101 protein-coding genes and 1 riboswitch (2 of these 102 cut by a window edge) are annotated in these 115,343 nt (G+C 44.5%); of the genes, 38 read left to right on the top strand and 63 right to left on the bottom strand.

Annotation, left to right across the window (positions count from 1 at the left end; translation table 11 throughout):
* Positions 1-954, top strand: the 3' portion of a protein-coding gene (locus HF888_RS07135) for a beta strand repeat-containing protein (protein ID WP_007017632.1). Its footprint begins 2,889 nt before the window's first position; the window shows 954 of its 3,843 coding nt (coding positions 2,890-3,843); the start codon falls outside the window, past its left edge; it ends in the stop codon at positions 952-954.
* Positions 955-969: 15 nt separating this feature from the next.
* The gene (locus HF888_RS07130; protein ID WP_007017631.1) at positions 970-2,355 is read left to right on the top strand and encodes a hypothetical protein; all 1,386 of its coding nucleotides are present in this window, start codon (positions 970-972) and stop codon (positions 2,353-2,355) included.
* 303 nt (positions 2,356-2,658) lie between these two features.
* Here HF888_RS07130 and nqrF read toward each other — a convergent pair whose 3' ends face one another.
* The 7 genes from nqrF to HF888_RS07095 form a co-directional block, all read right to left on the bottom strand.
* Positions 2,659-3,894, bottom strand: coding sequence for an NADH:ubiquinone reductase (Na(+)-transporting) subunit F (gene nqrF, locus HF888_RS07125; RefSeq protein WP_007017630.1), 1,236 nt, complete (start codon positions 3,892-3,894; stop codon positions 2,659-2,661).
* A gap of 15 nt (positions 3,895-3,909) precedes the next feature.
* The gene (gene nqrE / locus HF888_RS07120) at positions 3,910-4,518 is read right to left on the bottom strand and encodes an NADH:ubiquinone reductase (Na(+)-transporting) subunit E (RefSeq protein WP_007017629.1); all 609 of its coding nucleotides are present in this window, start codon (positions 4,516-4,518) and stop codon (positions 3,910-3,912) included.
* Entirely contained in the window at positions 4,518-5,177 is a 660-nt protein-coding gene (locus tag HF888_RS07115; protein WP_007017628.1) for an NADH:ubiquinone reductase (Na(+)-transporting) subunit D, read from the bottom strand. Before HF888_RS07115 ends, nqrE begins: the two co-directional genes overlap by 1 nt.
* A 2-nt stretch (positions 5,178-5,179) precedes the next feature.
* A complete protein-coding gene (locus tag HF888_RS07110) occupies positions 5,180-5,983 on the bottom strand; it encodes a Na(+)-translocating NADH-quinone reductase subunit C (protein ID WP_007017627.1) in 804 nt (267 codons plus the stop codon).
* The gene (locus HF888_RS07105) at positions 5,973-7,181 is read right to left on the bottom strand and encodes an NADH:ubiquinone reductase (Na(+)-transporting) subunit B (RefSeq protein ID WP_007017626.1); all 1,209 of its coding nucleotides are present in this window, start codon (positions 7,179-7,181) and stop codon (positions 5,973-5,975) included. The genes HF888_RS07110 and HF888_RS07105 overlap by 11 nt, the downstream gene beginning before the upstream one ends.
* Positions 7,182-7,183: 2 nt before the next feature.
* A complete protein-coding gene (locus HF888_RS07100; protein ID WP_007017625.1) occupies positions 7,184-8,515 on the bottom strand; it encodes a Na(+)-translocating NADH-quinone reductase subunit A in 1,332 nt (443 codons plus the stop codon).
* 296 nt (positions 8,516-8,811) lie between these two features.
* The gene (locus HF888_RS07095; protein WP_007017624.1) at positions 8,812-10,263 is read right to left on the bottom strand and encodes a glyceraldehyde-3-phosphate dehydrogenase; all 1,452 of its coding nucleotides are present in this window, start codon (positions 10,261-10,263) and stop codon (positions 8,812-8,814) included.
* 196 nt (positions 10,264-10,459) lie between these two features.
* Between HF888_RS07095 and mfd the strand changes: the two genes are divergently transcribed.
* Both mfd and HF888_RS07085 read left to right on the top strand, forming a co-directional pair.
* Entirely contained in the window at positions 10,460-13,891 is a 3,432-nt protein-coding gene (gene mfd, locus HF888_RS07090) for a transcription-repair coupling factor (RefSeq protein WP_007017623.1), read from the top strand.
* On the top strand, positions 13,891-14,655 hold the full coding sequence (locus HF888_RS07085; RefSeq protein WP_007017622.1) for a CsiV family protein: 765 nt from the start codon (positions 13,891-13,893) through the stop codon (positions 14,653-14,655). Before mfd ends, HF888_RS07085 begins: the two co-directional genes overlap by 1 nt.
* Here the strand turns inward: HF888_RS07085 and HF888_RS07080 are convergent.
* The 9 genes from HF888_RS07080 to HF888_RS07040 all read right to left on the bottom strand — a co-directional run bounded on the left by HF888_RS07080 (position 14,652) and on the right by HF888_RS07040 (position 23,966).
* Positions 14,652-15,392: an S-methyl-5'-thioinosine phosphorylase gene (locus HF888_RS07080; RefSeq protein ID WP_007017621.1), complete on the bottom strand. Its 741-nt coding sequence runs from the start codon at positions 15,390-15,392 to the stop codon at positions 14,652-14,654. The genes HF888_RS07085 and HF888_RS07080 overlap by 4 nt on opposite strands.
* Complete coding sequence (locus HF888_RS07075; RefSeq protein WP_007017620.1) at positions 15,389-16,474, bottom strand: mechanosensitive ion channel family protein; 1,086 nt, start codon at positions 16,472-16,474, stop codon at positions 15,389-15,391. The genes HF888_RS07080 and HF888_RS07075 overlap by 4 nt, the downstream gene beginning before the upstream one ends.
* Complete coding sequence (nagZ, locus tag HF888_RS07070) at positions 16,464-17,468, bottom strand: beta-N-acetylhexosaminidase (protein WP_007017619.1); 1,005 nt, start codon at positions 17,466-17,468, stop codon at positions 16,464-16,466. Before nagZ ends, HF888_RS07075 begins: the two co-directional genes overlap by 11 nt.
* 12 nt (positions 17,469-17,480) lie before the next feature.
* Positions 17,481-17,963 (bottom strand): L,D-transpeptidase, encoded by a 483-nt coding sequence (locus HF888_RS07065; RefSeq protein WP_007017618.1) that lies wholly within the window; start codon positions 17,961-17,963, stop codon positions 17,481-17,483.
* A 30-nt stretch (positions 17,964-17,993) separates the two neighbouring features.
* Positions 17,994-18,626: a TetR/AcrR family transcriptional regulator gene (locus HF888_RS07060; RefSeq protein WP_007017617.1), complete on the bottom strand. Its 633-nt coding sequence runs from the start codon at positions 18,624-18,626 to the stop codon at positions 17,994-17,996.
* A 133-nt stretch (positions 18,627-18,759) separates the two neighbouring features.
* On the bottom strand, positions 18,760-20,019 hold the full coding sequence (locus tag HF888_RS07055) for a hypothetical protein (RefSeq protein WP_007017616.1): 1,260 nt from the start codon (positions 20,017-20,019) through the stop codon (positions 18,760-18,762).
* A gap of 23 nt (positions 20,020-20,042) precedes the next feature.
* Positions 20,043-20,825 carry an outer membrane lipoprotein-sorting protein gene (locus HF888_RS07050; protein ID WP_007017615.1) on the bottom strand — a complete coding sequence of 261 codons (783 nt, stop codon included), beginning with the start codon at positions 20,823-20,825 and terminating at the stop codon, positions 20,043-20,045.
* Between the two features lie 25 nt (positions 20,826-20,850).
* A complete protein-coding gene (locus HF888_RS07045) occupies positions 20,851-23,244 on the bottom strand; it encodes an efflux RND transporter permease subunit (RefSeq protein WP_007017614.1) in 2,394 nt (797 codons plus the stop codon).
* Positions 23,245-23,255: 11 nt separating this feature from the next.
* Entirely contained in the window at positions 23,256-23,966 is a 711-nt protein-coding gene (locus HF888_RS07040; protein WP_007017613.1) for a TetR/AcrR family transcriptional regulator, read from the bottom strand.
* A 213-nt stretch (positions 23,967-24,179) separates the two neighbouring features.
* Between HF888_RS07040 and lexA the strand changes: the two genes are divergently transcribed.
* Positions 24,180-24,788: a transcriptional repressor LexA gene (gene lexA, locus HF888_RS07035; protein WP_007017612.1), complete on the top strand. Its 609-nt coding sequence runs from the start codon at positions 24,180-24,182 to the stop codon at positions 24,786-24,788.
* An 84-nt stretch (positions 24,789-24,872) separates the two neighbouring features.
* Here lexA and HF888_RS07030 read toward each other — a convergent pair whose 3' ends face one another.
* The 10 genes from HF888_RS07030 to HF888_RS06985 form a co-directional block, all read right to left on the bottom strand.
* On the bottom strand, positions 24,873-25,121 hold the full coding sequence (locus HF888_RS07030) for a hypothetical protein (RefSeq protein ID WP_007017611.1): 249 nt from the start codon (positions 25,119-25,121) through the stop codon (positions 24,873-24,875).
* A gap of 91 nt (positions 25,122-25,212) precedes the next feature.
* Entirely contained in the window at positions 25,213-25,650 is a 438-nt protein-coding gene (locus HF888_RS07025; RefSeq protein ID WP_007017610.1) for a DUF6586 family protein, read from the bottom strand.
* Between the two features lie 11 nt (positions 25,651-25,661).
* Positions 25,662-26,213, bottom strand: a complete 552-nt coding sequence (locus HF888_RS07020) for a YfaZ family outer membrane protein (RefSeq protein WP_007017609.1) — start codon at positions 26,211-26,213, stop codon at positions 25,662-25,664.
* Between the two features lie 152 nt (positions 26,214-26,365).
* Complete coding sequence (htpG, locus tag HF888_RS07015) at positions 26,366-28,258, bottom strand: molecular chaperone HtpG (protein ID WP_007017608.1); 1,893 nt, start codon at positions 28,256-28,258, stop codon at positions 26,366-26,368.
* A gap of 287 nt (positions 28,259-28,545) precedes the next feature.
* Complete coding sequence (locus tag HF888_RS07010) at positions 28,546-28,986, bottom strand: PaaI family thioesterase (RefSeq protein ID WP_007017607.1); 441 nt, start codon at positions 28,984-28,986, stop codon at positions 28,546-28,548.
* Positions 28,986-29,483 carry a PaaI family thioesterase gene (locus HF888_RS07005; protein WP_007017606.1) on the bottom strand — a complete coding sequence of 166 codons (498 nt, stop codon included), beginning with the start codon at positions 29,481-29,483 and terminating at the stop codon, positions 28,986-28,988. The genes HF888_RS07010 and HF888_RS07005 overlap by 1 nt, the downstream gene beginning before the upstream one ends.
* 185 nt (positions 29,484-29,668) lie before the next feature.
* Positions 29,669-30,997 carry a sodium-dependent transporter gene (locus tag HF888_RS07000; protein WP_007017605.1) on the bottom strand — a complete coding sequence of 443 codons (1,329 nt, stop codon included), beginning with the start codon at positions 30,995-30,997 and terminating at the stop codon, positions 29,669-29,671.
* 107 nt (positions 30,998-31,104) lie between these two features.
* Positions 31,105-32,979, bottom strand: coding sequence for a CHASE3 domain-containing protein (locus HF888_RS06995; protein ID WP_210436501.1), 1,875 nt, complete (start codon positions 32,977-32,979; stop codon positions 31,105-31,107).
* A 183-nt stretch (positions 32,980-33,162) separates the two neighbouring features.
* A complete protein-coding gene (locus HF888_RS06990) occupies positions 33,163-34,770 on the bottom strand; it encodes a PepSY-associated TM helix domain-containing protein (RefSeq protein WP_040297685.1) in 1,608 nt (535 codons plus the stop codon).
* Positions 34,767-35,033 (bottom strand): hypothetical protein, encoded by a 267-nt coding sequence (locus tag HF888_RS06985; RefSeq protein WP_040297683.1) that lies wholly within the window; start codon positions 35,031-35,033, stop codon positions 34,767-34,769. The genes HF888_RS06990 and HF888_RS06985 overlap by 4 nt, the downstream gene beginning before the upstream one ends.
* A 684-nt stretch (positions 35,034-35,717) precedes the next feature.
* On the opposite strand from HF888_RS06985, the gene HF888_RS06980 reads away from it, so the two are divergent.
* The gene (locus HF888_RS06980) at positions 35,718-38,087 is read left to right on the top strand and encodes a TonB-dependent receptor (RefSeq protein ID WP_007017602.1); all 2,370 of its coding nucleotides are present in this window, start codon (positions 35,718-35,720) and stop codon (positions 38,085-38,087) included.
* Positions 38,088-38,246: 159 nt separating this feature from the next.
* Here the strand turns inward: HF888_RS06980 and HF888_RS06975 are convergent, their stop codons facing one another.
* The 4 genes from HF888_RS06975 to HF888_RS06960 all read right to left on the bottom strand — a co-directional run bounded on the left by HF888_RS06975 (position 38,247) and on the right by HF888_RS06960 (position 43,429).
* The gene (locus HF888_RS06975) at positions 38,247-38,468 is read right to left on the bottom strand and encodes a DUF2798 domain-containing protein (protein WP_007017601.1); all 222 of its coding nucleotides are present in this window, start codon (positions 38,466-38,468) and stop codon (positions 38,247-38,249) included.
* Between the two features lie 126 nt (positions 38,469-38,594).
* Positions 38,595-40,289 carry a cation:proton antiporter domain-containing protein gene (locus HF888_RS06970; RefSeq protein ID WP_007017600.1) on the bottom strand — a complete coding sequence of 565 codons (1,695 nt, stop codon included), beginning with the start codon at positions 40,287-40,289 and terminating at the stop codon, positions 38,595-38,597.
* Between the two features lie 84 nt (positions 40,290-40,373).
* The gene (cysS, locus tag HF888_RS06965) at positions 40,374-41,756 is read right to left on the bottom strand and encodes a cysteine--tRNA ligase (protein ID WP_007017599.1); all 1,383 of its coding nucleotides are present in this window, start codon (positions 41,754-41,756) and stop codon (positions 40,374-40,376) included.
* Between the two features lie 2 nt (positions 41,757-41,758).
* On the bottom strand, positions 41,759-43,429 hold the full coding sequence (locus tag HF888_RS06960) for a glutamine--tRNA ligase/YqeY domain fusion protein (protein ID WP_007017598.1): 1,671 nt from the start codon (positions 43,427-43,429) through the stop codon (positions 41,759-41,761).
* Between the two features lie 154 nt (positions 43,430-43,583).
* On the opposite strand from HF888_RS06960, the gene HF888_RS06955 reads away from it, so the two are divergent.
* The 3 genes from HF888_RS06955 (at position 43,584) to HF888_RS06945 (ending at position 46,607) form a co-directional block, all read left to right on the top strand.
* A complete protein-coding gene (locus HF888_RS06955; RefSeq protein ID WP_007017597.1) occupies positions 43,584-44,087 on the top strand; it encodes a peptidylprolyl isomerase in 504 nt (167 codons plus the stop codon).
* Positions 44,088-44,097: 10 nt separating this feature from the next.
* Entirely contained in the window at positions 44,098-44,883 is a 786-nt protein-coding gene (locus HF888_RS06950) for a UDP-2,3-diacylglucosamine diphosphatase (RefSeq protein WP_007017596.1), read from the top strand.
* 158 nt (positions 44,884-45,041) lie between these two features.
* Positions 45,042-46,607, top strand: a complete 1,566-nt coding sequence (locus HF888_RS06945; protein ID WP_007017595.1) for a BCCT family transporter — start codon at positions 45,042-45,044, stop codon at positions 46,605-46,607.
* Between the two features lie 86 nt (positions 46,608-46,693).
* Here the strand turns inward: HF888_RS06945 and HF888_RS06940 are convergent, their stop codons facing one another.
* Together HF888_RS06940 and HF888_RS06935 are read right to left on the bottom strand one after the other, a co-directional pair.
* The gene (locus HF888_RS06940) at positions 46,694-46,903 is read right to left on the bottom strand and encodes a 2-hydroxymuconate tautomerase family protein (protein WP_007017594.1); all 210 of its coding nucleotides are present in this window, start codon (positions 46,901-46,903) and stop codon (positions 46,694-46,696) included.
* A 33-nt stretch (positions 46,904-46,936) separates the two neighbouring features.
* A complete protein-coding gene (locus tag HF888_RS06935; protein WP_007017593.1) occupies positions 46,937-47,839 on the bottom strand; it encodes a DMT family transporter in 903 nt (300 codons plus the stop codon).
* 168 nt (positions 47,840-48,007) lie between these two features.
* Between HF888_RS06935 and HF888_RS06930 the strand changes: the two genes are divergently transcribed.
* The 8 genes from HF888_RS06930 to atzF all read left to right on the top strand — a co-directional run bounded on the left by HF888_RS06930 (position 48,008) and on the right by atzF (position 59,070).
* Positions 48,008-48,865 carry a LysR substrate-binding domain-containing protein gene (locus HF888_RS06930; protein ID WP_007017592.1) on the top strand — a complete coding sequence of 286 codons (858 nt, stop codon included), beginning with the start codon at positions 48,008-48,010 and terminating at the stop codon, positions 48,863-48,865.
* A 329-nt stretch (positions 48,866-49,194) separates the two neighbouring features.
* Positions 49,195-49,328: riboswitch (guanidine-I (ykkC/yxkD leader) on the top strand.
* A gap of 59 nt (positions 49,329-49,387) precedes the next feature.
* On the top strand, positions 49,388-50,428 hold the full coding sequence (locus HF888_RS06925; RefSeq protein WP_007017591.1) for a putative urea ABC transporter substrate-binding protein: 1,041 nt from the start codon (positions 49,388-49,390) through the stop codon (positions 50,426-50,428).
* A gap of 65 nt (positions 50,429-50,493) precedes the next feature.
* Entirely contained in the window at positions 50,494-51,327 is an 834-nt protein-coding gene (locus HF888_RS06920; protein ID WP_007017590.1) for an ABC transporter permease, read from the top strand.
* The gene (locus HF888_RS06915) at positions 51,324-52,109 is read left to right on the top strand and encodes an ABC transporter ATP-binding protein (RefSeq protein WP_007017589.1); all 786 of its coding nucleotides are present in this window, start codon (positions 51,324-51,326) and stop codon (positions 52,107-52,109) included. The genes HF888_RS06920 and HF888_RS06915 overlap by 4 nt, the downstream gene beginning before the upstream one ends.
* Positions 52,110-52,134: 25 nt before the next feature.
* Positions 52,135-52,869 carry an urea amidolyase associated protein UAAP1 gene (locus tag HF888_RS06910; RefSeq protein ID WP_007017588.1) on the top strand — a complete coding sequence of 245 codons (735 nt, stop codon included), beginning with the start codon at positions 52,135-52,137 and terminating at the stop codon, positions 52,867-52,869.
* 10 nt (positions 52,870-52,879) lie between these two features.
* On the top strand, positions 52,880-53,518 hold the full coding sequence (locus HF888_RS06905; RefSeq protein WP_007017587.1) for an urea amidolyase associated protein UAAP2: 639 nt from the start codon (positions 52,880-52,882) through the stop codon (positions 53,516-53,518).
* A 75-nt stretch (positions 53,519-53,593) separates the two neighbouring features.
* Positions 53,594-57,262 (top strand): urea carboxylase, encoded by a 3,669-nt coding sequence (uca, locus tag HF888_RS06900; RefSeq protein WP_007017586.1) that lies wholly within the window; start codon positions 53,594-53,596, stop codon positions 57,260-57,262.
* On the top strand, positions 57,259-59,070 hold the full coding sequence (atzF, locus tag HF888_RS06895; RefSeq protein ID WP_007017585.1) for an allophanate hydrolase: 1,812 nt from the start codon (positions 57,259-57,261) through the stop codon (positions 59,068-59,070). The genes uca and atzF overlap by 4 nt, the downstream gene beginning before the upstream one ends.
* 21 nt (positions 59,071-59,091) lie before the next feature.
* On the opposite strand, the gene HF888_RS06890 is transcribed toward atzF, so the two are convergent.
* The 7 genes from HF888_RS06890 to HF888_RS06860 form a co-directional block, all read right to left on the bottom strand.
* A complete protein-coding gene (locus tag HF888_RS06890; RefSeq protein ID WP_007017584.1) occupies positions 59,092-59,322 on the bottom strand; it encodes a putative signal transducing protein in 231 nt (76 codons plus the stop codon).
* Positions 59,319-60,470: an acyl-CoA dehydrogenase family protein gene (locus tag HF888_RS06885; protein WP_007017583.1), complete on the bottom strand. Its 1,152-nt coding sequence runs from the start codon at positions 60,468-60,470 to the stop codon at positions 59,319-59,321. The genes HF888_RS06890 and HF888_RS06885 overlap by 4 nt, the downstream gene beginning before the upstream one ends.
* Before the next feature lie 45 nt (positions 60,471-60,515).
* Entirely contained in the window at positions 60,516-62,522 is a 2,007-nt protein-coding gene (locus HF888_RS06880) for an acetyl/propionyl/methylcrotonyl-CoA carboxylase subunit alpha (RefSeq protein WP_007017582.1), read from the bottom strand.
* 23 nt (positions 62,523-62,545) lie between these two features.
* Positions 62,546-63,367: an enoyl-CoA hydratase/isomerase family protein gene (locus HF888_RS06875; RefSeq protein ID WP_007017581.1), complete on the bottom strand. Its 822-nt coding sequence runs from the start codon at positions 63,365-63,367 to the stop codon at positions 62,546-62,548.
* Positions 63,368-63,650: 283 nt separating this feature from the next.
* Positions 63,651-64,808, bottom strand: coding sequence for an acyl-CoA dehydrogenase family protein (locus tag HF888_RS06870; protein ID WP_007017580.1), 1,158 nt, complete (start codon positions 64,806-64,808; stop codon positions 63,651-63,653).
* Positions 64,809-64,888: 80 nt separating this feature from the next.
* Complete coding sequence (locus HF888_RS06865; protein WP_007017579.1) at positions 64,889-66,508, bottom strand: acyl-CoA carboxylase subunit beta; 1,620 nt, start codon at positions 66,506-66,508, stop codon at positions 64,889-64,891.
* A 3-nt stretch (positions 66,509-66,511) separates the two neighbouring features.
* Positions 66,512-67,390, bottom strand: a complete 879-nt coding sequence (locus HF888_RS06860; RefSeq protein WP_007017578.1) for an SDR family oxidoreductase — start codon at positions 67,388-67,390, stop codon at positions 66,512-66,514.
* 145 nt (positions 67,391-67,535) lie between these two features.
* Here HF888_RS06860 and HF888_RS06855 point away from each other — a divergent pair, with 145 nt between their 5' ends.
* Positions 67,536-68,171: a TetR/AcrR family transcriptional regulator gene (locus HF888_RS06855; RefSeq protein ID WP_007017577.1), complete on the top strand. Its 636-nt coding sequence runs from the start codon at positions 67,536-67,538 to the stop codon at positions 68,169-68,171.
* A 322-nt stretch (positions 68,172-68,493) separates the two neighbouring features.
* Positions 68,494-69,174, top strand: a complete 681-nt coding sequence (locus HF888_RS06850; RefSeq protein WP_007017576.1) for an OmpW/AlkL family protein — start codon at positions 68,494-68,496, stop codon at positions 69,172-69,174.
* A gap of 287 nt (positions 69,175-69,461) precedes the next feature.
* Here the strand turns inward: HF888_RS06850 and HF888_RS06845 are convergent, their stop codons facing one another.
* The 8 genes from HF888_RS06845 to HF888_RS06810 form a co-directional block, all read right to left on the bottom strand.
* Positions 69,462-70,283, bottom strand: coding sequence for a DUF5677 domain-containing protein (locus HF888_RS06845; protein WP_007017575.1), 822 nt, complete (start codon positions 70,281-70,283; stop codon positions 69,462-69,464).
* A gap of 76 nt (positions 70,284-70,359) precedes the next feature.
* The gene (locus HF888_RS06840; protein WP_007017574.1) at positions 70,360-70,890 is read right to left on the bottom strand and encodes a hypothetical protein; all 531 of its coding nucleotides are present in this window, start codon (positions 70,888-70,890) and stop codon (positions 70,360-70,362) included.
* Positions 70,891-70,992: 102 nt separating this feature from the next.
* Complete coding sequence (locus tag HF888_RS06835) at positions 70,993-71,880, bottom strand: IS3 family transposase (protein WP_083771882.1); 888 nt, start codon at positions 71,878-71,880, stop codon at positions 70,993-70,995.
* Positions 71,832-72,191, bottom strand: coding sequence for a transposase (locus HF888_RS06830; protein WP_007017095.1), 360 nt, complete (start codon positions 72,189-72,191; stop codon positions 71,832-71,834). The genes HF888_RS06835 and HF888_RS06830 overlap by 49 nt, the downstream gene beginning before the upstream one ends.
* 86 nt (positions 72,192-72,277) lie before the next feature.
* Complete coding sequence (locus HF888_RS06825) at positions 72,278-72,742, bottom strand: Imm26 family immunity protein (RefSeq protein WP_165837030.1); 465 nt, start codon at positions 72,740-72,742, stop codon at positions 72,278-72,280.
* A 111-nt stretch (positions 72,743-72,853) separates the two neighbouring features.
* Positions 72,854-73,312, bottom strand: coding sequence for a DUF4262 domain-containing protein (locus HF888_RS06820; RefSeq protein ID WP_007017572.1), 459 nt, complete (start codon positions 73,310-73,312; stop codon positions 72,854-72,856).
* A gap of 362 nt (positions 73,313-73,674) precedes the next feature.
* On the bottom strand, positions 73,675-74,736 hold the full coding sequence (locus tag HF888_RS06815) for a hypothetical protein (RefSeq protein WP_007017571.1): 1,062 nt from the start codon (positions 74,734-74,736) through the stop codon (positions 73,675-73,677).
* A 75-nt stretch (positions 74,737-74,811) separates the two neighbouring features.
* Positions 74,812-75,408 (bottom strand): rod shape-determining protein, encoded by a 597-nt coding sequence (locus HF888_RS06810; protein ID WP_007017570.1) that lies wholly within the window; start codon positions 75,406-75,408, stop codon positions 74,812-74,814.
* Between the two features lie 179 nt (positions 75,409-75,587).
* Here HF888_RS06810 and chrA point away from each other — a divergent pair, with 179 nt between their 5' ends.
* A complete protein-coding gene (gene chrA / locus HF888_RS06805) occupies positions 75,588-76,721 on the top strand; it encodes a chromate efflux transporter (protein WP_007017569.1) in 1,134 nt (377 codons plus the stop codon).
* A 605-nt stretch (positions 76,722-77,326) separates the two neighbouring features.
* Here chrA and HF888_RS06800 read toward each other — a convergent pair.
* A complete protein-coding gene (locus HF888_RS06800; protein WP_007017568.1) occupies positions 77,327-78,076 on the bottom strand; it encodes a TrmH family RNA methyltransferase in 750 nt (249 codons plus the stop codon).
* A 125-nt stretch (positions 78,077-78,201) separates the two neighbouring features.
* Between HF888_RS06800 and rlmE the strand changes: the two genes are divergently transcribed.
* Positions 78,202-78,822, top strand: coding sequence for a 23S rRNA (uridine(2552)-2'-O)-methyltransferase RlmE (gene rlmE / locus HF888_RS06795; protein WP_007017567.1), 621 nt, complete (start codon positions 78,202-78,204; stop codon positions 78,820-78,822).
* On the opposite strand, the gene rluF is transcribed toward rlmE, so the two are convergent.
* Positions 78,819-79,949 (bottom strand): 23S rRNA pseudouridine(2604) synthase RluF, encoded by a 1,131-nt coding sequence (gene rluF, locus HF888_RS06790; RefSeq protein WP_007017566.1) that lies wholly within the window; start codon positions 79,947-79,949, stop codon positions 78,819-78,821. The two genes, rlmE and rluF, sit on opposite strands and share 4 nt — an antisense overlap.
* A 202-nt stretch (positions 79,950-80,151) precedes the next feature.
* Here rluF and HF888_RS06785 point away from each other — a divergent pair, with 202 nt between their 5' ends.
* Positions 80,152-81,156, top strand: coding sequence for an MBL fold metallo-hydrolase (locus HF888_RS06785; protein WP_007017565.1), 1,005 nt, complete (start codon positions 80,152-80,154; stop codon positions 81,154-81,156).
* An 810-nt stretch (positions 81,157-81,966) separates the two neighbouring features.
* On the opposite strand, the gene HF888_RS06780 is transcribed toward HF888_RS06785, so the two are convergent.
* From HF888_RS06780 to HF888_RS06765, 4 genes are all read right to left on the bottom strand, one after another.
* Complete coding sequence (locus HF888_RS06780; protein ID WP_007017563.1) at positions 81,967-83,439, bottom strand: AAA family ATPase; 1,473 nt, start codon at positions 83,437-83,439, stop codon at positions 81,967-81,969.
* A 196-nt stretch (positions 83,440-83,635) separates the two neighbouring features.
* Positions 83,636-86,614, bottom strand: a complete 2,979-nt coding sequence (locus HF888_RS06775) for an Ig-like domain-containing domain (RefSeq protein WP_007017562.1) — start codon at positions 86,612-86,614, stop codon at positions 83,636-83,638.
* Positions 86,615-86,624: 10 nt separating this feature from the next.
* A complete protein-coding gene (locus HF888_RS06770) occupies positions 86,625-87,923 on the bottom strand; it encodes an OmpP1/FadL family transporter (RefSeq protein WP_007017561.1) in 1,299 nt (432 codons plus the stop codon).
* A gap of 203 nt (positions 87,924-88,126) precedes the next feature.
* On the bottom strand, positions 88,127-89,149 hold the full coding sequence (locus tag HF888_RS06765) for an AraC family transcriptional regulator (RefSeq protein WP_007017559.1): 1,023 nt from the start codon (positions 89,147-89,149) through the stop codon (positions 88,127-88,129).
* A 138-nt stretch (positions 89,150-89,287) separates the two neighbouring features.
* Between HF888_RS06765 and HF888_RS06760 the strand changes: the two genes are divergently transcribed.
* Positions 89,288-90,160 carry a MaoC family dehydratase gene (locus HF888_RS06760; RefSeq protein WP_007017558.1) on the top strand — a complete coding sequence of 291 codons (873 nt, stop codon included), beginning with the start codon at positions 89,288-89,290 and terminating at the stop codon, positions 90,158-90,160.
* Here the strand turns inward: HF888_RS06760 and HF888_RS06755 are convergent.
* Both HF888_RS06755 and HF888_RS06750 read right to left on the bottom strand, forming a co-directional pair.
* On the bottom strand, positions 90,132-90,974 hold the full coding sequence (locus tag HF888_RS06755) for an MBL fold metallo-hydrolase (RefSeq protein WP_007017557.1): 843 nt from the start codon (positions 90,972-90,974) through the stop codon (positions 90,132-90,134). The genes HF888_RS06760 and HF888_RS06755 overlap by 29 nt on opposite strands.
* A 230-nt stretch (positions 90,975-91,204) precedes the next feature.
* Complete coding sequence (locus tag HF888_RS06750; RefSeq protein ID WP_007017556.1) at positions 91,205-92,863, bottom strand: long-chain fatty acid CoA synthetase; 1,659 nt, start codon at positions 92,861-92,863, stop codon at positions 91,205-91,207.
* A gap of 173 nt (positions 92,864-93,036) precedes the next feature.
* On the opposite strand from HF888_RS06750, the gene HF888_RS06745 reads away from it, so the two are divergent.
* The 6 genes from HF888_RS06745 to putA all read left to right on the top strand — a co-directional run bounded on the left by HF888_RS06745 (position 93,037) and on the right by putA (position 100,532).
* Positions 93,037-94,056 carry an AraC family transcriptional regulator gene (locus HF888_RS06745; protein ID WP_007017555.1) on the top strand — a complete coding sequence of 340 codons (1,020 nt, stop codon included), beginning with the start codon at positions 93,037-93,039 and terminating at the stop codon, positions 94,054-94,056.
* The gene (locus tag HF888_RS06740; RefSeq protein ID WP_165837029.1) at positions 94,046-94,681 is read left to right on the top strand and encodes a TetR/AcrR family transcriptional regulator; all 636 of its coding nucleotides are present in this window, start codon (positions 94,046-94,048) and stop codon (positions 94,679-94,681) included. The genes HF888_RS06745 and HF888_RS06740 overlap by 11 nt, the downstream gene beginning before the upstream one ends.
* 19 nt (positions 94,682-94,700) lie before the next feature.
* Complete coding sequence (locus HF888_RS06735; RefSeq protein WP_244957549.1) at positions 94,701-95,030, top strand: SET domain-containing protein; 330 nt, start codon at positions 94,701-94,703, stop codon at positions 95,028-95,030.
* A gap of 132 nt (positions 95,031-95,162) precedes the next feature.
* A complete protein-coding gene (locus tag HF888_RS06730; RefSeq protein WP_007017552.1) occupies positions 95,163-96,560 on the top strand; it encodes an adenylate/guanylate cyclase domain-containing protein in 1,398 nt (465 codons plus the stop codon).
* Complete coding sequence (locus HF888_RS06725; RefSeq protein WP_007017551.1) at positions 96,553-97,314, top strand: tetratricopeptide repeat protein; 762 nt, start codon at positions 96,553-96,555, stop codon at positions 97,312-97,314. Before HF888_RS06730 ends, HF888_RS06725 begins: the two co-directional genes overlap by 8 nt.
* Positions 97,315-97,421: 107 nt before the next feature.
* Positions 97,422-100,532, top strand: coding sequence for a bifunctional proline dehydrogenase/L-glutamate gamma-semialdehyde dehydrogenase PutA (gene putA, locus HF888_RS06720; protein ID WP_007017550.1), 3,111 nt, complete (start codon positions 97,422-97,424; stop codon positions 100,530-100,532).
* Positions 100,533-101,208: 676 nt separating this feature from the next.
* On the opposite strand, the gene HF888_RS06715 is transcribed toward putA, so the two are convergent.
* The 3 genes from HF888_RS06715 to HF888_RS06705 all read right to left on the bottom strand — a co-directional run bounded on the left by HF888_RS06715 (position 101,209) and on the right by HF888_RS06705 (position 103,000).
* Entirely contained in the window at positions 101,209-101,472 is a 264-nt protein-coding gene (locus HF888_RS06715; protein ID WP_243469377.1) for a GIY-YIG nuclease family protein, read from the bottom strand.
* 378 nt (positions 101,473-101,850) lie between these two features.
* Positions 101,851-102,537, bottom strand: a complete 687-nt coding sequence (locus HF888_RS06710) for an START domain-containing protein (protein WP_007017548.1) — start codon at positions 102,535-102,537, stop codon at positions 101,851-101,853.
* A 121-nt stretch (positions 102,538-102,658) separates the two neighbouring features.
* Positions 102,659-103,000 (bottom strand): BolA family protein, encoded by a 342-nt coding sequence (locus HF888_RS06705; RefSeq protein WP_424175754.1) that lies wholly within the window; start codon positions 102,998-103,000, stop codon positions 102,659-102,661.
* A gap of 125 nt (positions 103,001-103,125) precedes the next feature.
* On the opposite strand from HF888_RS06705, the gene HF888_RS06700 reads away from it, so the two are divergent.
* The 4 genes from HF888_RS06700 (at position 103,126) to HF888_RS06685 (ending at position 105,809) form a co-directional block, all read left to right on the top strand.
* Positions 103,126-103,740, top strand: a complete 615-nt coding sequence (locus HF888_RS06700; protein ID WP_007017546.1) for a hypothetical protein — start codon at positions 103,126-103,128, stop codon at positions 103,738-103,740.
* Positions 103,741-103,895: 155 nt separating this feature from the next.
* Positions 103,896-104,804, top strand: coding sequence for a ribosome biogenesis GTPase YlqF (gene ylqF / locus HF888_RS06695; RefSeq protein ID WP_007017545.1), 909 nt, complete (start codon positions 103,896-103,898; stop codon positions 104,802-104,804).
* 240 nt (positions 104,805-105,044) lie between these two features.
* On the top strand, positions 105,045-105,587 hold the full coding sequence (locus tag HF888_RS06690) for a DUF2058 domain-containing protein (protein ID WP_007017544.1): 543 nt from the start codon (positions 105,045-105,047) through the stop codon (positions 105,585-105,587).
* A gap of 57 nt (positions 105,588-105,644) precedes the next feature.
* Positions 105,645-105,809, top strand: coding sequence for a hypothetical protein (locus HF888_RS06685; RefSeq protein ID WP_007017543.1), 165 nt, complete (start codon positions 105,645-105,647; stop codon positions 105,807-105,809).
* A gap of 315 nt (positions 105,810-106,124) precedes the next feature.
* Here HF888_RS06685 and HF888_RS06680 read toward each other — a convergent pair whose 3' ends face one another.
* On the bottom strand, positions 106,125-107,054 hold the full coding sequence (locus HF888_RS06680; protein ID WP_007017542.1) for a LysR family transcriptional regulator: 930 nt from the start codon (positions 107,052-107,054) through the stop codon (positions 106,125-106,127).
* Positions 107,055-107,118: 64 nt separating this feature from the next.
* Between HF888_RS06680 and HF888_RS06675 the strand changes: the two genes are divergently transcribed.
* On the top strand, positions 107,119-107,694 hold the full coding sequence (locus HF888_RS06675; protein WP_007017541.1) for a YecA/YgfB family protein: 576 nt from the start codon (positions 107,119-107,121) through the stop codon (positions 107,692-107,694).
* Positions 107,695-107,700: 6 nt separating this feature from the next.
* On the opposite strand, the gene HF888_RS06670 is transcribed toward HF888_RS06675, so the two are convergent.
* Both HF888_RS06670 and HF888_RS06665 read right to left on the bottom strand, forming a co-directional pair.
* Positions 107,701-109,383 (bottom strand): ATP-binding SpoIIE family protein phosphatase, encoded by a 1,683-nt coding sequence (locus tag HF888_RS06670; RefSeq protein WP_007017540.1) that lies wholly within the window; start codon positions 109,381-109,383, stop codon positions 107,701-107,703.
* Positions 109,384-109,391: 8 nt separating this feature from the next.
* The gene (locus HF888_RS06665; RefSeq protein WP_007017539.1) at positions 109,392-109,694 is read right to left on the bottom strand and encodes an STAS domain-containing protein; all 303 of its coding nucleotides are present in this window, start codon (positions 109,692-109,694) and stop codon (positions 109,392-109,394) included.
* Between the two features lie 113 nt (positions 109,695-109,807).
* Between HF888_RS06665 and HF888_RS06660 the strand changes: the two genes are divergently transcribed.
* Positions 109,808-110,227, top strand: coding sequence for a YbaN family protein (locus HF888_RS06660; RefSeq protein ID WP_007017538.1), 420 nt, complete (start codon positions 109,808-109,810; stop codon positions 110,225-110,227).
* Here HF888_RS06660 and HF888_RS06655 read toward each other — a convergent pair.
* Positions 110,193-111,590: a substrate-binding domain-containing protein gene (locus HF888_RS06655; protein ID WP_007017537.1), complete on the bottom strand. Its 1,398-nt coding sequence runs from the start codon at positions 111,588-111,590 to the stop codon at positions 110,193-110,195. The genes HF888_RS06660 and HF888_RS06655 overlap by 35 nt on opposite strands.
* A 196-nt stretch (positions 111,591-111,786) precedes the next feature.
* A complete protein-coding gene (gene grxD, locus HF888_RS06650) occupies positions 111,787-112,113 on the bottom strand; it encodes a Grx4 family monothiol glutaredoxin (protein WP_007017536.1) in 327 nt (108 codons plus the stop codon).
* Between the two features lie 591 nt (positions 112,114-112,704).
* On the opposite strand from grxD, the gene HF888_RS06645 reads away from it, so the two are divergent.
* From HF888_RS06645 to HF888_RS06635, 3 genes are all read left to right on the top strand, one after another.
* Positions 112,705-113,892: an aspartate aminotransferase family protein gene (locus HF888_RS06645; protein WP_243469376.1), complete on the top strand. Its 1,188-nt coding sequence runs from the start codon at positions 112,705-112,707 to the stop codon at positions 113,890-113,892.
* Between the two features lie 16 nt (positions 113,893-113,908).
* The gene (argF, locus tag HF888_RS06640; RefSeq protein WP_007017534.1) at positions 113,909-114,832 is read left to right on the top strand and encodes an ornithine carbamoyltransferase; all 924 of its coding nucleotides are present in this window, start codon (positions 113,909-113,911) and stop codon (positions 114,830-114,832) included.
* 293 nt (positions 114,833-115,125) lie between these two features.
* Positions 115,126-115,343, top strand: the start of a protein-coding gene (locus tag HF888_RS06635) for a pyridoxal phosphate-dependent aminotransferase (protein WP_007017533.1). The gene runs 961 nt beyond the window's last position; the window shows 218 of its 1,179 coding nt (coding positions 1-218); it begins with the start codon at positions 115,126-115,128; its stop codon lies off the right edge, out of view.

The raw sequence follows: 115,343 nt of genomic DNA, 5'->3' as shown, positions 1-115,343 counted from the left end.
AACTTATCTATCCATGGGGATTGGAATCTAAGCAAACCAGAGAATGCTTACAATTTTGCCAACGTCAGCTCTGTGACATTATTCAAAGACTTAATAATAGGCTCTGAAGAAACGCCTTTAAATGTAGATCTAACAGATACCTTTATTGATGGCACTTACAGTTTGACGATTTACAGTGATCAAATATCTCTAGGCACTATAGGAGATAATATTGCCCTTCAGAACCTGTCTATCTATACCGGCTCAGATCTCACCCTTACTAATGATATCAACTTGGTAGGCAGCATTGATATATCAGCAGCAAACCTAACACTAAATAGCGACCTAAGAACCACAGGTTTAGATATAAACATAAACACTTTAGCCGATATCACCATGAGTGCTGATTCAAGTCTTATAACTGAAAACGGTAGTATGTCACTGGTTTCTGAAACAGGAAACATAGATCTGGCACAGCTGTATGCCGGAGAAAGCATCTGGATAGAATCGAAGGTAGGATCGATTAAGAATATCATTGATGACTATATAAGTGACGACTCAACTTCAATTAATATCACCACATCAGAATTGACTCTGCTAGGCAAACTCGGTATTGGGGAGTCAGTCGCCTCCCCCATTGTCATTGACTACAAAGGTACAGGGGCCATCAATGCCGAATCGGACGGCAACATCTATATTGCCAACCTTGCTGATGCTCCTACTAACAGCTCAAGTCGAGTTTTTGATAGCTCTTCCAGTAACGACATCGCAATTATAGATGCATACAACCAGCTACAGCTATCATCGTTGAATGCCTACATCGAACCTCAATACGAAACTACGCTTGGACTTATTGATCACTTCAGCTGGCAAACAGTCGGCGAAGAAAAAATCAAAAAGATTCAACGCCCAAGCTCAACGCCAAATCTGTATTATGGCCGTGACGGCTGGCGCCTTGGCTACTTCGGAAAGTAAAATCAGCACCTATATATGAACAAACTAAGAGAATATTTAGCAACCCTATTCGGGATTTTCTTCATATCATCAATTGGTATCATCATACTTTCGGTCACGATACCGACCATTGTATTGGAGCCAATCAGCTGGTTAATACAGACAGGCTTGGAATATGACTCGTACTCTAGTTCATATAAGCCTGGCCAAAGCGCAACCTATTTTGATTACTACATGGGGCCTATTGATGGTGTTTATTATGAAATCAGTATTTTTTGGCTGTTGGTTTTAGGATCACTACTATTCTTACCTACATTAATGATCGTTGGTAACGTATTCCACTATCATAATTCCGCAAAAAAAATCCAAAAAGCTTCTAACAAGGGCTATATATCGGCCCTTCTTGAAAAACACCGAAAAGCTAAAATAAAGCCCGCCTTTTGGATGTACTTTTTACCTAGTGTTCTCCTAATAGGCGCTATTCACTACGATAAAGACAAAAACATTGTAGACGTCTTGAAGTTTGACTTCTCAAAAGCGCTGACAAGTGAAAAGTTTTACAAGCCATTGTCCATAACCAAGCATCACCAGTACGGCAATATCATCTGGCAAGGATTTCTGACTGAACGTGGTGCCAATCAGTACGTTAAAGAAGGGAAAAACTTTGAACGACTTTCCGCTCAAAAGCTTACCATCTATGCTGAAACACCTGAAGGGAAGCGTGTATATGAAGAGACTGATATCACCCACAGTTTTTCTGATACATATGTATTGAGTAAAAACGAGTTGATTCTGACAAGTAAAGACAACTTAATAAGAATTGATACAAATACACTCTCTAAAGAAATCATCCATTTCGATGCATTGGCGAAAAAGAAGGAGCCATCTTTTTCAAACGTTGCTGAGGTCACCAGAACTGCTTCACCGTATAAATACAAGCTAACGGATCAATTTGGCAGTCAGATTGAAGTGAGTATCGGAAACGAGGATGTAACGAAATCGCCTTATAATAAACGAACAAACTCTGAACAAATACGCGGAAAACACCATAGAGTGAGACAACTTTATACTTATAAAAACAGTAAAAAACTCACTTCAGAACCTATTATTGACCCAGATATTGTTTATACAACAAACTCCAACATCATAGTAACGCACAAGACCCGTATTAATCAGAGTGATCATGATCAACTATCTCTGTTTAACAGCCAACTTAAAAGACTATGGAAAGCCGATATAAGTAAACATTATCACTATGTCGATCGCATGAATCATCTTGAATGTACAGACCTACAGATATCAAGCACGCAAGATTTGTTAATAGTAAACTACAAAGGGGCTTTTAGCGCATGTGCCACCGACATTTTTGACATAAAGTCAGGAAATAAAGTCGCCACTTATATAGCAGGTAATAGAGTCTAGCCTATCAAATAGCGGCTAATACCTAACTTTAATAGCTATTAAACAACAAATAGAAATAAAGCCCCGACTTTAACGCTTTGCGCGTCGGGGATCACGACTATTGGAATATAGTCAGTCTCTTTAAGTTGCTTGAGCGATGGTTCAGCCCTTTTTTGCATGAGCTCACTATACGATCCTAAGTACGTTCGAACACACTTGAAACGCATGACTCAATCTCAGGTTTTTAATTTCCTATATTGACACCATTAAAAACAAAAAACCCGCTAGTGTCGCCACCAGCGGGTTTTTATTTGGAACTATAGACTAGCCACCGAAGTCATCAAGCATGATGTTCTCAGGCTCCACACCCAAGTCTTCTAGCATCTTGATAACCGATTGGTTCATGATTGGTGGTCCACACATGTAGAACTCACAATCTTCAGGCGCTGGGTGATCCTTCAGGTACTGTTCATACAATACGTTATGGATAAACCCAGTTAAACCATCCCAGTTATCTTCTGGCTGAGGGTCTGACATGGCTACGTGCCAAGTAAAGTTTTCAAACTCTTCAGCTAGAGCGTCGTATTCATCTTGGTAGAACAGTTCACGAAGTGAACGTGCACCATACCAGAAGCTGATCTTACGATCAGACTTAAGACGCTTAAGTTGGTCGAAGATGTGCGAACGCATTGGCGCCATACCAGCACCACCACCGATGAATACCATTTCTGCATCAGTGTCTTTTGCGAAGAACTCACCAAACGGGCCATAAACCGTTACTTTGTCACCTGGCTTCATGTTGAACACATATGAAGACATGATACCTGGTTGAACGTTCTTAAGACCTGGAGGTGGCGTTGCAATACGGATATTGAACTTAACCACGCCCTTCTCTTCTGGGTAGTTCGCCATTGAGTAAGCGCGGATCACATTTTCCTTGCTGACAGTCTTCAGATCAAAGAAGTTAAAACGCTCCCAATCACCGCGGTATTCTTCTTCGATGTCGAAATCAGAGAAGTTTACTTCGAACGGTGGAGATTCAAGCTGAACGTAACCACCGGCACGGAAGTCTACGTTTTCCCCTTCAGGCAAACGCAAAGTAAGCTCTTTGATGAAGGTCGCAACGTTCGGGTTAGACTCAACAGTACATTCCCACTTTTTAACGCCGAAGACTTCGTCTTCTACTTCGATCTTCATATCTTGCTTAACTGGCACCTGACAAGACAAACGCCAGCCTTCACGAGCATCACGCTTAGTGAAGTGCGATTCTTCTGTTGGCAGCATAGAGCCACCGCCTTCGAAGATTTGGCAAGAACACTGAGCACAGGTACCACCACCGCCACAAGCAGATGATAGGAAAACGCCATTGTTTGCCAAGGTGTTAAGGAGCTTACCACCCGCTTGAGTTTTAATGGTCTTTTCTGGGTCACCGTTAATCTCGATGGTGACTTCGCCAGTGCTAACCAATTTTGAACGCGCACCAAGGATCACCGCTACCAGTGCAAGCACCACAGCGGTAAACATGGCTACGCCTAAAATAATCTCTGTATATTCACCCATTTCTTGTCACCATCCTTATAGAGATACGCCGGAGAATGACATGAAGCCAAGTGACATTAGGCCTACGGTCATAAAGGTAATACCCAAACCTTCAAGGCCTTTAGGTACGTCACTGTACTTCAGTTTTTCACGAATACCGGCCAAGGCTGTAATCGCAAGTGCCCAACCCACACCAGCACCAAGTCCGTATACAACAGACTCACCTAACTGGTAATCACGCTCAACCATGAACAAGGACGCACCCAAGATTGCACAGTTAACCGTGATCAATGGTAAGAACACACCCAATGCGTTATACAGTGCAGGTACATACTTATCCAAGAACATTTCTAAGATTTGTACGATCGCAGCGATTACGCCGATGTAGCTCAATAGACCAAGGAAGCTTAGATCCACATTAGGTAGACCTGCCCAAGCCAATGCACCTTCTTTTAGTAAGTAGGTATAGATCAGGTTGTTTACAGGCACAGTAATTGTCAAAACAACAATTACCGCGATGCCCAAGCCTAAAGACGTCTGAATCTTCTTGGATATAGCCAAGAAAGTACACATCCCTAAGAAGAAGGCCAGTGCCATATTTTCTACAAATACGGCCTTAACGAATAAGGAGATCATCTGTTCCATTAGTGGGCCCCCGACGTCACAGTATTAGGCTGAATTTTGAAATCAGGCTCTTCAACTTGCTCAGGAATAAACGTACGAGACGTCCAAATGAACAAACCAATAATGAAGAACGCACTTGGTGGCAACAATAGAAGACCATTGCTGTAGTACCAGCCGCCATTAGTCACAAGAGGAAGTACTTCGAAACCGAACAAAGAACCAGAACCGAATAGTTCACGGATCGTTGCTACAACGATTAGTACAACAGAGTATCCTAGACCGTTACCGATACCGTCAATGAAGCTCAAACCCGGTGGGTTTTTCATCGCAAACGCTTCAGCACGACCCATAACAATACAGTTAGTAATGATCAGACCAACGAATACTGACAACTGCTTGCTGATTTCATAGGCAAAGGCTTTCAGTACTTGGTCTACTACGATTACCAAGGAAGCGATAATCGTCATCTGTACGATAATACGAATATTGCCTGGAATATGATTACGAATTGACGAAACCGCCAAGTTGGAGAAAGCCGTAACAGAGGTCAGTGCTAAACACATAACCAATGTCACACTTAGACTTGTGGTTACTGCTAGAGCAGAACACACACCCAAAATCTGAACCGCAATGGGATTGTTTTTAAAAATCGGTTCAGCAACTATTTCTTTTACTGACATGATTATGCCCCTTGCTCAAATTTGTTCAAATAAGTAGCAAAGCCTTGCTTACCTAACCAGTAACGCATCAAGTTCTCTACACCATTAGACGTTAGGGTTGCGCCAGACAAGCCGTCTACTTGGTTCTCAGCATTTGGACTAGAAGGATTAACAGTGCCTTTCACGACGTCGATTGCAACATCACCTTGATCGTCATGAATCTTTTTACCTTCCCACTGAGCTTTCCAAGATGGATTATCAACTTCACCACCTAGCCCCGGCGTTTCTGCATGAGCGTAGAAGCCTAAACCTGCGATGGTTTTAGCATTCCCTTCAAGGGCCACGAAGCCGTATAGCGTAGACCAAAGACCTGCACCATGGACCGGAAGAATAATGCGATCAACCTGACCTTCTTTTTCAATCAAGTAAACCGCTGCATAGTCTTCTTTACGCTTAATACCAGCAGGGTCGTCTTTTTTGCTTAGTTTATCGCTGAAGCTTGGATCATTAGCAAGCTTACGCTGATCAAAACGCGCCTTTGGATAACCAGCCGCAGCCAGCTCTTCTAGCTCTGCTTCAGTGGCATACTCACCTGTTTCAAGATTAACGATACGCGTCGTTACTTGCTTGAACTGTTCTTCAACAGACATACCATCTTGCAACAAGCCTGCTGCTGCCAAGATGTTTTTCTTCTTATCTACGAGCTTGTTTTGTACTTGCTTCGGTTTCAACGAAACCGCGGCACCGGATACGATGACTGAGCAAACAAGACACAAAAGCACCGCAACCGTAATGGTTTTCTTAATGCTATCGTTATTAGCCGACATTGCGAGCCATCCTCCGCTTGATATTTGCTTGTACAACAAAGTGGTCAATCAATGGTGCAAATAAGTTTGCAAACAGAATTGCCAACATCATACCCTCAGGGAATGCTGGGTTAACCACTCGAATCAACACTACCATGACGCCAATTAACGCACCAAAGAAGAACTTGCCTTTATTGGTCATTGAGGCGGATACAGGGTCTGTGGCCATGAAAATCATACCGAACGCAAAACCGCCAACTACCAAATGCCAGTACCAAGGCATAGCAAACATTGGATTTGTCGTTGAACCAATCAAATTGAACAGAGAGGACAGCGCCACCATACCAATCATCACGCCAGCAACGATACGCCAAGAAGCAATCCCCATCACCAACAGTACGGAACCACCAAGCAAAATTGCCAGTGTTGAAGTCTCACCTACCGAACCCTGGATGAAACCAAAGAACGCGTCACTCCAAGTCACGCCAGAAGCCAGAACCGCGTCAAGACCACCTGTGTAGAAGTTACTTAGCGGTGTTGCACCAGAGAAACCATCTACCGCTGTCCATACAGCATCACCAGAAATTTGTGCTGGGTATGCGAAGAATAGGAACGCTCGACCAGTCAATGCTGGGTTCAAGAAGTTTTTACCAGTACCACCGAAGATTTCTTTACCAATCACGATACCGAAACTGATACCCAAGGCTACTTGCCATAGAGGAATGCTTGGTGGACAGATTAACGCAAACAAAATAGACGTTACGAAGAAACCTTCGTTAACTTCGTGCTTACGAACCGTAGCAAACAATACTTCCCAGAAGCCACCAACCACAAAGGTAACGATGTATATCGGTAGGAAGAAAGTTGCACCATATATAATGTTGTCCCAGATGCTATTGACATCATAACCCGCGATTGCGCTTACGATAGCACCACGCCAGCCTTCAAGCTCGGTAAGACCCATGGAGTCCATCGCCATGTTAGCTTGATAACCAATGTTCCACATACCAAAGAACATAGCTGGGAAACAGCACAACCACACAGTGATCATGATGCGTTTAAGGTCGATACCATCACGTACGTGAGCAGAATTATTGGTAACAGATGGTGGTGAATACAAGCCTGTATCAATCGCTTCATAAAGCGGATACATCTTCTCGAACTTACCCCCTTTAGTAAAATGGGGCTCGAGGCTGTCTAAAAATGCTCTTAAACCCATGATTACGCCTCTTTCTCAATACGTTCAAGGTTGCCACGCAAAATTGGGCCGTATTCATACTTACCACTACATACATAAGTACATAGCGCCAAGTCTTCCTCGTCCAATTCTAAGGCACCCAAATTAATCGCGCTTTCCATATCTTCTACAATCAATGCACGTAGCAATTGTGTAGGCAAAATATCAAGCGGCATGACTTTTTCGTACAAACCGATCGGCACCATTGCACGCTCACTACCGTTTGTTGATGTAGTGAAATCTAATAAACGCTTAGGCAAAAGCTTCGATAGGTAAATGTTTTTAACAGAGTGACGATCTGCGCCTGCACGTAGGTAGTGCAACATGTGACGCTCGCGACCTTCTAACAGAACAGAGACTTGGTTAGCATAGCGACCCAAGAATGCTAAAGAGTCTTGAGCAGTACGACCACCAAATACAGAACCAGAGATAACTCGGTTCTCACCCTCTTTTAACTCACCTTTCAGCAATTCAGTGAGATCAGCACCCATTTGAGTACGAACTAAACGAGGTTTTTCAACTTGTGGACCTGCAACAGCAACAACTCGCTGACTGTAGATCTTACCTTCAGTAAACAACTTACCGATGGCAATCACATCTTGATAACCAACATTCCATACTGTTTTTGTAGCACTAACAGGGTCTAGGAAATGGATCGCTGTACCCACAAGACCAGCTGGGTGTGGACCGTCGACGTCTACTAGCTGAGCGCCCTTCGCTTCTAGGTTAGAGCCCGCTGCTTTGGTCACGAACAGCTTATCGCTAAAACGAGAAAGTACAGCCAAACCGTCGTTAAAGGCTTGCTGCTGCTCTTTGATCACAAGTGCAGGATCCGCAGCTAATGGATTAGTATCCACAGCAGCAACAAAAATAGAACTCGGCTTACTGTCTAACGCAGGAACCTTTGAAAACGGACGAGTGCGAATTGCAGTCCACTCACCAGATTCAACAAGCTGCTTCTGTACTTCTTCAGCACTTAGATTTGCGATTTGTTCAGTGCTGTACTTGTTGAACTCAACCTCATCGCTACCCTGTTTTTCAATCACTAGAGATTCGAAAACACGACGAGCTCCACGGTTGATTTCCTTCACCTCACCACTGACGGGTGCAGTGTATTGGACACCTTCCGTTTTCTTGTCGGTGAAGAGCACTTGCCCCTTTTTCACCTTGTCCCCCACCTGCACAAGCATGGTGGGTTTCATTCCCACGTAGTCGTACCCTACCAATGCAACCCGGGAGACCTCATTACCATCGGTAATGTTCTGCTCTGGTGCCCCGGATATTGGCAGGTCTAGACCTTTTTTGATTTTGATCATATGCCTTGCCTAATCACAGTTTAAAATTATCAAAACCCGCCCTTTGGCGCAGTACGTCCTAAACTTAGGCCATTACCTTGTCAAAAGCGAGTTTTTGCTTATTTTTCAGACAGTTAGAAGCTCGAGTAAAAGCTCTTATAAAACTTGGCGCTAGTATAATGATCTGTTTCAGAAGTGACTAGCAATAACCCGCAAATTCACCAACTAATGGAGAACAGTATAGCCATAGCTCTATATTATGCTTATTTTTCGAACAAACAAAAAAGCCGCTGTTTTATCAGCGGCTTATGTCTTGTTTATTTTTCAACCCATGGATAGGTTGGGTAGTAAACATTGCACAATTGCTGCGCAATGCGAACTACTTGGCGGCTGTAGCCGTACTCGTTGTCATACCATACATAGACGTTAACGCGGTTACCACTAACAATAGTCGCTTCGCCATCTACGATACCGGCACAACGATTACCAACAAAATCGCTCGATACTACTTCTGGGCTGTGAACGTAATCGATTTGCTTCTGCAGAGAAGAGTGCAAAGACACTTCACGCAGATAGTCATTCAAATCATCTTTGCTAACTTCTTTATTTAGCGTAAGTGACAGAATCGCCATCGATACATTTGGCGTTGGAACTCGGATCGCGTTACCAGTCAACTTGCCTTCTAGCTCTGGCAGCGCCTTAGATACCGCTTTCGCTGCACCTGTTTCAGTGATAACCATATTAAGAGCAGCAGCTCGACCACGACGATCGCCTTTGTGGTAGTTATCAATCAGATTTTGATCGTTCGTATAAGAGTGAACCGTTTCAACGTGACCACCTTCAATACCGTACTCATCATTAAGCGCTTTAAGAACAGGCGTAATGGCGTTCGTAGTACAAGATGCAGCCGACAAGATATTGTCTGACTCTTCGATGTCACCGTGGTTAACACCGTATACGATGTTTTTCAGATCACCTTTACCAGGCGCTGTTAACAACACTTTAGCAACACCTTTACAAGCCGCATGCTGGCCTAGGCCTTCAGCGTCACGCCATACACCCGTATTGTCGATCACTAACGCGTCATTAATGCCATATTGCGTGTAATCAATTTCGCTTGGGCTATTAGCATAGATAATCTGAATGTAGGTACCATTAACAATCAGAGCAGTATTTTCTTCATCTACCTGAATAGTACCCTTGAAAGAACCGTGGATAGAATCACGACGAAGCAAGCTAGCACGTTTCATTAGATCGTTGCCCTTGCCTTTACGTACGACGATTGCACGTAGGCGCATGCTCTGACCGCCACCGGCTTTCTCAACCATGATACGAGCCAAAAGGCGACCGATACGACCAAAACCGTACAATACAACGTCTTTTCCGTCTTGAGCAGATTTGGCTTGCTCAACTACTTGCTCTAGTTGGCCTTTAACAAAATCGTCTAGTGATTGACCCTGACCTTCTTCGCGGAACTGGATTGCCATTTTACCGATGTCGATATGACAGTTTGCCACTCCACAATCTACAAGTACTTTCAATACTGGCAATGTGTCTTGCACAGATAGCTCTTCTTTCTCTACCTGACGCACAAAACGGTGAGCCTTGATGATATCAATCACAGAGCGATTGATGATTGGACGACCGTATACCGACAACACAACATTGTTCTTGCGGTATAGACCACCAACCAGCGGAATCATGGCTTCAGCGGTTTCTTCACGCAATTTCCAGTCATTCAAGCAAGCTTCACGAACATCTTGACTCACGGATAATACCCTCAAACTTTTAGGTCAAAAAATTGGGCGGTATTATGCCGACAAAAGCAATGAATCTCAATGATTGTTTCATTTTAATGGCAGGAAACACGGGGCTTCACATCCAACAATTGAACCCCCTTAACAGCTCACTCCCCTTTGAGTAAACTAGCGCGTCTTTGATCTAGTAGAGACAGCAAGGATTACCATGTCCCTTACCCCGCCATTACATGCAGGTGATCTAAAAACCTGGGGAAATATTAAAGGCAGCGCGCTAGCCCATCAGCTAGCTGTTAGCGCAAGCCAATACAAAGGGCTGACACTTGTTATAACCAACAGTAGTGGCGAGAGCCAACGACTTACGGAAGAAATTAGCTATTTCTTCAATGGCGATGTCATCAGCCTGCCAGATTGGGAAACACTTCCATATGACTATTTTTCGCCTCATCAAGATATTATCAGTGAACGACTAAGCACTCTTGCCAATCTACCTAAATCTGAGCGCGCTATCGCCGTCATTCCGGCACTTTCATTACAGTTACGCTTACCACCCGTGAGCTATATTCTCGGCCACAGCTTCAGCTTAAGCGTTGGCGAGACCCTAGATATGGATAAGCTGAGACAGCAGTTGGTATCAGCTGGTTATCAAAGCGTGGACGGGGTTTATGAACATGGCGAATTCTGTGTGCGTGGTGCAATACTCGATATTTTTCCCATGGGGTCTGAAACACCTTTTCGTATTGAGCTGTTTGACGACGAGATAGAAAGTATTCGCTGGTTCAATCCAGAAACACAACGCTCCACCGAAACCACTGACAAAATCGAACTACTGCCAGCGAAAGAAGTACCGCTCGATAAACCCGGTATTCGCTGCTTCAAAAGTCGCTGGTTTGAGTTCTTTGACAGCGATCCTAAAGAGAGCCCTCTCTACACGGATGTTATTAAGCAAATTGCTCCAGGTGGCATCGAATATTATATGCCCCTGTTTTTCGATGAAACCGCAACGCTATTTGACTATTTGCCGCAGCAAACACAAGTTATCTTCCCCGATAGTTTGCAAGACCAAATTCAGCACAACTGGCAAGATATCGAAAATCGCTACGAAGATCGCCGTCATGACATTCGCCAGCCGGTTCTCGCGCCGAAAGAAATCTACCTAAATGACAATGATATCTTTGCCAAATTCAAAGACTTGGGCCGTGTACGTTTTAGCGCAAACACGGTAGAAGAAGCACAAGGCAAAGAAAACTACTCAAGCCCAGAACTTCCATCCATTCAAGTCGACCATAAAAAAGAAAGACCACTGGCCAAACTAGAGCAGTTCTTAAATGAAACCCATCAGTCAGTGGTCTTCAGTGTCGAAAGTGCCGGCCGACGTGAAGCACTAATTGAGCTTTTGCAGAGGATAAAAGTATCCCCGCAAGTCATCGATGAATGGCAAGACATTATTGAAAACGAATTCGAAGTGGCCATTACGACGGCGCCACTGGAAGACAGCTTTTTCTGCCATGATCAAAATCTTTGGCTAGTTAGCGAAAACGCGCTTTTTGGTGAACGTATTCGCCAAAGCCGACGCCAAAAACAAGAAAAAGACCAAAGCGAAAATGTTATTCGCAATCTTACCGAACTGACTCCGGGTGCGGCCGTCGTGCATATTGACCATGGTGTTGGTCGCTATAGAGGTCTTGAAACCCTTGACGCCGGTGGAGAAATAAACGAATTCGTCACCTTAGAATACGCTGGCGGTGCCAAACTTTATGTCCCTGTAGCATCCCTTCATTTAATCAGCCGCTACAGTGGAGCTGATACAGAAATAGCTCCGCTACACAAACTAGGCACAGATAAATGGAGTGCTCAACGTCGCAAAGCTTTAGAGAAAATTCGAGATACAGCGGCGGAGCTTTTAGAGGTATATGCCAAACGCGAAGCGAAACCAGGCCATGGTTTCAGTTACCCGCGTGACGAATACGAACTGTTCGCTGCCGACTTCCCATTTGAAGAAACCGCAGACCAAAAGCAAGCCATCAATGCCGTTGTTACCGACATGATGAAAGCAAACCCTATGGACCGCTTGGTATGTGGTGATGTAGGTTTTGGTAAAACTGAGGTCGCTCTTCGTGCAGCGTTTTTGGCAGCACAAAATGGCAAGCAAGTAGCCGTTCTCGTGCCCACCACCCTGCTTGCTCAACAGCATTTTGAAACTTTTCGCGATCGCTTCGCGGATTGGCCTATCAAAGTAGAGGGTATTTCTCGTTTTAAAACGGGTGCCAACAAAACAGCCGCCTTAAAAGGCCTCGAAGACGGTACAACAGATATTGTTGTTGGTACGCATAAGCTACTGCAAAAAGATGTGAAATTTAAAGACCTTGGCTTACTAATCATCGACGAGGAGCACCGCTTTGGCGTGCAGCAAAAAGAACGCATTAAAGCTCTTCGTGCGGACGTGGACATACTTACCATGACCGCAACGCCAATACCTAGAACACTGAATATGGCCATGTCAGGTGTTCGCGATCTTTCAATAATTGCCACCCCGCCTGCTCGACGTTTGGCTGTTAAAACGTTTGTAAAAAAATGGGATGAAAACCTAGTAAAAGAAGCTGTGCTACGTGAAATATTGCGAGGCGGTCAAGTCTATTACCTTCATAACGAAGTTAAAACCATTGAAAAAACCGCTGAAGATTTGGCCAAACTCATACCCGATGCGCGCATTGGCGTAGCACATGGGCAAATGACTGAGCGACAGCTCGAGAGCGTCATGAGCGACTTTTATCATAAGCGCTTTAATGTTTTAGTCTGTACGACCATTGTTGAAACTGGCATCGATGTGCCCAATGCAAACACCATTGTACTTGAGCGTGCCGATAAGTTTGGTTTAGCCCAGCTTCACCAGTTGCGTGGTCGCGTAGGCCGCAGCCATCATCAAGCTTACGCGTATTTGATGACGCCTATCGAAAAGAAAATCACCAAGGACGCCGAGAAACGCTTGGACGCAATATCGCACGCGCAAGACTTGGGGGCAGGCTTTATGCTTGCCACCCATGACTTGGAAATCCGCGGTGCTGGTGAACTCTTAGGTGAAGAGCAAAGCGGTCACATTCAAAACGTGGGCTTTAGCCTATATATGGAATTATTAGAGCGTGCCGTAGAGGCAATCAAACAAGGCAAGGAGCTCAGCCTTGATAGTCCTGTTGAGACAGGTGCAGAAATTAATTTACGCATTCCAGCACTGATTCCTGATGACTACTTGCCCGACGTCCACAACCGTCTCATTTTATATAAGCGCATCAGCAACGCTAAAAACGAAGAAGATCTCAAAGAGCTGCAAGTTGAGATGATTGATCGCTTCGGCCTACTGCCAGAGCAAGTAAAATTCTTATTCCGTGTGACCGAATTAAAATTTGAGCTTGATAAACTTGGCATTGTGAAGCTGGATGCGGGAGAATCAGCTGGGCGAATTGAATTTGGTAGTGATACCAAGATTGATCCCTATACCATGGTTCGCATGGTACAAACCAAACCAGCAAGTTTTAAGTTGGATGGCGCGAACGCTTTGAAATTTTATTTTGATATGCCAGATGCTGAATCTCGCTTCAAGCAAGTGGCAGAAGTGCTTACATTATTATCAGGAAAGTCATAATGACTCAGTTGTATATGCGAACTCTAGTTGCTTATCTAAGCACGGCCTTATTGACGCTCGGCACTCCTTTTTCTCATGCGGAAGATGAGCAAGAGTCGGTAGAGAATGCGCGCTGGTACCAAGTCAATATTACGCTATTTCAACAGAAATCAGATGCGACCTTGGACGAGGAATTTTCTTTCAAGCCGGTCGAACTGGATATGGGTTCCATAATGCAACTCCACGATGGCAATCAAGTGGCCATTAGCAATTCTGGGGTCAACAGTCCTCTCGCCTTGCACCAAGAAGCCGTGAACAATCACGCGTTCGTTAAACAGAATATCAGTGAAGATTGGCAAAATATTGTCGATCGTTTAGACCCTGTGCAGCAACCTGTATTGATAAATTTACAGTGGTCTCAACCTGTATATGACAAACCTCATAGCACGCCAATATATCTCGAAAGCTCCGCAACACACATGCAAACTCCCCGTTTAAAAGGTCTATTTCGTTTACATGTGACACGCTATCTACATGGATTATTCCAAGTACAGTATTTGGGGGAAGATGCCAAAAGCATCGAAGAGACACTTAGTTTTTCTCAAAGCAGACGCATGCGAAGCGGTGAAATCCACTACCTTGACCATCCCAAGTTGGGCGTCATTATGCGAGCAATTCCTGTAACTAATCCACTGAAGAAATCAGCATCTGAAGAAACAGATGCCGAAGAGACGTTAAAGAACACAGAGGGTAGTAATCAGTCCGTATTAAATTCTCGTATTTAATGAAGCGACATGGATAAAAACGTTTGAACCAGGTTACGCACCCTATGCATACCTGATTCAAGCACCGCCTTAATCTCATTCATCGTGATGGGAGTCTGCGTCATACCCGCACCCCAGTTTACAATTAAGCAAACAGACGCATAGGGAATATTCAACTCCCTCGCTAAGGCGGCTTCTGGCATTCCCGTCATTCCCACTACATCACAACCATCTTCACGCATACTGCGAATTTCAGCAGCCGTCTCTAGACGCGGACCCTGAGTGGCGCCATAAACACCTTGAGAAAATACATCTATATTTGCGATTTGAGAGGCCATTAACAGCTTCTCACGCATAGCCGAAGAATAAGGATGACTGAAATCAATATGATCCAGCGCCCTAAATTCACCATCAAAGAACGTCGCTTCGCGACCGTGTGTATAATCAATTATTTGATCTGGCAGACAAATAGTCTCAGGACCCATAGCTTCATGAATACCACCAACAGCATTCACGGCAATAATTTGCGTCACATTGAGCTGCTCCAGAGCGAGTAAGTTTGCCCGATAATTTATTTTATGCGGTGGAATTTTATGTGGGTTACCATGACGCGCTAAAAATACCACAGGGCACCCTTGCCATGTGGCTTTTACTACATTCACTTCGCCTAGTTCTGTGGCGACGGACAACTCGAGTTTATCCTCAAGCTCAGGTATATGATTTAAGCCCGTTCCACCAATAATTGCTGTCAAGGTCATTGAGGAGCCTCATCGTTCAAACCGGCAAACTGTGGTGTCTCCATATGCACAGTGTGCGTTGGAAACGCTATTTCAGCCTCATGTTTCTGGATGATCTCTCCCACCTTGATTAGCACGTCTTGCTTAACCTTGTGATACGTCTCCCAATGTTTGGTATGGGTAAAGCAATATATAAAGAACTCCAAAGAGGATGCCGCAAACTGATTAAAGTTAACCATTAGTGTTTGCTGATCGTTAATGTCTTCGTGCTCGTTTAGCATAGCTTCGACATCATCACAGATAGCTTTGATTTGAGAGAAATCCTTATAGCGAATACCGACCTTTTCGTAGATTCTGCGGTGCAACATTCGCTGTGGATTTTCAATACTGATATTAGTAAAAACGGAATTTGGAACATATAAGGGACGAAGATCAAACGTGCGAATCTTTGTAATACGCCACCCAATGTTCTCAACAGAACCTTCAATATTTTGATCAGGAGAGCGGATCCAATCACCTACTGAAAACGGCTTATCTAAAAAGACCATTAAGCCACCAAAAAAATTGGCCAACATGTCGCGCGCAGCAAAGGCGACAGCAGCACCACCTACACCACCAAAAGCAACAATACCACTAATGGATACACCCAGTGTTTGAAACACTACTAACAAAGTAAGAATAATAACGATGAGACGTAATACTTTAAAAATACCGCTAATCGTCGTTTTGTCTGCCTTTGTCTCAACCTGACCTTTCCAAATTTGATTCTCACGAATACGAATCAGACTCAGCATAAACCAGCAGAACAACGCAGAATAAACAATCGTAAAAGTATTCTGCTGACTTGGCAGTACAATACTTTCAAAGTGGTTTTGCACTTTACTTAAAATAATCCAAGCTGTAGTAAACAATACACCCCAACTAATCGGCGATTGCACAGCCTCTATCACCGCATCATCAAATTGAATACGGGTTTTTTCCGCTTTTGCTTTTAAACGATCAATAATTAAACTAATCACAAAATAGGCGAGCAAGCCCACTACCGCTATCGCGATCGATTCTATCCACCAAATCCCCAACCAATATTGGTAATCAAAGCTCATGATTAAACTCCATTATGCGTGCTAAGGCCTGCTGGTATACAGGCATATCCAAAATCATTTTTTGTGGTTTAGATTGATACTCACTCAAATCCAAACGCTCATACTCGCTATGAGATAAAAATTCCAATATCTCTTTGGGTGCCACTGATGAATTACATGCAAGCATCACATTACAACCGGCATCCAATGCAGCCTTCGCTCGTGATGCATAGCCGCCCGTTTGCGCTGCGCCTTCCATCGATAAATCATCACTCACTACCGGACCTTGAAATCCCATATCATTACGAAGAATATTTGTAACCCAATGTTTGGAGAAACCTGCAGGTTGTTCGTCTACTCTCTCATAAACCACATGGGCTGGCATAATCCAATCAATTTTAGGCATTAAGTGATCAAACACCCACAAGTCGTTACTTTTGATTTCTTCAAAGCTGCGCTCATCTACTGGACAAGAAACGTGACTGTCTTGTGTTACCCAGCCGTGACCAGGAAAGTGTTTTGCCACTGAAGGAAAACCAATCGATTTCACACCGTCGATAAAATGAGATGCTAGATCCACTATAGCTTCTTTGGTGTGTGCAAACCCTCTATCACCGACAACTTGATTGCGTTGATAATCAATGTCTAATACGGGTGCGTAGGTTAGATCAATGCCTATATCAAGCAGTTCACAACACAATACGACAGCTGAATCAAAAGCAAGTTGATTCGCTCTTGCTGAGTCTTCTTGATATAGCTTACCTAAGCGCCCCATTGCGGGCACTCGCGTAAAACCATCACGAAAACGCTGTACTCGCCCTCCTTCGTGATCAACTGTTATTAATAACTTAGGATTGATGGCTTTGATCTCACTAATCAAAGTCTTTAATTGCGTTTTACTTTCGAAGTGACGGGTAAACAAAATGATACCAGCCAGATAGGAATGACTTAACCATGTTCGTTCATCTTCACTGAGTGAATGGGTTTCTATGTCAGTTATTAAACACGCTTTCATTAAGAGTAGGTCTTATTCTTTTGTTATTAAAACTGGGCATTGGATGGGTGCCCAATCAAAGAGTTCAATCACATCGTCGTTACGCATACGAATACAACCATGGCTAAGGGCTTGACCCATAGCTTCAGTATCCGGAGTTCCATGGATGTATATATAGCGCGCCATAGTATCAACGTTACCTAAACGATTCTTACCGACTTCCTTGCCACATAACCATAGAATTCGACTCAGGATCCAATCTCGTTTTGGATACGCTTTTGCAAGATCATCAGAATAAATTTCGCCGGTAGGACGGCGACCACGGAACACAGAGCACTTTGGCTGGTCACCACCGATTTTGGCACGAACATAATGAGAACCGGTAGGAGTCTGCCCTGTTCCGTTTTGCTCACCGGGACCATTTAGAGCAGTAGAAACAGAGAAGACCTTGATAGTCTCGCCGTTTTCAATAGTTGTCAGCGTTTGATTGGCAATACTAATACAAATCTCGCGCACGAGTAGACCTTTAACAATTTTATAAAGGCCCTACTTTGCCTGAATACCCGCAGCAAGGAAAGGCATCAAATAGTTAATTACGTCTTCTTCTGTACATTCCGTATTAAAGTCATGCTCAACGATGGCACGTAAATTTTCCATGCTCGACAACGTGAAAGCGGCAGCACCTAACATAAAGTGGAAGCGCCAAAAGCGTTCTACAGGTTGAAGATCCGGCGTTGCCTCGGCAATAAGCGCCATAACACGTCGATACATACCTCGATATTCATTCTGCAGGAATTTACGCAAGTGGCCTTGACCCTGATTATAAGCCAGCCCTAGAAGTCGCATAAAAATAGCCACTCGACGACGATCACCTTGAGTAACATTGGTAATGGCCCGAGCAACAAACTTCAGAATTTCTTCCACGGTCAACACGGTGTCTGGATTCTGCTTCGCGTGAAGGTCAAGACTACTCTCCACCAGACGGCTAAACGGCGTAACAAAGCGTGCAAACACTGCTTGGATTAGGGCTTTTTTTGAGCCGAAGTGGTAGTTCACTGCAGCCAAATTAACATCGGCTTTTGCGGTAATCGTGCGGAGAGACGTCTCAGCAAAGCCCTGCTCTGCGAACAGCTCTTCTGCGGCGTCGAGTATGCGTGTTACTGTATCACTTTGTGCCATGGCTAGATCTTTAATTCAAACGATTGTTTTAAACATACGTTCTGAAATCAACCATGTCAATTATTCTGATCATGAATATAAGTAAATAAACGATTTAAATATGGCTCATCCATGAGCCAGTTACAAGATACTACTAAAAATAGTACTGAAGCGTGATTTCGATGAAATCGTCATCGCGCAGGCCGAACTGAGGATTCTGACTACTGGGAGCAAACACCCTCGCCTCCACATCTACCGATAAGCGATTATCAAGGCGCGTACTGCCTTCAAGACTCAATCCATAGTCTTGATACTCATAATCGTAAAGCATGCCGACAAGCAATGTACTCTCTTCCGCATCATTGAATGACCAACGAGTACCGAGTAATACATCATGTTCAAACGCCGATAAGCTAGCTTTTGCCTGGCGTGAGTCATATAAATGCTCCGCCACCCAGCCGAGGTCTATCCGACTATCAAATACACCAACTTGAGTGTATTCAAAACCTGCCACACTGGACCAATAAGCTTCGTCATCCGCGACTTGCAACCCACTTGGTGTTTGTAGCACTGCCAATCTTTGACCGAACTGCTCAATTGAGTACTCCGGCATACCATCGCGATAGATGCTTTCTAATTTCCAAGCCCAGCCTTCGTCCAAGTACTGCACTTCTAAACCAAGCTGATTAATGAGCGGGTAATACGGCACCACATTTCCGCTGAGCTGACTCACGCCCAATACAGGTTCTCTGGACGTCCCATGAAATACACTGAATGCATATTCCAGTTGATCGATGTAGGTGTAATATCGACCTGCGACCGCAACATGGGACTGCTCTTGATCACTTTCGTATTGAGTATCGTCATAGGCTAAGCCACCTGACAAACGTCCGTCTTGGCCGGGTAAAGTACGTTCACGCTGATAGGGCAACACAAATAGATCTAGGTTACCCCAATCACGCTCTAACAATAACTGAATCATCGGCTGACCCAGCTTTTGCTCACCATCAATGCTTTCCACCAGATCCGTTTGGTTGATGATATCCACTAAGTGCGCTGACTCGGTCACGCCCCAGAACACCTTGCCAATGCCCGCTTTCAGTTCATAGCCTAAGCCAACCTTGTGCCAAATGAGTTCTCGAATATCGCCATGGGTACGCTCTTCATCGTTTTCATCCCAGCGATAAAAAGGTTTGAAGGTTATAGATTGATAACCATCATCCCAATCCTGATAAACCTCGCCGCGCAGTGCGACGCTGTTCTTCAAACCTGCATCAGGACCATAGGTCGCATCTTCTGCGTAGGCCGTCAGTTCATAATCGACCTGACCTAACACATCGGTTCGGGCTTGAGTCACACTGGTTGTTACCAGTAACACCATGGCAATTGCACTTTTACCAACACACATGCTCATACATTTCGATATAAAGCGCATCACTAACGCGCTCGCTTAAGACTATTCTTGGTAAATGCTCGCTCATCTAAGCCTACTTTGAATTCATAGGCTTCATATTCTAAGCGCGTCGCTTTACCAGTTTGGTGGTTTTGCATCACACTTAGGGAAGGACGCCAATATTGATCCAAATACTGTTTAAAGTCCTTGTTTTCCAAAGTCTTCAGTAGATCATTTTTACGATCATAAAAATCAATTTTCCATACACGATATTCTTCTTGATCAATCCATGCCACTTGACGGGTATAACCTGAATATTTGTCTTTAGGGTCGCGTTCCACCACAAACATTTTTTTACCGTCTACGGTTTCATCTCGTAAATATTTGTAATCATACTTTTCAACTTCTTGAGAACTAATATCTTCAAACGCAAACTCACTGCCCACAAACGGGCCTGATTTATTGCGACTAGAGATTTTCTTTACACGTTTCAATGCAGGCAAATATAACCATTGATCATCAGGCTTTGCTTTGTGCGTGTAAGTAAGCATGGCAACACCTTTTTGATCACGGGGTGTATCGAAAATCATCAAAGACTTGTCACCCTCCTCCGCTGCACCTTCCAGTGTTTTTACGCGCATTTGTCTCGGTGACTCATCACCGTTGTTGTCAATCAATACCATGCGCAGTTTCACCTGGCTGTCTTGATAACCCTCACCACGCTTGTCTGCCTCTTCTGCGATAGCCAAACCTTTCTCTTGCGGTGTGTGTGCTAATGCACCAGCTGCCATAAAGAATGACAATGTCAGTAGCAATACTGTTTTCATAATGCTTCCTTGTTCTTATTGTTAATTATTGTGCTTGATTTAATTTTTGTTCAGGTTCGGAAAACGGACTCATACTTGAGGATTCTGATGAGTCCGTTTTGCCCGTGACAGAACCCGCACCACTGCCACTATCGTCTTTCGAATCACGATCAACTCGCAGCAACAACGGTGGTAAGAAGAAAAAATCCACCACTAAGGCTAACGCTATAGTCAATGCACTCATCAATCCCATTTGCGCGTTAATAGCAAACGGAGAGAGAGTTAAGACCAGGAAACCTGCGCATAGCACAATAGTGGTGGCAGTCAGTGCAACGCCAACAGTATGAAAGGCATAATCTACTGCTTGCTTGGAGTTGTAACCTAGCTCACGCTTTGCGCGAACATATTTCGTCATGAAGTGAACAGTATCATCCACAACAATACCCAGTGTGACGCCTAATACCACAGACAAACCCAGACCGACTTGTCCATCAAAGAGCGCCCATAAACCAAAGCCCATGCCCGCAGGAACAAGATTCGGTATCAAACTAATTAAACCCAGTTTTAATGATTTAATAGATGCCATAATAATAAACGAGATCAAGATCAACGCTCCAACAACACCACTGATCATGCTAGTAATATTTCGCTCAGTAATGTGTGCAAACATAATGGCGGTACTCGCCCCTTCTGTGACCATATATTCTGGCGCGTTATCTTTTAACCAAGCGACGGCACGCTTATCCAAAGAAATCATTTCATTGGCAGAAATCTTATCAATTTGTACCACCATGCGAGTGGCGGACTTATCGCTGTTCACTTGATTGGTCAGATCTAAACCATAGGGTAAAGAAAGTTCATAAAGCAGAATAAACTGAGCGGCAAGTTCGCGACTATCTGGCATACGATAATAATCAGGGTTATCTGCGTTCATGTTCTTATTCAAGCGCTTCATGGTATCGCTAAAGGTATTAACATGGCGCACTTCAGGTTGCTCACGTAAAAACTCAGCAAAACGATCTATAGTGCGCAAGTATTCAGGGTCAGCAACGCCCATTGCTCCATCAGCCTTCAGACTATAGTTAATGCTTTGAACGCCGGTTAACTCTTCCGAAATCATCTCACTATCGGCACGGAACTGAACACTCCAATCAAAATACTCAATGGTATTATCATCCAATTCATTTAATGGGATCACTGCAATCAAGGCGATGATTAATACCGACATGCCATAAAAAAGCTTGTGACGATTGCCATAAACGAAATTTGATAACGCCGTCATCTTAGAGTTTTCATTAAAGCTTTGAGATACCTTCTTTGCAGGTAGTAGCATCATTAAGGCGGGCAGATAAAAAATAGCCAAAACAAAAGCCCCAATCACACCTATACATACGATATTACCTAGATCATGAAACGGAGGCGCGTCGGAAAAATTTAGACTTAAGAAACCGATGGCCGTAGTAACGCTCGTTAAAAGTACTGGCTGAAAGTTGATGCGAATACTCTCTACCATGGCCGCATGTTTAGATTCCCCTTTGGCGATACCGTGGTAATAACTCATTAAGATGTGAATACAATCGGCAATGGCCAGCGTCATAATCATAACCGGCGCCGATAGCGTGGTTGGCGTTACCTCAGGTCCGGGCCAACCAAATAAGCCCAAGCCGAGACCACTAGAAAAAATAACAATGCTAAAAGTGGCAAGCGTACCCCATAGGCCTTTTAGGGATAAAAACAATAGAACAAGGATTAGCCCCAACATAATGGGATACAGTGACTTCATATCCTGTTGGCTGGCTTCTGGAAAGGCATTATTAGTCATGGTCACGCCTGTAAGATGAAAGCTCACATCAGGATATTGAGCTTCATACTCTGCAACCATATTGCGCACATATTCTACTACTTCAGGTACTTCTCTCGCTTGATTTTTACCCGGTAGATTTATAGTAATATTTACACCGGTTGCTCCGCCATCGTAAGCGATTAAATTTCCAGCCAATACGGGATCGTTTAATGCAACTTGCTTTTTATTATCAATTTCTTCTTCATTTAATTCACTACTATATTCAAACAGGTTTTCAACAATGAGATCATCTTCTTCACTGTATGTATGTTGAAAGTTGGCAATGGAATCCACTCGGCGACTATAAGGAACTTGCCACGAAGCTTCGGTCAACTCCTCCACTAGCGTTAGCATACGTTCGTTAAATACTTCTCCGTCTTCTGGTACCAGTGCAATGAGAATATTGTCGACTTTATTGTATTCGTTTTGCAGTTCTTCAAACGCCTGAAGATGAGGATTGTCATGACTAAAAAATGCACGATAATCGGCATTCAGCACGATATTTTTAGCGCCAAAACTGCTGGCAAATACCAGTAGAATGGTGGCTAAAACCACTTTCCAAGGATTGCGAACAATCCACCAAGTTATGGATTCCATTGTGTGGGTCCTTATGTATTTTCGTTATTGTTATTCTGAGTAATCAGTTCGGTTGCAAGTTGAAGTACTTGACTCAATGATTCGGTCTGCTCATCTTTCGCGAGTCCCAAGCCATCTAAAAATACGTTTAAGCTATCGGCAAAAAAAACGATGGGATGATCAAACCCCAACTTGGACAATTCCCAATTATTGGTGAGCACGTCCTGCACGCCCCATTTCATAGCCCACCATCCAAACGCAGCAGTGCGCACCTTGTCCTGGGGAACTTCTTGGCTTTCAGAGAACAAGCTGATTACCTGATTGAGAATACTGTTATCAATGTCTGCAAGCTCTTCTCGATGAGCATGTGATATTTTGCCTTGAAACTCGGGGGCTTTTACTTGCGATACTAGCGCAGCCACTTGAGGTTGCTGCTTTGCATTAATAAAGAAAGCAGCACTGACTAAAAATACATTCAGACGTAAACTGTGAGAATCCTTAATGACCGAATCAATAGCACTGACTAAGTTGTGTCCGCAATGGATGACTAATTTAGCAATCACGTCTTCTTTGCACTGATAGTGCTGGTAAATGGTGCCTTTACTATATTCAGTTCGCTCAGCAATTACTTGCATACTGATAGCCGCCACCCCCTCTTCAGAGAGCAAATCCCGAGCAGTTTCCAAGATAAGTTGATCGCGCTGCAACCACGCTTGCGTCTTTCGATCGCGTTTATTTGTCATTTTTTATACTTATTTGACTCTGAGTCGAATTTTGACGTTGCGTCATTATTTGACGCCGCGTCAATTTACCCAATAGCGCAGTCAATCCATAGGCCCAAATTCGCCATAATATGCAGCTTTGCGCTTGATATATTGGCTGTATATACAATACTTTACATACATACAGCACTGTATATAATCACACTCTGTATATAAAAACAGATATAGGCGCCTATGATTAAATTAACTGCACGCCAGCAACAAGTTCTTGATCTGATCAAGCAAGCTATCGACGATACGGGCTACCCTCCTACTCGCGCAGAAATTGCTCAAGAACTTGGCTTCAAGAGCCCAAATGCGGCAGAAGAACATCTAAAAGCCTTAGCTCGTAAAGGCGCTATTGAGATGATTCCGGGAGCCAGTCGCGGAATTCGTCTAGCTCAACAAGAAGAAACAGGTCTACCTCTAATCGGCCGTGTCGCCGCAGGTGAACCAATTTTGGCGCAGGAACATGTAGAACGTCACGTGCAACTACCGAGAGATTTCTTCCATCCTACTGCAGATTTTCTACTAGAAGTTCACGGTGACAGTATGAAAGACATTGGCATCATGAACGGTGACTTAATCGCAGTACATAAAACTCAGCAAGTGCGTAACGGACAGATCGTGGTGGCACGGGTAAACAGTGAAGAAGTCACCGTGAAGCGTTTTCAGAAAGATAAAAACATCGTTAAGCTCTTACCCGAAAATAGTGAGTACAGCCCTATCGTAGTGGATTTAGAAAATGAACACTTAGATATCGAAGGTCTCTATGTAGGTGCGATTCGTCAAAACATCCATTAATGCAAAGGCTTCGAATCGGCAGAAACAAAAAAAGCCAGCAATTACTATTGCTGGCTTTTTTTATGAACGAACTTTAGAGCGTTGCTAGTGAACCGTACGCTCTTCTACATCAGCGATTTCACTGGTGTCTTCCACATGAACACCGCTAAGTTCACCGACCTTTCTTACACCCGCTTCAATCATGGCTTTTGCAATTTCAATGTGCTGCTCTGGGAAACTGATCATAGCGTCCTCAGAAAAACGAATACGAACTAAGGGCTCGCCTTCGCCATCACTACGTTTTAAGGCTACATCACCGTCAGCTAACTCAACTATCTCAAATACTGCTGCCATAAACCTCAACCAAAATAATAGGTGTCACAATCGAAAGGGGCGCGAGTATATCACCCCGATATAGCCAGCGAAACCAGCAATAGACTAGGATTTAATGCTCTTGATAATGCTCGCGCATGCGTTGAATGGTTTTTTCCATATCAATCAAATAGTTAGAAAATAAAGTGTCGTAATCGGCACTGGACGAAATCAATGCGGCATTCACTGTTCTATTGCCTAAACCCTCATCCAACATGCGCTCATATTGCTTGCGTATGCTTGCCACCCAACTATCCGCTTGGCCGTTCAACAGGCTTAGCTCGTACAGCTCTGTCGGCAACTCCTTTTGAGCAAACAACTCGTCTAGAGTGCGGCTGGGTGCCAGATTGTATTGAGCAACCAACTCTTTCACAAATCCACGAAGCGCGGAATACAAATGATAGAGAGACTGCTCTTGGGCCTGCACTTTTAATTGACCTTCAACGTCTGCTATACGTTCTATGGACAATTTAGCGAAATACAAGGCCTGGTTAGTGCGTGAAACGCTCATCAAGAAAAACCTTAGAAGTCGATTTGCAGACCAACGACACCAGCCTTGATCACTTCAATATCGACCACTTCTTCTTGAGCTTCAATAAAGCGATAGCCAGCGTAAATCTTTGCTGTAGGCAGTAAGCGATAGCCTACTTCAAGCCCTAAATCCACAAGGTTTTCAGTATCTTCAAATGACAGTACACTTGGGCTGTAATAAACATGACCACCTAAAGCCAAACCATTCAACTGGACGGGGCTGTAATCAACAAAACCACCGATCGCAATCGCACCACTATCGTTATAATCGGTGAAATAACCGTATAGCTTGCCGCCAATACCGATACGCACTGGACTGCCTTGAGTACGCACATCAACCGCATTGATACCTAAGTTGAATACGTTACCGTCATCTTCATGATGAATAAAACCGGCTGAAACATGCAAAGGTGTTCCCATGCGTGTAGCGTCATATTCTAGACCGGCCACTTCGTTGTTAATGCTTAATCCCAATGAACCACCAGCAAATGCCGAGTTCGAGATCATCAAAGCGATTGGGGCCAAATACCGCAGTAATTTCATTACACACCTGTCGTTATTATGCTGTTATTTTATTAGCGCCTATCATATCGGATGAGGCTTAATCTGCCTAGCAAAGAGCGCTTACAAAAAAGCGACTATACGCACATAACTGTGCTGTATAGCCGCTTTTTTTAATTACTACCTGTTATATGTTATCCATCAAGTAAACCAAGCATTAACTTGTTGATGCGATCAACATAACCCGCTGGATCTTGTAGCTGTGAACCTTCGGCCAATTGCGCCTGATCGAAAATAATCTGCGTCATGTCGGCAAAACGTTCTTCATCTTGCTGCTGATCCATCTTTTGCATTAAAGGATGCTCCGGATTCACTTCCAGTACACGCTTAGCTTCAGGTAAAGTTTGGCCCGCTGCTTCGAGCATACGACGCATCTGCATGTTGATATCATCCTTACCAACAACCAGACACGCTGGAGAATCGGTTAGACGATGAGAAACTCGAACGTCTTCCACTTCGTCATTGAGTACTTTCTTAATACGCTCAAGAAGATCTTTGCTTTCTTTCTCAACTTCTTCCTGCTTCTTCTTATCTTCTTCGTCTAACTCAAGTTCACCTTTGGTGATGTCTTCAAACGTCTTACCTTTGAACTCACTTAGATGTGAAACCATCCACTCATCAACGCGATCCGTTAGCAGAAGAACCTCAATACCTTTCTTACGGAACATCTCCAAATGCGGACTGCGAGAGGCCGTCAAATAGTTTTCTGCCGTTAGGTAATAGATTTTTTCCTGCTTCTCATCCATTCGCTCTAGATAAGTATCAAGCGAAATATTCTGAGTATCGTCTTCACCTTTTGTACTGGCAAAACGGAATAGTTCAGCGATTTTCTCTTTATTAGCGAAATCGTCTGCAGGCCCTTCTTTCAATACCTGGCCAAACCCTTCCCAAAACGTTTGATACTCTTCTGGTTTGTTTTTCGCCAGTTTTTTTAGCATATCTAGAATGCGTTTGGTCAAAGCAGAACGCATAGAAGCGATATTGCCATTTTCTTGTAAAATTTCACGACTAACGTTCAGTGGTAGATCATTGCTATCCACCACACCCTTGATGAAACGAAGGTATGGCGGTAAAAATTGCTCAGCGTCGTCCATAATGAAAACGCGCTGAACATATAACTTCAGGCCACGAGCACCTTCACGATTCCATAAATCAAACGGAGGTCGTTTTGGAACATACAGTAAGCTCGTGTATTCCAACTTACCTTCCACTTTATTATGGGACCAAGTCAAAGAGTCTTCGTAATCGTGAGCAATATGCTTGTAGAACTCTTGATAGTCTTCGTCTTCAATATCTGACTTGGAACGAGTCCACAGTGCTTTTGCGCTGTTTACACTTTCCCACTCAGGCGTCTCTGGCTTATCTTTCTCTTCACCGTAATGTTCTTTTTCCATCATCACAGGGACAGCGATATGATCAGAGTATTTTTTAACCAAATTACGTAAACGGAAGTTATCAGCAAACTCAGACTCATCTTTCTTCAGATACAAAGTGATGCTGGTGCCACGGCCCGCTTTTTCAACGTTCTCGATGGTAAATTCGCCATCGCCATCACTTGTCCAAAGTACGGCCTCGTCCGCTTTAGCACCAGCACGACGAGTCAGTACCTCTACTTTGTCTGCAACGATGAAGGAGCTATAGAAACCCACCCCGAATTGACCAATTAAGTGTGCATCTTTTTTCTCATCACCGGATAGCTGCTGCAAGAACTGAGCGGTACCAGACTTGGCAATCGTACCTAGATTCTCGATCACCTCATCACGGTTCATGCCAATACCGTTGTCGCTGATGGTGACGGTATTTGCTTCGCTATCAAATTCGATTTTCACCTGGGTATCTGGATCATTCTCGAAAAGACTATCATCATTTAAACCTTCAAAACGTAGCTTGTCACACGCATCCGAGGCATTGGAAATCAGCTCACGCAGGAAGATCTCTTTGTTGCTGTAAAGAGAATGGATCATTAGGTGAAGCATCTGCTTCACTTCGGTTTGAAAGCCTAAGGTTTCTTTTTGTGCAGTGGTCATCTATCTAAGACTCCTCAACAGGTCCTTTCACGACAAATTCAATAATAAAATCAAGACGTTGAGGTATATGGGGACAGGCTCGAAATTTTTCAAGGGCTAATATTGATTGTAAATGGAGTACTCTGGCTGAATGTGATGATGGCTACGATCTATAAGATGCTTCTCATTCTCGGACGCTGCAAGTACGTCCCTGTACGCTCGCTACATTCCATCCATGGAATGTCACGCCGCTCGCGAGAACATCCCATTGATCTCAATTCATCGCTTCTTAAAAAGCAGGGATAACATCAGGGTGCCAGTAAGAAATGCGCTCGTGCTGTGGCAACGGCCTCATCACGCTTATTCTGCCAAGCGTTAATAATCACATTAGCCACTCTAGATCCCTGACGAATGACTTGGCATTCAGCAAACGTATCCTTGCCACCTCGGGCCGCTCGTAGATAATCTAGCGAGAAATCAACGATCTTGGGCATGGCAGGCGTATCCAGCATCATCAGTAAATGTAATGCTGCCGACAACTCCATAAATCCACCGACGACGCCACCATGTACAGCAGGCAATATAGGATTACCCACGTTATCTTCATTGTTGGGAAGCTTAAAAATCACATCATTACCAAAGCGCTGAAACTCTAGGCCGATGAGATTAGCGTAAGGAATAGCACCCACTACAGGATCATAATCACGGGTTTGATGAGCGGTTTTCAAAATATCTGTAAAATCCGTCATTACTTCTCTCCCTGCTCAGGGTAGGTGTCATCCCCTACCACAATTTTCTGAAAATCTGGCGGTGTCATATGAGAGCCAATACGCATGAATGTCGCTACACAATTGGCCACTGGTTCATTAGTATCCCCTTGGTGAACCGTGCATCGAGTGAAAACCACATTTCGGCTCACTCTGTAGGCCTCTGCCAATGCGTAAATAGGTTTATGGGGTTCAGCGGCACGCACATAATCCACTCGCAAGTCCAAGGTTGGACACAATTCAAACTCCGGTAAAGCGTTGATTACCATGGTGCCGCATGCGGTATCCATCAAGGTGGTGATTACGCCACCATGAATCACACCACTCATAGGATTGCCGACATGTTGCTCGCTATAAGGTAACTCTAACGTCAGCGCTTTATCACTCGCTTCTTTGACGGTAATACCCAAGACCTGACAATGTCTCAGTACGCTGATAAATCGTTCAGCACGTCCTTGATAGGGATTGTTTTCACTCATGTAGGATAAGGCTTACTTAAAACTCAATAATAAGGTTAGCAGCTGTGACAAAACAGACTGCAGTTAGAATGCAATATGGCGCATCTTATACAACAAAGTGCGCCACATCTCTATGCTTGAAAGCCTTGAGTCCATTTATGCTAGTTAGGTTGGCAGTTTTAAACACTTTTAAGCGTCGAATAATATCAATTGCCCATCAGTTTTATGGCACCCGTAATCATCAGCCAAGCGACGACCAATACGGGCAAAAAGCGACCTATTAAATAGATACGCCACTCCCACCAACGATTTTCTGTTCCCAGCACGCTGCGAATAGTTTGCGGCGGTATAAACCAACAGAACAGCGCGGCTCCCATGATGCCAGACACGATAATGACGTCACCGCCCGCGATACGGTCGATGACATCCAATACAGGTTCACCATTGATGTTCAAATTAAGCGGAGTAAAACTTAAAGCAGAAAACAAGCCCAATATAAGCATCAGCAAGCAGACCCAAACCACCGCTTGTGTATTAGTTTGCTTAAACTCCTCTGCCACCGCAGCTATCAGTACTTTGAGACCCGCCAAACAAGAACTAAAAGCAGCAGCAAAGAACAACGAGAAGAACAACATGGCCAAATAAGCACCACCATCAATAGATGCAAATACCTGAGGCAACGTAACGAATGCCAATTGGCTACCGGCGTCCGGTTGCATACCGAACGAAAACAAGAATGGGAAAATCATCCAACCCGCCAGCAACGCAATACTGGTTTCTGTACCCGCCACAATTAAACAAGCACGCGGCACATTGGTGTCTCGAGGAATAAAACTGCCATAAGTAATCAAATAACCCTGACCAATGGCCAGAGTGTAAAACGCTTGTCCGAACGCAAACGCCCACAGTTCTACATTTAGCAATCGCGACCAATCTACCACAAAGAAGAAATCTTTCGCCTGACTCCACCCCGACGTTTGGCTCGCTTCAAATACCAAATAAATAATTACTAGCAACAATACTGGCATGAGGATTTTTGATGCTGTTTCTATGGCTTTCACACCCTTGATTAAAATAGCGCCGGCTAAAAGCGTAACTGCAATAAAATACCAGACACTGTTATAGCCAGCAGAGAATTCAGGAAAGACATCTACGTCTTGGCGAAACGCATCAACGGTATAACCCAAGGTCCAACCGGTTATGACCAAATAATAGCTGGTAATGGCCACCGTAATAAGAACCACAAACCAACCATAATAACGACCAAAGCGGTTGATTTTACCAAAGGTATGTACAGCGCCGCCCTTAGATAAACGCCCCGCTGCAACTTCCAACATCATGATAGGTAATACAACGACAATAAGAGCAATAAGGTACGCCACAAGAAATGCCCCACCGCCGTTTTCGCCCATCATGTAAGGGAAACGCCACAAGTTGCCAAGACCAACAGCCGCACCGGCCATTGAGGCAATGAACGCAGGTTCTGAAGACCATTGCTGTCGATCTTGTTTAATAATGGTTGGTTGCTTGCTCATGAAATATTCCATTTATCAATAGCAGGCAAAAGGCTACCAAAAGATATCGCTATTTCAATTGATAGAACGCAAGGTATGAATTAACAAATAGTATTTATGTGGGTAGACTAACTAAAATAACGATTTAAACAGAGGTTTAATTGGTTCCAGTCCAAAGGTTTTCCGAGGCAGCCATCGAATCCGACCTCCTCATAATGTCTAACTTCATGTTCCATCACATTCGCAGTCAATGCCACAATAGGTAAATTTGGGTATTTTTCCTTAATTAATTGGCACGCCTCAATCCCGCCCATTTCAGGCATAAAAATATCCATGAATACTAAATCTGGGATGCTCTGCTCTATAAACTCAATCCCCTGACGTCCATTCACGGCAACTTTAATATCCGCTCCAGTCTGCTCCATCATGCTCTCGAAAACGACCTGATTTATATCATTGTCTTCGACCAGTAAAATATTTTTACCTTCTAAGGAAGGCGCATCGATTTGGCCTGTTAAATCCTGCGTAGGACTTTGTATATCACTATGCTCCAAAGGCAACCGGACTTTCACAGACGTGCCCTTGTGAATTTCGCTTGTTACTTCGATTGAACCATCCATCATTTCAACGAGTGCTTTTGTGATGGCAAGGCCTAAACCAGAACCACCAAACCTTCGTGATGTAGACGCACTGGCTTGCTCAAAACGATTAAACAGCCGGCTGAGGGTTTCCTGATCCATACCGACCCCATTATCGTCGACACTGAAACACAGATGAATTTTCCCGTCTAAGTGCTCGGTCCACGCATTAATATCAACACGCCCACCCTTCGCAAATTTAACACCATTTGATAGTAAATTTAGTAAAATTTGCTTTACTCTCGTAGGGTCTCCCAACCAACCGTCCACGTCTTTTGCTAGCGGCTTAGACGTTATTTTGACCGACTTTTCTTTCGCTAAGGCACCTATCTCGGATTGAGTTTGGGCGACGATTTGATCAAAACTGAAAGGCATTTCTTCAAGCCTTAACGCACGCGATTCAATTTTAGAAAAGTCTAAAATATCGTTGATAATAAAACCTAGTGATTTTGTTGAATAAACCGCCTTGGACAGTAAGTCTCTCGCCTCAGAATCAAGCTGCTCATTTTTCGAAAGAAGTTGTAAAATACCATATATCCCATTTAAAGGGTTGCGGATTTCATGACTCATATTTGATAAAAAGTCACCCTTAGCGCGATTCGCATCTTGTGCGACCTTTGCCGCATGTCGTGATTCGTTTAATGCATTTAGAATTTTTCTATCCGCATCGTCAAAAGCCTCACTCAATCTGGCGATCTCTTTAAAGCCTTTGACAGCAGCTGCTGGTTCATCCTTATCTGTCCCAAATCCCTCAATTTTGGCTAATAACTTAGATAAGGGCATCACTGCCAACCGATTCAATATGTAGGCACCTGTAATCACCAACAATATAACCACCGCACCAGTCAATAAACTGATTAATTTGACACGCTTTTTCATATTTTCGTAATTGCGTGTTTGAGCCACTAAAAGGGCTTGTTCCCGCTGAATGAAGGACTCCATTTCCGTACGGATCGACGCCATGAACTGCTTGCCATGATCCGCATTAACAACGGTCAACGCCTCTTCATGCTTTCCCTGCTTGGACAAAGCAATAGTCTGATCTAATTCAGCTAACTTTTTCTCGATGAGTTTTTTGACATTTTGAAGTTTAGAGACCTGGTTAGGTGTATCTTGCGTCAGCTTAGTAAGCTCATCATAGTAAGCCCGACTGGTTGCAATACCATCGAAGTAGGGCTGCAAATAGGATGGATTTTGCGTGAGTAAAAATCCGCGCTGTCCGGTCTCGGCGTCTTTAAGAGAGCTAATTAACAGGTCGGCTTGCCGCAGCGTATGATTCGCACGTTGAAGTTGACCAAACTGCTTATCCGTCTGCAGTTGGCTGTAAGAAATGATCCCTGTATTCAGTAAACTCGCCAGTAGCAATATTGCGAAAACAATAAAGGCGCCATGTCGAATACTCATAGATTCTCATTAGCATTGGTGTCTAGTCTACCTAGTATAGGACAGAAAAGAGTTATTGCTTTTAATTGGCAATACAACTAACAAACGCGCAATTGGCAGGTGACAAAACGGTTTACTTAACCCTTAATCACCCACCAGGGCTCATCATTCTGTCACAAAGGATGTTTCCTTCACTGCCGACTCGCCACGCTTGGACGCAACCATCAATCCACAAAATAAGGCAAACAGAAGAAGCGAAATATTAACGATAGCAACATCTTTTAGATAGGCATGTTCAGGAAAGTCTCCCTGCAAATAGAGAGCGGCATCATAGATTGGGCACACAAGGAATAAAACAGTCGCTAACCCCAGCTGATAAACCATGACCAGCCTAGCCCGATTGACTATGAATCCATGTAACATGGCCGCTATCCAAGAGCCATGGAATACATAAGGTAAAATATCTATTCTGGCAAACTGATCCGGCATTAACCGCGTTGCCACAAAACTAAGCGCAATTGCAATTAAGACACCGCTGGACAGGGCTAGTGTCATAGCTTTAACAAAGCGTAAACTCAACTGACTTTGCTTGCGTTTCTTTTCGCGAGTTTCAAGCCAAATTAGGTTTCCAGACAATATTAAATAGCAACAACCAAGGCCAAGAATAAAAAATATAACTTGCCCTGTTATTCCACCAAACCATCCAAAGTGAAGAGCTTCTAATGTATTATAAGTCGACATGAACTCGTTAGAAGTAGGCGTTGCTTCGCTATAAATACTGGCGTCTTCTAAGTGATAATTTACTCGAGCCCGACTCAAAAACTGATGTCGGTCATCAAGGATCACAGATACAATTGCTCCCTGATCGTTAAAGCCGTGAATATTAAAATGCGCAGCCTGATAGTCTGGGTAACGCTCTTCTGCCAACTCTTGAACTCTCGTCACTTTTTCCGCGAGCATTGGCTTCCCCGTAAAATCGACATCAATATTCTCGGAGAATCCCGCCGTGTGAGTTAACTCTTCAATATCTCCGTTAAAAACCGCATACCCAAAACCAGCCTGAAAAATAATGCCCAGGTTAAACAATATACCCGTCAACGCATACATTACTGTGTAAGGTAAAGTTGTAATACCTATAAGGTTATGTCCATCCAAATAAGTGCTTCTAGATTTGTTCAAACGATACATATAGAACCGTGAAACAATGCGCTTGAAGTGAATAAGCACGCCACTGATCAAAATAACAAAAAAGAAAAGTGATACAAATCCGACAATATACGCACCAATAGCACCAAGTTTGAGATTAATATGCAATTTATAAAACATATGGCCTAGATAATGATTATCTGCATTTTCATCGATTGGGCTAAGGGTATAAGGATCTAGGTATTCATTCACTTGTTCATGGATTATGGTTCTACCATTAACGACTTCCGCATGCTTGTTTTTTCCAAGCTCTGATTCGTCAACTTCTTTTTCTACTTCTAAATGAATACGATAGTAAGGGAATGTGTCCTTCGGCATGGAAATGAACACAGAGTGATCATTTGGGATATTGCTGTAATTATCCTGAACATATTGAACGACCCCAGCTATGTTAAGTTCATCTTTTTCTATCACTTTTTCAGGGTTGTAGTGTTTATCCCAATTGACAATATTGTCTCGGAAAAATGATGCTGTGCCACAGGCAAAAACAATCATTAATACGCCCGAGATAATAACACCTAACCAGCCGTGGGCATCAATTAGGTTCTTTGATGTTTGAGTTTTCATTTTGGCATACCCACGGTCAAAAATAGTAATCCATAAAAGGCCAGCGACCCTAATATAAAATAGCTGCTGCGCAACCATGCTGTTTTGCCGTTTGGTGCAGCGTAACACCAAGTCATAATCCCAGCCCAAGCGCTCAAACCCAACACCACAGTTAGCGCAAGCATAAGAGGTATTTGTTGATAAAAAAGCAGAGAGAAAGCACTAGGAGTGAAGATGATAAAAATAATCCCCCCAATAAGGCCTGCAAATGTTTTATTCCACACGATTAAAGCCTCCCCGCGTATTCGCAAGCAACACTCAAACATACAACTACAACGACACTTGAAAGAGCCCACTGAGGTCTATGCCCAAGTAAAATAGCAGGAGCCGGAACAGATAGCATAGTCGCGACCAAAACGATGACTAAACTTTCCGCAACATAACCAGAAATCTGATAAACACAATAAAACGAGACGGCACATACTATTGAAAAACATAGCCATGATTGCCATTTTTTTATTAACGGTCCCTGCCCTGCCTTAATCTTTTGGCGATTGCTCGATGCATAAAAAAGAACGCCTGCAAGCCAATGAAGAGGCACTAGAAAAAAATATGTGGTCATACCCTAACCATTCGTAGTAATCGATCTATATTTCCGAAAAAACCAAGCAGGGTTTTGCTTAGCTTCTATTTGGATAGAAAAACTCAGGCACTATAGTCACACATAAAGATAAATGCAAACGATTATCATTGATATAAACAATATCGATACCTTTTTGCACCTCCATCACTGGCATCGATCGGCTATGGCAAGGATTCGGTTTGTATCAGCAACAATGCCGTTATCACGGTAGTATCTTCCCTACCCTCAAATAATAAAGTTAATACAAATCAATATCATTACTTGATTTTATTGTATTTGACACTATAGTACGGCCCTACCTGCAAATAAGAATGAGTCGCATTAAATGAATTTGAAAGAATGTTTTATTCACGCACCTCTTGCGCTAGCAATTAGTGCCGCTTTCAGTGCTCAAGTGAGTGCAGATCAGACCTCTCCTGATCAAGAAAACGATACTTCCAATGATCAAGCCACAGCGTATTTTGAAAGTGTTGTCGTAACTGGCCAAAAAACAGAACGTAGCCTTCAAGACACGGTTGATAGCGTAAAAATCATAGATGCCGAGCAATTAGAAGATGAACGCTTAACAGATATTTACGATGTGTTTGATCGTTCTCCAAACGTGGCACAAGTAACCGGTACAGGTAATAGCTTCACAATTCGTGGAATCGACGCTCTTGGTGTTTCTGGCGGAGGTAACAGTTATCTAGCAAGTATGTACTTAGACGGCGCGCCTCTATCGTATCGCGCTCTCAAACAAGGAACATCCGTGTGGGATGTCTCACAAGTAGAGATTCTGCGTGGTCCACAATCGACATTGCAAGGGCGTAACTCACTTGCGGGTGCCATATTAATCCGTACGGAAGATCCAACATACGACACCGACGCAAAAGCCCGTTTAATAGCTGGTAGTCATGGCCGCAAAGAAGTAGCGGTTGCCGCTGGTGGTTCAATTATTGATGACGAACTCGCTTTTCGTATTGCGGCGGAAAAGCGCGAGTTTGATGGTTACATCGAAAACCCGAATCGCGATGAAAATGCCAACTACTCTGAGGGCCATAATGTAAGAGCAAAAGTGCTTTTTGAACCAAATGCCATCGAGAATTTAAAAGTCTTATTCACCCACCATCAAAACGATGACGAAGTGGGCGTACCTTGGCAATCATTGAATTCTCCAGATCGCTATGACGACCCCCAAGTGTATTTCAATGATCGCACACGAGAAAAGGTGAAAGGACAGCATAATATTTTGGACGCTAGTTATCGTATAAACAACAACCTAACGTTTAATGCCATCACTTCACACAGCGATGTTGACTATCACTACGATTGGGATGGAGACACCGGCGCCGATTTAAATGCTGTACTAATTGACGATCGCAACGAAGAAACTCTCACCCAAGAATTTCGCATTAACATCAGCTATGACAACTTAACGGGTGTCGTAGGTGCCTATTATTCCGACTTGGCTGTTGACGATTTTTCTAAGGGTAACCGTCTCATTAACCTAGCGGAATACGGTATCAACGCCGACGCTTTGATAGCCTTAGGTGCAAGCCAAGGCGTAACTCTTGACGAGAATACTGCCGCGTTTTTGACCAGCCAATACCCTGAATATGGTGAATTATATTACGAAAGTGGTTTCGAGACTGACGTTACTACACAAGCCCTCTTTGCAGACTTTACTTACAGTCTAAATCAAAACATCGATATCTTAGCCGGAGTTCGCTACGACACTGAAGAGCAAGGAAACCAAAGTAGCGATGTCGTAACACTTGAGACGGATTTACCCGATCCTGCAGCAGTCGGCGCTCAAGTTGAACAGAGTCAGGGCGCAGCCGCAGGTCAACAAGCTGCAGGAGCCATACAATTAATCAACGGCTACTTGGTTAACTTTGTTGATGGTGCCAATGGTACCAAACCTCCCGTCGACGACGATTTTGCTGCTTGGCTACCCAAGCTTGGTGTGACCTACCATTTTACCGATGACGTATCGAGTAGCTTTGTCGCTCAACGAGCCTATCGTTCTGGTGGCGTTGGCGTCAACTTAGCCGAGGGCCGTGTATTTACCTATGACCCGGAATACGTCAACAACTATGAATTCTCTACGAGAACCATGTGGCTTGACGGCATGTTAAGTGCCAACACAAATATCTTCTATTTAGACTGGACCGATCAACAGGTAGAAATAAGAGGCGACAAAGGTCAGTTCGATACAGACACTGTGAATGCAGGTGAATCCAACGTAAAAGGTGCGGAAATCGAATTGATGTATTATGACGGTATGTTCAGCAGCTATTTCGGCTTAGGCCATAGTCGAACTGAATTTACCAAGTTCATGGATGATGAAGACAATCTAGAAGGTCGCAGCTTTACCAATGCTCCCGAATGGACTGCAAACATTGGTGCTACATATCGAACCTTAAACGGCTTTATATTGAATGCTAACGCCAATTATCAGGATTCTTCCTATGTGCGAGTTAACCCTAATTTAGGTCAAGGTACTACATTCGACCCTAAAAATGACGCTCGTACAATCGTCAACACATCAATCGGATATGAATGGAGTAAGTTCAAAATAACACTGGCAGTAGACAATCTACTTGACGAAGAATATGTACTGGCTGCTAGTCGAGATCCATCACAACGCACTGCCTCAGAAGTCATTGGTGCTCCTCGCACATATTCTGTCACACTGCAGGCCAGCATGTGGTGATACTTATCTAAACCAGCTTGTCACGAGTAGACCGCCCATATTTAGCGTAAATTAGAAATGGGCGGTTAAATCAATATAGCAATCTAAAGCTCATTCTTAATATGTAAAGCTACTCTTGTAATGAGAGTAGCGCTTACTACCCACCCCTACTCACCTAGATTAATTCACAAGCCTTGCAGTGATTTTTTGCACAATAGGCGCGACAAAAATCACCGTCGGAAATGCAACGACAAAAGCAAAACTCCACGCCTTCAACCAAATAACACCGATATCAGCGACAAACCCCACGTTGAATACACTGATCACGAGAGACATAAAGCCGGACATAAATAGCGCCATGAAAAAAGCAAAAACAAAGCGCTGGTATTTGGCAGGAATCATTGGATAGCACCTCTTCATGAGTCAGAAGAAAAGAGGCGCTATTCTGTCATTGCATTGTTGCAATGAATAGAGGTCTTTTTGCTACGGTCTTTACATTAAATGAGACAATGAAGTCGTTAATCATGATCAGTGGGAAATTGACTTCCAATGCTGCAAAGCACGATTACTAATGGCATTCGCCAATTCATTTTCCGCTAAGAAGGTTTCCACATCATATTGCTTACGCATAAGCTCTGCTTCTTCATCACTTTGCGCACACAAAAGGATTTTAATTTCTGGATTCAAGGTTCGTGCTGTATCAATCATTTGGCGAACTTTAATTAAGTCTTTAATGGTAATAATTAAGAGCGATGCATGCATAATATGGGCTTGCACCAATACCACGGGCTCGCCTGCATCACCAGTTACAGCTAAACGCCCTTTTTCTCGCAGAGCATCAACCCGTTCGCGCTGAGCCTCTGCAATAACCACTTTGACATCGTGCTCATCAAACGCTTTTGCAATTGGGCGACCTATCGTCCCGTAACCCACTAAAACGGCTTGCCCCTTTAGAAGCGACTGATCAACACTCAAAGGAAGCTGAGCCAATGGGTCATCTCGAGCATCTAACTTACGTGCCCAAAAACTGCGTTTTAATACCCATTCTCGCAACGGTTTTATCACAACAAATAACGCAGGATTTAAAGCAATAGATAACATAGCGGCTGCTAGCACTAAACTCATTGCCTCATCAGACACTAGCCCTAGGCTCATCCCAAGCCCAGCTAGAATAAAGCTAAATTCGCCTATTTGCGCAAGACTCACACCAACCGTAAGCGCTGTGCTCAACGGATAGCGGAACAATAAAACCAACGCAACAGCAGCCAATGTTTTTCCCAAAATTACAACAAGAGTGGTTAGCAAGACATGTACAGGATGCTCAATCAGCACCATTGGGTCGAACAACATACCGACAGACACAAAGAATAAAACTGCAAACGCATCTCGCAATGGCAAAGACTCATCCGCCGCACGATGGGCAAATTCGGATTCACGCATCATCATGCCAGCAAAGAATGCTCCCAATGCGAACGACACATCAAACAAAATTGAAGCACCATAAGCGAAAGCAACGGCAGCAGCTACGACACATAGTGTAAAAAGTTCGCGAGAACCACTGGAGGCAACCATCCAAAGAATCTTTGGGAAAAGGCGCTTACCGACCACCAACATAAAAATAATGAACGCAGCGACTTTTAATAACGTGATACCAACCACTTGGCTGACAGAAACAAGATTGAGGCTCTCGCCTTCCGCTACTGGTGCTGCAAACGCTGGCAATAAAACCAGTAGCAATACCATGACGAGATCTTCGACAACCAACCAGCCAACAGCAATTCGTCCATTCATAGAGTTTAAAATACCGCCGCTCTCCAACGCTCGCAGCAAGACCACGGTACTGGCAACGCTTAAACAAAAACCAAAGACGATCGCTTCACCGATACTCCATCCCCAAGCAATCGCTAGGCCCATGCCCATGGAAAGAGCAACCAGAATTTGCACGATAGCGCCTGGAACAGCGATACGTTTTACGGAAAGAAGATCATTGAGGGAGAAATGTAAACCGACACCAAACATTAAAAGCATGACGCCGATTTCAGCGAGCTGACCGGCTAAGCCGATATCAGCCGTAAAGCCAGGAGTGTGTGGGCCAATGACGATACCCGCGAGCAAGTAACCCACAAGTGTAGGCAACCCCAAACGCTGTACAATAAAACCAAGAACAAGAGCTAAACCAAAACCCGCAGCGAGAATCGTAATTAATCCAATTTCATGGGGCATAGTGCACAACTCCTTCTACAGCATCATTCTTGTACAGCGTTTTATTTGCAGTTTATTTTTTAATTGTATTACTTGGGCTAGCAACTACTTTTTCACCCAAGTAGTGCCTTCACGAGAATCTTGAAGAATAATGCCTTGCGCATCTAAGTCTTCACGAATCTTATCGGCCAAAGCAAAATCCTTATCTTTTTTCGCTTGCGCGCGTTCTTGGATTTTGCCTTGAATATAGGCATCGTCCAATGTCACACCACGCTGAAGGTAATTATCTGGATCGCTTTGCAAGCAACCAAGAATTGACGATAGTTCAACCAACAAAGCGGCTAATGGATTCTTCTCGGCACCTTCTTTTTTGTTGATCTCGTTAACCAGATCAAACAATACCGCAATGGCTTTCGGTGTATTAAAGTCATCGTCCATGGCCGCTTCAAAGCGTTCCCGAGTATCTTGAACGACTGCATCTTGCTCATCAATAACCGCACTTAAGTCGCAACCATGAATTGCGTTGTATAGACGATCTAATTTGGCTTCTGCGTCTTTCAAACCGTCTTCGCTGTAGTTGATTGCGCTGCGATATTGAACCGAGCTTAAGAAGAAGCGAATCACTTCCGCATCGTACTTTTCAAGGATATCGCGAATAGTAAAGAAGTTGCCTAAGGACTTAGACATCTTCTCACCATCAATACGCAATGCACCGGCGTGCATCCAGGTGTTGGCATAGTGCTCTCCTGTAGCTGCTTCACTTTGTGCAATTTCGTTTTCATGGTGCGGGAATTTTAAATCCGGACCACCACCATGAATATCGAAATTATTGCCCAAGCAGCATGTGGACATAACTGAACATTCAATATGCCAACCAGGACGACCTTGACCCCATGGACTGTCCCAAGAAGGCTCTTCAGGCTTGGCTGATTTCCAGAGTACGAAGTCTAAAGGATCTTCTTTTTCTTCTTCGACTGCGATGCGTGCACCGCTTTCTAACTCTTCTAAAATCTTTCCTGAAAGCTTGCCATAGCCATCAAACTTGCGAACACGATAATAAACATCGCCGTTCTTGGCAGCGTAAGCGAAACCTTTTTCGATCAAGGTTTCGACCATTTTAATAATGCCATCGATATGCTGAGTTGCTCGCGGTTCGCTATTTGGCGTTAGTATATTTAGCTTGGCGAAATCCTCGTTCATGGCATCAACCATGCGATCCACCAGCTGCTCAAACGGCTCGCCATTTTCCGCAGCACGCTGAATAATTTTATCGTCTATATCTGTAATGTTACGAATATAGTTAACATCAAATCCTTTGTGACGCAGATAACGTACGATGACATCAAACGACACCATTACGCGGGCATGGCCCATGTGACAGAAATCGTAAACCGTCATACCACACACATACATACCGATTTTACCCGGTTGTAACGGTTTAAATTCTTCTTTCTGTCGACTTAAGGTGTTGTAAATCTGTAATGCCATAATTAATTACTTAGTGCCTTATCTGCACGTAGACCAATAGTTAAGTTGAACACAGGCTTATCCGCAGTATGATCTTTACGATCAGCTACATAATAACCTTCACGTTCAAACTGGAACACGGTTTCACTTTCTACGTTGGCCAACGCAGGTTCAATCAAACCGGTTTTTACAATTAAAGACTCTGGATTAATGCTTTCCATAAAGTCTTTTTTGCCGCTGTCTGGATTGGCATCCAAGAACAAGCGATCATAGGTACGCAGCTCAGCTTCTTTTGCATGCTTAGCGCTTACCCAATGCACCACGCCCTTAGGCTTATCACCATCGGCTGGATCTTTCCCCAAGGTATCTTCAATCAAAGTTGCATTCACTTGAGTGATATTACCGTCGGCATCTTTTTCAAAACCGTCAGCTTCTAACACATAACCGTGACGTAAACGAATACGCTTACCGACACAGAATTTTTTCTTGAATTTCTTGCTGTACTCTTCTTTAAAGTCAGCCTGATCAATGAATAACTCTTTTGTAAACGGCATCTCGCGCTGACCTAAGTCTTCACGATCTTGCATGTAAGGCACAGAAAAGGTTTCTTCATGATCATCAGATAAATTTGAGATCACCACTTTAAGTGGGTTGATCACACACATAGCACGCGGCGCGTTTTGATTTAAGTCATCACGAATGAAGTGCTCTAACTGTGCAATGTCCACGGTACCGTCGGTTTTTGCTACGGCCAAACTATCGCAGAAATTACGAATCGCAGTCGGTGTATAACCGCGACGACGCATACCGCTGATGGTTGGCATACGAGGATCATCCCAACCGGCAACCACACCGCCTTCAACCAATGCACGCAATTTACGTTTACTGGTCACCATGTAATTGATGTTCAAGCGACCGAACTCATACTGATGCGGCTCCGCTGGTGTGGGTAGGTTTTCAATAAACCAATCGTACAACGGACGGTGATCAGCAAATTCCAGCGTACACACAGAATGGGTAATGCCTTCAATGGCATCTGACTGACCATGAGCAAAGTCATAGCTTGGGTAAATACACCACTTATCACCCGTTTGGTGATGATGAGCTTTCTTAATACGGTAGATAACAGGGTCACGCATGTTCATGTTCGGTGACGCCATATCAATCTTGGCACGCAAAGACGCTTTACCCTCATCGAAGTCTCCAGCGCGCATTTTCGCAAACAGCTCAAGATTCTCTTCGACACTGCGGTCGCGGAACGGGCTATTTTTACCTGGCTCATCAAAGCTGCCACGATACTCTTTCGCTTGTTCAGGGCTTAGTTCACAAACGTACGCTTTACCCTCTTTAATTAAATGCACAGCCCAGTCGTGTAGCTGGTCGAAATAATCTGACGTGTAATGAATTTCCCCGGCCCATTGAAAGCCCAACCAAGACACGTCTTCCTTAATGGAGTTAACGTACTCGTCTTCTTCTTTCTCTGGGTTGGTATCGTCAAAGCGCAAGTTACATTGACCGCCAAACTGTTCGGCTAGGCCGAAGTTCAAGCAGATGGATTTGGCGTGACCAATGTGTAAGTAGCCATTTGGCTCAGGAGGAAAACGGGTAACGATGTTGCTGTGCTTGCCGTTCTCTAGGTCTTCGGTAATTACTTTGGCAATAAAGTTGACTGGTTTAGCCGTTGCTTCTGTCATGTATGCTCTCAAATCTCGTATTCGGCCAGAATATCCTGATAAACAATTGGGTTTTCGGATTCTGGCGGCCAAGGCGCAAAAGCCGTATTATAGCCATCCTTAATACAGCAATCATCCTTAAAAGCAACTGAATCCCAAATTGAAAGGTATTCCTATGACACAAGTGGTATTAAAAACCAGCTTTGGCGACATCAAGCTTGAACTAAACGCGGAAAAAGCGCCTAAAACTGTTGAAAATTTCGTCAACTACGTGAAGGACGGTTTCTACAACGGCACTATCTTTCATCGCGTTATCGATGGCTTCATGATTCAGGGTGGCGGCATGAATGAAGACATGTCACAAAAGCCAACCACTCAAGACAGCATTGAAAACGAAGCAGACAACGGCTTAAGCAACAAAGTCGGTGCGATCGCTATGGCTCGTACCATGGATCCGCACAGTGCATCTAGCCAATTCTTCATTAACGTGAAAGACAACGGCTTTTTAGATCACACGAGTAAAACCGCTGAAGGCTGGGGTTACTGCGTGTTTGGTGAAGTAGTAGAAGGCATGGATGTGGTCAACCGCATCAAAGGCGTGCGCACAACTATGGCTGCAGGCCACCAAGACGTTCCTGCTGAACCAGTTTTAATTGAAAGCGCAGAAATCGTCGAGTAACGTCTGCAGTATGTCGAATAATTATAAAACACAAAACTCTGCATTCGCGCCCCAAGGTACATCCTGGTTTATCAGTGATTTGCACCTTGCACCGGAAGAAACCCGCATTACCGCGGGTTTCTACGATTTCATGCTTCAACCGCAAGCGGGCGACACCCTATTCATCCTAGGCGATTTCTTCAACTATTGGATTGGCGATGACGTACCTCATCCCTTTTCCGAAAAAATCAAACAGTTGTTAAAAGCCACTTCCGAGCGCGGTGTGAAAATTTACATCATGCACGGCAATCGCGACTTCCTCATCGGCGAGCGCTTTTGTGAAGAAAGCGGCTGTGAATTGCTAGAAGACCCGACTGTGATTGAACTTAATGGCGAACCGACTCTGCTCATGCATGGCGATAGTCTATGTACGCTTGATGAAGCGTATATGGAATTTCGTCAAATGGCCCGCAACCCAAGCTGGCAAGCGGAATTCCTGAGCAAAAGCATTGAAGAACGCATGGCATTTGCCAACCAAGCGCGCGATGAAAGCCAAAGCAGCAATAGCATGAAAGACGAAGCGATTATGGATGTGACGCCGGAGGAAGTGGATCTCGCATTAACGCAAAACCATTGCCGTCACATGATTCATGGTCACACCCACCGTCCCAACATTCACCAGTGGGAAAACCAAGGTGAGCTGCGCCAGCGCCTCGTCTTGGGCGATTGGTATCGCAAGGGTTGGTATTTGAAAGTTGATGCTGACGGATTCGATTTTGTGCAGTTTGATTTACCCAGAATCGACGAATCTAATTAGGATTCGTTCTGTTACAAATCTCATCAAAAATTCCAGGATTTCAGCTTGAGCATAAGCGCGTTTTATGAAATCCTTTTAGCCATTAAGGACGGCCTGCCTCATATGAGACAGGCCGTTTTTTTATACAACCTAAACACTCATCCATTATTTGGTCTAGCATGGAAAATATTAAACAAGAATCGATCCGCACACCTGCGGCTCAAGGTCCACCCAAGGCTTGGTATCAACTTGTCGACCTTCCGGTATTTGCCATCAGTGGCGGCCTTCTTTTACTTTTCGCTCTTCTTGCCCTTTACGATTTAGACTTGGTATCCACTACCGTCAATCAAAGCTTTGCTGTTTCAACCAAACTTTTTGGAGCTTATTGGCAGGTTCTATTACTATTCACGTTTTTTATTGGTTTGTATCTCGCTTTTGGTCGCACAGGTCATGTGGTTCTGGGTGGTACCGATCAACCTGAGATGTCCACCTTCCGCTGGACGTCCATTATTATGTGTACCCTGCTCGCCGGTGGTGGCGTGTTTTGGGCAGCGGCCGAACCCATGGCGCACTTCACATCTCAACCACCTTTATTTAGCGATGCCGAAGCTGGCTCTTTAGCGGCGGCCCATAACGCACTGGCACAAAGCTTCATGCACTGGGGCTTCTTAGCATGGGCCATTTTAGGCAGTCTAACGGGTATTGTGTTCATGTACCTGCATTATGAAAAAGGCTTACCATTAAAGCCTCGTACTCTGCTTTATCCTGTATTTGGAGAACGCGCTTTAAAAGGCCCAATCGGCACTTTTACCGATGCGGCATGTGTACTTGCAGTGGTAGCAGGTACAGTTGGCCCCATTGGTTTCTTAGGTCTGCAAGTCAGCTTTGGCCTCGACAAATTATTTGGCATTCCCGATACCTATTCCACGCAGCTCGTGATCTTAGGCAGCTTAATCACGCTCTATACCATTTCATCGGTTACCGGCGTGACAAAAGGCATACAAATCCTGAGTCGCTTCAACGTCATTTTGGCGGTTGTTTTGATGTTGGTGATTTTGGTGTTTGGTCCAACTGCATTTTTAGTAGATGGCTTCTTACAAAGCTTTGGCACCTACATTGATCAGTTCATTCCTATGGCTACCTTTCGTGCGAATCCTGCCTGGCTAGATTGGTGGACGGTATTCTTCTGGGGTTGGTTCTTAGGTTATGGCCCGCTCATGGCCATGTTCGTGGCGCGCATTTCCCGTGGTCGCACCATTCGTGACATGATTTTGCTGATTTCTGTATTGGCTCCCGTGATTACCTGTATTTGGTTCACCATCGTGGGTGGCTCAGGTTTATTCTATGAATTAGAAAACCCAGGGGTGATTTCAGAGCCCTTTACAGGCTTCAACTTGCCTGCGGCTCTATTGGCGATTACCGAGAATCTACCCATGGGCTTTATCATGTCGGTACTGTTTTTGATTTTAACCACAGTGTTCGTCGCCACCACAGGTGATTCCATGACCTATGCAGTCTCTATGGTTATGACAGGACACGATCATCCGCACACAGGTGTTCGTATTTTCTGGGGTATCATGATGGGTGTGATCGCTGCGATTCTCATCAGCATGGGCTCTGGCGGTATTTCTGCACTTCAGAAATTTATTGTTGTAACCGCTGTGCCGGTTTCTTTGATTCTATTACCTAGCCTTTGGACTGCACCGCGTATTGCAAAACAAATGCAAAAAGAACAAGGCAAGTAAATTTTAGTTTTACTTGCTCACTTTTAGTGTTGCGTTGAGTGCTTAGTTGATCACAACTAAGCATTCGATTTTCGCTTGAAAATAATTTACTTTTTCTGCTGACTCGCTCGCAAATCCGTCACTACTTCGCCTCCGACACCCCAATTATCTGTGTTCACTTCGTCGATGACGACAACCGTTGTCGCTGGGTTTTTATCCAATACATCCACCAGTAATTGCGTTGCACCTTTGATTAATTGCGCTTTCTGCTCCGGTGTCACATCTTCATCAGTAATTTTAATATTTACGTACGGCATCCAGTTTTCCCTTTCTATTTTGCAACATCACATTTAAGAAGCGAATTTTCGCTTCCATTGAATTTTCTCCAGTTGCGTCAACCAAGCGCCGATCGTCACTACGCACAAGCCAACGATAAGATACAAGGTCACTGGCTCGTCAAACACAAAAATAGCCGATACGCCTGCAATGACAGGGACCAGTGCCATCAGGCTTCCCATACCACTTGCGCCTAAAACCGCAACGGCACGGCCGTAAAAATAGAGTTGCACAATCGTTGCTAAAAAACCCTGATAAAACATTTGCAATAGAATTGAATTTGCCCCGGCAACGTCGATGTTTTTTGGAGAAAACATTACGTACCAAGGCAAATAAACTAAGCACGTCAGTAAAGCCAAACTAATCACAGCATGCCATGGTGGGATATTCCAATGCTTTATAAGTATTGAAAAAACTCCCCAGCACAAAGCGCCTAGTAAGAACAGAACATCTCCCTTCAATACACTATTGTTGTCACCATCCATCATTAGTTGCTGGGTAAATAACAAAGCCACACCCGATGAAATTAACACAATTCCGAAAAGCTTGATTGCCTCGACGCGTATTTGCCCAACGATAACGGCCAGAATAAATATAAATAGAGGCATAGTGCCGGGCAGCAACAGTGCCCCATGTGACGCAGGCGCTAGTTGAAAGCCCTGAAATGTACACAATGCATAAGCCAACCCACCGACTAAAGCGATAGCGATATATTTAGTTTGAAAAACATTAAAGCGATACTTAAACCACCACAAAGGCAGCAACAACAAAGCACAGGTGCCATAGCGAAGTGCAATGACATCAAAATGATTCAGCTCGCTTAAACCACCTTGGCGAGAGGCTAAAACGAACCCAGACCAAATCAATACAGCGGTAAGACCAAAGACATACCCTTTCGCTTTTGAATCTATCGACATTTTAAATCCATTACTGATTGTCATAGCGTCAGTTTAAGTCCAAAATATATTCATTAATAGTGAATAATTGTGAATTTATCGTTCATAAATATAGAAATATAGTCATAGCGTATTTAGGCGGTACAACTGCCAACGCGTTGTGACGCCACAAGTATTAAAAGGTATGCCATGGAAATTTCTGATCTCACGGTATTTAGACAAGTCGTCCTCAGTGGCGGCATTACCAAGGCGGCCGAGGTACTTAATCGTGTGCCTTCCAACGTGACCGCTCGTATTCAAAAACTGGAGAGCGAACTGGGCAAACCTTTATTTATTCGACACAAGAACCGTTTGAATATTTCCGCTGCTGGCAAACAACTCTTAAGCTATTGCGACGACATTCTAAACTTAGTGGAACGAGCTAAATCCGATCTAATAGATCAGCAAACAAGAGGCTCATTGAAAGTAGGCGCCATGGAAGCAGTAATGGCCACTCGTTTAAGTGATCCACTCAACGCCTTTCATCAGCAATTTTCTGATGTTGAACTCAGCGTAGCGTCCGCCCCAACTGGCGCACTAATAGAAAAGGTCATCGAAGGCGAGATCGATTTAGGCTTCATTGATGGAAACGTCAGTGATTCCAGAATACAAAGCAAAGCGCTATATAAAGAATCCTTGGTGTTAGTCTCTAGCTTAAACCACAAACCGATACGCTCCCCAAAAGACTTGGGAGAAACGCCCACAGTACTAGGCTTTAATCATAAATGCGCTTACCGTAAACGATTAACTGGCTGGCTCGCACAAGGCAGTAATATCCCCAACGTGATCGAAATACAGTCATACCATACGCTATTGGGTTGCGCCGCCGCGGGTATGGGTGTGGGTATGATTCCAAGAAGCTTGGTTGATGCCTATCCGCACAAACACAATTTGAAAATCCATACACTTCCCAAAAAATGGAGTGACTCAGTAACCCATTGCATTTGGCGAAAAGACAATACAGATAGTACGATTGAGGACTTTATCGAATGCTGTCAGCCAACCTGATCTTTGCAGCTATCTAACAAACAAACGAAAAAAGAGAGGTAGCCATTATGAACAACATGCATTTACTACTGAGAGTTTTGATTACCCTTATGCTGGTTTTGGCCATCGCTAAATACTATTTGCACGATACGGCAGGGTTTTAAACCCAATAAGAAGCACGCAAGCGACTTATCGCCCAACATGGGTGCATTAATATATTTGATGGCGCCTATTTTCTAATCAACTTACAGAGAAGCCCCTGATAAACCTAGGTTTGCACAGATTTGGCACTCGCTTTGCAAAACCATAATCGTCCGTACCCTTGTCATATAGGACAGACAAAATAATTTGAAATAGAACGCTAGGGTTCCGATCAGGCTCGCACATAATTGAAGAGATAGCCTTGATGACTGGTCCAAGAGCATTCGACCTCCCCCTTTTCGTTAAGGCATAGGTTACACGGCGGGACAAAAGCCCGGGAGAAGATCTTGGCCTTAATGCCGAGGGTACTCCGTGTAACTGAGCAGACTGAGAGGGTCTTCCATGAAACGCTTTTTAGCACTTCTTTTTACCTTATCGCTTACATCATTTAGCCATGCTTCTGACAGCTTCAAAGTATGTTGGTCCATATACGTTGGCTGGATGCCATGGGCCTATGGCGCAGAGCAAGGTATCGTCGATAAATGGGCCGACAAATACGACATCGATATCGAAGTAGTTCAAATCAACGACTACATTGAGTCTATTAACCAATACACTGCTGGCGAATTCGATGCTTGCACCATGACCAACATGGATGCGCTTACGATTCCAGCCGCGGGTGGTGTTGATAGCACAGCACTTATCGTGGGTGACTTCTCCAACGGCAACGATGGTGTTGTATTAAAAGACGGCGACAGCCTGAAAGATCTTAAAGGTCAGCAAGTAAATCTTGTTGAGCTTAGCGTTTCTCACTACTTATTAGCCCGTGGTTTAGATAGCGTTGGTTTAAGTGAAAAAGATCTAACCGTTGTAAATACCTCAGATGCCGACATGGTGGCTGCATACAGCACAGACGACGTAACTGCCGTTGCTACATGGAACCCACTGCTAAGCGAAATCGAATCCATGCCAAACAGCACCAAAGTTTTCGACTCATCAAAAATCCCTGGTGAAATTATAGACTTGTTAGTTATCAATACCGAAACCCTGAAAGCTAACCCTAAACTAGGGAAAGCGCTAACAGGTGCATGGTATGAAATTATGTCAAAAATGAGCGGCTCTGATTCAGCTGCAACCAAAGCGAAAACCTATATGGCCGAAGCCTCTGGTACCGACCTTGCCGGTTATGAAGCACAATTAGCCAGCACAGAAATGTTCTACACACCCAAAGCAGCACTTGAATTAACCAACAGTGCCGATCTTGTTAAAACCATGAAAAACGTGGCTGAGTTTTCATTCACTCATGGTTTGCTAGGAGAAGGTGCTCCTGATGCTGGTTACATAGGCATTGAAACGCCAGCAGGTACCTTTGGTAATAGCAGCAATGTTCAACTTCGTTTCGATCCAACCTACATGCAGATGGCCGCCGACGGAAGTTTGTAATTCGAATGCGCCTCTTCTGTGGCGCCATTCTTAGTTGCAACTACTACGAGAACAAAGGCCCCGATATGAAACGACTTATTAATTGGCAACCCAATAAACCCTTGGGTATTTTCCTAGGGTTATTGCCCTTCGCACTTTTACTCGTTATTTATCTAGTGAGTTCAGACTTGCGCTTGGAAGCCAATCCCAACGACAAACTACTACCCAGCTTTGCACAAATTAGTGATGGCTTTTCTCGCATGGCTTTCGAGCCCAGCCGACGTACCGGTGATTATGTGTTTTGGCAGGATACTGCCAGCAGCTTAACGCGCTTAGCTTTAGGTGTTGCCATTGCCGCTACCATCGGTTTAATGATTGGTCTCTTAGCGGGATCGTTACCACTATTCTCGTCTTGGCTTTCGCCATTATTAACTGTGGTATCTTTAATTCCGCCTCTGGCTATTTTACCAATATTATTTATCGTATTTGGCTTGGGTGAACTATCCAAAGTAATGCTCATTGCCATTGGTATTACCCCATTTATCGCCCGCGATATTTTACGTCGTACGCAAGAGGTGCCAAGCGAGCAACTCGTTAAGGCACAAACCCTTGGTGCCAATACATCGCAAATTCTGATTCGCGTTTTACTGCCTCAAATCATGCCCAAGCTTATTGACGCCGTGCGCTTATCGCTAGGTGCTGGTTGGTTGTTTTTGATTGCTGCCGAAGCCGTAGCTGCAACCGATGGTTTGGGTTACCGAATCTTCTTGGTACGCCGCTACATGGCAATGGATGTGATTCTGCCCTATGTTGCCTGGATTACTCTGTTGGCTTTTCTAATTGATCTGTCATTGCGTCAAATGAGTCAGCTTTTATTCCCATGGCACGACCTCAATTCGAAACAAGGAGGTAAGTCATGAATCCTATGATTGAAGTCAAAAACGTCTGGAAACAATACGGCGACAACGTCATTTTAGAAAACCTTTCTACCACAGTTTACGAAGGTGAATTTATCACGCTCGTGGGCACATCGGGTTGTGGTAAAAGCACGTTCCTAAACATGCTATTGGGCACCGTCAATCCAAGCAAAGGAGAAATCCTACTGGATGGTAAACCCATTTCAGACGAACCTGGCCCGGATCGCGGTATTGTTTTTCAACAATACTCTGTTTTCCCACACATGACCGTATTGGAAAACGTCATGGCCACCAAAGGCTTTCAAGCCAAAGGCATTACCGGTTATTTGTTTGGCAAGAAAAAACAGCAAGCCAAACAAGAAGCCACCAGTATTTTAGAAAAAGTCGGCTTAGATCATGCGCTCAACAAATACCCTCATGAACTTTCTGGCGGGATGAAGCAGCGCTTGGCTATTGCGCAAGCCCTTTTGGGTAAGCCACGGATTCTCTTATTAGACGAACCCTTTGGAGCATTGGACCCAGGTATTCGTGCTGACATGCATGAATTGGTTTTAGGACTTTGTAAAGAACACAAACTCACGGTTTTCATGGTCACCCATGATTTAAAAGAAGGATTCTATTTAGGCACCCGCCTTTGGGTTTTCGATAAATTGCGAGTCGATCATCAAGCACCGAATCGCTATGGCGCCTCCATCACTTATGACATTCCCGTAGGGCAAACCGACCCTGCTTTATACGAAACCATTGATGATGAAATTCGCCCTATTACCGCGAATGCATCGTAACAAATCGCTAGTAAAGGAGATCAAGATGAGCGAGATTATCCGTTCTATTGATTACACAACTCACATTCCATCTGGCAGTCATTGGTCGCTGCGTGTTCGACGCGGCACCATCATGCGACTGACCGATACCGCCGGTTTAGGCAATGTTGGAATGTTATTTTATAACCCGGAAAATCTATTAGAGCGTTACAACGCGCCCGACACCTTAAAATGTCAGCATACCTTTAAGCTCACCCAAGGCAATTGCCTGTACTCCGACATGGGACGTATCTTCGCTTCTATCGTGGAAGACAGTTTCGGTTGGCATGACACCGTCATGGGAAATAGCCATGCAGAGCATATCGAAGAGCGCTGGGGCAAAAGGGACTATCAGAACGACCGCAACCAATGGATGCAAAATGGTTACGACGCATTTTTGGTCGAGCTCGCCAAATACGGTCTCAACGGCAAAGACATTGCTTCTAACCTCAATTGGTTTAGCCAAGTTGTTACCGATCAAAATGGTGGACTCATACTTGCTCAAGACAATAAGGCACCTGGACAAACTGTTACACTGCGTTTTGAAATGGACACGTTAGTGCTACTGCATACCTGCCCTCACCCATTGAATACAGCCGAGATCTATCCTAGAGAATCCATACAAATTGAATTGGGCACCGCCCATGACATTCAAGAGGACGATTATTGTATGAACTTCCGCGAAGAAAATTTACGGGGCTTCAAAAATAATCAGCTTTACCATCTCGGTCTGATCGCGTAAGGAAACCATCATGCAAAGTTCTAATTTAAAAATCAGTAATGCCAGCTTTCGTAAAGTGATTGATGCTGGTGATTATTTCATTGGCGTTGTTTTAAAAGGTGAAACCTTTCGGATTTTGGATCTCAAAGGCAATCAAGCAGCGGACACTTTATTCTTCAATGCCCACAATGCCAGTGAGCGCTACAGCGCCATGGATACCATGCGCGAACAAGCTAATGTGTATTTAACAACCGGCACTAAGCTTCGCTCCAACCTGAACAATGTCATGTTGGAAATTACCGCAGACATCTGTGGCCGCCATGATACTTTGGGTGGTGCGTGCTCTACTGAAAGCAATACCGTGCGTTACGATTTAGAAAAACGCTGTATGCACTCTTGTCGGGACAGCTGGATGCTTGCCATCGCCGAACACCCTGAATACGGCATCACCAAACGCGACATTGGCCATAACATTAACTTTTTTATGAATGTGCCAGTGACCGAAGATGGCGGACTCACCTTTGCTGATGGCATTTCTGGCGCGGGTAAATACGTCGAGCTGGTCGCCCACATGGATACCATCGTCTTGATTTCCAACTGTCCGCAGTTGAACAACCCTTGTAATGGTTTTAACCCAACTCCCATAGAGTTCATCGTTTGGGCTGAGTAACAACGTCAAGATCAATAACCTCGATGGACGGCCATCGTTGAAAGTACACACCGGGACGGCCCGGCTCAGGTGAACATGTTTTCAAAAGTCCTAATTGCGAATCGCGGTGCCATCGCTACACGCATTATCCGCACTCTAAATAAACTCAATGTAACCAGTGTCGCTATTTATGCAGAAAGCGACCATCAAAGCTTGCATGTACGCCATGCAGATGAAGCTTACAGTCTTGGTGAAGGCAATGCCGCTGCCACCTACCTTGATATGAAAAAAATTATCGCCATCGCGAAAAAGTGCGGCGCCCAAGCCATTCATCCGGGCTATGGTTTTTTAAGTGAAAATAGCGAATTCGTAAACCTGTGCGAACAAAACGACATCGCCTTCATTGGCCCTACTACTGATCAAATTCAAGTCTTCGGTTTAAAACACGAAGCACGGGATCTAGCAGAAAAAGCAAATGTCCCATTAGCCCCTGGCAGTGGTTTATTGAAAGACCTAGCTGCCGCCATTGAAACCGCACAACAGATTGGCTATCCGGTTATGCTAAAAAGCACCGCTGGCGGTGGCGGTATTGGTATGCAGCTATGCCAAAACCAATCGGATTTAGAAAACGCATTTGATAGCGTAAAGCGCTTAGGCAGCAATAACTTTTCCAACGATGGTATTTTTCTAGAAAAATACATCACCAATGCACGTCATATCGAAGTTCAGGTATTTGCCGATGGTAAAGGCAACGCCCTCGCCATAGGTGAGCGTGATTGTTCCAGTCAGCGCCGTAACCAAAAAGTAGTGGAAGAATGCCCAGCTCCCAACTTATCCCAATCTATTCGCGAGCAGTTACACAATACCGCCGAGGCCTTACTTGCCAGTGTGAATTATCGCAACGCAGGCACGGTGGAATTTATATACGATAGCGATGAAGAACAGTTTTACTTTTTAGAGGTTAATACCCGTTTACAAGTCGAACACGGTGTAACAGAAACGGTTTACGATATTGACCTTGTGGAATGGATGCTGCGTTTAGCCAGTGGTGAACAACTGGCCTTAAACGAAAAGCGCCAGCAACTAACCGCGAAAGGCCATTCTGTTCAGGTTCGTATTTATGCAGAAGATCCTTATAAAAACTTTCAGCCCTGCCCGGGTTTGTTAACACAAGTGGATTTTCCTGAAGCCGACCACCTTCGCATTGACCATTGGATAGAAGCCGGCATACAAGTGCCACCCTATTTTGATCCTATGCTGGCCAAAGTCATTGTGCATGGAGACGATCGAGCGCAAGCGTTCTCTCGCTTAACTCAGTCACTTAAAGATACATGCCTTTATGGCTCACAAACGAACCTAGACTATCTTATCGCACTGACGCAGGAGCCTGTGTTATTAAACGGCGAAATGACCACTCGCTATTTAAACGATTATGCATTCCATCCAAACCGCATTGATGTAGTAAGCGGCGGTACGCAAACCACCATACAAGATTATCCTGCTCGCCAAGGCTACTGGGATGTTGGCGTTCCACCCTCAGGTCCGTTTGATAATCAATCGTTCCGATTAGGTAATGAGCTATTAAATAACCCAAGCCATGCCGCTGGTTTAGAAATCACCATGCAAGGTCCAAAATTAGTGTTCAGTAGCGCCACACAGATCGTTATCACTGGTGCCGACATTGAGGCCAAATTGGATGAGCAACCAATTCCGCTATGGACCGTCATTAATATCCAACCTCAGCAATGTCTAGAACTGGGTCGAATCAAAGATCAAGGGGCGCGCAGTTATTTATGTGTCCATGGTGGTATTCAATGCCCTGAATATCTTGGCTCTCGCTCCACCTTTACCCTAGGACAATTCGGTGGCCATAATGGGCGCGCACTAAATACAGGGGACTGTCTTGCACTAACGCCACTGAACGAAAGTAATCAAGCGAAAAGCGGTCAATCGCTAACGGAAAATTCTCTACCTAGTATTCAAAATACGTGGGAGCTTAAAGTCATTTATGGTCCCCACGGCGCGCCAGACTTTTTTACCGAGCAAGACATTGAAACCTTCTTTGAACATCAATGGGAAGTGCATTACAACTCCAGCCGCACGGGCATTCGCTTAATCGGACCTAAACCCGAATGGGCACGCAAAGATGGCGGCGAAGCAGGCTTACATCCCTCCAATATTCACGATAATGCCTATGCTTTTGGCACCGTGGATTTCACCGGCGATATGCCAGTGATATTAGGGCCGGATGGTCCCTCCCTAGGTGGATTTGTGTGTCCCGCCACGGTCATTCAAGCAGACTTATGGAAACTCGGACAATTACGAGCAGGTGATCGCATTCGCTTTGTACCGGTTTCTTTGCAAACCGCTAACACATTGGAGGCACAGCAGCTGGAAAGTATTCAGAATCTAGTTGGCCATGAGCCGCATTTTCAAACGACAGCCATTAGTTCGCCCATATTAGCCAGTACACCTGCCACTGAGACTGGTATTGATATTACTTATCGCGCAGCCGGTGATCACTTTTTATTGGTGGAGTATGGCGAACAAATTTTGGATATTGAATTGCGTTTTCGCGCCCACGCATTAATGCAATGGCTGCAAAAAAACAGCATCGATGGCATTAAAGAATTAACGCCAGGTATTCGATCACTACAGGTCCATTACGATAGCCAAATAATCAATCATCAATCCCTGATCGATCATTTAATGGAAGGCGAACGCTATTTGCTCACGCAACTGAGTGAGCTCAGTGTGCCCTCTCGCATTGTTCATATTCCACTATCGTGGGATGACGAAGCTTGCAAGAAAGCCATTGAAAAATACGATCAAAGCGTGCGCAAGGACGCTCCTTGGTGCCCAAGCAACTTAGAGTTTATTCGCCGCATCAACGGACTGGATAGCATCGACGAAGTAAAAGATATCGTCTTTAACGCATCGTATTTAGTAATGGGCTTAGGGGATGTTTATTTAGGGGCGCCTGTGTCAACGCCTATTGATCCGCGCCATCGTTTGGTGACAACCAAGTACAACCCGGCTCGCACATGGACAGCTGAAAACTCGGTCGGCATTGGCGGTTCGTATATGTGTGTATACGGCATGGAAGGCCCCGGCGGTTATCAATTCGTCGGCCGCACATTGCAAATGTGGAATCGCTATCGCAATACCAAAGAATTCACTCAACCTTGGCTATTGCGCTTTTTTGATCAAATTCGTTTTTACGAAGTCTCCAGCGAAGAACTACAGCGTATTCGCAAAGATTTTCCTCTGGGTCAGTACCCGATAAAAATCGAAGAAACAGAATTCAGCTTAACGTCATACAACAAATTCCTTGAAAACAATGAAAGTAGCATTCTTGAGTTTCAACAAAAACGACAGAACGCCTTTGCTGACGAATTAGCGGAATGGCATCGCACAGGTCAGTTTAATTACAAGGCACAGGAAGTGGTTGCCACTGATCAAGAACACGATTGGCCAGAAGATCACACCGTTATTGATAGCTCGGTATCCGGTAGCGTATGGCAAAACCAAGTGGCCGTTGGCGATACCGTGAAAGCCGGTCAAGAACTCATGATTTTAGAATCCATGAAAATGGAAATCCCAGTGGTTGCGCCATGTAGTGGCAAAGTGACCCATGTTCTTTTGGATAGCGGCCAAGGTGTCAGTGCCGGACAACCCTTAGTGGTCATTGATGACCAAGCAACCATTCAAGAAGATTCAGAACAGCAGCAAAAAGAAACACCTGCCAGTGAGGAAGTACAATGAATACCACAACCAACATGAGCATCGAATCACTGCGCCAAGAGTATTTGAAAGGCCAAATAACCCCTGATGCACTTATCGATAGCATTTTAGAAAAGTGCGAAGGCTATCAAGACTACAATATTTGGACGCACTTACTTTCAAAACAAGAAATTGCGCCCTATATCGACGCATTGAAGAATAAAAAGCCAGAAGACTATCCGCTTTGGGGCATTCCCTTTGCCATAAAAGATAATATTGATTTAGCAGGTATTAAAACCACGGCAGCCTGCCCTGAATTTGCTTTTTTACCAGACAGCTCTGCTTATGTGGTCAGCAAGCTAATTGAGGCAGGAGCGATACCCATTGGTAAAACCAATCTGGATCAATTCGCGACAGGATTAAACGGTACGCGCTCCCCTTATGGTCCGGTTAAAAATTCATTTAAGCCAGACTATATTAGTGGCGGCTCTAGCTCCGGTTCCAGTGTTGCCGTTGCTTTAGGTTTAGTCAGTTTTAGTTTAGGCACGGATACCGCTGGCTCAGGTCGAGTACCCGCCTGCTTTAACAATTTAGTGGGCACCAAACCCAGCATCGGTCTATTATCAGCGACAGGCATGTTGCCCGCATGTAAAAGCCTCGATTGCATGACGATCTTTTCCTTGAATACCGATGATGCCAATACCGTTTTAAGCGCAGCCGAGGGCTATGATGAAACCGATGCCTACAGTCGTCACAATGTTTACGATAACAAACCACGACATTACGGCCAAAATGCACAAGCGCTTAAAATCGGCATCGTTGCTAAATCCGATTTGAATTTCTTTGGCTCAAAGGAGTATGAAGAAGCCTATTGGCAATCTATTGATAAAATTGCCTCAAACCCAAATATTGAATTGGTCGAAGTAGACTTCTCACCTTTCTTGCAAGCTGCACAATTATTGTATCAAGGCCCTTGGGTGGCCGAACGCTATGTGGCCATCGAGAATATGATCCAAACCCAACCGGATGCCATACACCCTGCGGTGCGCAAAATCATCGAACCCGGTGGTAGCCTTACCGCAACCGATTGCTTTAAAGCCCAATACAAATTGGCCGCCCTTAAAACCATCTGTGATGAGATTTTGAATAGCGTCGATTGTTTATTAACTCCAACGGCTGGTCGCCCCTACACCATTCAAGAATTATTGGAAGAACCCATTCAATACAATAATGAATTGGGCTACTACACCAATTACATGAACCTATTGGATTACAGTGCCGTGGCCTTTCCAACCACGTTCACCAGCTCAGGTTTTCCGTTTGGTTTAACGCTAGTTGGCAACGCCATGGAAGATCGCAAACTGCTTTCCATTGCCCGTCGTTTTCATGGTGAAAGCAAATTGCCATTAGGCACAAGCGATGTGAAAATGAATTACCCTGAACTCGCCACCGTTCAGCATTCGCATAGCATTGACGTCATGGTATGCGGTGCACACTTAGATGGTCTACCGCTCAATTGGCAATTAAAAGAACGCAATGCGCAATTCAAAAAAGCAACGCGAACGGCACCTTGCTATCGCATGTATGCATTGGCTGGTGGCCCGCCGTTTAGACCTGGGCTCGTTTTGGATGAAGCCAACGGCACCCACATCGAATGTGAAATTTGGTCGGTACCCAAACAAGAATTTGGTAGTTTTGTGGCAGGCATACCTGCACCTTTGGGCATCGGTAAAGTGAAACTTGAAGATGGTTCAGTGGTGTCAGGGTTCATTTGCGAACCCTATGGCATCAGTGATGCAAAAGACATTACCGAGTTTGGCGGCTGGCGCGCCTATATGAAAAGCTTGTAGGCTTTATAAAAGCGTAAAACATCAGGAGGCGGTGAACTCACCGTTCTCCCACTGTTTGATGACCTCACGGGCGGACGCATAATCCGCCTCGTCTACGAGCACACGTACAATGCCCATGGTTTGAATTTCACCCACGCCACCTTGCAGCATTTCACCGTCCACACGTACTGCTATATCGTGTTGGCGTAATACATCAGCTAGCAAGTTGGCCTCAATGGAATTGGTCGCTTCGTAAGCTAGTCTGATACTCATAACTTTAATTGTTTTGCGATAATTTCATTCATGATTTCACGGGTACCGCCGCCAATAGACAGGATGCGGTTATCACGATATAAGCGTTCTACTACACATTCGCGCATTAAACCCATACCACCCATGATTTGTACTGCTTGATGAGTGATATAATCACTGGTATCCGTAGCAAAGTTTTTGGCCATGCTCACTTCTTTCACTTGATCCACGCCGCGATGCATTTGCGCCGCTACCTGATACATCATGGTTTTGCTGACTTCCAGTTTGGTCGCCATTTCCACTAGCTTATGTTTGGTCACTTGGTATTTGCCAATAGGCCGACCAAATGCCTCACGCTCTTTACTGTATTGCATCACTTGATCAAGGGCCAGTTCAGCGGTCATGTTGGCCATGGAGGTTAACATCAGACGTTCACTTTGGAAGTTGGTCATTATGGCGAAGAAGCCAGTATTCTCTGCACCAATTAAATTTTCCGCAGGCACCAAACAATCCTCAAAAAATAACTCAGCAGTATCCGATGCCCACCAGCACATTTTTTTGAGATTTCGGCCGACGCTAAAACCCGGTGTGCCCTTTTCAATCAGGATTAAAGACACACCACCATAGCCATCGCCGCCGGTGCGCACGGCTACCGTATAAAAGTCGGCACGTTCGCCCGAGGTAATAAACGTTTTACTGCCATTGACTTTGTAAAAGGCTTTGCCGTCAACTTCGACTTTTTCGGCACGGGTTTTAATATTCGCTACGTCCGAGCCACCACTGGGTTCGGTAATCGCTAAGGCCGCAATTTTATCGCCACTTAATACTTGCGGTACAACGCGTTCTTTCAGTTCTTTACTGGCCCATTTGGCAATGGGAGGCAACGCAATATCATGGGAGCCTAAGCTGGCCACTAGACCACCACTGGTGCTGCGCATGATTTCTTCTGAGAATACCAGCTTATGGAATACATCACCGGGCGTGCCGCCAAACTCTTCGGCATAGCCTAAACCTAAAAAGCCAGCATCCCCTGCTTTTTTATAAAGCTCACGGGGGAAACTGCCTTGCTCTTCCCAGTCGTTTACATGAGGTAAAATTTCCTGATCGACAAATCGTTTAACACTGTCACGTAGCGCGTGATGCGTTTCATCAAAATAGGGATGCGTCATGGTCTCACCTTTACCTCAATTTTTTATATTATTGTTATTCGTTTTTTAAGCGGTCTCAGCTTCTTCACTAGCTAATGCGATCTCCACCAATAATTGTTGGCCTTTTACCTGATCGCCAATGCTCACATTCACAGCAGTGACTTCGCCCTCGCAATCAGCTTTCATACTGTGTTCCATTTTCATAGCCTCTAGCACGACGAGTGTATCGCCTACGGTAACTTTCTGGCCCACTTCGATTTGTACATCGACAATGGCACCGTCCATCGACGCTTTAATCTTGCCGTCACCGGCTGAACCAGCAGCATTGCGTGGTGCATGGGTGATATCCAGCACTTCACAGCAACCGCCATGGGTCGCCATAAACAAGCGCTGATCTTCTATGGCGTAAGCCAAGCTGCGCTTAATACCCTGGTATTCATACATCACTTCGTTGTCTGCCATTTCCAACAAACTGACGGGGAAGCGCTCATCTTCTACTTGCAATACAAACGCTTGCTTGCGGCTATCTTCAATATGAATGGCCACATCAAAGTTTTGTTTTTCCGACGCCACCGGTGATTCAAAACTCAACCACGTAGGTGCAGGATTGGAGTTACGCCAAAACCGACGTTCTGCATCTTGCGCTTGTGCGTAATGCAGGTATTGAATCCACGCTGCCAGCGCTTGCTCGAACTTGGTTAAGCCCGCGATCTCCATGCTCATATCATCAGCGAAGTCTTCTTCTATAAACGCTGTGGTCGCATCGCCGTTGGCAAAGCTTTGATGAGCCAGAATGTTATACAAAAATCCGCGATTACTTTTTACGCCCAGCAAGGTCATGGACTTCAGAGCTTTCATTAATTTGCGGCGGGCAATGTCACGGTTTTCCCCATAGGCAATTACTTTGGCTAACATGGGGTCATAAAACGGTGTCACCATTTGCCCTTGCTGAATGCCCGCATCCATACGTAAGCCATCTAAATCTTTATACTGCCATTGCAAGATTTTTCCGGTTTGCGGCATAAACGCATTGCTTGGGTCTTCTGCATATAAACGCACTTCAACAGCGTGACCTTTAATCTGCACTTGCTCTTGCGTCATGGGCAGAGTTTGTCCTGCCGCTACTTGAATTTGCCAAGCGACTAAGTCGGTCCCTGTCACTAACTCGGTTACAGGGTGCTCTACTTGCAAGCGGGTATTCATTTCTAAGAAATAAAAATCACCGTTTTTATCCGCTAAAAACTCTACTGTACCTGCGCCCACATAATCACAGGCTTTCGCTGCATTCACGGCCGCTTCACCCATGGACTGACGCATGGCTTCACTAACAAACGGTGACGGTGCTTCTTCCACCACTTTTTGATGGCGGCGCTGCACACTGCAATCACGCTCACCTAAATAAATACAATTGCCATGGCGATCGGCAAAAATCTGAATCTCAATATGGCGCGGCTCCATAATGGCTTTTTCTAAAATCATTTCGTCGCTGCCAAAGGCATTCAATGCTTCGGATTTGGCGGTTTTTAATTGCGCTGCAAATTCGGCTTCGTTTTTGACGATGCGCATACCGCGACCACCGCCACCGGCGCTGGCTTTGATCATCACCGGAAAACCAATGGCTTTTGCTTCTTTAAATAGGGTTTCGTCCGATTGATCGCTGCCTTCATAACCTGGAATACACGGTACTTTGGCTTTCAGCATTTCAATTTTGGATAAACGCTTGCTGCCCATTAAATTAATGGCTTTTGGGTCTGGGCCAATAAAGGTGATGTTATTGTCTTGACAGGCTTGGCAAAAATCTGTGTTCTCGGATAAAAAGCCATAACCCGGGTGTACCGCATTAGCACCGGTTTGTTTGCAGGCTTCAACAATGCGGCTGATATTCAAATAGCTTTGATTCACTTGCGCAGGGCCAATGCAAACCGCTTCATCAGCAAAGCTCACATGGGGGGCGTCGGCATCGGCTTCGCTATAAACCGCCACGGTTTCATAGCCCAATGCCTTGGCGGTTTTCATGACCCTAAGTGCAATTTCGCCTCGGTTAGCAACTAGGATTTTTGTAAAGTCTTTCATGGTGTTCTTCACTCCTGTGTCGCCTATTCACTGTCCCAAGGGGCGCTTTTCTTTTGTACAAAAGCCATGGTGCCAGCCATGCCCTCTTTACCCTGTACCGCTTGGCTAAAGAGTTTGGCCGCATCATCAATTAAGTCTCTTGCGTTTTCTTCTGCCGCGCGCAAAACTAACGACTTGGTCATGGCATTGGCTTCGGGCGCGCATTTCTGAATGCTCGACAGCACGTCTTTTAAGGTATCGTTTAACTGGGATTCATCCGCTGCATAAAAATGACTGATGCCCAGCTCCACACTGGTTTTGCCATCAAAGCGCGCACCTAATAACGCTAAACGGCGGGCTTGTGTTAAACCAATGCGCTTTACGACAAACGGTGCGATCTGAGCCGGTGGAATACCCAAGGATGTTTCTGGTAAACCGAACTTCGCCGAGTCTGTGGCAATGGCCACATCACTGACACAAGCCAAACCAAAACCACCGCCTAATACCGCACCTTCTAAAACCGCAATTACCACTTGCGGTGCAGCGTTCACTTTGGCGATTAGCTCACCAAACTGTTTATTTAACTGGTAGTAAGGATCGGTATCAGACTTCGCTGCCTCTGCACGTGCATTGGCCATATCTTTAATATCACCGCCAGCACAAAAATGACCATCGGCACCACGTAAAATAATCGCACGAATCTCACGTTTCCCTTCAATGGCATCAAACACACTGCCTAGCTCATTGACCATGGCCAAACTCATAGCATTGCGAGACTCAGGACGATTCAAGGTCACATGCAATACCCAACCGTCTTGCTGCAAGGCGATGCTGGTATATTCTTTTTCTAATAATTCTTCGATCATACTTAAACCCTTTATAATCGAGCTGATCTCTTACCTTCGAAAGCTCTCAAATGCTTTCTCATAGCAACGTTTTTCAAAACCCTTGTAAATCATAAGAGCGTTTTCTCGTAATCCGTAAACGCTGGCTCATAGCAACGTTTTTCAAAACCCTTGCTCAATCATAAGAGCGTTTTGCGAGGAAGTTTGGACAAGGCAGATTTTTCCGAAATACCGCAGTGTATGTTTTATACATGAGGATATTGATGGCAAAAATCTAACGCCGTCCAAACAACGCAGGTAGCTCTTATTTCGTTTTCTTCGGGAGGATATCCATATACTTACAAATAATTCCCAACATAATTTCATCCGCCCCGCCGCCGATGGAGGCAATACGCCCATCGCGATATACCTGAGAAACTGGGTTATCCCACGTAAAGCCCATACCGCCCCAATACTGCAAGCAGCTATCCGCTACTTCACGGGTTAAGCGACCACCTTTCAATTTACACATGGACGCCAGCTTGGTGACGTCTTTGTTTTCCATCATCAATTCAGTAGCACGATACGTCAGTGCACGCAGAGCTTCGATTTCGGTTTGCAATTCAGCTAACCGGAAATGAATAGACTGGTTTTCAATTAAAGGCTGACCAAAGGTTTTACGTTCTTTGGTGTATTCAACGGTTTGCTCAATACAGCGCTCAAGCGTAATTAAACCGCTCGCCGCACCCCACAAACGCTCTTCTTGGAATTGCAGCATTTGCAGCATAAAGCCCATACCTTCTGCACCAATGCGATAGCGTTGAGGTACACGCACATCATCAAAATACACAGGGGCCGTATCGCTGCAGCGCATACCAATCTTGTCGATCTTTTCGCCCACACTTACGCCCGGTGTATTGGCTGGTACTACAATCAAAGATTTATTCTTATGGGGCTTATCGTCACTGGTATTGGCGAGCACACAGAAAAAGTCTGCTTGTGTGGAGTTGGTGATCCACATTTTTGCGCCGTTAATGATGTAATCGTCACCGTCTTTTTTCGCCGTAGTCTTTAGACCCGCCACATCCGAACCCGCACCGGTTTCGGATACCGCAATCGCTGCAACAAATTCACCTGCAATGGCTGGGGCCAAAAACTCTTGCTTGAGTTCTTCACTACCAAATTTCGAAATCGCCGGTGTGGCCATATCAGTTTGTACGCCAATGGCCAGCGGCACACCGCCAATACTTGCATAACCCAAGGCTTCTGCTGCATAAATATTGTAAGAATGGTCTAGGCCCATGCCGCCGTATTTTTCTTCTTTATTGATGCCCAATAAACCCAGGTCACCCATCTTTTTGAATACTTCGTGTGCTGGGAACGCACCGGCTTTTTCCCATTCTTGGGCATTCGGGTTCACTTCTTTTTCAATGAAGTTCTTAACGGTTTTAAAGAGTTCTTTATGTTCGTGAGTTAAATGCATGATGATGTCCTATTCTTAAATCTGTTTATTCTTTTTGTATTCAGTGAATTCAGTTAGCCAATAGTTGGGCTACAGTCGTCCTATAATCGCGCTACGCCAAACGAGTTGCTATTGAGTTTGCGTTGCTGGGCTTCCTTACAAATACTCAAGCAAAAGCCCAATACACGGCGGGTATCTCTTGGGTCGATTAAACCGTCATCCCATAACCGCGCCGTGCCAAACAAACTGGTACTGCCTGCTTCCAGCTTTTGCTTGGTCGCTTCTTCAATGGTATCCAGCACTTTAGGGTCGGGTTCCATGCCCATCTTGCGCTGCTTTTCTTCGGTGACGATGCGCAGCACTTTACCGGCTTGTGCGCCACCCATTACCGCGGTTTTACTGTTCGGCCATGCAAAAATAAAATCAGGATCTAAACCGCGACCGCACATGGCATAGTTACCGGCACCATAAGAACCGCCCACGTTAATACTGATTTTAGGAACGCGGGCATTGGCCACCGCCTGAATCATTTTCGAGCCATGTTTGATCACGCCCTGCTGCTCACTTTGCGTACCCACCATAAAGCCTGTGGTATTGTGCAAGAATAAAAGCGGCGTATTGCTTTGCTCACATAACTGAATAAATTGCGCAGCTTTCGAGGCACCTTGCGGAGTAATCGGACCATTATTACCAATGATGCCCACAGCATGACCTTCGATCTTGATGCGACCACACACGGTTTGTGAATCAAAATCGTTTTTGAAATCTAAAAACTCAGAGCCATCCGCGATGCGTGCAACAATTTCACGCACATCGTAAGGCTGCTTACTATCAGCCGGTACAATGCCTAAGAGTTCGTCTTCATCATAAAGCGGTGCTTGATATAAGGCTGGTTTTTCGTTCTGAACAAGTTGTTCATTCCATGGCAGGCTTTGCACAATATTGCGCGCAATGCGAATGCCATCGGCATCGTCTTCCGCTAAATATTCACCTGTGCCTGGGGTTTGCGCGTGCATTTCGGCACCGCCCAATTCTTCATCGGTAGCGATCTCACCAGTGGCCGCTTTTAAAAGTGGTGGCCCGGCTAAAAACATTTTGGCTTTGTCACGGACCAATACCACCCAATCACTTAAGCCGGGTTGATAGGCACCGCCCGCTGTTGCATTACCATGTACCACTGTAATTTGCGGAATACCTTGGGCCGATAAACGAGCTTGGTTAGCAAAGGCTTTTGCACCTTTTACAAATACATCGGTAGCGTAATTTAAATTAGCGCCGCCGCTTTCCGATAAGCTCACCACAGGCAATTTATTTTGCTGGGCGATCTCTTGTAAGCGCAAAGACTTATCTAAACCCGCAGGTGAAATAGTGCCGCCTTTAATAGCGCAGTTGTTCACCACAATCATGCAGCGCACACCTTGCACATAACCAATGCCGCCGATCACACCACCGCCAGCACCGCTGCCGTCTTTATCGTCGTGCATTTTGTATCCGGCTAATGACATCAACTCCATAAATGGCGAACCGGGATCAAGCAAACGGTTCAAACGTTCACGGGGTAATAATTTTTCACGCTTGGCAAATTTTTCGGCACTGGCCAATTCTTTGTCGATGACCTTTTGCTCGATGCTGCGAAACTCGCTCAGGTAAGACTGCATGGCCTCTTTATTGGCCTCAAACTGCGGCGAATGCACATCCACTTGGCTTGCGATAGGAGTCATAATTTACGCCTCTTCCTTTGCTTGCTTTAACACCTCGGGCATAACCGCTCGGTGAAAACCATTGTAAGGCTCGTTGTTTTTGGCTTTCGGTAATGGCCACATGCGATTACCCAAGGACGCCGCGCCATCAATACGTAAGGTGGCACCGCTCACAAACTTACTGCCTTCACTTAATAAAAAGCACACGGCACTACTGATTTCCGATTCGGTGCCCATACGCTTAAGCGGCACTGCATCCTCTAATTTAGGAATAATGGCTTTAAACGCACCGTCGTAGGTGTCCATACCGCTAGAAATAATCCAACCTGGAGCAATGGCATTCACACGCACGCCAGACTGGCCCCATTCATAGGCAGCCGTCTTAGTGAAATTATCCATGCCTGCGCGGGCCGCACCCGAGTGCCCCATGCCCGGCATACCGCCCCACATATCGGCAATGATATTGACGATGCTGCCGCCGGTTTTCACCATGCTCTGGTTATACACTTCGCGGGCGAATAAAAAACCACCTACAAGATTGGTGCGCATAACGGTTTCAAACCCTTTTTGATTGATGGCCGCCAATGGCGATGGATACTGACCGCCAGCATTATTGAGTAAGCCATGAACCGCACCGTTATCCGCCACAATGGCCTTCACCACGGCTTTCACGCTTTCTTCATCGCGGATATCACAGGCGTGGAAGCTAGCGTTGCCGCCGTCTTCTTGAATTTCTGCCGCGACCGTTTGCAACTTCTCTTCCTTTCGGCCAATCAGTACCACATGGGCCCCTAAGCTGGCTAGCTCGTGGGCACAGCAACGGCCAATACCACTGCCGCCGCCTGTCACTACATGGACCTGACCTGCAAACAAACTGTCTTTAAATACGCTGTTATAACCCATCTATGGCCACCCTATTCCTATGGCATACATCACTAATCAGTCTATAAATCACAACATACCAAGCAAGCGCTTGGTTTACAATGCAAAATGTTTCAGAAATAATGACCAAATACTCCAGCAAGGCCTTTTCGCTTAGGAAACGTGAATGAATTTAGACGCACTCGATACTGTTGATACCCGCGACCCCGTCCTTAAAGACTTAATCCATAAAGGCCAAGTCACCGATCCGCACTCGGCCAAGGGTAAACTGATGCGTGCTGCCGCCCACCTATTTAAGAGCAAAGGCTACGAGCGCACCACCGTGCGTGAACTGGGTGCTGCCGTGGGCATACAAAGCGGAAGCCTGTTCCACCACTTTAAAAGCAAAGAAGAAATCCTACTGGCCGTGATGGAAGAAACCATCATCATTAACATGGCCCGCATGAACGCCGCTTTAAGTGATAGCAAAGACGCTGGCGAAAAACTGCACGCATTAATTCGCTGCGAACTGGACAGCGTACACACAGATACCGGCGAAGCCATGAGCGTATTGGTATATGAATGGCGCAGCCTTTCGCCAGACAAGCAAAAGTACGTACTGCAATTGCGGGATGAATACGAAACCTTATGGCTCAATACCATCGAAGAATGTAAACAGCAGGGACTGATTCAGCACGACGCGTTTATTTTACGGCGATTATTAACCGGGGCCATTGGTTGGACCACCACCTGGTATCGCCCAGATGGTAATTTAAGTTTGGAAGACCTGGCAAAACAGACTTTATTGCTTGCTATTAAATAGTCAGCTATTAAATAGTCTGCTATCAAATAATTAGCGGTTAAGTAATCAAAGATCAATAAACATACAAACCAATCGCAACCGACTAACTAAAACAGCAATAAAAGCAGCAATAAAAGCAGCACAAAAGCAAAAGATATAAAGGCCCAGTATTTTGTAATTTACGATAAGACAAAAATGCGGGCCTTGTCTTAAATCAGGTTTTTAACCGACTACTCAAATAAATTTATTTAGCCTACCTAAGTTGATTTAGATCACTTCAGCCCTTTTCTCGTTTCTTACTATGGACGCATCTAATAAACGTGCAACATAAAGGAAACGAAGTATGTTGAAAAAAACCTTAGCCCCTTCTGTACTAGCCACTTCTATTGCATTGGCTTTTTCTACACCGGCCATGGCCTATGAAGCAGGTGATATTTTATTGCGTGTAGGTACAGCAACCGTCGCGCCAGAAAAAACTAGCGATGATATTGATCAAATAGCTGGCCAAGCAGTAGAAGCCAACGACAATACGCAACTGGGTATTTCTGGTACCTACATGATCACCGATCAACTCGGTGTTGAAGTATTAGGTGCGACGCCTTTTAGTCACGATATTGAAGCCAAAGCGGGAACGCTTGGAGCCGAAGGTGCTGCCATTGGTGAAATCAAACACCTACCACCCACCATTAGTGCGCAATACTACCCGATGGATAAAAACAGCAAGCTACAACCATACGTAGGTGCTGGCTTAAACATCACCGTATTCTTCGATGAAGAAACAGGCGCAGGTGCAGAAGGTTTAGGTTACGACGAATTGTCTTTAGATAACTCTGTTGGTCTTGCTGTACAAGCGGGTGTGGATTACGCATTTGATGAGAAGATGTTTGTTAACGCATCTGTTATGTATGCCAAGATCGGCACAGAAGCCACGCTAAGTGATAGCACAGGCACTGCTCCAGACCTAACCGTTAACTACGACCTAGACCCATTAGTCTATCGCGTTAACTTTGGCTACAAGTTTTAATAGCCCACTACAATAAAAACCCAACAAACGGTTGCAAGCGTTCATTGGGTTACCAGAAGTTCGACTGGATTGCCCGCCATAGTGCGGGCTTTTTTGGTTTTGGTTAAAAAATCTAAATTAACGGGACAAGAGAGACCAATACAATAAAATGTGCGGTGAATTTCAATAGTATTTTCAAGCTGACCTAGCGCCTTGCACAGCCGCCGGCAAAACTGGCGCGTAATTGCGACAGTAATTTAAGTGACAGTTTTGACGGTCGTTTGCTGCCACTTGTTATGAGCTGCCATCTATTTAAGCTGATCTGGGTGAAATGGGTATTTATCAATAAATTCGCACATCTTTTGAGCTAGGCGAACCATTCCAGTTACAAACTGATCATCAACTTCTATGGCCGCTAACATTAAATGAACTCTTATTGAGTTTGAAAGAAAGCATGTTTCAGCAACTTCTATATACATTTCTTTAGCAAGACCATGTTCAAATTGTCCATGGCAATATTCTTCGGCAGACCTTCCACCATGTATAAAACTCGAAAGCTCGGCGTACTCAGGAATTAATTTAAGAAGGTAATTATTGTCACCACCTAAACTTGATGGGTTACCCTTAAGATACCTAATTATACTCCGGTGCTTCCATTTTGAAGTTATTCTTCCAAGCTCTTTCTGGCTAATGTTCAATTCAGGGTGTTCTTTTTTTAACTTTTTCAAGACCTGTGAATCTGTGCTAGTGCCGAGCATAGATTTCGCAACATCAGAGGCCTTTATATATGACAATGCCTCACTAATGCACATGTACTTAATGTATTCATAGCCTACCTCATCAGTCTTTTCAGTTAGAAACCTTGCCAAAATATAATTAAATTTTAGGTAATGCTCAATTAATGTTCTATGTAAAACTTTTGCAGGATATAGATTGGTTTCGCAATCTTCAGCCAGCGCATAGATTCCAAGTTTTATAGACGTAATACTCGCTGTTAATCCTACTAACGCTGAAGCCGTATGGAGATAATCTGAACCACATAATACAGGAATAAATTTTTCAGCTTCCTTTTCCCACTCTTCATGAAAAGAATCTTCAAACTCTAGTATTCCATCAATTTCAAAATTCACTATCTACGATTACTCCTTATAACGCCTTACATAAGGGGGCGCAGCTTGAAGGCGATCTTGATGTTATTGTTATATCTCATTTCGGTAAAAGAACAGCCGATGTAATTGTTTCACCTACTGATATTTTGCAGTTTTCAAACAATAGTCGCTCAAACTCTTTTACTTGATCATAGGCTGAATTCACATAATCTGGGACTAGCTTTTTATCCCACTCGCACTCCATGGCTTTTCGCAACTCATCTCTATCTTTTATTTCGGTTTGAAGCTCAACAGGCTTACCATGAGCAATTGAATCTCGTAGTTCCTTTAGTTCCCATAGCGTTTTATAGGGCTCTGTATGCTTACTAAAAGCTACACCAGCTTGCGCACAAACTTTCTCCATCTTGCTTTTGTAGAAATCTCGCTCTTTCCATCGTTGAACTCTTTTTTTACCGATGAAATTAACCAACGCCTCTGTTGTAAAGGCTAACGAGATCAAACAGCTCATACAATCAAGTCCAACAGCATCTTCGATACCGTCTTGTACCTTTTTATTAATCACTCCAAGTTGATAATACGCGAGATTGAAAAGGTCATTATGTGGGTAGATTTGTACTTTATGACTCATATATCTTTAGCATCCCTTGAGATATAACGCCGGCGTAACGGGCCGTTTTGTGGAGCGACAGGAGAGCTCACCCCTAAAAGTAGACGCTTATACTGATTCATATTAAGCAGCCATTCTTTCATACTGCACTGGTGATTTAAAGTTTAACGAAGTATGCATTCGAACACAGTTATAATAATCCTCCAGATACCATTTCGTGACATCACGGAGATGCTCTGCATCTTCGAAAATTTCACCATGGAACACTTCCGTCTTAAATGTACGAAAGAATGATTCCACGTGAATGTTATCCGTCATTGTTTTATGACGATTCATGCTCGGCCTTATCCCAGATGATCGAAGTCTATTTTGAAAAACATGCGCGCCATATTCAGCACCCTTGTCACTATGAAAAATCAATCCAGGCTCGAACTGTCTCGATTCAATCGCCATATCCAATGATTGCAAAGTTAGTTCAGTAGTCCTGTTTCTACTCAATGACCAACCAATTATCTTCCGAGAGTAAAGATCTAGAATAACGGATAAATAAATCCATTCGCCGTTGACTTTAAGATAGCTAACATCACCTGCCCACTGCTGATTAGGACCAGATGGTGGCGGAATATTATGTCTAAGGTTCCCAACAGTTATACATGAATTATCCGGCAATGCCTTCCTACGGTACAATTTCGCCGCTTTAGCTATCAACCGCTCTTCCCGCATAATTCTTGCAACACGCTTATGATTAACAACCAGCCCTAAATTCACTAATTCACGATGAATTCTAGGGCTTCCATAGTTCCCTTCATGCCTCTCAAATATCTTCTTAATTAAGCGGGTGAGCTCATCATTCTTATCCGATTTTAGTTCTACAGGCCGACTTAACCACTTATAGAAACCAGAAAATGATACAAAAAGTTTCCGGCAAAGGTATCTGACACCAAAATATTCGCGATGATCTTTTATGAATCTAAATCGGAATTCTTTTGGTCCTTCAGATACCGATCCCACTTTTTTAGAAAGTCATTTTCCTTTTTTGCTTCTGCCAATTCTTTCCTAAGACGCTTGATCTCATCGTCTTTGTCTCGATCTTCCTTAGGCGTAGATGTCTCTTTAGTCATACTAATTCTTCTTGAAGGCTCTTCTACAAACTTACCTTCTCTATACTCCTGTCGCCATCGATAAATCATCATTGGGTGAAGATTGAGAACCTTAGCGATATCCATGGCTTTTACATCGAGTTCAAATGTAAGTTTGATTACTCTGATTTTAAATTCTACAGAGTACTCAATGACTCGCTCTGGGCTGAGTATTTTTGGCATTTACGACCTACCTTTTGGTTTAGATAGGCGTCTACTTTATAGGGTGAGCTCTCTCCGGCGCCGTAGGCGCGTAGTTGATTGACTTGTTATGAGTTTTTAGCAAAATATTTGTTGGCCTTTAAACTTATAGAATTTAACCCGTAAGTCGTTCTACGGGTGTAGTTACAATATTCTTCTGAAGGAATACTACCAAGGTTTTCAAAACCATCCAGAAGATAGCCAGCCTCAACTTGCAAAAAGGGCTTTAAGCCATCTTCCTGCAAAGGCTTAAAGCCTATGATTTCACCCCCCACATGGCTTATTGAATTAATATGTAGAACCCCTTGTTCAATGATTGGGCACTCATGAATGTCAACTTGTGATGGGTGCTTGCTACCAGACCAATCATGCAATCCGACCAATAGCAATTTAGTCTTTCTACCGTTTTTCTTTTCGATTAGAAGAATTCTCCCACATGCAAAACGACCATCATTTAGAGGGATATAAAAATATTCTCCCTCCTTGATCTCAGATGCTTTTGTAGGTGTGATCGGATACATGACTTTACTCATAACGCCCGCAACACGGGCTGACAATTGATTGTGGCTTTTGGCATATAATGGCGAAGCCATGCCAAAAGGCGCAAGCAGTTGGCAGTCCTGATGTGCTTGCGCTTGTTATAACTACCATGCAACTTTTTCTTGAAAGCTAGGCTGAAGTTTTTTAAAGCCTTCGCTTGCTTCTTTTTCCCATGGCCAAACACCTTTTACACTAGGGAATATCAGCTGCATAACAGGGTAGTTAATGCTGCCATAAAGCCAATTGCACGATAACATGAACTCTTCTTTATATTTATCTGCTACTTCTTGAAAGGTAATCTGAAATCCCTCGATAAAGCCTTCATAGTACTCGCCAGGTACAAACCTCTCGCCTTCCTTTATTCTTCGGTTATATTCATTAACAATCCAAGAGCTTAGTTCATGCCGTAAGCCAAGAATAATTAATTCTGGCTGACTCTCTACCTTATGAATCCCAATGGAATAAGTGAAATCAGGATCTTTTTCTTCTGGATCAAAGACCGAGGTTACATGGCAGCCATATTCTTCGATATTTTTTATTATCTTTTTCTCAGATTCGTTCATGATCTATCCTGAGTTATAACAGCGTGTTATACGGCCTAGATACTGTTAATAAACTATATGCGGCTTGGAGGTGGGATTGAATTTCCCTTTCTTCTCAATGAGTTACCGCTATATCCATTAGCCGGGTTAATGTTATCCACAACGATACCATGGTAATTTTCTTTTTGGAACGCCGGTTCGCATAACTCATCCACAGGGCCGCATAATCCAATGGTCTTGTGTACAGATGCCTGTAAGCCCCCTGATCATTGACTTTGCCAGCTCAATGATATTTCGTGATATGCGGCCCGATTCGCATTACCAAAAACACTTCGGCTTAGTAAGCATGTATTTCAATTAATAATTAATTTCAGATCCGTTTGTTATCGACTCAGCATGACACCTAAAGCTTTAATGATTTTATCTCTATTGGCTTCACTTTCACGAATTGAAAGGTTTTGTTCTATATGAATAAAGCGATCAGAGGCGATTGATGCGGAAGCTGTGCAGGCGTTGGTGGAGTCGTTTAAAAAACGCCCTTGTACATTGGTGGTTCCGCATAAGTGATTCGTGGCAGTTATAGAATCAAATGCATTGCATATTGTGACAGTTTCATTAGGAAATTCGTTTATTAATTCAGTATAGAGTTTTGCCACTGGGCTTTGTGCATTGGTGTCGTTGGTTGTCCCGTTGGATAGACTAAAACCGTCTCGGCTCATGCCGTGTAAGTTGATGGTTAATACATCGGTATAGGCTTGGGCAATTGTTTGATGAACGACTTGGAAAAAGGAGTCCACTACATGGGCCATGTCGGATTCACGAAAAGGCTCGCTTTCACCACAAACCGATGTTGTGCCCGAGCAGCTTGAGTACCCTGTATTGGCACAGCGATGACCACCATTAACAATGACGGCTCTGGCGTTTAAATCGGTAAAGATTTCCACGGCTTGCTGCATGGTGTGGGATTCAAAAAAACTATGGGGTGCTTGGACCATTAAAGGTGTTGCCGTATCGCTGGCTCTGATCACCCAACGGGCGTGCCCTTCCCCTGCGGTTTGTGGATACCAAAAGACTAATGGCCCGATTGTGCTTTCCATATGGCAGATGTCATAGGCGGCATCTGTACTTTGGCTTACGGCGGATTCGTATGAGGCATCAAAGAAGGCATTGAGTGAATTGGTGATGGCGGTGCGTTGCGCATTGGCGGGCACTACATAGGCTTGGGAATTGGGCGATGGTGCACTGATGGACGATACCGAGAAGTTTTCCCATGGGTCACCACTGCATTGTGGGATGGCTTCTTCTAGCGTTAGAGTGGTTTCTTCGTCGACATCATCATTACTGCTTGAGTCACTGCCGCAGCCAGTTAGGGCTAATAATAGTATTGCTGTTAGTGCTGCTATTAATTTGGGGGCGGTAGTTTGAATGCCAAAACTGAAACGCATGGTGACCTCTTACATGCCTGCTTCAGTTTAGGATAGTAGCTAGGGGGTCAGATGCCATGAAATAATGCTTTGCCGTTATTTAGCCCCCGAGAACCAAAACATTACTAAAAGCAGCACAACAATAATCACTATGCTTAAGACATTCTCATTGCTTGATTCAATTTGATGTGAGGTGGGTTCTTCATTTTCTTTTTTTATTTTTTCAAAATCGAATAGTGCCGTTGACAATGCTCGGCCTTGATACAGAACAACTTTATGGGCTCCTGCTCCTAGGGCTAGTTCCCTGAAAGCTTTACGCTCTATCATCGTTAAACCACCCTCGTCTTTTTCCATTGGATGAATAACCACTCTAGGTGAAGGTGATATCCATTTTTTGCCAAGGAGTGTTCGAACGATGTATTGAAGGAGCTTTTCTGCCACAAAAAAGTCATTTAGTAATGCGCGAGGATGGGAAAAAGGGTTTGTGATCTCTATATTTTCATTAGAAGGTATTTTGTTTACTTCATCGCCTACTGCCACAACTACCTTACGCCCGCCCTTTTCTGTTCTGGTAGCTAATAAAGGGGCTTCGTCAAAAACCTTGCATGTACGAATATCGGTAACCTTGATCCTATTTTCCCAAATTTGAACATATAGATCGGTACTTAGTTTATTGATTAAGTATTTGAGCATTTCTAGTCCTTGTTAATTGGGTATCCACACTGGGCGGCACTTAGTCGGTTTTCTCAGCGAGTATAGTTCACAGCTGTCTTGTTGAATATAATATTGAGCCTCATAAACCCATCTTTCATCCTGTCTCATTCTTGCTATCATAGCCGCCATCTTTTACTCACGATTGAACGATTACGGCTATGAAATCAGCACTGTCTTTGTTTGCTACGTTTTTTGTTTTGGGTTGCACGAGCTTTGGTGGGCCTGCTGCCCATTTGGGGTATTTTCATCAGCGCTTTGTGAAAGAGAAGCAATGGCTGACGGAAGATGAGTACGGCAAATTACTGGCCTTAAGTCAGTTTTTACCGGGCCCGGGTTCAAGCCAAGTGGGTTTTGCCATTGGTTTAAATCGCATGGGTTTATTGGGCGGCATCATTGCATTTGTGGCGTTTACGCTGCCTTCGTTTTTGATGATGCTGGTGTTGGCCATGGGCTTTATTCAGCTTTCTGAGCAGGATTGGTTACAGAGCATCATTCATGGTTTTAAGTTGTTGGCTGTGGTTGTGGTGTTGGATGCGGTTTTGGGCATGGGTAAAAACTTCTGCAATACCAAAACCAAGCAATTGATTGCGGTGGCCACGGCCATTGCGGTGTTGCTCGCGCCGGTGGCTTATATTCCGTTGATTTGTATTGCTGTTGCGGCGGCCATTGGTTTATCGCAACAGGCTGAAGCGAGCAACAATGTTGAATGGAAGGTGCCAAAATCCGCCTGGATCTTTGGTGCGATCTTTGTGGCGTTTTTGTTTATTCCGCTAAATCCTATTTTTAATCAGAGCTATACCGCCGGTAGTTTGGTATTTGGTGGCGGCCATGTGGTATTACCTTTATTACAAGATTATTTTGCGGCCAGCGTGGGTGAGTCTGCTTTCATTACGGGTTATGCGGCGGCGCAGGCGATCCCTGGCCCTATGTTTACCTTTGCTACTTTCTTGGGCGCGTTAAGTCATGAGTCTCCGGTTTTGGGTGCGCTATTGGCAACGGCGGGTATTTTCTTACCGGGCTTTTTGTTGTTGCTGACGTTCCATAAGCTTTGGAATAACCTTTCCCATCATAATCGCATCAATAATATGGTGATGGCGATTAATGCTAGCGTGGTGGGTTTGTTGGGTGCCACGCTTTACAACCCGATCTTTACGAGCAGTGTGATGTCGCCATTGGATTTTGCATGGGTAGTCGCGGGTTATGCGTTGTTGAAGTTTGTGGGCTTGAAGATTTTGTGGCTCATTGCCATTACGATTGTGGCGAGTTTAATTCGATTTGCTTTGACTACTTAATAGATTCTCCGGTCTGTCGCTTCGCGACGCCGGAGAATGACGGGAAAATTGTTCATTCCCCTACAAGCTACTAAGCTGTCATTCCCACACTGGCAAGTTCAACATCATTCCCCGTAGTCTCCTAAACCGTCATTCCCGCGAAGGCGGGAATCCATGGAATTCATTGTCATCCGTTTAATGGGTTCTCCGGTCTGTCGCTTCGCGACGCCGGAGAATGACGGGAAAATTGTTCATTCTCCCACAAGCTTCTAAACCGTCATTCCCGCACGGGCTCCTAAACCGTCATTCCCGCGAAGGCGGGAATCCATCTAATTCATTGTAACCCGTTTAATGGATCCTCCGGTCTGTCGCTTCGCGACGCCGGAGAATGACGATAAAGAAAGCAATGGTGGGTACTGAAATCAGACCGTCAAAAAGAGGGATCTTTTTGCCGAGCCTGCACGGATGCATTTACGGCGAGTCTGATTTGAGTGTCCGCCGTTGCTTTTTGTATTGATCGCTTAGTGGATCCTCCGATCAAGTCGGAGGATGACGAATGAACGTCGGAGAATATCGAATGAACGTCGGAGAATATCGAATGAACTCAGGAGGATGACGAAAGAATCCTACCGATTCAATTCGTATGCGCACATATTTACGGCGGTGGCTAAGTTCAACGATTCCACGACGCCCGCGCCTTGAATGCTATACGCTGTGGTTTTCAGTTTACTCAGTTCTTCGTGAGGCACGCCGCGTGCTTCGTTTCCAAATATAAAGCAACGCTGTTCGCTGAAGCCTTCACTGGATAACGGTTTGCCGTTGATATCCAAGCAGGCAAATTCATCAAAGCGGTTTTGCATGTCATCAATGCTGATATTTTGCTCGATGGGCACATGGAAGATGGCTCCCATACTGGCGCGCACCACTTTTGGGTTGTAAGGATCAACGCTATTGGGGCTGAGCACACAGCGGAAACCACCAAACCAAGCCAGCGTGCGCAAAATAGTACCGAGGTTGCCGGGGTCTTGTACTTCGTACAGGTAGACGGTGCGCTCATTATCGCTGGCGATGGCTTGTTGTGTTCGCTCATCATTAAACGGCACAACCGCGACGATGCCCTGCGGGGTTTTGGTATCCGCCATTTTTTGCATTTGCTTGTCGGTGACGCGCACTTGCTTGAGAGATAGACCATTAAGTGCGCTTTGCTCTAGCTCGCCATAGCTTTCACTCAGGTACACGGTGGATGCTTGCAAGGCTGGGTTGTGCTTGGCAGCCTTGGCCAGTTCTAAGATCAGATGCTCCCCTTCTACCAAAAAGCAGCCGTATTCGTTGCGATACTTTTTCTGGTGAAGTTTTTTGATGTCATCTAATTTCATGGGCGCGACTTCTAGGCTATCGGAATCTTACGGGGTCTGGTTATTGGGTGGGGATTGTACCCTTCGCCCCTCACCTTGTCAGTGTTACAATAGCGCATTATCTCGCAGTTACTTAGAGTTCAACCATGGCAAGATCCAAAAGCAGTAAGCAATGGCTTAACGAGCACGTGAACGATGTGTACGTAAAACGGGCGCAGAACGATGGCTATCGCTCCCGTGCCAGCTATAAACTGCTTGAGCTTATTGAAAAGGATAAGCTAGTGCGCCCGGGCATGGTGACCATGGATTTAGGTAGCGCCCCCGGTGGTTGGTCGCAGGTGTTAGCCCCAATCGTCGGTGATAAAGGCCGTGTGATTGCCTCGGACATTTTGCCCATGGATGCCATGGCCGGTGTGGATTTCATTCAAGGGGACTTCACGGAAGATGAGGTGTTTGATGAGATCATGGCCAAGCTGGATAACGCGCCGGTGGATTTAGTGGTATCCGATATGGCACCGAACATCAGTGGTGTGAACGCAGCCGATCAAGCGTCGTCTATGTATTTGGTGGAGTTGGCGCTGGATATGGCCCGTCAGGTTTTGAAGCAAAACGGCAGTTTTGTGGCCAAAGTGTTTCAGGGTGCCGGTTATGAGGAATATCTAAAAGACGTGCGTTCTTCGTTTAATAAAGTTTTGATTCGCAAACCCGATGCCTCGCGCCCACGTTCGCGCGAGGTGTATGTGGTTGCCAAAGGCTTTAAGGGCTAGCGACGCCCTTTTTTGCCAGCGGGTTTTCCTGCTGGCTTGCCCCCTGCTTTTCCCTTCGCTCCGGGTTTTCCGCCCTTCATTGGCTTGCCGAATGGCTTACCGCCTGCTTTGCCTTTTGGGCTTGGTTTGCCGCCTTTCATAGGTTTGCCTGATGGCTTACCACCCGCTTTGCCTTTTGGGCTGGGCTTGCCGGATGGCTTGCCGCCGGGGGGTTTCGGTGGATGCTTGGTATTAGGGTTTCCGCTTGTTTTTTTCGCTTTATGAGGGCCGCCGCGCTTAGGACCACTTTTTGAGGCTTTCGCCGCTGGCTTTTTACTATTGGTTTTATTGCCCGGTTTATTCTGTCCAGACCCACCCGGTTTGCCACCACGCTTTTGTGTGGTTTTACGTCCCGCTGGCGCTTCTGAGGAGGAATCTTTAATGGCGTCGAATATGCCGTTTAGTTCTTTTTGCGTGAGATCGCGCCAGTCGCCTGTGGCCAAGCCTTTCAAATCCACATTCATAATGCGAACGCGCTCTAGGGCGACCACGTCGTAACCAAAGTATTCACACATGCGACGGATTTGACGGTTAAGCCCTTCCACCAAGGTAATGCGAAACACCGTAGGCGATTCTTTTTTCACCTTACATTTTTTGGTCATGGTGCCCAGAATCGGCACGCCATTAGCCATGCCTTCGATGAAGTTATCGCGAATGGGCTTGTTCACTTCCACCAGGTATTCTTTTTCGTGGTCGTTACCCGCGCGCAGAATCTTGTTCACCAGGTCGCCGTTATTGGTTAAAAAGATCAGACCTTGGGAGTCTTTATCTAAACGACCGATGGGAAAGATACGAGTGCTGTGACCCACAAAGCGTACGATGTTATTGCGTTCGCTGCTTTCGGTGGTACTCACGATGCCTACGGGTTTGTTCAAGGCGATGAAAACAAAATCTTCAGGCTCTTGCGGTTCAATGATTTGACCGTTCACTTTGACCGTATCACCCGGCGCTACCCGATCCCCAACCTCGGCACGCTTACCATTGATATAGACATTGCCTTGTTCAATGTAGCGATCGGCCTCACGACGAGAGCAGATACCACTTTCGCTGATGTATTTATTGAGACGGGTTGTGGAATCGTTGAGCATAGATACTAATAAACGCTGTTAAGACGATGATAAAGGTTGGCCGACGAGCGGCGAATATAGGCAGCGAGTATACATGAAACCAGCGCCATTGATAAAAGCGACGTCATAAACCCGTAATAGACCCTATATTCACCCTAGGTTATGCTGGATATCGCACTAACAATAAGAATAATCTGAAGGCTTTTTTATCAAAGGACGAACCATGCTGCACCGTCTGACACACTCATTAAACGCGTTGTTTGTAGGAATGCTCACACTAGTACTGATTGTGGCCACAATAGTGTTGACCACTTCTAGCACTCACGCCAACGAGTGCAAGCAGGCAAATAGCATTCGGTATTTAGGTGTGGGGGCTTTGGATATTCGCTACCAAGGCCAACGCATTATCACTGACCCCTATTACACGCCCTTCTCGATTTGGGATACGCTGACGCTGTCTTCCTACAAAACCGATATGGCATCTGTTGAATCTGCTCTGGGTAAACCGCAAGGCGATATCCAAGCAGTTTTAGTGGGCCACGGACATTATGACCACTTAGCTGACCTGCCTGCTATGGCAGAATACCTAACACCCAAAGTGGACATCGTCGCCAGCGAAACCAGCATTAACATGGTGAAAACCGCCCTTGAAGCCGCAGAGCCAATGTATCACGCCATGCCTAAAGACAGTGATACCAGTGATTGGATTTCGCTCGCTAATGGCTGGATTCGAGTAAAAGCCATTCCATCCAAACATGCACCGCAACTTTGGAACATCAATTTGTATCAAGGTCACATTAAGCAAACGAAAAAAGAATTGCCCAAATATGTATGGAGCTGGAAGCAAGGCATGAACCTGACGTTTATGTTGGATTTATTGAAACATCCTAACAGCGATGAGATTCATAAACGCGTATTTATACAGTCCAGCGCCGCTCCATTCCCCGCTGGTTTTATCGAATCCGACGCACCAGTAGATATGACGTTTTTCGCTGCTGCCTCATTTGATAATGTCGAAAACTACCCAACCGGATTTTTAAAAGCCTACCAACCTCAACAAGCCATCGCCGTACACTGGGAAAACTTTTTTAAACCTTGGTATGGAAAGGACGTAGAAGCCGAACCACTGAAGTTAATCGATTATGAATTACTGGAAGAAAGAGTGAAGAAAAGCAGCCCCGACAGTGAGTATAGTTTGGCACAGCCGGGGAGGTGTTTCTATTTATAAGGACCTTCAATAGGCTGGTCTCATCTAAAAGATTACAGGAGTAGACATTACTCATCTATATCTCTTTTGTTTCTAAGAAGGACAAAGCAAAGTGCTAAAAATAGTCCAATAAAAACATCAACCAAACCGTCTAGGTGACTGGGAAAAATCGCATACAAAGGGTCATACTTCCCACCAGTTGTCGCTGACTCTCCTTTATATAAAAAATATACACCCTTTGTAGTACAATAAATCGACATTAAGATAAATATCAATAAGTAAAATTTCTTTGGCATATCACACCTAAAAATGGAAATTTCAACCTAAATCTAAATATTGCGATATTATCTCTATAATAAAACTAACAGCAGCCACTAAAAATGCGATTTCCCATAAAAAAAAGAAGAGCATAAGAAAAGTATATGAAAATGGCCTGTCCTTTAAACTAATAATCTCATCATTAGGAAAAGACAGCTCTTTTTCTAAAACCCCATCCTTCAAGAAAATATAACAAACATAAGAAAAAACCAAAGCTACAATTAGGTTAAAATAGAGCATTATTTCTCTACCTCAAAATTATTCAAAAGGCTTTATAGTATGCCACTAAATCTAATGGCCAATCGACAACCTATTAAACCTATCACTCGGTATATCTATAGTATTTATTCCCAACCCGTTTACCTAAATCCTAGAAATCTATTGAATTAAGAATTTAGGATGCTTTGATAACACAAAGTTGGGATTGTAGAAAAATTTATGGTTACTTAATCAAGACAAGCAAAATACTACAGGCTAACACCAAGACTTACACTAACAATTATTATCTTTAAACTAATCCGCAGGAACCGTCCTTCCCTCTGCCCACGCTTGCAAGGCATCGATCTTTTCACCCATAAGCACAGATAACGGTTGAGTGCGGTTTAGCTCTTCTAAAATGTGCATTTCATCAAGCTGCTCTTCTCTTGCTTCTGCGACGTGTATGGCAGATACAATGGCTTGTTCGATTTCGGCACCAGAGAAACCTTCGCTTTGCATGATGCAGGTATCTAGCTCGACTGATTCTGGGTCGATATTGCGTTTCTTCAAATGAATTTCAAAAATGGCTTGTCGGCTTTCTTCTTTTGGTAAATCCACAAAGAAGACTTCATCGAAACGACCTTTACGCACCATTTCTGCGGGTAGTTTTTGAATATCGTTGGCAGTGGCAACCATGAATACCGGCTCTGGGCGCTCAGCCATCCACGTTAATAGCGTGCCTAAAATACGCTGTGATACCCCAGAATCATTTTGGTCAGTACCCAAGCCTTTTTCGATTTCATCTAGCCATAAAACACAGGGCGACATGAGCTGGGCGAGGTTAAGCGCTTCTCTTAAATTCTTTTCGGTTTCACCAAAGAATTTATTATACAAGGCACCCATATCCAGTCTTAATAGGGGCAACTGCCAGCTACCCGCAATCGCTTTTGCTGCCAAACTTTTACCACTGCCCTGCACACCTAACAGCAATAAGCCTTTAGGTCGCATGGATTCGTTTTCGTGCAGGAAGGAGGACTTGCGAATGGATAGCCATTCTTTCAGTTTGCTTAGGCCTGCCACATCACTGAAATGCGCAGTCTCGTATTCGTAGGCCAATACGGAATCCATATCCATGAGTTCGAATTTGGCTTTATTGATTTGAGGAAGATCGGATTCGGTAATAGCACCATCATCGGTGATAGCACCACGGATCAAACGACGGGCATCACTGTAGGTCACACCTTTCAAGTGCTGAATCATTTGCTTGAGTGTTGCCGGATCGGATTTGACCCTTACCTTACTATTGGAACTCCAGCGCTTGGCTTCTTCTTGTACCAAACGCATGAGCTGGGTTTCACCTGGTAACTTGAACTTAAACCGAGCACATAAGCGGCTAATTTCTGGTGGGATGTCCATTTCATAACTAAGCAGGATCAGCGTCTTTCCCGTTTCTTCCCGTGATAGTGCAATGTCTTTTAGCATGCGCACAACTATGGGCTCTTCGATAAACGGATGCATATCACATAGAACGTACATGCCTGCTGGAGATTGACTCGACTTGATGTATCTCAGTACCTCAAGGGGTTTCTTGGTGCCCTCAGAGTCGGCCTCTTCACCAAATTGGCCACGCTTTAAGCCATCGCTGAGCGTCCATTGATACATGGCATCGGACCGTTTTATCGCCACACGAGTGATCAACTCAAGCGCTCGGCGCTCTTCGTAGGACTCTACGACGATAATGGGCAAATGATGAGAAATGACGCGATGAAGATCTTCTATATCCTGCATGGGTCTTCCAAATCCCTGACTTCAGCATTAAGACATGTGGGGAGAATACAGTGAATTAATTCGGTTTCCCAGTCTCGGAATAGAAACAATAAAAAAGCCCCTCTGGATTGGGACCAGAGGGGCAACGGGCCACTTTGTGCGACGACAAAGATTCTTATGAGGCGTTAATGCCTTGCCTTAAGAAAACAGTTTCTGTTTAGCTTTTAACCATTTTGGATACCAAATTGATGGAGAGGTCCTGTGGTCGAATTTCTAAATTGACACTGGAACTATCCCCGATTTCAACATTGAGTTGTACGTTGTTCTGGTTTTTAAGCTGTATTTCCATACGTCCATCGGGAAGGAATACGATTGGGCCATACAGTTCTACGGTTAATGGGTAGCTGTGAAGATTGGTTTCTTCTTCACCTAAAATCGGGACATCCGGTTTTAACCCTGGTGCATCAAGATAGACGTTCATCGTACTACCAAACATAGCGGAACCAATGGTGCCATCTTCGCGCTCGTAATTAGGGTCCCATGTAATGTATCCGATATCCGGTATGCGATTACCTTCATTGTCCGTGCGGTAACGCATGCGCATGATTTGTGGGCCAGTTTCATTCACTAGCCATGTATTAAATAGCAGTGGTATGCGCGTATGCATGGCAACCGACGTGGTCACCAACGCTTGTGAGTTAAGCTCTACCGGTATGCGGTCGTTTTCTGCATCGTAAAGCCCAACTACGGTTGGTAAATAGCCGGATACATAAATGTTTTGCTCATCTTCACATTCCCCTGAACGGCAACCGATTTTGGCTTCACCGATCAGTCCGCCTGTACCTGCAACAGAAAGTTTGGATGCGTTTTTATACAAACGCTCTAGGCTTTCTTCGGTATTCTCATTATCTTCGAGAATATAGTTACGGTTTACATCCGCCGCTGGCAGTTTGCTTAATGGGTTATACACTCGCTCGGTATCTGGATCGATGGCTACGAACGGTATGCTCATTGGGCCACTACCCTGCGCAATATTATCGACGGTTAACGTGAGCGGTACGGTGCGAAGTGGTAAGCCATTGGCACTGCACAATACTTCATCGCTGCCATCGCACACTGAGCTTTGTGCACTGTTTAATGTATAGCGATAAAGCGTATCGTCTTGCCAAGGTACTAGCGGCTCAAAGGTAATGCGTGAGCCATCATATTGAATACTGCCTTCTACCGTTGACTGGCATTCGCCCAGTTCGTTGATCACTTCAACTCGGATACTGCCTTCACCACAGTTTTCACCTAGCTTAAAGGTGTCGGTATCCATCAACTGATTGAATGTAATATTGATTGGACGGTTCGATGGCAGTTTAAAAATTGGGAAGCGATCATCCGTCGCTTTGCCACCTTCACAGCGACCAGCATCACCGACTGTCAAGTCACCACCAGTAAGTTTACAGTTATAGCCAGGATAGGCTGAGCCCACTAATGGCGCGGCTAATTTGCTATCGTTAAAGCTGAGTGTTGTAAACGTTAGATCAAATGGTGCTTCTATGGTGTTGCCATTTAGGTCTTCTAAGTTGGCACCTAGCTTCACTCGATAATCAGAGTTGTATTTTAACGGCTCACTTGGGCGAATAATGACGGAGCTACCATCATTGGTAACATGAATGTCCACTTGCTCGGTTTCGTTACGCCATAGTTGAATTTCTTGCTGCAAGTTTGCTTGGTCTAATGGTTCATCAAAAATAAGAAGAATGGCATCCGCTGGATCAACGCGACCGATAATATCACCAGGCAACCAGCTTTGCAGTGTTGGCGCGGTTTCGTCTTCGATTTTTACTGGCGCATTATCTTGATCGGCATAGGCTTCAAGAAAAAATGATACCAAGCCTTGAGCTTTTTCGACGCCTAACAGTGTTGGATTGATTTCACCTAGTGTATCAACGATAAGCACTCCGTTTTCGCGCTGGGCAATACCAAATAAGTTGATATGCAATACGTCTTGGCTTAGACCACCATTGGCACGAGGATCTTCTGCGGTCATGGCCACATCCATGACTAAACGTACCTGTTTGGGTGCATTTTTATCTGTGGTGTTGGCGTTATTGATTAAATAACCCGTGGCATCTGTGATCAGGGTTAAATAAATCTCACCCGTGTCATAGCCACCACTGACTTCACCACCAATATTGACCGGCATTTTCGTGCCTTTAATAACAGAACCCTTACGAATAACAAATGGCGAGGCTTCTGGGAAGTTTGGAATAAACGCGAGCTCAGTATAGTAGTTAGCACGCGCAAAACTAATAACGTCACCCATAAGAGTTGAGTTAACGGGCACACTGTTGCGTGGTAAGCCAGACAATGGCGATACTACCTCTGGATCGCCATAGATTTTTTGAACCATGGTGGTTCTTGGCTGGCTGTCGTTAGGAATATAGGTTTTGTTGGCAAAGCCTTCTGGCGTTAAGGCAATACCCGCTTTGCTTTTAATGCCCGATGTCATTTCTAGGGTATAGGCTTGACCCGGCGTGAGGTCTTCATCGGGGTCAAAAATAATGTAGCGGTCTTTTACTAGCAGTTTGCCCGGAACACTTTCTGTGCTGCCTGCTTTTTTGAAAGCAAATGTCTCGTCTAGCTTAACGCTATTCACGTCTATTTGTTGTGTAAAGGTATAGTGCAATACCGAGAAATCCATAAACGGTAGATCATCCGTTGGAAATGCGGACATGACATGAAACTCACTTGGGTCGAAGCCTGTTGCATCATCACCACTTTGCGCGTCACGACTAACACCAATAGTTGAAAACTCAATAACATTGGGGTTTTGCACCAAGCCACGTTCGGTACTGCTTAAGCCTTCGTATTGGACGCGATAGGTTTCGCCTGTTCTGAGTGGTTCATTAGGGTAAAAGTCAATGGCAGCGTCGTTACCTGGTTGAACTTCGATTCGACCAGGAACCAGGTTACCATCTTTATCATAGACCTTAATGTGATTATCCATAAACTCTGTATCAATGGCATGAGTAAACATGAGTGATACTTTGGATTGGATAGATACGTTTTGCTGCCCATTAAATGGATAGCTATAAACAAGGTAGGATTTTTCCCAGCCATCAAAGCTGACGGTTTGCTGTTCACCGGTTTTATCGCAGCCGGCGAGCAACATTAAACTGAATACAAAAATAAGTAATTGATACATGCTCGCCTCCTTAGAATGTCATTGAGAATGACAGGCTGATTACATGAGCGGAACCTTTTGTATTGACTTCTTCATACGGTGATACAGGAACTTCATCAGAGCTTAATGTAAACTCGCGATCTTGCAGTTGGTGGTACTGATACGCTGCATCTATCCGCAATGGGTACGCAAGGAACTTGGTTTCGCGATAATATGCGGTTAAACCTAATGCACCGATTAATCGATCGTTATCGAAAACATTCACATCGGCAGATTGAGTGCTCTCTAATGGAGATTCTTCGTAACTAATACCTGCATTTAAGGTCAGTAAATCACTCCACTTGTAACGAGTGCCAATGCGAGGGATGTAGCTGTCTTTAAACTCTAAATTCGCTTGGTCTTTAATGGTGTCTTTTTTAAGTTCATCCGTTAGCGTTGACCATTGTTGAAATTCGATGGTACCACTTACATCCCAATCGGATGTTAAGTCGTATTTAGTACCAAAGGATAGAATCATGGGCTGGTAGGCATCCAGAGTGGTTACAATTAACGGCAAGCCAGGATCTGGAATCGTACCGGGAATCGTTGCGTTTGCGTTGACCTTGGTCTGCGTATCACTTTCACCTCGATAGGAGAATGCAAAGTCTAATCCTTGCCAGAAACACGCTTCGTCTTCAGAGCAAAGCAGTTCGCCCATATCTGCAGTAATACCAGCAACAGGAATTAAAACAGGTTCAGCACTCACAGAAAGTTTCTCGCTATTGGTATTACCGGCGAGATCGGATTCAAGTTCCATTGTGGCACTAGCGTGAAGTGTCACACGTAAGCCAGCACCTACATTTATACCGTCCATCACTTTTGCAGCACCAGCGATAGAAAGAAACAAGGGCTTTTGGCCATATTGAAAGAATTGACCTTGTAGCTCGGTGCTGGAATCAAATGCCAGCATTTCCATGCCATACTTTTCAACGCCCGCAATTAGGCCTAGGTACACAGGGGTTTCAAATTTGGTCAAACTGGTTAGATTGGTTTTCATGCCGACAAGCACATTTTCTGTATTGGTTGATTCCAATACTTTACCGCTACGTGTTGGCGGGTTAGCACCGCCTTTGGATTCAACAATCAGCTCTGGGCTTGCTTGCATAGCACCAATGGTGAGTTCACCCCGGGGAGATAATGCCAAAGCGGCTGGATTGTAATAGGCAGCGGATACTTGATCGTTAAACAATGAATAGGCTTGGGCAGTGGCCATATCCGATGGCAAAATGCCAAAGGTGGTAGCAAGGTTACCCATCGATGCATGGACCTGGCCAGATATGGCTGAAGCCATTGTTAAACCGAAACACGATGCGGCCAGCCACTTCTTCTTTGTGGCGCTATTGGTCCGCGAGACAGTGTGAGTCATCATTACAGCTACTCCGAGTGTTATTTTTATTATGTTTGGGTAGTGCAAAGGATAATCTAAGCCAATCTGGTTTTAATTGGCTCCCGTTGGCCGCGAAAATGTCATCTCGGCCAATTACTCTCTTTGATCTAGTCTATTACCGCCATGGATTTTCTCTGTACTTTTGCCTGCTTGCGATAATCAAGGGGCGTCAGACCAGTCCAACGCTTGAAGGCCCGATAAAAAGTGCTGGGTTCGGAAAAGCCCGTAAGATAGACAATCTGATCAATCGTCTCGTTGGTTTTCATCAGAAGATGCTTGGCCAACATGCAGCGATATTCGGCCACCACTTGGTTAAACGTCGTACCTGCTTGTGATAACGCACTACGTAAATAGCGCTGAGTCATGCCTAAACGTTCTGCTACTGCATCAAGTGTAATTGCTTGGCTATCTAACAACTCTCCCAATACGCGCTGGACATCATGAATTAAGTCTTGCTGTTCTAACTTAGCCACTTGCTCGGAAGCCAACTGTTCATGAAGTTTGAGTAGCTCTGGCTGAGCATGATCACTTTCTACCGACAATGCACATGAATCGAACACCATGGTCGTGTTTGGCTGGTTAAAGCGTATTTCACAACCAAATACACGTTGATATTCTGCTTCGTAGCCGAATGCATCGAACATGAAATCCATGCGTTTTAATTGGAATTGATTGCGTGTAATCCAGCAGAAAAATTGCCAAACACCATAAGTTAAGCAAACAATATAATGATGACTCAGATCCTTACCCAAAGGAGTGTCTATGACGAGGCTGGCGGTACTGTCTTTGACATCTAGATAGCTTTGAAAAACATCTGAAATTAGACGCTGATAATTAAGAGCGCGTTTCAAGCCATCGCCAAATGTTGGGCTACTTAAGAAAAGATACTCTAATACCTGTCCGCGATACGGTGGTAAGTTTTCGGCGACATTTAAGCCAATGTGAGCATTATCCGTAACACGTTCGGCTGCGGCCCAAAACTGATGGGTTGCATTATGCTTAAAGCGCGCATCCAATGCGTTAACATGTTTGTCCTTGACGCCAACCTGACTGTAGATCGTGGCTGTATCTAGGCCCATTGATACCATTGCTTCATGCACTAATCGCAATAAATAGGCTGAATCCTTCACTGGCCAAACCCCATTATTATTTTTTTGTCTTAAATGACCCAGTACTTAAAATACCAAATATATTAACATCTGTAACAAAGTTGTCGCATTTAATGCGTTAAATCTAGGAACACACTGTTAACCAGCAGTTGAGGTTTTATGGACGCTACTACATTAAAACACGCACCTTCTATTCCTAGCCTTTATTGGTCAGCCCTTTTTAAAGGGAAAGAAAAAAAAAGCCTAGAGAATAAAGACTTAAGCCAATGTCTTGGTTTAGCCATTCGCCTCAACGATAATGTTATTGAAACCCAACACTTATATAAGTTCCAATCATTTGTTGGGTTACAAGAATCCAATCACATTCCTGTTGCTTATCTTCAATTACTGTCTTTTCGATTACAATTAAAACTGTTACTCGATAAGCGCCTGCCCTTTCCTGTTATGGGATTGGTTCATCTTTCCAGTAAAATGGATACACTCAAAACTATCCATCATCAGAAAAGCATTGACTTTGTATCCAGCGTGGAAAGTATTGAACACACTGATAAAGGGATATGCACATGTATTCTGACGCAGGCATATCAAAATGATCGTTTGGTTTGGCAAAGTTTCAACGATTATTTATATCGTACTCCACAACCAAAAAAACAGCCCCAATCTGGCCATAATAACAAAAACGGCAACAGCGAGTTTGTTAAAACTGAGGCAAACTGGGAAGTACCTGCGAACCTGGGAAGGCGATATGCAGCCTTAACTGGAGATGCAAATCCGATTCATTTGTGTGCTCTAAGCGCTAAACTCTTCGGTTTCAAGCGGGCCATCGCTCATGGTATGTGCATGGGATTATTAGCCGTTTACAGATGTACCCAATCGGAAAATATTAAATCCCTATCTCTGACTTTTAAAAAGCCTGTCTATCTTCCAAATAAAGTAGCATTAAAAGCCAATTTAACAGACGAAAAAAGTCAAAGCTTTTCTCTACTTGATACAAATGGCATAACTAAACTTGAGGGGCATTGGCACCAGTAAAATCGGCCACAGGAATTTCAAGCGCCTGCTTAATAAGATTTTCCTTACAGAAATTACCACCACTCAATTTTCCAACAAATGTTTCATCACCAAGCACCTTTTTGGTGATATCCGCTAACGATTGGTTATTTGCTTTTTCTGCCTGAGATTGATGACAAGTCGCAAGAATATGATCGTATTTTTCTTTTAATGCGACTTTACCATTTTCAATCACACCGCCATGGGGGCAGAACATCACTTCAAAATCTAATGCTAACGCTTTTTTTAAGCTGGATAATAAATCGTAAAGATTTTCATCACTGCGCAGCATCTTTAATCGATTAGCGATAAATAGATCACCACTAAATAAAAACTTTTGCTTAGGTAGATAGAAAACCGTTAAATCTTTAGCATGCCCAGGTGTATGTATTGGAATGATTTCACTACCATCCTGCAGAAATTCTTTATCACCTAATTCATGTACTTCAGACACAGGCTTGAGACTACCCCACACTAGACGTTGGAAGAAGGGTGTTGCGTAACCACTTTTTAACTTTTTATGCGCAAGCTTAGGAGCTTTGGGAATCAGCTTTAACATTTTTGCAATAGACTCGGCATTACCTGCATGATCTTCATGATGATGAGTCAATAAAAGCTGACGTACGTTGCTCGCTTCAATGAAGGGCTTAACATGTTTCCACTGGTTACTTGGCCCAGTATCAATGAGCGTATCTTGGATGTGGTAAACGATAAACTGGGTATTAACGCCTTGGTTCAAGCGCCCTACTTTGATACCGGTTACGGGACCGTATTGATAATGCTTTCTAACTGGCATGGTTTATTCCTCTGATGGGCAAATAATGCCAACCAAGCGAAGTAGAAGCAATTGGAAAAAGTGCCGCCAGGACTGACGAAAAAAGCCAAATGGATCCCCGATCAAAGCGCTTCGCGCGTCGGGGATGACGGTTAGGCCCAGGTCAAAAGCATTCTGCGCGTCGGGGATGACGGCTAGCCCCCCGACAAAGCATCTTGCCCGTCGGGGATAGCAACAACACAGAGATAGCTTTAGGCTACTTGCGAGCTAGTATTGGCTTCTGGCGCAGGAGCCCAAGATACAGTGCCATCGACATATTGATAGAATCGATCTTCTACCGTATCACGACGGATTTTCAAGGTTGGTGTAATAAGACCGGACTCCACCGTCCAAGTTTCTTGAGTCAGTACTAGGCACTCCACACGCTCATGATGTTCAAGGTCTTGATTAACTTTTCCCAAGTGTTGAATAAGCTCTTCTTCTAGCGCCTCCTTATCTAGCCCGCGAGCCGTTTCCGAAAGTTCGACAACGGCAATCGGCTGATTTCTACCAGACCCCATGACGCATACCTGTTCAATATGAGGGTGAGCACTTAACAAACCTTCTATGGGTGCTGGCGCAACGTACTTGCCTTTGGAGGTCTTAAATAACTCTTTTACTCGGCCTGTAATGTGCAGGAAGCCAAGATCATCGATATGGCCTTTATCACCCGTATGGTAATACCCGCCAGCAAGTGCTTCTTTAGTTTTTTCTTCGTCTTTGTAGTAGCCCAGCATTAGGGCCTCACTCTTAAAAAGAATTTCACCCTGCTCACTGATCTTCACATCAACGTGAGCAAACGGTTTCCCCACCGAGCCTACATTGCGATCATCGGGAAAATTAAATGTGCCATAAGCCATGTTTTCCGTCATGCCGTAACCTTCGACAATGGGTATACCTATTTCGTCGAACCACTCAATTAACGCTTTTGGCATTGGCGACGCGCCGCAGCCACATAAGCGCGCTTGATCTAAACCCAAGCCTCGACGAATTTTCCATTTCAGCAAGCTGCCCAAAAGTGGAATCTTTATTAGTTTATTGAATTTTTTCATGCCACCCAGCTTGGCTAAAATACCCTCTTGGAACTTGGACCATAATCTTGGTACCGCGAAGAATAAAGTGGGGCGAATACTGGTTAAATCGCGCTGAAAAGAATCTAGGGACTCGACGAAAGAAATACTAAACCAACCGTAATAGCTTTGACCCTCTACGATAACGCGTTCTGCTACGTGAGCAAGGGGTAAAAAACTAATGCCACGGTCATTTGTGCCCAGACCTATAATCTCGACTGCGTTGCTAGCTGCAAACGCATAGGCATGATAATTGTGTACAGTGCCCTTTGGCTGACCTGTTGTGCCAGAGGTATAAACAATGGTCATGATGTCTTCGAGACTCGGCTCGTTTACTTTAAAATCTTGCGCCGCAGGTACATTAACCAGTTGGTCAAAATCGTAGTGGGTTGGACCTGTATAACCATGGAATCCTACCGTTGGAAAATTCTCCGGAATACTATCGATAACATCTTGATCATTATCATGCTTACCAACAAACATAACTTTCGCTTCGCTGTGCTCTAATACGAAGCGAACGTTCTTTTTCGACTGCCCGGGATAAAGGGGTACAGAAACCGCACCGGCCATCATGATGGCAATATCTGTGATGATCCACTCGGCACAGTTTTTTGACCACAGCGCAACTTTGTCGTTCTTCTCAATGCCTAGCTTGCGCAGTTGAAACGCAATATTGCGCGCACGGCGCTCAACGTCTGCCCACGTATATTCTTTAAAGACACCATTTTTAGGTTGGCGTAAATACGCTTTGTTTGGCTGTTCTTTAACAGCTGCATAAAATGCGGCAAGTGGCGTGAGCATATAAACCTCTTTTTTTTTGTTATTGATCTAAGGGCATCTCGACATCCAATACACCATAGGCATCGTAACTTGTCTAGGACATTTATAGCCTAGGGTACGGCCTTTGTGTATGCTTGTTCCTAACGCTAAATGGCGTAAGAAAAAGCGTCGAAACAAGGAATTCAAACATTTCCATGAGCACACAGGATTTCACGATACCCAACCATTATGTTTTGGCCGCTTTGCGCGGTCCAAAAGAAAACGGTTTTGATGTCGCATTACTTCTAAAACAAGCTGGCATATCCCCTGATGTTCTAACCGAACCCATGGCTCCAGTGACAGCGGCTCAGTATTCCATGCTTATTAAGCACATTTGGCTCACAATGGAAGATGAATACATGGGGTTCTCCCATGAACCCAGTATCCTTGGCACGTTCTCCATGATGTGCCATGCGGTGATTCATTGCCCGACTTTAGAAAAGGCGATTACTCGAGCATTCCGTTTTTATGGGTTATTCACCAATCTGCCACGCCTGGAGCTCGTCGTCCTTGGCGAAGAAGCTCAAATTGTGTTGCACGATGAACAACTCAACGATCCAGATCACTTTCTGGTGGAATCCCTCTTGGTGATTTGGCATCGCTATTCCAGTTGGCTGATCGGTAGACGAATTCATTTATTAAAAACCCAATTGCGCTACCCTGCTCCTGAGCATCAATCGGAATACCGTCGTTTATTCCATTGCGATATTGAATTCGATGCGAAGCAAACGGGCTTCATTTTCCCTGTAAAATTTTTGCAAGAGAAAGTAGTACAAACGGAAACCACCCTGAGGCAGTTTTTAATCCATAGCCCTGCCGATTTACTCGCAAGGCCAGACGAGGGTAATAGCCTCGTGGCGCAAATTCGAAAAATTATCGGTAGTGATTTGTCACAAGAGCTTCCTAATTTTGAAGACATTGCAGATGCCTTACACATGAGCGTACAAACTTTGAGGCGACGCCTAAAAGATGAGGGATTAACCTATCAAGAATTAAAAGATCAGATGCGCCGTGATACCGCTGTCTACTATTTGGAACGCGGCGATCTATCCATACAAGAAGTAGCTGAAAAACTCGGGTTCTCTGAATCCAGTACCTTTCACCGAGCCTTTAAAAAATGGACTGGGATTACCCCAGGTGCTTATCGAGAAGGAGATGAAAACCTTGAACGATAATAAAATAGAAATAACAAACACAAAGAAAAGCCCAAAACGCCTTTCCCCAGAACAACGAAAACAACAATTATTACTTGATGCTATTCCAGTTTTCGCAAACCGGGGGATTGGTCGAGCTGCCCACGCTGATGTTGCGCAAAAAAGTGGCGTATCGGTAGCAACCGCATTTAATTATTTCAATACGAGAGAAGAGCTAGTCGATGCTGTTCTCGATTATGTTGCTGCGTACTATATTGATTTAGCAAAAAGCTTTCATCACAAAGAAGAAGCCGTAGATAATCCTGCAAGAGTTCTACAAGATCATGCCGTGGCGTTCATTGGTTGCGCGCACAGTGAACCTGACTTAGTAAAAATCTGGTTGGAATGGGGTGCGTCCGTCCGTGATGATTGCTGGCCAAAATATCTCCGCTTCCAAGAAGAGGTGCTTGATATTATTGAACCAACCATTGCTAATGGTTTACAAAACGGTCATATGCAAAGTCAATTAACCGCTCGCGAGCTTGCACAAATTTTATTCGGCCAAGCTCACCCTATTTCCTTGGCAAGCTTTGCGCCTAACCCCCCTACTCAAAATATGATGCGATTTGTACAATTAGGTATGCAAGCCCTGCTAGGTATCAAATAAACGAAACACTGAAATATAAGTGAATAATCAAATGTCCAGTGACAAGCTAAATGAATTAGTTGAAGTAAAAGAAAGCCCTGTCCATGGCAAAGGCTTATTTGCCAAAGTCAACATTAAGAAAGACTGCCTAATCGGTCGCATCGAGGGCAAGGAAGTCACCCGTGATGGCCCTCATGTTTTGTGGATGGAAGATGGCGAGAAAAAATTCAAAGTCAGTAACGATTTAAAATTTATCAATCACAATAAACACGCAAACGTGGCCTATTACGATGATTACACGGTCATGTCTATAAGAAGCATCAAAAAAGGTGAAGAGTTACTGCATGATTACGGCGAAGACTGGGACTAATACCTAGAGATAAGAGCTGAACACTCATTCACTTAAAACCTGCCGTAGTTCACAGCTCTCACTATTATTTTTGCCTTAAGAGGCAGAGCTGTTTATTGTTAAATTGCTCAATTAACTCTCGGGGATATCCTTTTGTTGCGACCATTATCTGATTATCGCTTTCCGCTTTTTTGGCAGATATTGCTAGCGATGGTCGCACTATTGGCCTTGTCTCTAGGCTCTCTCGCTTGGTGGGCTCAAAGCAACCTTAATACACTTCTTAACTACCAAGCAGACACTTATGCTCGCGCGCTTGGTCAACAAATCGCCAACTCTAGTGCAGAGCCACTGATGGCTGACGACAAACTTGCTTTAAATATCATGTTTGACCGAATTACCGATCAACACGATTCTGTCGTACGTCTAAGTATTAAATCACTGAGTGAAGAAACCGTCATTACCAGCGACAGTTTAATTGCCGAACAACGTAAAGCGTTACAACCTGTTCTAAAGGAATACCAGCAACCTATATTTTTTCATGATGTATTAGCCGGTTATTTATTAATCGAACTCGATTTGAGTATTGTTACTCAGTCATTAAAACGTCTAGCTAAACTCATCACGATAATTTCTTTAACTTTAGCTTTCTTTGCTTTGATCTTGTCGGCCATTTTTGCCCGCCGCGTTGCCAGTCCGCTCAATCAATTACAAGAAGCAGCAGAACGCGTTGCGCAAGGGGATTTAAACCCAAGTTTACCGCGCGCAAGTCATGATGAGGTGGGCGATCTTGTGCGATCTATGGATAGTATGATTCAGGGACTGAAAGATAAAGAAGCCATTGAGCACAAATTTAGTACTTATATCTCCAAGGACATTGCCAATAGCATATTGTCTGACCTATCACGCAAACGTCACCCTATCACCAAAACCTATGGTTCAATCTTGTTTGTGGACTTGGTCAAGTTCACTCAATTTTGCGAGCGCCATGACGATGAGGAAATTGCAGAACTACTCAATCAATACTACTTTCTAGTTCACATGGCAGCCAAGATGTACCGTGGAAGTGTCGACAACTTCATTGGCGACGGCGCCATGCTGACATTCGGTGTCCATAAAGACGATCAGAAACACGCGATCAATGCCATTTGTTCTGCCCAAATATTGCTACGCTTAATTGATATGACCAATGCTCAAAGAAAAGAACAAGGCAAGCCAGTCATTGGTATCCGCATTGGCGTGCATTGTGGCGAGGTCATGGCGGGAACTATTGGCGATCATGAACGTCTTCACTTCAGTATTAGTGGCGATACTGTCAACCTTGCTTCCCGACTGTGTGACCACTGTGTCACCAATGGTCTCATGATCAGTGACGCGATTTTAAAAGAACCATCTACTAAAGATTCTTTATTTACTGATAAGGGATCAGAAATCTTGGTGAAAGGAAAGAAAGCCCCCGTGACCGCTTATCAAGTATCTCACTTAGCGCCCAAATTTAACCGCCTATTGCAAGAGCAAGAACGAGAAATGGAGGCATTGCAATCCAATGATTAGACTGGATCGCTTTGCGCTTATAATTGTTATTTTTCTGCTATCAGCCTGCTCAACTAAGCTGCTGCAAGCACCGCCACCTCTCAACGACCAACAACAAAACAAAGTCATTGCATTGCAAATACGCGAAACTGTGGCACAAGGCAGTTGGTTAATGCAGAAACAGAAAACTCAAGAATATCTCAAGCAACATCACAACCTTCCTTGGTGGCAAGACGATCTTGTTGATGTGGAGCTAAAAAAAGCTTCATTGGCAAAGCAGTTGCAAACGCTGAGCGAGCAGGCTTATGAGACTCGACAATACTCCCTTGCCCGTCTATCCCATGAGCAAGCCCTAGAACTCAACCCCGAGGTGAAACAACACAAAAACTGGCTCGATATGTCAAAGCGCCTCAATCTTCAGCAACGGGGTAAGCTGCAGTCAGAGATTCGTTCATATTCTAAACAACTGAGCCAGGCCATAGAACAACAAGCGTTTTCAGAAATACACAGGTTACGCCAATCTATTCTAGCGCGCGCCTATAAAGACCGTGAGCTTAATCGTTTAATGCGAGCTGGCCTCGAATTAATTCAAGATCAAGCTCAGAAAAAAGACGAACAAGGTGATCAAGCTTATCGCATCGGCGAAATCGAGCTAGCCATCGAACTTTGGGCTGAAGCCAAGCAATGGCATCCTTCCCCAGGCCTTATTGACGAAAAGCTCACACGCGCTCAAAAGGTATTGCGCAAATTAGATAAAATACGCCAAATTCAATAAACAGACGACACTTTATTGATCCAACAAATTGGGCACGCTGGAATTGGAGACTATACTTGTCTTCATTCCCTTTTATTGTTCGCGATTAACTGCCCGAGGAACCCTGCATGATGGACTTCTTACTGGACCCTTCCAGTATTAATAACGAATCCACCCCATCACTCCGTGCAAAAATCAACCAACTCTATCTCTGCGACGAGCAGGACTATGTTCAAGACTTGCTCGAAACTTTTCCTGAGTCCGGTAATGAGCAATTCAATAAAACCGTAGAAAGCCTTGTTGAGATTATCCGCAAGCAGCACAGCCAATCCGTTTTACATCAGCTATTGCAAGAATACGAACTCAGCACGGACGAAGGTATTACACTAATGTGTTTAGCAGAGGCACTCGTACGCGTACCTGACAAAGCCACAGCCGATCAGCTACTGGTCGACAAAATCTCTGATCGCGGTTGGCAACACCATTTGAATAAAAGCGATAGCTTTTGGGTAAATGCAGCCAGCTGGGGACTGGCTCTGAGCGGCCGTATGCTGAAACCCAAGCACAATAACCCTGTAGAAGCCATTAATGGCCTAGTTAGTAAATTGACCCTAAGCATCACAAGAGAAGCTGTCAATAGAGCTATTCGCGTATTAAGCGAGCAGTTTATTTTTGCCGAAAGCATTGAAGATGCGGTAACTAAGTCGGTAAAACTAGAATCTGAAAATACCGCTTGTAGTTTTGATATGCTGGGTGAACAAGCCATTACCGAAGAAGATGCACAACACTATCTGCGCGCATACAGCCATGCAATAGAAACCATTGCACGAAACAATCAGCATAAACAGCTACATGATAATATCTCCATTAAACTATCAGCATTGCATCCTAGATACGAACCCAATCAGCAACATACCGTTGTACCCATTTTAATGGAACGTATTCTAAAGCTAGCGACCTTGGCCAAAGAGCATGACGTCCCGATTACTATTGACGCGGAAGAACAGTATCGTTTGGACATGATGCTGCAAGTTTTTGAGTCCGTCTTCAGCCATCAAAGCATGGCAAATTGGGAACACTTGGGTATCGCAGTTCAAGCTTACGGTAAACGCGCGCTGGCTATTGTGCATTGGCTACATGCACTGGCGCAAAAAGAACAAAAACGCATACCGCTACGATTAGTAAAAGGCGCATACTGGGATTCTGAAATTAAATGGGCTCAACAACATGGTTTAACTGAGTATCCAGTCCTAACCCAAAAAGCCAGTACAGATTTAAATTACTTAAATTGCGCACGCTTTCTTTTGTGTCAGCAAGAGGTTTGGTTACAACCGCGCTTCGCTAGCCACAATGCGTGGACAGTACAATATTTATTGGAGATGAACAGCCAAGTCCCGTTTGAATTGCAACGCTTGCAAGGAATGGGCTCTGCGTTGTTCCATGAGATCCGCAAGAAGCATGACATTGCGTTTCGTATTTACGCCCCAGTAGGTAAACACAGAGACGTATTGCCCTATATGGTCAGACGCTTAATTGAAAACGGAGCGAATACGTCGTTTGTTTTTCAAGTTCAAGATCCTTACATTCCGATGCATCACTTATTACAGCATCCGGCTGACTTTTTGATGCAAAGCTCCATCGCCAACCCTAATATTCCATCACCACGCGAACTCTTTGTAGATTACCCCAACAGCGAGGGCGCAGAACTAGGTAATGATCAAGTCTATTATGACACTATGGATCAAATCCTACCCTTCCATGAAGAATACTATGAAGTACTTTGTATGATCGCGGGTGAAGCCATCGAACCTAATGAAGGCCATGCGATTATCAGCCCAGTTGATAAGCGTACAATGGGACGCGTACATTATTGTGATCAAGCGATTTTAGATCGTTGCGTATCGTTCTTAAAATCACATCCATTGCCTGACGAACCGATTGAACATGTTTGTGCGCGATTAGAGCGTTTTGCTGACCTCTTGGTGCAAAACAAACATGAATTGATGTATTTATGCATGGAAGAAGCTGGCAAGACATTACAAAATGCCCATGACGAAGTCAGAGAAGCCGTGGATCTCGTGCGCTATTACGCACGCCAAGCGCAAAAGAATTTCGCCGACCCAAGTATTCTGGATTCAGTTACCGGTGAAGAAAACCTTTTAACCTACGATCCAAGAGGCACAGTGTTGTGTATTAGTCCTTGGAACTTCCCTCTCGCTACCTTCATTGGACAAGTTTCTGCTGCCCTAGGATGTGGTAACCGCATTATTGCAAAACCCGCACGCCAGACAAGCATCATTGCGTATCGTGTAATGGAGTTACTCTTAGAAGCAGATATTCATCCAGAAAAATTGTTCTTTTTACCCGGAAAAGGCTCGGATATTGCGCATGGGTTAATTCACGCAAAGCAAATTAGTATGGTGTGTTTTACAGGGTCGATTTCTGCGGCTAAACAAATTCAAAGCTGGCTAATTGAATATGGTCATGGATTCACACCCTTCGTCGCCGAAACAGGCGGACAAAATATAATGGTTGCGGATAGTACTGCCTTAATCGAGCAACTAGTACAAGATGTTGTAGCGTCGGCCTTCGATAGCAGCGGTCAGCGTTGCAGTGCATTGCGAGTACTTTATATTCAGGAGGATATTAAAGAAACATTCTATCGCCAACTACAAGGGCGAATGGCATTACTGAATATCGATTCGCCATTTTTACGAAATACCGATATGGGCCCACTCATTGACTCAGAAGCCCAACAGTCTTTAAGTAACCATATTGATTGGCTGCAGAAAAATGCCAAACATATAGCCACAGCACCAATTCATTCAAAACTTCCTAGCGATAATTATATGGCACCTAGCGCCTGGGAAATTAAATCGCTGTCTGAATTAACGCAAGAGCATTTTGGTCCTATTCTTCATGTGATTAGCTTTAAACCTGACGAACTGGAAAGCATTATCCAGCAAGTAAATGCCTTAAATTATGGACTGACCTTTGGTATTCACTCACGTAATCAACGCTGGATTAACTACATAAGTCACCGTGTGGGCGTTGGCAATGTGTACATCAACCGCGAAATGATTGGAGCAAAGGTTGGCGCTCAACCTTTTGGTGGGCATGGCATGTCTGGCACTGGCCCGAAAGCCGGTGGACCAAATTACGTACACGCCTTTGTAAAAGAAAAAACGTTAACGAGTAATATTACTGCGTTTGGTGGTAATCAAGATTTGCTTAGCTAATTGTGAGTTGTGGACATTGTCATTCTCAGCTTGACTGAGAATCCATCCGATTGATTTCAAACTGCAAAATGGATTCCCGCCTTCGCGGGAATGACGAGGAAGAATCATCCGCGGAAAAGACAACGCCGTCTTCCTACGGCGTCGCGACGCAACATAGACCGGAGGATCCACAACTAACAACACAAAAGCCAACATTAAAAAAATAAGAAGGTGGATTCCCACCTTCGCGGGAATGACCAAAATCATCCGCGGACAAAGTAACACCGTCATCCTGCGGCGTCGCGAGGCGACAGAGACCAGAGGATCCATACGATTGATTTCAAACTGCAAAATGGATTCCCGCCTTCGCGGGAATGACGAGGAAGAATCATCCGCGGAAAAGACAACGCCGTCTTCCTACGGCGTCGCGAAGCGACATAGACCGGAGGATCCATACGATTGATTTCAAACTGCAAAATGGATTCCCACCTTCGCGGGAATGACCAAAATCATCCGCGGACAAAGTAACACCGTCATCCTGCGGCGTCGCGAAGCGACAGAGACCAGAGGATCCATACGATTGATTTCAGACTACAAAATGGATTCCCGCCTTCGCGGGAATGACCAAAAATCATACTCGGACAAAGTAACACCGTCATCCTCCGGCGTCGCGAAGCGACTTAGACCGGAGGATCCATCAAAATAAATCAATATACAGATCACGCCAACTAGGATTAAAGCTATCGATTAGATTCAACTTCCAAGAACGATTCCAATGCTTTAACCTCTTTTCTCGTTGAATAGCACTTTCCATATTTTCAGTAACTTCGTAATAGACTAACGTTTTTAATCCATACCGCGCGGTAAAGGAATCAACTGCATTGTTCTTATGTTGCCACACTCGCTTTTTTAAATCCGATGTAACTCCAACATAGATGGTGCCTTTTCGATAATTAGTCATGATGTACACACAAGGTGTTTTATTCATTTCATCACTCCTCGAAAACTTCAATTTTTCGAGAACTGAGCAAAAACTGGAATCAGCTAGATTTCTTATTTTTTTGAGAGTTGAAGTTTTTCACATGCCCGGTGCTAAATGATTTCATACCGCTAAATGGATTCCCGCCTTCGCGGGAATGACGAGGAAGAATCATCCGCGGGAATGACCAAAAATCATACTCGGACAAAGTAACACCGTCATCCTCCGGCGTCGCGAAGCGACTTAGACCGGAGGATCCATCCAATTGACTTCAAGCCCGTTCAATGGATACCAGATCAAGTCCGGTATGACTAGTAGAGTATTCTCGACCGAGTCGGGAATGACGTATGAAACTCAAGACTAATCAGCCGCTATCGCTTTATTAATAAAGTCATACTCTTTGTCTTGGTACTGTTCGTCATGAATGACTTCATGGAGGTTTTCTAAGGTATTCAATGGCGTATCCACCACGATGGCATTTACCAACCAGTCGGGAAGACTACCGCCTGGATCAGCGTGTACTTGATATACCACTTTGGTCATGCCATCGTCTTGCGGTGTAAATTCCCATTTTCCTTGAATACTCGGCATACGCACAAAGTCATCATTTTTAGTATGGCCACCTTGCGCCCTTAGATGTGAGGTGACAGCACCTTTACTATCTGCAACAAAAGACGAATGCACGTATACGTCACGGTCTGTTACCGGCCACGGGGTTTCATTAACTGTGTACACCACTTTCTCGGTATCCGAAATTTCTTCGACCATGTCAAATTGAATCACGTTGTGCATCCATTGTGTGGCACGCTTAGTATCCTCCAACAAAGCAACAAAAGCGGTCACTGGGGCTTTTATAAAGGTAACACCTTTAAACTCTTTGAGTGGTGAATCCCCGACAGATCGAGTAAAAACTTCGATTGCTAAATCTTCATTGTCAGCCTCAAGGTCCCATTCTGATACTGAACTGCTTGTGCTATCTGCACTAGAAGCCTGCAGGGGTAACATGGCAAAAATCGCAATAGATAAGATTTGGGATAGGAGTTTCATGATTCACCGTCTTGTTTTTATTGTAGAACAATAAGACAGTAATTATTTTCTCCACAAAAGGCAATGACTCAAATAACCGAGATTATTGGCATTTGGGTCATTGCCATAGCGTTGCGATGCATTATTTTCCATTACCACCCAAACAATTAGGAGAATCAGGCACGCTTTGTTTCTGCCAAGTGTCCGGCGCAAAGGTATGCAAGGCAAGGGCATGTACCGGACCTGCGAGTTCATCTTTAAGCGCCGCATAGATCGCTTGGTGTTGCTTGACTTTGTTCATGCCAGCAAACTCATCAGCTACGAGCACCACCTTAAAGTGTGTTTCGGAATTGGCTGGCACACTGTGCATATGGCTTTCGTTAACGATTTCTAAATGCTTAACACTGAACTGGTCGTTTAATTTTTGCTCGATAGTTTCTTGAATCATGATCTGCAACTCTAATAAATATTTACGCCTTGGCATATTGTGCCTTGCGGCCAGCCAAGTGTAAAAACATGTATGGATATACATATATCCATTGACGCTCACCCTGCCCCCAATGTATAAATAACAGTGTTTTAAACGGAGTCCACCCCAGAGGCCAAATCATGAGCAACGCACAATCTTTGATTGAACAATTCTACCAAGAAGAACAAGAACTCAAGGCACAAGAGGCCACTTTTACCCCTCTAGATTTGAGCGTCAGCAGCGCTGATATGGCCATGATTAACATCATCAGCAAGCGCTTCAATAAGGACAAGCAGGTATTGGTTCGTGAAGCTTTGAGCCAAGCTCTTATCGATATGTTCAATGCGCTTGAACCAGTAGAACGTAAGATGCTTTCTAAAGAAGCGGATGAAATGGCTAACAGCATTGCCCAAGAGATCGCAGAAGAGCAAGGCCTAGATCAACTTGAAGTCACCGGCACAAACTGGGCTCAGCAAGACAAACAAGCAGCTAAAGATGAAAAGAAAGCAGAAAAAATCGCTCAACAAGAGCGTGAAAAGCTAGAAGCCGAAATCCGCGCCGAAATTGAAGCAGAGCAGGCTGACATCAACCGCGATGAAACTGCTGAAGCTGCTAACGAAGCTGAAGCACATACTGAAGAGTCTCATGAAGCTCTTTCTGAGACGGCGGGCGAGTCTGAGCCTCAAGAAAACAGCATTTTCGGTGAAAGCCAGGAGGAAGAAAAAGAGACCTCTAGCAACAGTATCTTTGCTTAACATCGTGACCTCTCGACAAAGCCGATTGGGTGTTTAATTTTAATTCTTCAGTTAAAATATCACCCAATCAAGGCTTTGCTTATCCTATCTTGATAGCTGAGCACTTTCCTCAGTACGCTGACAAAAACGATATTGATATTAATAGGTAGTAGTAAATGGCCATTCAATGGTTCCCTGGACACATGCATCGTGCCCGTAAGCAAATTTTAGAGACTATCGCCAATATCGATTTAGTGATTGAAGTTCTAGACGCACGCCTGCCCTATTCCAGTGAAAACCCCATCATTCCCGATCTATTGAAAGACCGCCCTTGCTTAAAATTACTGAACAAGACGGACTTAGCCGATCCTGAATTGACCCAAGTATGGCTGGATTATTTTAATAGTCGTGAGAATACACGAGCTATTGCACTTACTGGCTTAGATAAAAAACAAGTCAAACGCATCACTCAATATTGCCATGAAATGCTACCGGAACGTCGCGAATCGAAAAAATCCATTCGTACCATGATTGTCGGTATTCCCAACGTCGGTAAGTCGACATTGATCAACACACTCGCTGGACGTACCGTCGCTAAGGCTGGCAACTTGCCAGCCCTAACTCGTCATCCACAACAAATTAAAATCAACGACGGCATTGTGTTATCCGACACGCCAGGGATTTTATGGCCCAAAATACATAATGTGAAAAGTGGTTTTCGTTTAGCAGCAAGTGGTGCGGTTCGTGACACTGCATTGGATTATTTTGAAGTAGCCGAATTTGCTGGGCAAATGCTTATCGACCTTTATCCGGAACGCTTAGTCGAACGCTACAAATTAAAGGCACTACCCGAGAGTGGCGAAGAGGTCATTGATGCCATTGGGCGCAAGCGCGGTTGCTTGCGAAGTGGTGGCGTGGTTGATATGCATAAAGCAGCTGAAATCTTGATCCATGAACTTCGTAACGGCAAAATGGGCAAATTAACCTATGAAACGCCAGACATAATGGAAGCAGAAGAAGCGGCATTAGCGGAAGAGCGGGCTCGTAAAGAAGCTGAAGCTGAAGAGAAAAAAGCGAAGAAATAATGAAACACTAAGTGGTCCTCAACTTGATTGAGAATCCACCTAATTGATTTCAAACTGGACAATGGATTCCCGATCAAGTCGGGAATGACAGTTTTTTTGTCATCCTCAACTCGATTGAGGATCCATCTAATTGATTTCAAACTGGACAATGGACTCCCGATCAGGTCGGGAATGACATCTAAAAAATTTATATCGTTACTAAATACTTATAATTCACATCTCATAAATTAAAAAGCACCTATGGCAAAGTCTCTACAAGAACAACTGCTAAGCGCAGGCTTAACCAATAAGAAAAAATTAAAGCAATCAGAACGCGAAAAGCAAAAGCAAGCCAAGCAGAAGCGTGAAGGCGAGGATGTCATTGACGAAGCCAAATTACGAGCAGAAGAAGCTCGTAAAGCTAAGCTCGAGAAAGATCGCGCCTTAAATGAAGAGCAAAATGAAAAGGCCAAAGCCAAAGCTATTGCCGCGCAAATCAAACAACTCATCGAAAGCAATGCGATTGACTTGAATAATGGCGAAATTGATTACAATTTTACCGACGGTAAAAAGATAAAACGTATTCAGGTTACTGATCGGGCTCACAAGCAACTGAGCCGTGGCGTTTTAGCCATCGCCAAGCTAGGTCCCACCTATCACGTTATCCCAGCGAATATTGCCGACAAAATCCGCCAGCGAAATGAAGATTACATTGCATCTCAAGTGGTCAGTGGTGACGACGAGTTCTCAAAAGAGGACGATCCCTATGCAGACTACCCAATTCCTGATGATTTGATGTGGTAATCATACCTTTAAAATGCCTATACTGAGTTCATGCTTTGATTAGCCAGGAGGCTTACCATGAAATTCAGTATTCTTTCCTTCATTTTCGTTTTTCTATCAGCATGCAGCTCTCATCACCATGTGAATCATCACGAGGGTATGCACAAAACCGATAACAAATCAGAAAATGCGAAAGCCCGTGCTGATAAGGCTCATGATGAGCTTGATCGAGAGATGGAATAATTGGTGAGTGTTGAATGTTGAATGTTGAGTGTTCAATATCGTCATTCTCAGCTTGACTGAGAATCCACTTCAATAGTTTTGAATGTTGAGTTATGAGTTGTGAATAATGGATTCTCCGGTCTGTCGCTTCGCGACGCCGGAGAATGACGAAAAACTCACAACTCACAACTCACAACTCACAACTCACAACTCACAACTCACAACTCACAACTCAACACTAAACACTAAACACTAAACACTCAACACTAAACACTAAACACTCAACACTAAACACTCAACACTAAACACTCAACACTAAACACTAAACACTAAACACTATTTGGCCATTAGCTCTTCTAAAGCTGGATGAGTTGCTTCATAAGCTTTTGTGCATGTCTGAATACAATCCGCTAGCAGATTCGTTGCAGGTCCGGCTATTTCTTTACTCGCATAGACTAGGTACAAACTCCCCTGCTTACGGTAATCCGTATCCAGTTCCAGAGGTTTAACGTTGCCTTCGTTGATTAAATCACAGGCTTCATGTGTCGGTAACCAAGAAAAACCTAAACCACTTGCTAATAAGGCTCTAGCGCTTTCAAAATTAGAGACTGTCCAGCGTAAATCCGATCCTAACCAACCTGAATCTCGATTTTGTTTAATCGCACTGTCTTTAATGACAATGTGCATCTGGGATTCTAGGTCTTTCATCGTCACAGGACGACCTAGCTTCTGGAGCTCATGATCCGGATGAGCCACCGCAATAAATTGAATATCCATTAGCTTTTCACCCATAAACCCTGGGGGCACAACGGGCGTAATCGATAACTCGACCTTTTTCTCTAGTAACGCTTCGGCTGCACCCGACAGCACTTCTTCTCTGAGCACGACCTTGGTATTGCTGCTTTTGGGTAAAAAATCTTTAAACGCGTTTATCAGAATTGATTTAGGGAAGATCGCATCCATCGCTAAACGAACTTCTGCTTCCCAACCTTGCTCTAAACTCGCTGCTACGGCCTCTAATTCCATCGCGTGCTCAATCAAATGACGAGAGCGCTGCAATAGAGCTTCTCCAGCGGAAGTCAGTACCGCCTTTCGACCTTCGATATGCAATAGCTCCATACCAAGCTGCTCCTGAAGCTTGCCAACGGTATAGCTGATTGAAGACTGGCTCTTGTGCAAAGCTTCAGCAGCTTGGGCATAGCCGCCATGATCAATTACCGCTTGCAGGGTTCGCCATTGCTCAAGTGTGACTCTTGGTCCACGCATGTTCGGGTTTCTTATTGTGGCTGTTATACTAAGCAGCATAAATCAGTATTGAGTTGAGAACAATATGAGTACCTTAGCCGCATTAGATGAAGATCAGTTAGAAACCCTAGCCCTCTTTTTAGAGGAACAAAGCGAAGTGGCCGATGGGCTGGATTTTTTTGCCCTACATGGATTACTTACCGCCAATGCCGTAGCGTTACATCGCCTAGACTGGTTAGCACTGGAACCTATTGTTTTTGCTGAACCTGTAAAATGGTCGTCTGACCAGGATAAGCAAACAATCCTATCGCTGATTGATACGCTACAAAAAGAAATCATCGAATTAGTAGAGTCCGGTCAAAGCTTCCCGGTACCGTGCGATCTTAACGTGGAAGCGGATGAAGACGGTGAAGCAGCACCACTAGAGAACTGGTGCGTAGGCTTTATTATGCTAAGCATGGAAGACGAAAAAAGCTGGTACGGGGAACACGAAGAGCAAGCAGCCGAGCTGCTATTCCCCATCGTCTACGCGTCTGGCGTGAATGCAGAAGCACCAGAGTTTGCCGAAATTGACGAAGACGATCGCTTAAGCAAACAAGTATGTGCCGATATACCTGATAACGTTGTGGATTTATTTTTGCTCTATCACGGCGATAAATAATCCACATTATGATTTGAGCAGCAACGGAAAATCCACGTCCACTGTACTGCCGCCATCTAGGTATTCGACACGACTGCACAATCGCTTAATCAAGCCGATGCCACGACCGAATGAATCTTCGTGACTGGCATCAAATATCTTATCCACATCGAAACCATTACCACTGTCCGTCATCCGGATATTGAGCAACCTATGATCTGCACCATTGATTACTTGAATCATCAGCTTTAGGTGTGCTTCTTCTAATGACGCCAAGTGTTGCTCTCTTTGCTGGTAATAACTTTGAAAGCCTTCTGTGGTTTGTTTCAAAGCGCTATCTAAACCCAAGATGCCGTGCTCTAACGCATTTGAATACAGCTCCGAAATCAATAATCCGACTAAATCACGGTAAGGTCTGATGACGCTTTGCGCCCCCAAAATAGACATGACCTCTTCTACTGGCTGTCCTCGTTGTAAATCTTGTATCGACAAGGTGCAATTCATTGACCAAACAATACCATCTTGAACAACACTATGATTCACAAGGTCATGCTGCCCTTCCTCCAGCTCCACTTTGCCTGCATTCACCTCTACTAGGGTAATGTCGTCACTTTGTTTTGCTTCAGCGGTATAGGCCTTTAGTGTTTTCAAAACATGTTTAAATGAATCTCGCTCAGTTTGATTTAGGCATTGCTGCAAGCGTTTCTCTCCGAAGAAATCACCGCGCTGACTTTCTGCCTCAATAATACCGTCAGTGATAATAATTAACTTCTGATCCGATTTAAGATGTTTAACCTGAAAGCCCTTATTAAATCTTTCATCGGATTCTATGCCCAAGGGCATATTCTCTGAACACAGTGTGTCCACCACCCCTTCGGATTCACTAATGAGATATCCATCAGGCAAACCGCCAGTCCATAATTGCACGCTGTCACCACTCTCATTCAATTCAACAATTGTGGCACAGCAAAACATATAATCAGGTAACATCGACCGAAGCATACGGTTAAACTCATAAGCGATTTCACCCACACTTAAATGGCGAATAGCGAGTTCATTAAACGCGTGTACCAACGGTAAGGTACCGATGGATGCTCCTAAACCGTGTCCGGTAAAGTCCCCAACAAACACATAGAGCCCGCCAGTTAAACTGGGCGCAGACAAGACAATATCACCATTAAACGTGGACGCAGGCTGGATGTGAGTTCGCAGTGAGCGTGTGTTTTTTATATTGTGCTCTAAGGCTTTGTTAAAGATATGGGAAACAATATTTTGCTCTCTTTGCCACAAACTATTGTAATGAGTGAGCACAGCGTTTTTCTCAGAAATATCGCGCGTTAATTCGCGAATACGAAGATGGGCATGTATTTTGGCTTTAAGAATTACTTCATTGTAGGGTTTACTTAAGAAGTCGTCACCGCCAGAGTCTAGGCAGTCTTTCAAAGCTTTCGCGTCGTCCAACGCAGTTAAGAATATAACTGGGACATAATTGTCTTCTTGACCAATTTCTTTTATGCGTTTCGTGGCTTCCAAGCCGTCCATGATGGGCATAATCACGTCCATTAAAACCAGATCAAAATCGCCAGATTTGAACTCGTTTACTGCTTCTTCACCATTTTGCGCCTCGGAAACTTGATGGCCTTCATCCTCAAGCAACCATTTTAGAATTTCTCGGTTGGTTACCTGATCATCTACTACTAATATGTGCATCGAAGACCTTATTTAAACAAGAATTTCTTATCGAAGTGAGCAATTGAAAAAATCTTCTTGAGGTTGGGCTGGCAATTCCGAATCTCGATTCCCTGATCATCACTGCCTAGGTGATTTTTCATATTTAACAACATGCCTAATGCTGAACTGTCAATATACTCAGTCTTACCCAAGTCCACTACGAAGGCCTTACTTGAACTCTCTAAACTGCTATACGCATCGCGGAATTCCTGCAGGATGTTGAAGTCGAATCTTCCGTTTATGGAAATTATCACTTCCGAGCCCTGCTCATCGACAATAACACTAGACATGTTTCTTCCTTATTTGATAAACCCCTATAAGCAGAATAGTTTACGATTAGGATTTTACGCAATGACGATGGAATGCTTTAGACTAAACCAGAGAAACGCTATACAGTTAAGTTATGAATAAGCGCATTCTTCATTATTTTTTGATCGGATTCGGCTGGATCAGTGTTGTTCTAGGGGTGGTTGGTATTTTCTTACCCTTACTTCCCACAACGCCGTTTTTACTATTGGCAGCCGCTTGCTTTGTACGCTCTAGTCCACGCTTTTACAACTGGTTAGTTCAGCATCCTAAGCTAGGGAATTACATCATTCACTATTTGGAAGGTAATGGAATTCCTCTACGCGGGAAGATTATGGCAATCACCATGATTTGGGTCACCATGGGGATCAGTATTATCTGGGTCGTTCCTGTTTGGTGGGTAAAGTGGGTGCTCGCTGCTATAGGCTTGAGTGTCAGCATCTACATAGCGCGACAACCCACTCTTAATTCCGATCTTCCTGCTATCGAAGCCAGACCTCAACACGACGATTCTTAGTCGCTGCAGACTGTTCAAAGGCTGCAACAGGATTGTATTCGCCATAGCCTTCGGCTTCATCTGGATAAATACCTAAGCGAGATAACTCACGGCGCACAGCCATGGCGCGTAGTTTAGACAAGAGCTTTGAGCGTTCTTTGTTTTTGCGGCGATCACCAAAGCCAATGAGCACGAGTTCTTGCTGTGGGTGTTCCGTCATATAATAAGCAAGACGTTGAATATCTTTTAGGGCTTTATTGTCGAGTTTGGCGCTGCCTTCCTTAAAACGAAAGTTAATACTCAAACGCTTAGCGTTTTTAACCATCGCCAAATAGTCCTGAGGCAATTCGTCAGGCAAAGCAACATCCATAGCTTCTACGTTTTGTGAGATGTAACCTTCGGCATTGACAACACGCTGGCCTTGAATTCCTTCGGCAAAGGCCAAAAACTCATTTACATATTTGTTTTTGCTCGCGCCCGGTGTATACAAAAATAGTCGACGACTCAAGGCATAGTCTTCAGTAGCCACCGTCATGATTGATGGCTGAAAAGGTTGTGCCGGACCGTCGCTAATGGCAACCAATTTAGCTTCTTTAACAAAACCAAGACCAACAAAACCAATACCAGAAGGATCGGTTAGGACGCTATCGACAAGATCCTCACTGGACTCATAGCGGAAAGCATCGCTCGATAATGTAAACCTTTTTGCTAACACCATTGATTTGAAGCTATCCCAGGTACCCGATTTATTATCACGCGCATACAGTGTGATTGCTCGATCTTGACCACCCAATTGCGACCAATTGCTAATTTGACCGCTATAAATCAAACCCACTTGTTCCTTACTTAATTGAGACACAGGGTTATCTGGATTGACGATAATCGCCAAACCATCAATCCCTAGAACATGCTCTGATTCAGGAGCGCGTAAATTTGCTAATGGTTGCGCTGCTTTCACCTCTTTATCTTTGACTGGGCGAGAGGCTGCCCAGATTTGCGCTTGGCCATCGACCAGTTTTTTAAAGCCGGTACTTGAACCATGAGCCGCGATAAAGATATTCACGCTTTTTCCTTGGTCCGGCAGATCACCAGTAATCAGCTTCTCGTTTGCAGTGGGCAACGGACGAATCATTACATTTTTTGCACCCTTGGCCTTTAAGTACTCCATAGCCAAATTAGGCGCCAAACTTCCACCAATAGTATTGGAACCTTGGATGCTGAATAACGTCTTTTCCGACGAACCTACTAGCGCTTCAAAAGGCGCAGGCTTCACCAGAATTTCTGATAATGATTGATTGAGTCGAGCTTCTTGCTCAACACTTAACGAGGCAAAAACAAAAGAGGAGAAAATCCAAGAGAAAAGGAATAAAAGGCTATATTTCATCGACTAACCCGTAACAAATAAATTTGTGCGCAGGTTAACGATTTAATATTACAGATTTGTTACAAGGCTTAAGAGTGGCAAGTGTTCAAGTCGGGTATGACGGGTGCGCACGTCATTCTCCGGCGTCGCGTAGCGACATAGACCGGAGAATCCATCACTCAACACTCTCACTCAACATTCACAACTCAAAATTAAGTTAAGCTTCGTCAGGCACCGCTTGATCGATAATCTGCTTCAGCTCACCATTGGCGCCCATTTCCGTGATGATGTCACAACCACCTACTAACTCACCTTTGACCCAAAGCTGTGGGAACGTTGGCCAGTTAGCGTATATAGGTAAGTTTGAACGAATGTCAGGATTAGATAGTACGTCAACATAAGCGAAGCGCTTACCGCACTCCATCAGCGCCTGCACCGCACGAGCAGAGAAACCACACTGGGGCTGATTAGGGTTGCCTTTCATATAAAGCAGGACGTCGTTGCTTTCGATTTGCTCTTTGATTTGATCCATGATGTCTGACATAAAACTCTCTCACTCGATACTTGGACAATTGGTTGGATTTTATCGAATAACCCAGTGTTTTACTAGGACACTAGCTATTAATGATTGGTTTTGGATGTTCAACATCGTCGTTCTCGACTTGATTGAGGAACCATACTTCAATTTAAAATCAATTACTTAGGTTGCTACATAATGGATTCCCTATCGAGTCGGGAATGACATCCCCGTCATTCTCAGCTTGCCTGAGAATCCATCCAATTGATTTCAAGCAGTGAAATGGATTCCCGCCTGCGCGGGAATGACGTTTTTGTAAACCGTCATTCTCCGGCGTCGCGAAGCGACAGACCGGAGAATCCATCACTCATAATTCAACATTCGCAATTCAACACTAAAAAAAGCTCACACCCAATATTTATTGCGGATTTTATCCTCTTTAGGGCTTTTAGAGCGGATTTTAGCCCAAAGCACCACCTCAATAGCCTTGTATTGGGCTTGAAGTTAGGTATTATCTTTCCCCTATTTTTTATGGCAGCTCGGTCAAATACGCCAGATTTTGCGTATTTAAGGCCTAAACGCTGCCATTTTGCGTTTAAAGCGACTGAGGAATTATCGGTGCAACATCAAGCGATCATGAATACCTACGGCCGGCTACCAGTAACATTTAGTCATGCCAAGGGCGCTTATGTATATGATGACAAAGGCAATAGCTACCTAGATGCGCTGTCGGGCATCGCTGTGTGCGGGCTAGGTCATGCTCACCCTGCTGTGACTCAAGCTATTTGTGAACAAGCAGATAATCTGGTCCATGTTTCCAATTTGTACGGTATTAATCGACAAAACGAATTAGCCGAAAAGCTAACCAAGATTAGCGGCATGGATAATGTTTTCTTCAGCAATTCAGGCGCCGAAGCTAATGAAGCAGCAATCAAAATCGCTCGCAAATATGGCAATGAAAAAGGTGTCGAACTACCAACTATTTTAGTTGCAGAAAATGCTTTCCACGGCCGCACTATGGCGACCCTAACTGCAACAGGTAATAAAAACGCTCAAGCTGGCTTTGGTCCGCTTTTAGATGGCTTCGAGCGTGTACCCTACAACGATTTAGAAGCAGCTAAAAAAGCCATTGAAAAGAATCCGAATATTGTTGCCGTATTAATAGAACCAGTCCAAGGAGAAGGTGGTGTCACCGCCGGGCTAGACGACTATTTAACGGGCTTACGCAAACTATGCGATCAGAACGACCTGCTTTATATGCTAGATGAAATTCAAACGGGTAACGGCCGCACTGGGCAATATTTTGCGTACCAACACTACAACTGGAAGCCAGACGTAGTGACGACCGCAAAAGGCTTGGGTAATGGCGTGCCTATCGGCGCGTGCTTGGCCAAGGGCAAAGCAGCAGAAGTGCTTCAACCCGGTAGCCATGGCTCCACCTATGGCGGTAACCCCCTAGCGTGTAGCGCAGGCTGTGCCGTTATCGACACAATTACTTCTGCCAACTTGTGCGAGCGCGTTCAAGCGTTGGGAGAACGTATTCGTCATCAGCTGCAATCACATTTGGATAATCAGCAAGTAACAGAATACCGCGGAAAAGGCTTAATGATTGGTATTGTTTTAAATACAGATGAAGCCTGCGGCGCCATTATGAAAATGGCATTGGATGAAGGATTGTTATTAAACGTTACAGCAGGAAATGTTGTACGTTTATTGCCACCCTTTATTTTAACTGACGAGCAAGCGGACACAGTGGCAGAAAAAACCGCCAATGTGATCAAAGCTTTCCTCGCCGAAAAGCAATAAAAAAAGGCTCTATATTATGGGCAGCATGCAAGTTAAAACCCCGAGACACCTTCTGACGCTGTTAGATCTTACACCAGCGGAACTACAGCACATCACCAGTCGTGCAACCGAATTGAAGCGCATGCATCGTGCAGGGGAAATTTACGAACCACTAAAAAACAAAGTACTGGGAATGATCTTCGAAAAATCATCTACCCGTACTCGCGTGAGCTTTGAAGCGGGTATCGCGCAATTAGGTGGCTCAGCGATCTTCCTATCGCCACGCGATACTCAATTGGGTCGCGGTGAGCCTATCGAAGACAGCGCAAAAGTGCTTTCTCGTATGTGTGACATCATCATGATCCGTACATTTGGCCATGACATCGTTGAAAATTTCTCTGCAAATTCTCGCGTACCCGTCATTAACGCACTGACTGATGATTTTCATCCATGTCAGTTACTAGCAGATATGCAAACCTACCAAGAACACCGCGGCAGCATCAAAGGCAAGACTGTGGTGTGGGTGGGTGACGGTAACAACATGTGCCATAGCTACATCAATGCCGCCAAGCAGTTCGATTTTAATTTAGTGGTGAACTGCCCTGAAGGTTTCGAACCCATGGCCGAACTTATGGAAGCCAATAAAGACCGCGTTAAAATCATTCGCGATACAAAAGAAGCTGCCAAAGGTGCCCATTTATTGGTGACGGATGTCTGGGCATCCATGGGGCAAGAAGAAGAACAAAAAGAGCGTGAAAAAGTTTTTAAATCTTACCAAGTTAGCCCAGCAGTGATGGACTTGGCTGATAAAGACGCCCTCTTCATGCACTGTTTACCTGCTCACCGTGGCGAAGAAATCAGTCACGATATGCTTGATGATCCGCGCTCTGTGGTATGGGACGAAGCAGAAAACCGCCTGCACGCACAAAAAGCCCTGATGGAATTTTTGCTTAGTGCTTAGTGTTGAGTGTCCCAAATCGTCATTCCCGACTTGATCGGGAATCTACAACCCGCCATCCTCACAACTTGATTGAGGATCCACTATTCGGTTTGAAATCAATTGGATGGATTCTCAGTCGAGCTGAGAATGACGAGCCCCCGATATTCTCCGGCGTCGCAAAGCGACAGACCGGAGAATCCATCACTAAACACTCGAAACTCAATATTTAAAACTAAAAACGGTGGATGCAAACATCCCTCAACTGCGATAAAATGCGTGACGACTAAACTCTTAATTTCATTAAGGATGTGGCCTTGGACCTCAAACTATCTAACCGTGTTCAAAGCATTAAACCTTCACCCACTCTTGCCGTAACAAACCGCGCTGCTGAATTGCGTGCTGCAGGCAAAGATATTATTGGCCTAGGCGCTGGCGAGCCGGACTTCGATACTCCCGAGCACATTAAAGATGCAGCCAAACAGGCTATGGATAACGGCTTTACTAAGTACACTGCCGTTGACGGAACACCTGA

Source organism: Bermanella marisrubri (genome assembly GCF_012295615.1).
GTDB classification, from domain to species: Bacteria; Pseudomonadota; Gammaproteobacteria; order Pseudomonadales; family Oceanobacteraceae; genus Bermanella; species Bermanella marisrubri.
The sequence above is the reverse complement of the archived record's forward strand: the minus strand, read 5'-3'. Positions and strand labels throughout refer to the sequence as shown.

Excerpts from the sequence above, each read along its gene's own strand:
- HF888_RS06990 (WP_040297685.1), bottom strand. The coding sequence starts at position 34,770 with ATGAAAACTCAAACATCAAAGAACCTAATTGATGCCCACGGCTGGTTA.
- HF888_RS07030 (WP_007017611.1), bottom strand. The coding sequence starts at position 25,121 with ATGGCAGCAGTATTTGAGATAGTTGAGTTAGCTGACGGTGATGTAGCC.
- HF888_RS06975 (WP_007017601.1), bottom strand. The coding sequence starts at position 38,468 with ATGATTCCTGCCAAATACCAGCGCTTTGTTTTTGCTTTTTTCATGGCG.
- HF888_RS06755 (WP_007017557.1), bottom strand. The coding sequence starts at position 90,974 with ATGCCAGTTAGAAAGCATTATCAATACGGTCCCGTAACCGGTATCAAA.
- lexA (WP_007017612.1), top strand. The coding sequence starts at position 24,180 with ATGATTAAATTAACTGCACGCCAGCAACAAGTTCTTGATCTGATCAAG.
- HF888_RS07025 (WP_007017610.1), bottom strand. The coding sequence starts at position 25,650 with ATGAGCGTTTCACGCACTAACCAGGCCTTGTATTTCGCTAAATTGTCC.
- nqrF (WP_007017630.1), bottom strand. The coding sequence starts at position 3,894 with ATGGGTGAATATACAGAGATTATTTTAGGCGTAGCCATGTTTACCGCT.
- HF888_RS07005 (WP_007017606.1), bottom strand. The coding sequence starts at position 29,483 with ATGAGTGAAAACAATCCCTATCAAGGACGTGCTGAACGATTTATCAGC.
- HF888_RS06840 (WP_007017574.1), bottom strand. The coding sequence starts at position 70,890 with ATGAGTCATAAAGTACAAATCTACCCACATAATGACCTTTTCAATCTC.
- cysS (WP_007017599.1), bottom strand. The coding sequence starts at position 41,756 with ATGGCATTACAGATTTACAACACCTTAAGTCGACAGAAAGAAGAATTT.
- HF888_RS06725 (WP_007017551.1), top strand. The coding sequence starts at position 96,553 with ATGATTAGACTGGATCGCTTTGCGCTTATAATTGTTATTTTTCTGCTA.
- HF888_RS07130 (WP_007017631.1), top strand. The coding sequence starts at position 970 with ATGAACAAACTAAGAGAATATTTAGCAACCCTATTCGGGATTTTCTTC.
- HF888_RS06815 (WP_007017571.1), bottom strand. The coding sequence starts at position 74,736 with ATGCGTTTCAGTTTTGGCATTCAAACTACCGCCCCCAAATTAATAGCA.
- HF888_RS06690 (WP_007017544.1), top strand. The coding sequence starts at position 105,045 with ATGGCAAAGTCTCTACAAGAACAACTGCTAAGCGCAGGCTTAACCAAT.
- HF888_RS06830 (WP_007017095.1), bottom strand. The coding sequence starts at position 72,191 with ATGCCAAAAATACTCAGCCCAGAGCGAGTCATTGAGTACTCTGTAGAA.
- HF888_RS06710 (WP_007017548.1), bottom strand. The coding sequence starts at position 102,537 with ATGAAACTCCTATCCCAAATCTTATCTATTGCGATTTTTGCCATGTTA.
- atzF (WP_007017585.1), top strand. The coding sequence starts at position 57,259 with ATGAATACCACAACCAACATGAGCATCGAATCACTGCGCCAAGAGTAT.
- HF888_RS07060 (WP_007017617.1), bottom strand. The coding sequence starts at position 18,626 with ATGGCACAAAGTGATACAGTAACACGCATACTCGACGCCGCAGAAGAG.
- HF888_RS06700 (WP_007017546.1), top strand. The coding sequence starts at position 103,126 with ATGAGCAACGCACAATCTTTGATTGAACAATTCTACCAAGAAGAACAA.
- HF888_RS06960 (WP_007017598.1), bottom strand. The coding sequence starts at position 43,429 with ATGACAGAAGCAACGGCTAAACCAGTCAACTTTATTGCCAAAGTAATT.
- HF888_RS06760 (WP_007017558.1), top strand. The coding sequence starts at position 89,288 with ATGGACGCTACTACATTAAAACACGCACCTTCTATTCCTAGCCTTTAT.
- putA (WP_007017550.1), top strand. The coding sequence starts at position 97,422 with ATGATGGACTTCTTACTGGACCCTTCCAGTATTAATAACGAATCCACC.
- HF888_RS07100 (WP_007017625.1), bottom strand. The coding sequence starts at position 8,515 with ATGATCAAAATCAAAAAAGGTCTAGACCTGCCAATATCCGGGGCACCA.
- HF888_RS06850 (WP_007017576.1), top strand. The coding sequence starts at position 68,494 with ATGTTGAAAAAAACCTTAGCCCCTTCTGTACTAGCCACTTCTATTGCA.
- HF888_RS06750 (WP_007017556.1), bottom strand. The coding sequence starts at position 92,863 with ATGCTCACGCCACTTGCCGCATTTTATGCAGCTGTTAAAGAACAGCCA.
- HF888_RS06775 (WP_007017562.1), bottom strand. The coding sequence starts at position 86,614 with ATGTATCAATTACTTATTTTTGTATTCAGTTTAATGTTGCTCGCCGGC.
- HF888_RS07045 (WP_007017614.1), bottom strand. The coding sequence starts at position 23,244 with ATGGAATCCATAACTTGGTGGATTGTTCGCAATCCTTGGAAAGTGGTT.
- HF888_RS06855 (WP_007017577.1), top strand. The coding sequence starts at position 67,536 with ATGAATTTAGACGCACTCGATACTGTTGATACCCGCGACCCCGTCCTT.
- HF888_RS06860 (WP_007017578.1), bottom strand. The coding sequence starts at position 67,390 with ATGGGTTATAACAGCGTATTTAAAGACAGTTTGTTTGCAGGTCAGGTC.
- nqrE (WP_007017629.1), bottom strand. The coding sequence starts at position 4,518 with ATGGAACAGATGATCTCCTTATTCGTTAAGGCCGTATTTGTAGAAAAT.
- HF888_RS06940 (WP_007017594.1), bottom strand. The coding sequence starts at position 46,903 with ATGCCGTACGTAAATATTAAAATTACTGATGAAGATGTGACACCGGAG.
- ylqF (WP_007017545.1), top strand. The coding sequence starts at position 103,896 with ATGGCCATTCAATGGTTCCCTGGACACATGCATCGTGCCCGTAAGCAA.
- HF888_RS07110 (WP_007017627.1), bottom strand. The coding sequence starts at position 5,983 with ATGTCGGCTAATAACGATAGCATTAAGAAAACCATTACGGTTGCGGTG.
- HF888_RS06780 (WP_007017563.1), bottom strand. The coding sequence starts at position 83,439 with ATGCAGGATATAGAAGATCTTCATCGCGTCATTTCTCATCATTTGCCC.
- HF888_RS06880 (WP_007017582.1), bottom strand. The coding sequence starts at position 62,522 with ATGAAAGACTTTACAAAAATCCTAGTTGCTAACCGAGGCGAAATTGCA.
- HF888_RS06675 (WP_007017541.1), top strand. The coding sequence starts at position 107,119 with ATGAGTACCTTAGCCGCATTAGATGAAGATCAGTTAGAAACCCTAGCC.
- HF888_RS06820 (WP_007017572.1), bottom strand. The coding sequence starts at position 73,312 with ATGAACGAATCTGAGAAAAAGATAATAAAAAATATCGAAGAATATGGC.
- HF888_RS06870 (WP_007017580.1), bottom strand. The coding sequence starts at position 64,808 with ATGCATTTAACTCACGAACATAAAGAACTCTTTAAAACCGTTAAGAAC.
- HF888_RS07040 (WP_007017613.1), bottom strand. The coding sequence starts at position 23,966 with ATGACAAATAAACGCGATCGAAAGACGCAAGCGTGGTTGCAGCGCGAT.
- HF888_RS07010 (WP_007017607.1), bottom strand. The coding sequence starts at position 28,986 with ATGACGGATTTTACAGATATTTTGAAAACCGCTCATCAAACCCGTGAT.
- HF888_RS06945 (WP_007017595.1), top strand. The coding sequence starts at position 45,042 with ATGGAAAATATTAAACAAGAATCGATCCGCACACCTGCGGCTCAAGGT.
- HF888_RS06950 (WP_007017596.1), top strand. The coding sequence starts at position 44,098 with ATGTCGAATAATTATAAAACACAAAACTCTGCATTCGCGCCCCAAGGT.
- argF (WP_007017534.1), top strand. The coding sequence starts at position 113,909 with ATGGGCAGCATGCAAGTTAAAACCCCGAGACACCTTCTGACGCTGTTA.
- HF888_RS07105 (WP_007017626.1), bottom strand. The coding sequence starts at position 7,181 with ATGGGTTTAAGAGCATTTTTAGACAGCCTCGAGCCCCATTTTACTAAA.
- HF888_RS06865 (WP_007017579.1), bottom strand. The coding sequence starts at position 66,508 with ATGACTCCTATCGCAAGCCAAGTGGATGTGCATTCGCCGCAGTTTGAG.
- HF888_RS06715 (WP_243469377.1), bottom strand. The coding sequence starts at position 101,472 with ATGACTAATTATCGAAAAGGCACCATCTATGTTGGAGTTACATCGGAT.
- HF888_RS06825 (WP_165837030.1), bottom strand. The coding sequence starts at position 72,742 with ATGAGTAAAGTCATGTATCCGATCACACCTACAAAAGCATCTGAGATC.
- HF888_RS06685 (WP_007017543.1), top strand. The coding sequence starts at position 105,645 with ATGAAATTCAGTATTCTTTCCTTCATTTTCGTTTTTCTATCAGCATGC.
- HF888_RS07050 (WP_007017615.1), bottom strand. The coding sequence starts at position 20,825 with ATGAAAACAGTATTGCTACTGACATTGTCATTCTTTATGGCAGCTGGT.
- HF888_RS06885 (WP_007017583.1), bottom strand. The coding sequence starts at position 60,470 with ATGACGCATCCCTATTTTGATGAAACGCATCACGCGCTACGTGACAGT.
- uca (WP_007017586.1), top strand. The coding sequence starts at position 53,594 with ATGTTTTCAAAAGTCCTAATTGCGAATCGCGGTGCCATCGCTACACGC.
- HF888_RS06915 (WP_007017589.1), top strand. The coding sequence starts at position 51,324 with ATGAATCCTATGATTGAAGTCAAAAACGTCTGGAAACAATACGGCGAC.
- HF888_RS06670 (WP_007017540.1), bottom strand. The coding sequence starts at position 109,383 with ATGCACATATTAGTAGTAGATGATCAGGTAACCAACCGAGAAATTCTA.
- HF888_RS06925 (WP_007017591.1), top strand. The coding sequence starts at position 49,388 with ATGAAACGCTTTTTAGCACTTCTTTTTACCTTATCGCTTACATCATTT.
- grxD (WP_007017536.1), bottom strand. The coding sequence starts at position 112,113 with ATGTCAGACATCATGGATCAAATCAAAGAGCAAATCGAAAGCAACGAC.
- mfd (WP_007017623.1), top strand. The coding sequence starts at position 10,460 with ATGTCCCTTACCCCGCCATTACATGCAGGTGATCTAAAAACCTGGGGA.
- HF888_RS06970 (WP_007017600.1), bottom strand. The coding sequence starts at position 40,289 with ATGCCCCATGAAATTGGATTAATTACGATTCTCGCTGCGGGTTTTGGT.
- HF888_RS06800 (WP_007017568.1), bottom strand. The coding sequence starts at position 78,076 with ATGAAATTAGATGACATCAAAAAACTTCACCAGAAAAAGTATCGCAAC.
- HF888_RS06890 (WP_007017584.1), bottom strand. The coding sequence starts at position 59,322 with ATGAGTATCAGACTAGCTTACGAAGCGACCAATTCCATTGAGGCCAAC.
- HF888_RS06655 (WP_007017537.1), bottom strand. The coding sequence starts at position 111,590 with ATGAAATATAGCCTTTTATTCCTTTTCTCTTGGATTTTCTCCTCTTTT.
- HF888_RS06680 (WP_007017542.1), bottom strand. The coding sequence starts at position 107,054 with ATGCGTGGACCAAGAGTCACACTTGAGCAATGGCGAACCCTGCAAGCG.
- HF888_RS06660 (WP_007017538.1), top strand. The coding sequence starts at position 109,808 with ATGAATAAGCGCATTCTTCATTATTTTTTGATCGGATTCGGCTGGATC.
- HF888_RS06770 (WP_007017561.1), bottom strand. The coding sequence starts at position 87,923 with ATGGCTTCAGCCATATCTGGCCAGGTCCATGCATCGATGGGTAACCTT.
- HF888_RS06665 (WP_007017539.1), bottom strand. The coding sequence starts at position 109,694 with ATGTCTAGTGTTATTGTCGATGAGCAGGGCTCGGAAGTGATAATTTCC.
- HF888_RS07000 (WP_007017605.1), bottom strand. The coding sequence starts at position 30,997 with ATGAGCAAGCAACCAACCATTATTAAACAAGATCGACAGCAATGGTCT.
- chrA (WP_007017569.1), top strand. The coding sequence starts at position 75,588 with ATGAAATCAGCACTGTCTTTGTTTGCTACGTTTTTTGTTTTGGGTTGC.
- HF888_RS07055 (WP_007017616.1), bottom strand. The coding sequence starts at position 20,019 with ATGAGCATGTGTGTTGGTAAAAGTGCAATTGCCATGGTGTTACTGGTA.
- HF888_RS06930 (WP_007017592.1), top strand. The coding sequence starts at position 48,008 with ATGGAAATTTCTGATCTCACGGTATTTAGACAAGTCGTCCTCAGTGGC.
- HF888_RS06785 (WP_007017565.1), top strand. The coding sequence starts at position 80,152 with ATGCTGCACCGTCTGACACACTCATTAAACGCGTTGTTTGTAGGAATG.
- HF888_RS07115 (WP_007017628.1), bottom strand. The coding sequence starts at position 5,177 with ATGTCAGTAAAAGAAATAGTTGCTGAACCGATTTTTAAAAACAATCCC.
- HF888_RS06920 (WP_007017590.1), top strand. The coding sequence starts at position 50,494 with ATGAAACGACTTATTAATTGGCAACCCAATAAACCCTTGGGTATTTTC.
- HF888_RS06910 (WP_007017588.1), top strand. The coding sequence starts at position 52,135 with ATGAGCGAGATTATCCGTTCTATTGATTACACAACTCACATTCCATCT.
- HF888_RS06875 (WP_007017581.1), bottom strand. The coding sequence starts at position 63,367 with ATGATCGAAGAATTATTAGAAAAAGAATATACCAGCATCGCCTTGCAG.
- HF888_RS07080 (WP_007017621.1), bottom strand. The coding sequence starts at position 15,392 with ATGACCTTGACAGCAATTATTGGTGGAACGGGCTTAAATCATATACCT.
- HF888_RS07020 (WP_007017609.1), bottom strand. The coding sequence starts at position 26,213 with ATGAAATTACTGCGGTATTTGGCCCCAATCGCTTTGATGATCTCGAAC.
- HF888_RS06935 (WP_007017593.1), bottom strand. The coding sequence starts at position 47,839 with ATGTCGATAGATTCAAAAGCGAAAGGGTATGTCTTTGGTCTTACCGCT.
- HF888_RS06705 (WP_424175754.1), bottom strand. The coding sequence starts at position 103,000 with ATGCCAAGGCGTAAATATTTATTAGAGTTGCAGATCATGATTCAAGAA.
- HF888_RS06955 (WP_007017597.1), top strand. The coding sequence starts at position 43,584 with ATGACACAAGTGGTATTAAAAACCAGCTTTGGCGACATCAAGCTTGAA.
- rluF (WP_007017566.1), bottom strand. The coding sequence starts at position 79,949 with ATGCTCAACGATTCCACAACCCGTCTCAATAAATACATCAGCGAAAGT.
- HF888_RS06905 (WP_007017587.1), top strand. The coding sequence starts at position 52,880 with ATGCAAAGTTCTAATTTAAAAATCAGTAATGCCAGCTTTCGTAAAGTG.
- htpG (WP_007017608.1), bottom strand. The coding sequence starts at position 28,258 with ATGACCACTGCACAAAAAGAAACCTTAGGCTTTCAAACCGAAGTGAAG.
- HF888_RS06745 (WP_007017555.1), top strand. The coding sequence starts at position 93,037 with ATGAGCACACAGGATTTCACGATACCCAACCATTATGTTTTGGCCGCT.
- HF888_RS06810 (WP_007017570.1), bottom strand. The coding sequence starts at position 75,408 with ATGCTCAAATACTTAATCAATAAACTAAGTACCGATCTATATGTTCAA.
- HF888_RS07085 (WP_007017622.1), top strand. The coding sequence starts at position 13,891 with ATGACTCAGTTGTATATGCGAACTCTAGTTGCTTATCTAAGCACGGCC.
- HF888_RS07075 (WP_007017620.1), bottom strand. The coding sequence starts at position 16,474 with ATGAGCTTTGATTACCAATATTGGTTGGGGATTTGGTGGATAGAATCG.
- nagZ (WP_007017619.1), bottom strand. The coding sequence starts at position 17,468 with ATGAAAGCGTGTTTAATAACTGACATAGAAACCCATTCACTCAGTGAA.
- rlmE (WP_007017567.1), top strand. The coding sequence starts at position 78,202 with ATGGCAAGATCCAAAAGCAGTAAGCAATGGCTTAACGAGCACGTGAAC.
- HF888_RS06980 (WP_007017602.1), top strand. The coding sequence starts at position 35,718 with ATGAATTTGAAAGAATGTTTTATTCACGCACCTCTTGCGCTAGCAATT.